72 protein-coding genes, 2 tRNA genes and 2 pseudogenes (1 of these 76 cut by a window edge) are annotated in these 115,343 nt (G+C 38.7%); 40 read left to right on the forward strand and 36 right to left on the reverse strand.

Annotated features, from left to right (window positions below; genetic code table 11):
• Nucleotides 1–4: 4 nt before the first annotated feature.
• Together XM47_RS12090 and XM47_RS12095 are read right to left on the reverse strand one after the other, a co-directional pair.
• A tRNA-Met gene (locus XM47_RS12090) sits at nt 5–81 on the reverse strand.
• A 176-nt stretch (nt 82–257) separates the two neighbouring features.
• Nucleotides 258–334: transfer RNA gene (locus XM47_RS12095), tRNA-Met, on the reverse strand.
• A gap of 370 nt (nt 335–704) precedes the next feature.
• Between XM47_RS12095 and XM47_RS12100 the strand changes: the two genes are divergently transcribed.
• The 9 genes from XM47_RS12100 (at nt 705) to XM47_RS12140 (ending at nt 16,522) form a co-directional block, all read left to right on the forward strand.
• A complete protein-coding gene (locus XM47_RS12100; protein ID WP_048692840.1) occupies nt 705–2,822 on the forward strand; it encodes a DUF1302 domain-containing protein in 2,118 nt (705 codons plus the stop codon).
• Between the two features lie 24 nt (nt 2,823–2,846).
• On the forward strand, nt 2,847–4,211 hold the full coding sequence (locus XM47_RS12105) for a DUF1329 domain-containing protein (RefSeq protein ID WP_172656531.1): 1,365 nt from the start codon (nt 2,847–2,849) through the stop codon (nt 4,209–4,211).
• A gap of 16 nt (nt 4,212–4,227) precedes the next feature.
• Nucleotides 4,228–5,274, forward strand: coding sequence for a WD40/YVTN/BNR-like repeat-containing protein (locus XM47_RS12110; protein ID WP_048692848.1), 1,047 nt, complete (start codon nt 4,228–4,230; stop codon nt 5,272–5,274).
• 4 nt (nt 5,275–5,278) lie between these two features.
• Entirely contained in the window at nt 5,279–7,594 is a 2,316-nt protein-coding gene (locus XM47_RS12115; RefSeq protein WP_048692850.1) for an efflux RND transporter permease subunit, read from the forward strand.
• An 85-nt stretch (nt 7,595–7,679) separates the two neighbouring features.
• Complete coding sequence (locus XM47_RS12120; RefSeq protein WP_048692853.1) at nt 7,680–12,518, forward strand: NAD-glutamate dehydrogenase; 4,839 nt, start codon at nt 7,680–7,682, stop codon at nt 12,516–12,518.
• Between the two features lie 89 nt (nt 12,519–12,607).
• Nucleotides 12,608–13,627, forward strand: a complete 1,020-nt coding sequence (gene pyrD, locus XM47_RS12125) for a quinone-dependent dihydroorotate dehydrogenase (RefSeq protein ID WP_048692855.1) — start codon at nt 12,608–12,610, stop codon at nt 13,625–13,627.
• Between the two features lie 46 nt (nt 13,628–13,673).
• A complete protein-coding gene (locus XM47_RS12130; protein WP_048692857.1) occupies nt 13,674–14,216 on the forward strand; it encodes a cell division protein ZapC domain-containing protein in 543 nt (180 codons plus the stop codon).
• A 2-nt stretch (nt 14,217–14,218) separates the two neighbouring features.
• Nucleotides 14,219–14,974, forward strand: a complete 756-nt coding sequence (locus XM47_RS12135) for a Nif3-like dinuclear metal center hexameric protein (protein WP_048692858.1) — start codon at nt 14,219–14,221, stop codon at nt 14,972–14,974.
• A gap of 156 nt (nt 14,975–15,130) precedes the next feature.
• Nucleotides 15,131–16,522: an RsmB/NOP family class I SAM-dependent RNA methyltransferase gene (locus XM47_RS12140; protein WP_216595989.1), complete on the forward strand. Its 1,392-nt coding sequence runs from the start codon at nt 15,131–15,133 to the stop codon at nt 16,520–16,522.
• Between the two features lie 99 nt (nt 16,523–16,621).
• Here XM47_RS12140 and XM47_RS12145 read toward each other — a convergent pair whose 3' ends face one another.
• From XM47_RS12145 to XM47_RS12155, 3 genes are all read right to left on the reverse strand, one after another.
• Entirely contained in the window at nt 16,622–16,867 is a 246-nt protein-coding gene (locus XM47_RS12145; RefSeq protein WP_048692861.1) for a YfhL family 4Fe-4S dicluster ferredoxin, read from the reverse strand.
• 8 nt (nt 16,868–16,875) lie between these two features.
• Entirely contained in the window at nt 16,876–18,273 is a 1,398-nt protein-coding gene (gene trhP / locus XM47_RS12150; RefSeq protein ID WP_048692863.1) for a prephenate-dependent tRNA uridine(34) hydroxylase TrhP, read from the reverse strand.
• A gap of 244 nt (nt 18,274–18,517) precedes the next feature.
• Nucleotides 18,518–19,234, reverse strand: coding sequence for a substrate-binding periplasmic protein (locus XM47_RS12155; RefSeq protein WP_149865505.1), 717 nt, complete (start codon nt 19,232–19,234; stop codon nt 18,518–18,520).
• A gap of 243 nt (nt 19,235–19,477) precedes the next feature.
• Between XM47_RS12155 and ydiJ the strand changes: the two genes are divergently transcribed.
• Entirely contained in the window at nt 19,478–22,525 is a 3,048-nt protein-coding gene (gene ydiJ, locus XM47_RS12160; protein WP_048692869.1) for a D-2-hydroxyglutarate dehydrogenase YdiJ, read from the forward strand.
• A gap of 140 nt (nt 22,526–22,665) precedes the next feature.
• On the opposite strand, the gene XM47_RS12165 is transcribed toward ydiJ, so the two are convergent.
• Nucleotides 22,666–25,137 (reverse strand): alpha-amylase family protein, encoded by a 2,472-nt coding sequence (locus tag XM47_RS12165; protein ID WP_048692871.1) that lies wholly within the window; start codon nt 25,135–25,137, stop codon nt 22,666–22,668.
• Nucleotides 25,138–25,582: 445 nt separating this feature from the next.
• A complete protein-coding gene (locus tag XM47_RS12170; protein WP_048692872.1) occupies nt 25,583–28,096 on the reverse strand; it encodes a hybrid sensor histidine kinase/response regulator in 2,514 nt (837 codons plus the stop codon).
• A 162-nt stretch (nt 28,097–28,258) separates the two neighbouring features.
• On the opposite strand from XM47_RS12170, the gene XM47_RS12175 reads away from it, so the two are divergent.
• Together XM47_RS12175 and XM47_RS12180 are read left to right on the forward strand one after the other, a co-directional pair.
• Nucleotides 28,259–30,709 (forward strand): TonB-dependent receptor, encoded by a 2,451-nt coding sequence (locus XM47_RS12175; protein WP_048692994.1) that lies wholly within the window; start codon nt 28,259–28,261, stop codon nt 30,707–30,709.
• Between the two features lie 58 nt (nt 30,710–30,767).
• Nucleotides 30,768–32,735 (forward strand): tetratricopeptide repeat-containing sulfotransferase family protein, encoded by a 1,968-nt coding sequence (locus tag XM47_RS12180; protein WP_048692874.1) that lies wholly within the window; start codon nt 30,768–30,770, stop codon nt 32,733–32,735.
• 240 nt (nt 32,736–32,975) lie between these two features.
• Here the strand turns inward: XM47_RS12180 and XM47_RS12185 are convergent, their stop codons facing one another.
• The gene (locus XM47_RS12185; protein WP_048692876.1) at nt 32,976–34,268 is read right to left on the reverse strand and encodes a DUF4034 domain-containing protein; all 1,293 of its coding nucleotides are present in this window, start codon (nt 34,266–34,268) and stop codon (nt 32,976–32,978) included.
• 123 nt (nt 34,269–34,391) lie between these two features.
• Complete coding sequence (locus tag XM47_RS12190) at nt 34,392–35,213, reverse strand: substrate-binding periplasmic protein (RefSeq protein WP_048692879.1); 822 nt, start codon at nt 35,211–35,213, stop codon at nt 34,392–34,394.
• 876 nt (nt 35,214–36,089) lie between these two features.
• On the opposite strand from XM47_RS12190, the gene XM47_RS12195 reads away from it, so the two are divergent.
• Nucleotides 36,090–36,743, forward strand: coding sequence for a PEP-CTERM sorting domain-containing protein (locus XM47_RS12195; protein WP_048692881.1), 654 nt, complete (start codon nt 36,090–36,092; stop codon nt 36,741–36,743).
• A 75-nt stretch (nt 36,744–36,818) separates the two neighbouring features.
• On the opposite strand, the pseudogene XM47_RS19385 reads toward XM47_RS12195, so the two are convergent.
• The 4 genes and pseudogenes from XM47_RS19385 to XM47_RS12210 form a co-directional block, all read right to left on the reverse strand.
• Nucleotides 36,819–36,956 (reverse strand): annotated as a pseudogene (locus XM47_RS19385) (MmcQ/YjbR family DNA-binding protein); the annotation flags it as partial.
• A gap of 116 nt (nt 36,957–37,072) precedes the next feature.
• Complete coding sequence (locus XM47_RS12200; RefSeq protein ID WP_048692884.1) at nt 37,073–38,752, reverse strand: LamG-like jellyroll fold domain-containing protein; 1,680 nt, start codon at nt 38,750–38,752, stop codon at nt 37,073–37,075.
• Entirely contained in the window at nt 38,749–39,306 is a 558-nt protein-coding gene (locus XM47_RS12205; protein ID WP_053084559.1) for a sigma-70 family RNA polymerase sigma factor, read from the reverse strand. Before XM47_RS12205 ends, XM47_RS12200 begins: the two co-directional genes overlap by 4 nt.
• 187 nt (nt 39,307–39,493) lie before the next feature.
• On the reverse strand, nt 39,494–40,909 hold the full coding sequence (locus tag XM47_RS12210) for a sulfatase family protein (RefSeq protein WP_078061897.1): 1,416 nt from the start codon (nt 40,907–40,909) through the stop codon (nt 39,494–39,496).
• A gap of 336 nt (nt 40,910–41,245) precedes the next feature.
• On the opposite strand from XM47_RS12210, the gene XM47_RS12215 reads away from it, so the two are divergent.
• The 11 genes from XM47_RS12215 to XM47_RS12270 all read left to right on the forward strand — a co-directional run bounded on the left by XM47_RS12215 (nt 41,246) and on the right by XM47_RS12270 (nt 62,982).
• A complete protein-coding gene (locus XM47_RS12215) occupies nt 41,246–44,038 on the forward strand; it encodes an alpha-L-rhamnosidase (RefSeq protein WP_077066553.1) in 2,793 nt (930 codons plus the stop codon).
• Nucleotides 44,039–44,136: 98 nt separating this feature from the next.
• Nucleotides 44,137–47,508, forward strand: coding sequence for a glycosyl hydrolase (locus XM47_RS12220; RefSeq protein WP_048692887.1), 3,372 nt, complete (start codon nt 44,137–44,139; stop codon nt 47,506–47,508).
• A gap of 21 nt (nt 47,509–47,529) precedes the next feature.
• Entirely contained in the window at nt 47,530–51,063 is a 3,534-nt protein-coding gene (locus tag XM47_RS12225) for a glycosyl hydrolase (RefSeq protein ID WP_048692890.1), read from the forward strand.
• 140 nt (nt 51,064–51,203) lie between these two features.
• Nucleotides 51,204–52,286 carry an L-rhamnose/proton symporter RhaT gene (rhaT, locus tag XM47_RS12230; RefSeq protein ID WP_048692893.1) on the forward strand — a complete coding sequence of 361 codons (1,083 nt, stop codon included), beginning with the start codon at nt 51,204–51,206 and terminating at the stop codon, nt 52,284–52,286.
• Between the two features lie 132 nt (nt 52,287–52,418).
• Nucleotides 52,419–53,825, forward strand: a complete 1,407-nt coding sequence (locus tag XM47_RS12235) for an L-fucose/L-arabinose isomerase family protein (protein WP_048692896.1) — start codon at nt 52,419–52,421, stop codon at nt 53,823–53,825.
• A gap of 483 nt (nt 53,826–54,308) precedes the next feature.
• Nucleotides 54,309–55,775 carry a sulfatase gene (locus XM47_RS12240; protein WP_053084560.1) on the forward strand — a complete coding sequence of 489 codons (1,467 nt, stop codon included), beginning with the start codon at nt 54,309–54,311 and terminating at the stop codon, nt 55,773–55,775.
• A gap of 369 nt (nt 55,776–56,144) precedes the next feature.
• Complete coding sequence (locus tag XM47_RS12245; RefSeq protein WP_048692898.1) at nt 56,145–57,842, forward strand: GH39 family glycosyl hydrolase; 1,698 nt, start codon at nt 56,145–56,147, stop codon at nt 57,840–57,842.
• 62 nt (nt 57,843–57,904) lie between these two features.
• Nucleotides 57,905–60,400, forward strand: coding sequence for an Ig-like domain-containing protein (locus XM47_RS12250; protein WP_048692901.1), 2,496 nt, complete (start codon nt 57,905–57,907; stop codon nt 60,398–60,400).
• A 668-nt stretch (nt 60,401–61,068) separates the two neighbouring features.
• Nucleotides 61,069–61,707: a hypothetical protein gene (locus XM47_RS12260; RefSeq protein WP_048692906.1), complete on the forward strand. Its 639-nt coding sequence runs from the start codon at nt 61,069–61,071 to the stop codon at nt 61,705–61,707.
• Nucleotides 61,708–62,474: 767 nt separating this feature from the next.
• Nucleotides 62,475–62,729, forward strand: coding sequence for a type II toxin-antitoxin system Phd/YefM family antitoxin (locus tag XM47_RS12265; protein WP_048692908.1), 255 nt, complete (start codon nt 62,475–62,477; stop codon nt 62,727–62,729).
• Entirely contained in the window at nt 62,722–62,982 is a 261-nt protein-coding gene (locus XM47_RS12270; protein ID WP_048692911.1) for a Txe/YoeB family addiction module toxin, read from the forward strand. The genes XM47_RS12265 and XM47_RS12270 overlap by 8 nt, the downstream gene beginning before the upstream one ends.
• Before the next feature lie 489 nt (nt 62,983–63,471).
• On the opposite strand, the gene XM47_RS12275 is transcribed toward XM47_RS12270, so the two are convergent.
• From XM47_RS12275 to XM47_RS19510, 3 genes and pseudogenes are all read right to left on the reverse strand, one after another.
• On the reverse strand, nt 63,472–63,732 hold the full coding sequence (locus XM47_RS12275) for a Txe/YoeB family addiction module toxin (RefSeq protein ID WP_048692914.1): 261 nt from the start codon (nt 63,730–63,732) through the stop codon (nt 63,472–63,474).
• Nucleotides 63,729–63,980, reverse strand: coding sequence for a type II toxin-antitoxin system Phd/YefM family antitoxin (locus tag XM47_RS12280; protein ID WP_048692917.1), 252 nt, complete (start codon nt 63,978–63,980; stop codon nt 63,729–63,731). Before XM47_RS12280 ends, XM47_RS12275 begins: the two co-directional genes overlap by 4 nt.
• Nucleotides 63,981–64,725: 745 nt before the next feature.
• A pseudogene (locus XM47_RS19510) lies at nt 64,726–64,841 on the reverse strand (IS110 family transposase); the annotation flags it as partial.
• A gap of 124 nt (nt 64,842–64,965) precedes the next feature.
• Here XM47_RS19510 and XM47_RS12285 point away from each other — a divergent pair.
• A complete protein-coding gene (locus XM47_RS12285; protein WP_048692919.1) occupies nt 64,966–65,418 on the forward strand; it encodes a DUF2306 domain-containing protein in 453 nt (150 codons plus the stop codon).
• Between the two features lie 251 nt (nt 65,419–65,669).
• Here XM47_RS12285 and XM47_RS12290 read toward each other — a convergent pair whose 3' ends face one another.
• A complete protein-coding gene (locus tag XM47_RS12290) occupies nt 65,670–66,884 on the reverse strand; it encodes a methyl-accepting chemotaxis protein (protein WP_048692921.1) in 1,215 nt (404 codons plus the stop codon).
• A gap of 119 nt (nt 66,885–67,003) precedes the next feature.
• Nucleotides 67,004–67,735 (reverse strand): nitrate- and nitrite sensing domain-containing protein, encoded by a 732-nt coding sequence (locus XM47_RS12295; RefSeq protein ID WP_149865506.1) that lies wholly within the window; start codon nt 67,733–67,735, stop codon nt 67,004–67,006.
• A gap of 513 nt (nt 67,736–68,248) precedes the next feature.
• On the opposite strand from XM47_RS12295, the gene XM47_RS12300 reads away from it, so the two are divergent.
• From XM47_RS12300 to XM47_RS12315, 4 genes are all read left to right on the forward strand, one after another.
• On the forward strand, nt 68,249–68,851 hold the full coding sequence (locus XM47_RS12300) for a sigma-70 family RNA polymerase sigma factor (protein ID WP_078061898.1): 603 nt from the start codon (nt 68,249–68,251) through the stop codon (nt 68,849–68,851).
• The gene (locus XM47_RS12305; RefSeq protein WP_048692925.1) at nt 68,848–70,533 is read left to right on the forward strand and encodes a LamG domain-containing protein; all 1,686 of its coding nucleotides are present in this window, start codon (nt 68,848–68,850) and stop codon (nt 70,531–70,533) included. Before XM47_RS12300 ends, XM47_RS12305 begins: the two co-directional genes overlap by 4 nt.
• A 359-nt stretch (nt 70,534–70,892) precedes the next feature.
• Nucleotides 70,893–71,180 carry a hypothetical protein gene (locus tag XM47_RS12310; RefSeq protein ID WP_048692928.1) on the forward strand — a complete coding sequence of 96 codons (288 nt, stop codon included), beginning with the start codon at nt 70,893–70,895 and terminating at the stop codon, nt 71,178–71,180.
• A gap of 210 nt (nt 71,181–71,390) precedes the next feature.
• Nucleotides 71,391–72,263 (forward strand): bile acid:sodium symporter family protein, encoded by an 873-nt coding sequence (locus XM47_RS12315; RefSeq protein WP_342669144.1) that lies wholly within the window; start codon nt 71,391–71,393, stop codon nt 72,261–72,263.
• A 150-nt stretch (nt 72,264–72,413) separates the two neighbouring features.
• Here XM47_RS12315 and XM47_RS12320 read toward each other — a convergent pair whose 3' ends face one another.
• The 5 genes from XM47_RS12320 to XM47_RS12340 form a co-directional block, all read right to left on the reverse strand.
• On the reverse strand, nt 72,414–73,886 hold the full coding sequence (locus XM47_RS12320) for a sulfatase (RefSeq protein WP_048692932.1): 1,473 nt from the start codon (nt 73,884–73,886) through the stop codon (nt 72,414–72,416).
• 155 nt (nt 73,887–74,041) lie between these two features.
• Complete coding sequence (locus tag XM47_RS12325) at nt 74,042–74,968, reverse strand: hypothetical protein (protein WP_048692935.1); 927 nt, start codon at nt 74,966–74,968, stop codon at nt 74,042–74,044.
• 10 nt (nt 74,969–74,978) lie between these two features.
• Complete coding sequence (locus XM47_RS12330) at nt 74,979–78,455, reverse strand: glycosyl hydrolase (protein ID WP_077066554.1); 3,477 nt, start codon at nt 78,453–78,455, stop codon at nt 74,979–74,981.
• A 251-nt stretch (nt 78,456–78,706) separates the two neighbouring features.
• Nucleotides 78,707–80,515 carry a glycoside hydrolase family 43 protein gene (locus tag XM47_RS12335; RefSeq protein ID WP_048692936.1) on the reverse strand — a complete coding sequence of 603 codons (1,809 nt, stop codon included), beginning with the start codon at nt 80,513–80,515 and terminating at the stop codon, nt 78,707–78,709.
• Between the two features lie 30 nt (nt 80,516–80,545).
• Nucleotides 80,546–81,991, reverse strand: coding sequence for a sulfatase family protein (locus XM47_RS12340; RefSeq protein WP_048693013.1), 1,446 nt, complete (start codon nt 81,989–81,991; stop codon nt 80,546–80,548).
• 457 nt (nt 81,992–82,448) lie between these two features.
• Between XM47_RS12340 and XM47_RS12345 the strand changes: the two genes are divergently transcribed.
• The 3 genes from XM47_RS12345 to XM47_RS12355 all read left to right on the forward strand — a co-directional run bounded on the left by XM47_RS12345 (nt 82,449) and on the right by XM47_RS12355 (nt 89,201).
• Nucleotides 82,449–84,188 carry a GMC oxidoreductase gene (locus tag XM47_RS12345; RefSeq protein WP_245623468.1) on the forward strand — a complete coding sequence of 580 codons (1,740 nt, stop codon included), beginning with the start codon at nt 82,449–82,451 and terminating at the stop codon, nt 84,186–84,188.
• Complete coding sequence (locus XM47_RS12350; RefSeq protein WP_048692938.1) at nt 84,188–85,126, forward strand: TIM barrel protein; 939 nt, start codon at nt 84,188–84,190, stop codon at nt 85,124–85,126. The genes XM47_RS12345 and XM47_RS12350 overlap by 1 nt, the downstream gene beginning before the upstream one ends.
• A gap of 754 nt (nt 85,127–85,880) precedes the next feature.
• Nucleotides 85,881–89,201, forward strand: coding sequence for a glycoside hydrolase family 2 TIM barrel-domain containing protein (locus XM47_RS12355; RefSeq protein ID WP_048692942.1), 3,321 nt, complete (start codon nt 85,881–85,883; stop codon nt 89,199–89,201).
• 700 nt (nt 89,202–89,901) lie between these two features.
• Here XM47_RS12355 and XM47_RS12365 read toward each other — a convergent pair.
• On the reverse strand, nt 89,902–90,792 hold the full coding sequence (locus XM47_RS12365) for a hypothetical protein (protein ID WP_048692946.1): 891 nt from the start codon (nt 90,790–90,792) through the stop codon (nt 89,902–89,904).
• 92 nt (nt 90,793–90,884) lie between these two features.
• Complete coding sequence (locus XM47_RS12370) at nt 90,885–92,057, reverse strand: alginate lyase family protein (RefSeq protein ID WP_172656530.1); 1,173 nt, start codon at nt 92,055–92,057, stop codon at nt 90,885–90,887.
• Nucleotides 92,058–92,333: 276 nt separating this feature from the next.
• Between XM47_RS12370 and XM47_RS12375 the strand changes: the two genes are divergently transcribed.
• The 5 genes from XM47_RS12375 (at nt 92,334) to XM47_RS12395 (ending at nt 97,827) form a co-directional block, all read left to right on the forward strand.
• Complete coding sequence (locus XM47_RS12375) at nt 92,334–93,203, forward strand: type 2 periplasmic-binding domain-containing protein (protein WP_048692950.1); 870 nt, start codon at nt 92,334–92,336, stop codon at nt 93,201–93,203.
• Nucleotides 93,204–93,398: 195 nt separating this feature from the next.
• A complete protein-coding gene (locus tag XM47_RS12380; protein ID WP_048692952.1) occupies nt 93,399–94,094 on the forward strand; it encodes a 3-keto-disaccharide hydrolase in 696 nt (231 codons plus the stop codon).
• 20 nt (nt 94,095–94,114) lie between these two features.
• Complete coding sequence (locus tag XM47_RS12385) at nt 94,115–95,263, forward strand: Gfo/Idh/MocA family protein (RefSeq protein ID WP_048692955.1); 1,149 nt, start codon at nt 94,115–94,117, stop codon at nt 95,261–95,263.
• Between the two features lie 69 nt (nt 95,264–95,332).
• The gene (locus tag XM47_RS12390; protein ID WP_245623469.1) at nt 95,333–96,736 is read left to right on the forward strand and encodes a divalent metal cation transporter; all 1,404 of its coding nucleotides are present in this window, start codon (nt 95,333–95,335) and stop codon (nt 96,734–96,736) included.
• A complete protein-coding gene (locus tag XM47_RS12395) occupies nt 96,736–97,827 on the forward strand; it encodes a Gfo/Idh/MocA family protein (RefSeq protein ID WP_078061899.1) in 1,092 nt (363 codons plus the stop codon). The genes XM47_RS12390 and XM47_RS12395 overlap by 1 nt, the downstream gene beginning before the upstream one ends.
• A 348-nt stretch (nt 97,828–98,175) precedes the next feature.
• Here XM47_RS12395 and XM47_RS12400 read toward each other — a convergent pair whose 3' ends face one another.
• Nucleotides 98,176–99,081 carry a hydrogen peroxide-inducible genes activator gene (locus tag XM47_RS12400; protein ID WP_048692958.1) on the reverse strand — a complete coding sequence of 302 codons (906 nt, stop codon included), beginning with the start codon at nt 99,079–99,081 and terminating at the stop codon, nt 98,176–98,178.
• 184 nt (nt 99,082–99,265) lie between these two features.
• Here XM47_RS12400 and ahpC point away from each other — a divergent pair, with 184 nt between their 5' ends.
• Together ahpC and ahpF are read left to right on the forward strand one after the other, a co-directional pair.
• Nucleotides 99,266–99,829 (forward strand): alkyl hydroperoxide reductase subunit C, encoded by a 564-nt coding sequence (ahpC, locus tag XM47_RS12405; protein ID WP_048692960.1) that lies wholly within the window; start codon nt 99,266–99,268, stop codon nt 99,827–99,829.
• A 110-nt stretch (nt 99,830–99,939) separates the two neighbouring features.
• The gene (ahpF, locus tag XM47_RS12410; protein ID WP_048692963.1) at nt 99,940–101,493 is read left to right on the forward strand and encodes an alkyl hydroperoxide reductase subunit F; all 1,554 of its coding nucleotides are present in this window, start codon (nt 99,940–99,942) and stop codon (nt 101,491–101,493) included.
• 33 nt (nt 101,494–101,526) lie between these two features.
• Here ahpF and XM47_RS12415 read toward each other — a convergent pair whose 3' ends face one another.
• From XM47_RS12415 to XM47_RS12430, 4 genes are all read right to left on the reverse strand, one after another.
• The gene (locus XM47_RS12415; protein WP_048692965.1) at nt 101,527–102,510 is read right to left on the reverse strand and encodes a hypothetical protein; all 984 of its coding nucleotides are present in this window, start codon (nt 102,508–102,510) and stop codon (nt 101,527–101,529) included.
• Nucleotides 102,511–102,520: 10 nt separating this feature from the next.
• The gene (locus tag XM47_RS12420) at nt 102,521–103,732 is read right to left on the reverse strand and encodes a right-handed parallel beta-helix repeat-containing protein (protein WP_048692968.1); all 1,212 of its coding nucleotides are present in this window, start codon (nt 103,730–103,732) and stop codon (nt 102,521–102,523) included.
• Between the two features lie 528 nt (nt 103,733–104,260).
• The gene (locus XM47_RS12425) at nt 104,261–106,645 is read right to left on the reverse strand and encodes a PVC-type heme-binding CxxCH protein (RefSeq protein ID WP_053084562.1); all 2,385 of its coding nucleotides are present in this window, start codon (nt 106,643–106,645) and stop codon (nt 104,261–104,263) included.
• Nucleotides 106,646–106,733: 88 nt separating this feature from the next.
• Complete coding sequence (locus tag XM47_RS12430; RefSeq protein ID WP_048692970.1) at nt 106,734–107,423, reverse strand: 3-keto-disaccharide hydrolase; 690 nt, start codon at nt 107,421–107,423, stop codon at nt 106,734–106,736.
• Between the two features lie 199 nt (nt 107,424–107,622).
• Between XM47_RS12430 and XM47_RS12435 the strand changes: the two genes are divergently transcribed.
• Nucleotides 107,623–108,360, forward strand: a complete 738-nt coding sequence (locus tag XM47_RS12435) for an FCD domain-containing protein (RefSeq protein WP_048692973.1) — start codon at nt 107,623–107,625, stop codon at nt 108,358–108,360.
• 75 nt (nt 108,361–108,435) lie between these two features.
• Here XM47_RS12435 and XM47_RS12440 read toward each other — a convergent pair whose 3' ends face one another.
• From XM47_RS12440 to XM47_RS12465, 6 genes are all read right to left on the reverse strand, one after another.
• Nucleotides 108,436–109,404, reverse strand: coding sequence for a class 1 fructose-bisphosphatase (locus tag XM47_RS12440; protein ID WP_048692976.1), 969 nt, complete (start codon nt 109,402–109,404; stop codon nt 108,436–108,438).
• 14 nt (nt 109,405–109,418) lie between these two features.
• Nucleotides 109,419–110,507, reverse strand: coding sequence for a class II fructose-bisphosphate aldolase (fbaA, locus tag XM47_RS12445; protein ID WP_048692978.1), 1,089 nt, complete (start codon nt 110,505–110,507; stop codon nt 109,419–109,421).
• 286 nt (nt 110,508–110,793) lie between these two features.
• On the reverse strand, nt 110,794–112,515 hold the full coding sequence (locus tag XM47_RS12450) for a sulfatase family protein (protein ID WP_053084563.1): 1,722 nt from the start codon (nt 112,513–112,515) through the stop codon (nt 110,794–110,796).
• Nucleotides 112,516–112,517: 2 nt separating this feature from the next.
• Nucleotides 112,518–113,315: a 3-keto-disaccharide hydrolase gene (locus tag XM47_RS12455; protein ID WP_216595990.1), complete on the reverse strand. Its 798-nt coding sequence runs from the start codon at nt 113,313–113,315 to the stop codon at nt 112,518–112,520.
• Nucleotides 113,316–113,327: 12 nt separating this feature from the next.
• Nucleotides 113,328–115,043, reverse strand: a complete 1,716-nt coding sequence (locus tag XM47_RS12460; protein ID WP_048692983.1) for a GMC oxidoreductase — start codon at nt 115,041–115,043, stop codon at nt 113,328–113,330.
• Nucleotides 115,040–115,343, reverse strand: partial view of a gluconate 2-dehydrogenase subunit 3 family protein gene (locus XM47_RS12465; protein WP_048692985.1) — the 3' portion only. It continues 269 nt past the right edge of the window; the window shows 304 of its 573 coding nt (coding positions 270–573); the start codon falls outside the window, past its right edge; its stop codon occupies nt 115,040–115,042. The genes XM47_RS12460 and XM47_RS12465 overlap by 4 nt, the downstream gene beginning before the upstream one ends.

Below are 115,343 nucleotides of genomic sequence, written 5' to 3' on the forward strand. Positions count from 1 at the left end.
AAAGTGGTTGCGGGAGCCGGATTTGAACCAACGACCTTCGGGTTATGAGCCCGACGAGCTACCAGACTGCTCCATCCCGCGACAATTCGTCGCTAGTTCCATATGCTGGTGGATTAGATTTCCTATCTAATCAATTACTTATATCAGTAATTTAGAGTAAATTATTTCAGGAGTTAGATTTAACTAACTGCCTTCGTGATATTAGAAGCGAGCCCGAGGGCGATTACTATAACTTAATATCAAGTACAACTTAAAAGTGGTTGCGGGAGCCGGATTTGAACCAACGACCTTCGGGTTATGAGCCCGACGAGCTACCAGACTGCTCCATCCCGCGACAATGCTTTAGGGTTATCCCCTCTGATGGCCGTGCATACTATATAAATTTTTAATTATTGCAAGGATATTACGAAAAAGAATTTCTGTATGCACAATTAATGACCAGAACAGGCTTGAACGCTGATAAAATGATAAGTTTTGCTGTCGTAATTAACCTTTTATTCACAAAATAAGCATAGCCTACATTTAATTATAAATTGAAGTTAATTTTCTTGATGTTTGTTTTAATTATGTAAAAAATATACATAATTTTATTCTGCGTCTATATTTTTATGTATTAAATAGGGAAGGTTTAAATTTAGTTTGATTTTGACCATTAAATTAAATCGTGTTTATGGAAGGTTATTTTTGATTGAGTTGGAGAGTCTATGTTTTGTTTTCGTCAAGGCATTACTAACAAAGGTTTTATACTGCTAGCTTCTGTCGTCACTAGTTCTAGTATGAGTTTGGCCCATGCAGCTGAGTTTGAGCTTGGTGATTTCACGATTAATTTCGATTCTTCTTTTACTGCTGGTGCGAGTTACAGGGTTGAAAGTCGAGATCAAAATTTGGTTGGTAAAAACAATAATCCAGAATTGCTCTGGGTTGATGGCCCTAATAAGTACAATGCAGTGATCCCTAGCTTAATCCGTTACTCGAATTCTGAAGTGTGGGCACAACAGGGGTCTTACTCTGCCAATGGCGATTTGTCGAATCTTAATTATGATGCTGGAGATGCATTTTCTAAAATTATCTCAGGCACACATGAGCTCGATATTAATGCGGGCGATTGGGGATTTTTTAGTCGTTTTATGTATTTTTATGACCAAGCTGCGAATAATCACAAAGGTTGGCAAAATCCATTAACCGGTAAAACTTACGATCTATGTAAAGATCCAGAAGCTAAAGCCAGAGTCTGTCAAGATTTTAGAGTGCTAGATGCTTTTTTGTACGGTAATTTCAATTTTGGCGATACACCTGTTTCAGTTCGCTTAGGTGATCAAGTTGTGAGCTGGGGAGAAAGTTCATTAATTTCGCACGGAATTAATGCCATCAACCCAGTTGATATCGCTCGACTCAAAGCACCAGGTGCCGAGTTAAAAGAAGCTTTCATTCCTGTTGGTATGTTATGGACTTCGATTGGTTTAACCGAAAATGTGTCGCTTGATATGTTTTATCAATATGATTGGCAAAAAACAATTTTGCCAGCGCCAGGTAGTTATTTTTCTACCAATGATTTTGCTGGTGACGGTGGATACCAAAATAATATTCAAATTGGTTTTACCCAACACCCAGATATGAACGCCGAGTATGTCAGTAATGAGATAAATACTTGGGTTAAAGCGTCTTTAGCTGAAAATGCGGCGACTATGCAGGGTATTTTAGCTCAGTTAGCAACTGCCTCTTCAGCTCAAGAGCAAGCGCAACTTGCTCAGGGTTTCTATCAAATTACAGCGCCATATTTTACCTATGGTACAAAAACGTCTTTACGAGCTAAAAGCAGTCAAGACGTTATCCCTAAAGACAGTGGTCAATATGGTTTAAAATTAACGATTTATTCAGCTGATTTGAATGATAGTGAATTTGGCCTGTATTACTTAAATTATCATAGTCGTCGCCCTGTCATTTCAGGAACAGCGTCTAATTTCGAAATCCCAAGTATTGCAGCAGATGTAGGCTACATTTTAGCGAACGATATTACCCCAGATAACATTTATAATTTAGGTGCATTCACCACTGGTTATTTAGAGTATGTTGAAGATATTAAACTATATGGTTTAAGTTTTAATACTAGCTTAAACGAAACGGCGATTGCAGGTGAAATAGCTTACCGTCAAGATGAGCCATTACAAGTTGATGATGTTGAGCTGATTTATGCAGGTATGCCGAATCAGTTGGCAAATGCAAATTTACGGCCTGAGTTTAACGAGCTATCACAGATTAAAGGCGTTGCATCTGGCGGTACAGCTAAAGGTTATATTTTATCGGATACAGTGCAAGCGCAGGCAAGTATCACTCAATTATTTGGACCTAAATTAGGTGCAGACTCAATTGCAGTATTAGTTGAAGCAGGTGTTGTACAAATTTTGGATATGCCTGATTCAGATGTGATGCGTTTAAATGGTCCAGGCACAGCCAGAGGCGGCGTTTTACCACAAGGCGAACTATTTCAAAAAGCCTTATCGAACGGTGCTGAAACAACTCAATTCCCGAGTGAGTCTGCTTGGGGTTATAAAGCATTGATTAAGCTGACTTACAATAATATCTTCTCTGGTGTTAACTTTAACCCAAGAATCGTGTTCTCTCATGATGTAAACGGTACAACGCCTGATCCTATGTATCTATTCGTCGAAGACAGAAAGTCAGCGGCCATTAACTTAAATTTTGATTATCTAAACAGTATTTCTTTTGATTTTGGCTACAACGTTTTTTGGGATGGCGTAGGTAACTCAAATGTGTTTGAAGATCGTGATTATGTCACTTTCAGTATTAAATATTCGTTGTAGGGTTTAGTTATGACATATAGAAAAATTTTCACACAAAAAACATTGATTGCAAGCTTAGCTCTGAGCATATTAAGTGGACAGGCCTATGCAAAAGTCACGGCAGAACAGGCTGCTCAACTCGGTAATAATTTAACCCCATTAGGTGCTGAAAAAGCTGCGAATCAAGATGGTTCTATCCCGAGTTGGACTGGTGGGGTTACAAAAGCCCCTGCTGGTTATAGCAAAGGCGATCATCACCCAATACCATTTCAAGCGCAAAGCCCGTTATTTACGATTGATATAAATAATTATCAAGCTTACCAAGCTAATTTAACGGAAGGTCAAATTAGCTTATTAAAAACCTATCCTCAGACCTTTAAAATGCCAGTTTATAAAACCTACAGAACGGCATCTGTTCCCGATTCGGTATATCAAGCGACAATTAAAAATGCAACGAGTGCAGAGTTGGTTGATGATGGTAATGCGGTTTCTAATGCAATTTTAGGCATACCATTTCCTATTCCTGCAAATGGTTTAGAAGTTATTTGGAATCATATTTTGCGTTATCGCGGTGAGCAAATGGCTCGCTGGGGTGGGCAAGCTGCGCCTACTTCATCTGGTGATTATACTGTTATTGGTTTTGATGAAGAAATTATCTTTAAATATGCCCAACCAGATGTGACGGCTCAACAATTAACTGAAGATAATATTTTAAATTACTTTAAACAGCAGGTTACTTCGCCAGCACGGTTAAAAGGTACGGCACTATTAGTGCACGAAACGCTCAATCAAATTAAGCAGCCTAGGCAAGCTTGGACTTACAACACAGGCCAAAGAAGGGTACGTAAAGCGCCAAATATTGCTTATGATGCACCAGGTACAGCGTCTGATGGATTAAGAACCACAGATGATTTTGATATGTTTAACGGCTCTCCAAGCTATTACGATTGGACGTTAAAAGGTAAAAAAGAAATTTATATTCCTTACAATGCTTATAAGTTGCATGCAGAAGGGGTGGATTATGCTGATATTTTGCATACTGGCCATTTAAATCCTGAAATGACGCGTTTTGAAAAGCATAGAGTGTGGGTGGTTGAAGCTCAGCTTAAATCTGATAAACGTCACATTTATAAAAAGAGAGTTTTTTATATAGATGAAGATAGCTGGCAGATCGCATTAGTGGATGCATACGATAGCCGAGATCAGCTTTATCGGGTCAATATGATGCATGCCATTAATTATTATGAAGTACCAACACTTTGGACCACTATGGATGTTTATCATGATTTAAACTCAAGACGCTATTTAGCACTGGGTTTAGACAATAATGAAAAAATGTATGATTTCGGTGTGCAGTTAAAAGAAAGTGACTTTACACCGCAGGCGTTAAGACGAAGTGGTCTTAGGTAATTAGAGAAGATTGTAAATGCATTTTAGGCGCATATCTGGGTTTGTTGTTGGCTTGGTCGTCTCACTTATATTTAGTGCTCATGCGAGTGCTAAATATAAGCCATTAATCTTGGATATGATTCAGGTTAACTCAGGACAATATCTTGCTGTCGGGGAAAGAGGCATTGTTGTTAGTTATCAGTTAAAGGAAACATCTCAAGGCATAGCGCAAACAAACCAAACTGAGATTGAAACACCAACTTCTTTTACGCTAACCAGTATTACTAGAACCGAAGATACTTATTGGGCGGTAGGTCATAACTCAACTATTTTGAGAAGTACAGATGCAGGAAACACTTGGTCAATAAATTTTCAAGCCAACAGCCATTCGCCGTTTCTTGATATTATCTTTTTAACTCCAAACGAAGGTATTGCGATAGGGGCTTATGGTTTGTTTTATCGAACACTAGATGGCGGTAAAACATGGCAAAAAGAAGTGAAACTCGGATTCCTGATTGAAGATGATCAGTTATATCTTAAAGATCTTAAAATGTCAGAACCTGAGTTTTTTCAGCAAGAACTGGCCGCGCTGCAACCGCACTTAAATCAAATTATTTCTCATGGCGATACATTAATTTTAGTCGGCGAAATGGGATTAGTTGCTGTCAGCCGAGATAAAGGGAGTAGTTGGCAACGCTTGCCAGATGTTTATTCAGGTTCCTTATTTGATGCGGCTATTTATTATGAAAAACTGATTGTTTCTGGGTTAAGGGGACATATCTTTGAAATTGATATTGATTGGCATAATTTGACTTTTATCGAGTCACGACAAATAAACCTGAGTCAGCCAGTTAACATTAACAGAATCACAATCGACCTAACACAAAACCAAATTTACCTAGTGGGAAATAGCAGTCACGTTTGGATTTGGGATGGGGTGAGTGCTAACGCTAAGCTTCATATTGGAGATAAAAAACTCAGCCAACAAGACAATATCGCATCCATTACGGTAGCGGAAAAATATCTTTTATTAACCGGAGATTTAGGGATTAGTTTGGTTAATCGAGCCAAGAGTGAACCTTGATTAAATGAATCAGTTTATCGACTTTCTACAAAAAATAATTTTTCGTCATAGATATTTGGTGCTTACCAAATTTTTAATTCTCACTGTATTTTTTGCATATCAAGCCAGCCAAATAAAACTGGATGCAGGTTTCACTAAAAACATCCCTTTACAGCATAGTTACATGCAAACTTACCTTAAATATGCGGATGAATTTGGTGGGGCTAATCGGGTTTTAATCTCTGTTTGTAATCAGTCGGGTGAAATATACCAAGCTGAATTTTTTACTCAATTAAAACAAATTCATGATCAACTATTTTTTATTGAGGGCGTCGATCGATCTCAAGTCACTTCGTTATATTCACCTTCTGTCAGATTTACTGAAATTGTTGAAGATGGTTTTGCGGGTGGGCCAGTGGTTTCTTCTGATTTTGATAACTCACCTGCCAGTTTACAGAGGGTAAAACGGAATGTAGATAAAGCTGGTCAGGTGGGTAAGTTGGTTTCTAATAATAGCCAGTGCGCTATGTTAACAGCAGTCCTGTTAGAGCTTAACCCTATCTCAGGTCAACCGATTGATCCTATATTAATCGCTAACAAACTAGAGCAAGACATCAGAGGTAAATACCAAAGTGACCTTTACTCTATCCACATCATTGGCTTTGCTAAAATAGTTGGTGATGTTGCTGCAGGGGCGAAAGACGTTGCGGTATTCTTTGCGATTGCAATTCTGATCACGGCGGGTTTAGTTTACTTATTTTGCCGTTCTTTTCGTTTAATGTTGTTTCCGATTTTATGCTCTGTTATTGCTATGATCTGGAAAATTGGCATTTTAAAAACGCTGGGCTATGGCATAGATCCTATGTCTATTTTGTTACCTTTCCTGATTTTTGCAATAGGTGTTAGCCATGGTGTCCAAATGCTTAACGTTATTAATAAGCAAGTACATCAAGGGAAAAGCTCTAAGCAAGCGGCAGAAATAGGCTTTAAACAACTCTTTTTACCCGGCTTTATCGCGCTTGTTTCTGATTGTATTGGTTTTTTAACTATCTTAAGTATAGATATTGGTATTATCCAAGAGCTAGCAATTGCTGCTTCAATAGGGGTTGGTGTTGTCATTTTAACCAATCTTATTTTATTACCGGTAGCGATTTCATTTTTAAATATTAAGACGAGTGACAAGGCAAAGCTCGCCATACAGCAGCAAGATGTTTGGGTCGAAAAAATCTGGCAAAAACTATTATGTTTCTGCCAACCTAAGGTGGCTGTCGGAATTGTAATTGCATCTTTCATCATATTTGGTTTGGGATTAAAAGGAGCTCAAGAACTCAAAATTGGTGACTTACATTCAGGTGCCCCCGTGCTGCATGAGCATTCCCAATATAATCAAGATACATTTTCTATTGTTAATCACTATGAAATAGGCGTTGATGTACTCTCAGTGATTGCCGAAACTAAAGCGGATGGCTGTACTTCGTTTGAAATTATGAACCGTATTGATCAGTTCCAATGGTTATTGTCCAAGCATGACTCAGTTCAATCGAGCGTCAGTTTAGCGAGTATCGCCAAAATAATAACCTCGGGTTATAACGAAGGTAATCTAAAGTGGCGAGTTATACCGCAAGACAGCAGAAGTTTAGCTCAATCTGTCAGTCGAGTACCGACAAGTTCGGGTTTACTGAATACAGATTGCAGCGCTATGCCGATTATCTTATTTTTAAAAGATCATAAAGCTGAAACCATAGATAGTATCATTCAGTTAATCGAAACGAATCAGGCGGATTATGAATCCGACGAGCTTAAATTTAAATTAGCTTCTGGACCTGTTGGGGTTATGGCTGCGACGAATCAAGCGGTTGCTCAAGCCCAAATTCCTATGATGATATATGTCTATAGTGCAGTCTTTGTTTTATGTTTAATTAGTTTTAAATCAATCAAAGCAACGATTGCCGTTATTCTACCCCTATTTGTTGTGTCTACTTTAGCCCAAGCTCTAATGGCACAGTTTGAAATAGGCCTAACTGTTTATACCTTACCTGTCATTGCATTAGGTGTAGGGATTGGGGTTGATTACGGGATTTATATTGTCTCAAGCTTAGCTATTTATTTAAGGCAAGGCGAGTCATTAAATAACGCGTTTAAATCGGCTTTAATCGAACGTGGTAGTGCTGTGATATTCACCGGTTTAACTTTAGCTATAGGTGTGAGCACTTGGTTTTTCTCAGCGCTAAAATTCCAATTAGATATGGGCATATTGTTAACCTTTATGTTTGTTGTGAACATGTTAGCCGCAATAATTGTGTTACCTGCCTTGTGTAGATTGTTTTGGTGGCGTAAATAGTTAAATTATTGTAAAAAATATTTAATATTTTCTTGTACTTAAGCTAATCTTATACTAATTGATCATCAGTCAAAGGCGGCCATAGATGACCCAGCTAAAGAATAGCCCATCAGTACTTTTAGAAAACGTAGAAAAATTAATAAATTCTAAAATCGACAGTAAGCATGTTGATTTAGTTAATCAATTATCTCGGTTGATATACAGAGATATATCCAGAGAAGATCTGACCGACAGAAACGATAGTGATTTGTACGGTGCAGTTGTTAGCCTTTGGCATACCTTAAACGATTATGATAATGCTCACCCAATTATCAATGTATTTAATCCAGGCCTTGCAAATAATGGATGGCAGTCTAATCACACTGTGGTAGAAATCGTCACAGCAGATATTCCGTTTTTAGTCGATTCTATTCGCTTGGCATTTACTCATTTAAATATCACGTCCCACTGGCTACTTCATCAAAGTATTCGTCTTGAGCATGATAAGTCTAAAAAGATTTCTCAGATTTCACAAAATGGCCAAGCGAGTAAAGCGCATCGCACCGCTGTGTTTATGATAGAAATAGACAGACAATCATGCGAGCAAGATTTAGCCAAAATTAAGCGTAGTATTTGTGCCGTCATCGACCAAGTGACATTGGCGGTTGAAGATTGGAAGGCTATGGTTGATAAGTGTAAATCTATTATTAAAGAATTAGACTCACTGCCAGACAAAATTGAAAGTAGCCAAATATCAGAAGCCAAAGCTTATTTAAATTGGCTAATTAAAGACAAATATACCTTTATGGGGTATAGAGAATATGACTTAGCTGCTGTTTCTGGTGGCTATAAACTCAGTCGTGTTCAAGCATCTAGCTTAGGACTAATGAAAGCGTCAAAAGGGAGTGACACTCGTCTGCTATCTGAGCTACCTAGCTCAGCAAAAGCAGAGGCGCTAAGTCAAAATTTAATGATATTGACTAAAACTAATTCTAAGTCGGTCGTTCATCGTTCGGCTTATATGGATTATGTCGGGATTAAAAAATTCGACAGCAAAGGTAAAGTTATAGGTGAGCATAGGTTTATTGGTTTGTACTCATCTGATTTTTATAACGACAGTGCGCTGGATATTCCACTGGTGCAGCACAAAATTAAACGGGTACTTGGCCAAACGGGTTTCCAGACAAGCTCTCATGCTTATAAAGCCATAGTTAATATTTTAGAAACTTACCCTAGAGAAGAAATCTTGCATGCTAAAGAAGATGAGATTCAGCAAATTTCACTTGGCATAATGCAAATGCAAGAGCGCGGTGTTGCCAAATTATTTATCCGTAAAGATATTTTTGGGCGGTATTTTTCGTGTATGGCATACGTACCGAGAGACAAATACAACACCCAATTACGCAAAGCGACACAAGCTTTATTCCAACGCCATTTAAACAGCAGTGAAGCGGTAGAGTTTAATACTTATTTATCTGAATCTAGTTTAGCGAGAACGCACTATATGGTTCGAGTAAAAAATAACAATTTTGATATTGATGAGCATAGTATTCAAAACAATATGATTGAGTTAAGTAAAACCTGGGAAGATAAGTTTGAACGCTGCTTAATGTCGCACTACGGAGAAGAAAAAGGCAAAGCCATTAGTCAAAAATACGAGAATGCATTTTCCCGTAGCTATAAAGAGACTGAATTACCGTCTTCTGCTTTAGTTGATATTGCCAAACTTGAAAGTTTGTCTGATAAAAATAGATTAGGCATGATTTTTTATCGCCCGCAAGAAGCTGAAAAAGACAGTGCTCAGGTTAGGTTAAAGCTGTTTCATCGTGACGAACCTATTCATTTGTCAGATGTGTTACCTATGCTTGAAAATTTTGGCTTAAGAGTAATCGACGAAAGACCCTATAAAGTGACTGCAAATGATGGTCATGTAAATTGGATTTTAGATTTTTCAATGCAGATGCGCTCCGGGATTGGTATCGATTTAGAAACCAGTAGAGAAATCTTCCAACAAGCATTTCAACAGGTCTGGGCTGGCGAACTAGAGGATGATGGTTTTAATCGTCTAGTGCTTCAAGCAAATGTTTCAGGGCGTGAATCTGCTATTTTACGCTCGTACGCTAAATATATGAGGCAAATCGGGACTAGTTTCAGTCAGAGTTACATTGAAGACACGTTTGCTAAATATCCAGATATCGCGAAACAATTGATTCAACTTTTTGTCTGTCGTTTTTGCCCAGAAACAGACTTTGAATTACCTCAACAGCAAGAGTTACTCAGTGGCATAGAGGCGGCATTGGATAATGTGGCCAATTTAGATGACGACCGAATTATAAGACGTTATGTTGATATGATTTGCGCCACTCTAAGAACCAATTTTTATCAAGCTGCAGATAATGGTTCACCTAAAAGTTATATATCGTTTAAGTTAACGCCTTCTTCAATTCCTGATATTCCAAAACCTGTACCGCATTTTGAAATATTTGTTTATTCACCTAGAGTGGAAGGTGTGCACTTGCGTGGTGGCAAAGTCGCTCGAGGCGGGTTGCGTTGGTCAGACCGAAGAGAAGATTTTAGAACCGAAGTATTAGGCCTAGTTAAGGCGCAGCAAGTTAAAAATACTGTGATAGTACCAGTTGGCGCTAAAGGTGGTTTTGTTTGTAAGAAGTTACCAGAATCCGGTGGCCGACAAGCTTTTTTTGAAGAAGGACAAGCATGTTATCGAATATTTATTCGTGCTCTGCTAGATGTCACAGATAATATTGTTAAAGGGGAAATATTACCACCTAAACAAGTCGTTAGGCATGATGACGATGACCCTTACTTAGTTGTGGCCGCCGATAAAGGTACGGCGACTTTTTCTGATATCGCAAATTCAATTTCAGAAGAATATGATTTTTGGCTGGGCGATGCTTTTGCTTCAGGCGGAAGTGTTGGTTATGACCATAAAAAAATGGGCATTACCGCACGCGGTGCTTGGGAATCGGTTAAACGTCATTTTCGTGAAATTGGCATCAATTGCCAAACAACTGATTTTACCTGTGTCGCAGTTGGGGATATGGCAGGGGATGTATTTGGTAATGGTATGTTGTTATCTGAGCATACTTGCTTGGTTGCAGCATTTAATCACATGCACATTTTTATTGATCCAAATCCTGATGCAGCAAAAACTTATGTCGAGCGAAAAAAATTGTTTGATTCGGTCTCGGGTTGGGCTGAGTACGATCAAAAATTAATTTCTAAGGGCGGTGGTTTATTTGAACGTTCAGCCAAATCAATCAAACTGACAAAAGAAATTAAGGCCTTATTGGATACAGATAAAGATTCAATGGCGCCAAGCGAGTTAATTCATTGCATTCTACAGATGAAAGCGGATTTATTATGGAATGGCGGTATAGGGACTTATATTAAGTCAAGCAAAGAGAGTCACAGCGATGTTGGTGATAGAGCAAATGATAGCGTTAGAATTAATGGTAATCAGGCTAACTTTAAAATTATTGGTGAGGGTGGCAATTTAGGTTGCACTCAATTAGGACGGATTGAAGCAGCCAAAAAAGGTTGTCGGGTAAATACTGACTTTATCGACAATGTCGGTGGTGTTGATTGTTCGGATAAAGAAGTTAACATTAAAATTTTACTGAATACCCTAGTTGCAGATGGCGAACTAACCTTAAAAAAACGCAACGAATTACTTTATAGCATGACAGCTGAAGTGTCTGAGATTGTGCTTAAAGATTGCTACCGCCAAACACATTCTTTATCTGTTACTCAGTCTAAAATAAGAGACCAGCTTAAAGAGCAAACTCGTTTTATTCATGGTTTGGAAAAATCTGGTTATTTGGATAGGGAGCTTGAGTTTTTACCATCTGATGATGATTTGGCTGAGCGCCAAGCTGCAGGTAAAGGCTTAACACAACCAGAATTATCAGTACTGATTGCTTATGCCAAAATGGTTTTAAAAGAGCAGTTTAATACACCTGAAATTACTCAAGAGCCACATCTAGCTCAGTCTTTGTTAGATTATTTCCCTAAAGTGTTAAAACAGAAATTTAGTAAAGCAATGCAGCAACACCCGTTGAAATCTGAGATAATTGCCACTCAAGTCGCGAATGAAATCATTAATGATATGGGGCTAAATTTCGTTCACCGAATGTCAGAAGAGACGGGCGCGAACGCATCAGAAGTCGCGATTTGTTATACCATAGCGAAAGAAATTTTTGAGCTGCCTCAGCTTTGGAAAAAAATTGAAAGCTGGGATAATTTAGTGAGTGCGGAAATTCAATCGGAAGCTTTATTCCAGCTTCGCCGTACGGTTAGGCGCGCGACTCGCTGGTTTTTACGCCATCGCTCTAAGCTTAAAACTATACGTGAATCGGTTGATTTTTATAAACCTGTGTTTGATGAATTAAGTGAAAATTTAGATAAATATCTAGTTGAAGATGAGCATGCTAAGTTAATTCAAAATGCAGAAAAATTAAGCTCTGCAGGTGTAGATGCCGATTTTGCTAAACGCTTATCTTATATAAGTACGCTATTTTCTGTGATGGATATAGCCCAAGTGATCGAAGAGAGTCAACGACCACTGGCTTTAGTTTCGGATGTTTATTACAAACTTGGTTCCTACATGGAGCTTCATTGGTTCTTGGATCAAATTAATAAGCAACCCGTAGCTAATCATTGGCAGGCACTTGCCAGAGCGGCTTTTAGAGAGGAGCTTGATTGGCAGCAAAGGTCTTTAGCCGCCGTTATTTTACGTAGCTGTACAGACCACTGTAATGCTAATGATATGCTAAAATCCTGGGCAGAACAGCACAGTGAAATTTTGGATAGATGGCGTCATATGCTGGCAGACTTTAAAGCGACTAGAAGCCATGAATTTGCAAAATTTTCAGTTGCGTTACGTGAATTGATGCTGTTAAGCCATCATTGCGATACAATGAGCTAAATCTTTCATAAATTTTAGCCGGAAAATCGAAATTTCCCGGCTTAGTTATTATGAAGCCTCGTGAATCGAGGCTTTTTTGTGGGAAAAATATGTACCAATTAATTCGATCTTTTTTATTCACTCAAGACGCTGAGTGGTCACACGACGTTACAATTAAAAGTTTAAAGAAAACAGGTGGCACACCACTAGAGTTTCTTTATAGTCAAAACATTCCTGATGCGCCGGTGGAACTATTTGGCTTAAAATTTAAAAACCCAGTTGGTTTAGCTGCGGGTTTAGATAAAAATGGTGAGTGCATTGATGCTTTTGCCGCTATGGGTTTTGGCTTTATTGAAGTTGGTACTGTGACACCTAAACCACAAGCTGGTAATGACAAGCCTAGAATTTTTAGATTACCTAACGCACAAGCTATTATTAATCGCATGGGCTTTAATAATAAAGGCGTTGATTATTTAGTTGAGCAAGTTAAAAACTCTAAATATGACGGTATCTTAGGAATTAACATAGGTAAAAATAAAGATACGCCGAACGAAGAAGGGAAAAACGATTACCTGATTTGTTTAAATAAGGTTTATCAATATGCTAGTTATGTGACCGTTAATATTTCATCGCCTAATACACCGGGCTTACGTAGCTTACAATACGGTGAAGCTCTAGATGATTTATTAGGTGCAATTAAAACCAGACAATTAGAATTAGCAGAAGAGCACGGAAAATATGTGCCTATTTTAGTTAAAATTGCGCCAGATATGGACGAAACTGAAGTCGAACAAGTTGCCGAGTCGTTAATCTCGAATAAAATTGATGGTGTAATTGCAACCAACACCACTTTAGAAAGAGAGAAAGTTAAACACTTAACGCATGGCGAAGAAGCTGGTGGTTTAAGTGGTGTGCCAGTTAGAGCGCAAAGCACTAAGGTAATTAAGTTATTAAAACAACACCTTGACGGCAAAATGCCAATTGTTGGTGTTGGTGGAATTAACTCATCTGAATCGGCGAATGAAAAACTTTCATCTGGTGCTGATTTAGTTCAAGTTTATACGGGATTTATTTATCGAGGCCCAGAATTAGTAAAAGAAATTGTATCTGGACTTGAAACACAAGCATAATCTTGTAACCTTAATATCATTAGAACTATAAATTTAACGGATAGGTATGCTACAAGCAAAAGCGGACTGGTATTGGTTTTTTGATGACGAAAGTCAAACAATACGTTTGAATACGACCGACTTTGTATTTGTGACTGCTTGTTGCGCTAAGCATTTATTACCTCACGCTGAGAGTACCGTTGCCTTCAGCGTTGATGATAATCAGGTATACACAGAGTTTTACGCTTATTTAGAAGATGAACTAAAGCTAGCAGAAGCCTTATGTGTGCAAATTGCACTAAACGCTTTAGCTCATCTTAAATTCACCCAGTTTACTCAACCTAAAAGCTGGTATTTTGCGGTTCAAAATGGCGCAAATGAAATCACTGCTCAGTCCTTAGTCAGATTACAATCTGAGTTTGAGATTGGCCAATTTTTAACTCTAGAAAGCCAAGATGATTTTCCTGTGGTTATGCTGCTTAGTAAATCAATGAAATTAACAGAATCAAAATCACTCAGTCAATTCGACGTTATCAAGGTAATGAAAAATCGTTTCATTAGTTTATCGTCAAATAAAACCCAACAATCCTTTAATTTATTTCGTGCTTAAAAATGAACAATTTCGAATTAGAAAACTTTATTAATCAAGTTTTGCGTCCAGAAAAAATCCGAGACTATTGCCCAAATGGGTTACAAATCGAAGGTAAGCCTTTAATTAACAAGATAGTGACAGGTGTGACGGCTACTCAAGCGTTAATTGATGTGGCAGTCGCTAAGCAAGCGGATGCCATTTTAGTCCATCATGGCTTTTTTTGGAAAGGTGAGAGTCCTATTTTAAAAGGGATGAAACGCAGCAGAATTAAAAGTTTACTCGCACATGATATCAACTTACTTGCCTACCATTTACCGCTTGATATCCACCCTGAATTGGGTAATAACGCTCAGCTAGGTAGTATGTTAGGGATAGATAAAATGGTGGGATTAGAAGCAAATAACCCAACCAGCGTTGCTGTAAGAGGCGAATTTAATGGTGCGAAGAAGTTATCTGAAATCGCTCAGTTAGTCGAGGACAAGCTAGGCAGAAAACCTTTAGTTGAATCTGGTGGGGATTTTGAGGTGAAAACAGTAGCTTGGTGCACGGGGGGCGGCCAATCTTATATTGAACTCGCTGCAGAGCAAGGGATCGACCTTTTCATTTCAGGTGAAGTGAGTGAGCAAACAATACATGTTGCTCGAGAAATGGGTATACATTTTATCGCTGCTGGTCATCATGCTACTGAAAGGTATGGTGTAAAAGCGCTTGGTGAGTATATTGCGGCACATACTCATATTGACGTTGAGTTCATCGATATAGACAACCCAGCCTAACCCTTCTTTTCATTCAGTAGGTTTGCCTACTGATGCAAATTTAAGTGTTAGGCTACGAAACCTGCACTTTGGGCTGATTTAGGGTTATAATGGTGCAATTCGGTATTATACCTTTAACTGCATATGCAGTGCCTAAATCAGCTCAGTGAAGACCTAATGAAATCAAATCAAGTTTCTCGCAACAAGCATTCTCAATCTAAACGTAAATTTAAAAATCATTCAAAGCCAGAAAAGAGCCATAAACATTTGTTTCTCACTCTCTGGCAAGATTGGTTATATGAAGTTAGATATCTTTCTCAAGATAAGCCTTGGCCAGCGCTCGATCGCTGGTTAAAAAATTGGTTTAGACAACAAGAAAGATTACCGCTTGAGTTGCAATCAGAATTAAGTGCTGCTTGTTATGATATTTTTCGAGTATTGCAAAAAATAGATTTCTTAGAAACCAGTTATCAGGCAAAAAACATCATCAGTGAAGTTGATAAGTGGGATTTATCTTGGCACTGCCAAGAAGTTGAAAACCACAGTGCGAGAGATTTTGTCGCTTGGTTTGGGATTTTATTTCCGGAGCATAATTTTGCGACGCAATTAACATGTGAAGCGCGTCAAACTTGGTACTCAAGCGAGTTTAAACCTAAGTGGCGTGGACAAGCCGATGCCGAATCAATTCAAGTGATTTTAAATGGCTTCCGACCGACTTGGTTACCTTTACTCGTGCAAAGACAGCTGATTTCTAACTGGGATGATGGAAAGTTAATTGATTTTATTAAGAGTCAAGAAAAGACACCGCCACTTTGGTTGCGTGCCGATCCTAAATTGTATAACGAACTGAAAACGTCTCTATATAAGCAAGGTGTTAAAGTTGCTTTAGATGACAATGGTTTGATGGCTGTTGGTGGTAAAGGGGTTAATCAAACTCAGGAATATAAACAAGGCTTAATTGAGATCCAAGATTATGCAAGCCAGCAAATTGCGGCGGCTGTTATGGTTAAACCGGGACAAAAAGTGTGGGACGCATGTGCCGGCGCTGGCGGTAAGAGTTTAGCTATTGCGAGTAAAATGAATAATAAAGGTAGTTTAGTCGCAACAGATCTACAGAGCTATAAATTAGATGAACTTAAAAAGCGAGCTAAACGCGCACAGTTGCATAATGTCAGAGCTTTTGCTTGGGATGGTGAAAGTGCACTTAGGTTACCTAATGATGTTGCAAAGCAAAAAGGCTTTGACTGGGTGTTAGTTGATGCGCCTTGTTCGTCAGCTGGTACTTGGCGTAGAAATCCAGATGCTAAATGGCGCTTTAACCAGAGTGATACAGACGAGCTGGTTAAAATTCAATCCGGTATTTTAGAGAATGCAGCTAAAGCAGTCCGAAAAGGCGGCTATTTAGTTTACGCTACTTGTAGTTGGCAAGTGGCAGAGAATGAAGCTCAAGTTGCTGACTTTATTGCAAATAACCCAGGTTTTGAATTAGTCGAACAAAAAATGTTAGGCGCGCCAGATGTTGATTCGGACATCATGTTTGTTGCAACTCTAAAATTAAAGCAGGATTAATGCGATTCGTTAATTCGTTTTAAATCTCAACTAATACAAGGAATAGCAAGGTGGAACTGACCTTGCTTAACTTGATTGAGCGGCTAAATTGACAAGTTTTTAACTCGTCAATTTAATAAATTTTTCTAGTAAGCTAACTTCATCTTCTTGGTTGTTTGGGTCTTTTTCGATGCAATCAATAGGACAACAGGCGATGCATTGAGGCACATCATAGTGGCCGACGCATTCAGTACATTTATCGGCTGAAATCTCGTATATCTCTTCGCCTAAAAATATAGCTTCGTTGGGGCATTCAGGCCGACAAATATCGCAGTTGATACATTCTTCAGTAATCATTAATGACATAGTTTCACCTATTTAACTGGGTACGCTAAATTCTCATTGCTCTCATTTTTAGCTGGGAAGGGCTGACGAGTATCTGAATTTTCAGGTAAATCACGGACTAAAATAGCAAATTCGGGTTTGATCTCATGTGGTATTTTGATTAACACAGTGTGGCCAGAACCTTTAGCGTCAGTGATCATTTCCCCCTTGCGGTTTTGCATATGAGCTAGGTTAAATTTAAAGTTACCGTCAGGCGTCATTAGTTCTAAATCATCGCCTACTAAAAATTTATTTTTGACGGCTATTTCGACTAAACCGTCTGAATTACAGCTAATGACTTCTCCAACAAATTGCTGCTTGGTACTTACAGAGTGGCCTTGTTGGTAGTTTTGGTATTCATCATGCACATGCCTTCTTAAGAAACCTTCTGTATAGCCTCTATGCGCTAGGTTTTCTAATTCATCCATTAAATTAGGGTTAAATGGTTTACCTTTCACTGCATCCATAATGGCTTGTTTATAAACTTGTGCGGTACGGGCACAGTAGTAGAAAGATTTGGTTCTCCCTTCAATTTTAAGTGAATCAACGCCTATGTCGATTAACTTTTGCACATGTTGCACAGCACGTAAGTCTTTAGAATTCATAATATAGGTGCCATGTTCATCTTCAAATGCTGGCATATATTCGTCCGGTCGACCTTGTTCTTGTAATAAGAAAATGTCTTGGCTTGGCTCGCCTGATCCTAAAGTGGGTTCAATCGATTGAGTTGGTATAATATGGCCATCCAGGTTTTCAGTGGCTGAATGCGCATTGTATTGCCAGCGACAAGCATTGGTACATGTACCTTGGTTAGGGTCGCGTTTATTGATGTAGCCTGATAATAAACAACGGCCAGAGTAAGCCATGCAAAGTGCACCGTGGACAAAAACTTCTAGTTCAATATCTGGACATTGTTGCCTAATTTCTTCTATCTCATTTATGGATAGCTCTCTAGATAAAATAACTCGTTTAATCCCTTGCTGCTGCCAAAATTTAACAGTGGCCCAATTTACCGCATTAGCTTGAACGGATAAGTGAATCTCTAACTCGGGAAATGCCTCTTTCGCTAGTGAGATTAAGCCAGGATCAGACATGATAAAAGCATCTGGTTGCATTTGTACAACTGGACTTAGATCTTTTACAAAGGTTTGTAGCTTGATGTTGTGCGGCGCAATATTGTTGACCACATAGAATTTTTTATTCAGCTGATGAGCTTGTGAGATCGCAAGGGCTAAGTTGTCATGATTAAACTCGTTGTTTCGGACTCGTAAAGAATATCTGGGTTGTCCAGCATAGACTGCATCTGCTCCATAGGCAAAAGCGTACTGCATATTTTTAATTGAGCCAGCAGGAGAGAGTAATTCTGGGATAAAAGCTTTAGTAGACATAGTGAACTAGGAAGTGAAGTTAAAAACAATTGCGCATTTTAATCGGTTTGACTAAAGCAAAGTTTAATCTCGATCAAACTATACCTGTTCACCTAAATTTTTGATTTATATTTTACGTAGATAAAAAGTGCGCTAACAAGGCATGAATTGCCGCTATTAGTTTACTAGTAGCATAATTCATAACGCAGTTTATGTGCTTTTTAACCAGTAAAATTGAGCAATAATTAGGATGGATTGGTATTAGTTAATGATTGTTATCTAACTCTACAATGGATTGGTTAATTCTTTTCAATAATTCAGGTTTATTTTTCAGTGTCGCTTTTGATAAATAAATGCCAAATCCTTTTTCACTATGTACGATTTGTTTAAAGTTATGCATTGGTATTTTGTGATTTTTAGCTGAAGTTTCAAACACGAGTTGTGAAATTAACACGGCATCTAAGCGCTTTTTTAGCAACATATTCGGTAAATTATCAATCTCAAGGGTCCCTTTAACTTTATACCCATGAGTGCTTAACCACACATGGGTATTACTTTTAAAGGGGGTTGAAACAAATCTTTGCTGTTTAAACTCTGCCATATCAGGTGTTAGCTGCTCAGAGTTTGGCATATACCAAACCCAACGATTGATTAAAATGGGTTGAGAAAATTGAGCATGTTGATCTCTTACTGGGTTTTGTGTCGCTGGAAAAAAGCCATCTACTTTACCTTTAATTAGGGCATCTAGCGCTTTGCCATAGTTTCCGACTGGAATAATTTCGTATGTTATATTCGCATTGTTTAAAATCTTATTGACTGTGTGATAGCCAACGCCATCCCATTTGTTATTGGTTTGGAATATATAAGGTGGAAAGATGGGGGCAGCTAATCTAATTTTTTTAGTTGGGTTGGCAACTGCGTGAGGGGCAGTTATTAATGCGAACAGCATAGCTATTATTAGTTGGTATCTTATTTTTTTCACGCTACATATGCCATATTTGTCTAATATTAAATCGACCCAAAGTTAAATACCAAGTTGAGGCATTTAATGATTCTGTTGTCGTATATTGCTTAATTTCGTAAAAATAATTTATTAATGGCTTATTTTTCTTTACTTTAGTTTAGATGGCCTTGTAATTTTTACCAGAAAATCAAACTATCAGTGCGCATTTTGAGTATTAATTGATATAATTCGTGCCCTAAATTTGCCAATTGATAAAGAAATATGATCCCACGTTTAACCCAAGTCGATGCCATAGAAAAAGATTACCTTAGTTTTTTAACTGCATTAGAGTCTTCTTCATTTAAAGGTGATATTGAAACAACTTATGCTAGCCGTTTTTCGGTATCAACTGATAATAGTGTCTATCAGTCATTACCTCAGGCCGTTGTTTTGCCTAAAGATATGGATGACTTAGTTGCAATTACTGAGCTTGCATCACAAGCTGAATTTTCAACTATTAAATTCTCACCACGTGGTGGTGGCACAGGTACGAACGGACAATCGTTAACATCTGGCATAGTGGTTGATATTAGTCGCCACATGAATAAAATCCTCGACTTTAATAAAGAAGAAGCTTGGGTCAAGGTTCAAGCTGGTGTGGTTAAAGACCAACTTAATGCGTTTTTAAAACCGCATGGATTCTTCTTTGCACCTGATTTAAGTACAAGTAACCGTGCCACAATTGGCGGTATGGTTAGTACTGATGCTTCTGGACAAGGGTCTTTGGTATATGGCAAAACCAGTGATCATGTTTTAGGTTTAACCAGCGTGTTAATTAATGGTGATGTGTTAGAAACGCATAAAATGCCGATTTCTACTGCTGAAACTATGGCAAAACAAAGCGGTAAAATTGGTGAAATTTACGCTCAAGTTTTAGATACTTGTCGTAGTAAACGTCAAGATATCTTAGAAAAATTTCCGCGACTCAATCGATTTTTAACTGGCTACGATTTAGAACACACTTTTAATGATGATCTAACTGAATTCGATTTAGGTCGAGTCATTACGGGATCTGAAGGATCATTAGTATTTGTCGCTGAAGCTAAATTAAATTTAACCCCTATTGCACCGTTTAAAACCTTAGTTAATGTTAAGTATGATAGTTTTGAATCTGCATTACGCAATGCGCCTTTCTTAGTACAAGCGGACGCGACTTCAGTTGAAACTATTGATAGCAAAGTATTGAACCTTGCGCGTGAAGATATTATTTGGGATTCGGTTAGTCATTTAATCACAGATGTGCCAAATAAAGTGATGGACGGTATTAATATCGTTGAGTTTAACGCGGTTGAGCAAGGTGATATCAGCTCAAAATTAGAGCGTTTGACGGCTCAATTAGATGAGTTAGTGAATAATGAAGAAGCCGGCGTTATTGGTTATCAAGTTACGACAGATTTAGCCAGCATAGGCCTAATTTACGAAATGCGTAAAAAAGCGGTTGGTTTATTAGGTAATACTAAAGGTAAACAAAAGCCTTTAGCCTTTGCCGAAGATACAGCTGTTCCGCCAGAAAACCTTGCCGACTTTATTATGGAATTCCGTGAATTATTGGATGGCTATAAGCTTGATTATGGCATGTTTGGCCATGTAGATGCTGGCGTTTTACATGTTAGACCTGCTCTTGATATGGCAGACCCGGACCAAGAAGTTATCCTACGTGAAATCTCAGATAAAGTGGTGGCATTAACGGCTAAATATGGCGGTTTAATGTGGGGTGAGCACGGTAAAGGTTACCGCAGTGAATACGGCCCTGAGTTTTTCGGTCAAGATTTATTTAATGAACTAAGAAAAATTAAGGCGGTATTCGATCCATTAAATCGTGTTAACCCAGGTAAAATTTGTACACCGATTGATTCAACAGAACAATTGGTTTCGGTCGATGACACTAAACGTGGTTATTACGATCGCCAAATTCCAGTTGCGGTTAAAGACTCAGTTGAAACTGCTATGAACTGTAATGGTAATGGTTTGTGCTTTAACTGGGATGCTTCTAGCCCTATGTGTCCTTCGTATAAAGCCACTCGTGATCGTCGTCATAGTCCAAAAGGACGTGCAGGATTAATGCGTGAATGGCTGCGTCAGTTAAGCAATCAAGGGATTGATTTTAATAATGAAGAAAAGTCGATTCTAAAATCAGACGATGATTCTTCATGGTTTGCAAGATGGCGAAATACACGTGCGAAAAAATCAGGCGATTATGATTATTCGCATGAAGTAATGGAAGCAATGGAAGAGTGTTTAGCTTGTAAAGCTTGCTCTAGCCAATGCCCAATTAAGGTCGATGTTCCAGGGTTTAGAGCTAGGTTTATACAGCTTTATTACAGCCGTTATCAAAGACCTTTAAAAGACTATATGGTTGCAACCATTGAGAGAACTGCGCCTCTCTTAGCTAAGGCACCTAGATTATCTAACTTTATTGTTAATAACCCGGTGAGTAAAGCTTTAATTAAATCGGTTGTTGGGTACGTAGATACTCCAGAATTGAGTTACCCAACTTTGTCACAACAAGTCGCAGAATTAAATGTATTAGATTGGGATTTATCACGCTTAAGTAAATTATCTGAAGCTGAAAGGCTTAAAGTCGTGGCCATAGTTCAAGACCCATTTACTTCATACTATGATGCGACTGTGGTGAGTGATTGGGTTAAATTGATTGCTAAACTTGGCTACAAACCGATTATTTTACCATTCCAACCGAACGGCAAACCTGAACATGTGAAGGGCTTTTTAAAGCAATTTGCTAGTACAGCTAAGTCTGGTGCCGATTTTTTAAACCAAATCGATGCATTACATATTAGCTTAGTGGGTACAGATCCGAGCTTGGCTTTATGTTACCGAGACGAATATAACAAAGCATTGGGTGATGCTCGTGGTGATTTTAATGTAATGTTGCCACACGAGTGGTTAAAACAGGTCGCATTACCTAAAGCAGACGTTGCCAATAACGAATTCGCTCTATTTGCTCATTGTTCGGAAAAAACTTCGATTGCTAGTACTCATAAAGACTGGGTGAGTATCTTTTCACAAGTTGGTGCTAAATTAACGCCAGTGAATGTTGGCTGTTGTGGTATGGCTGGAACCTATGGTCATGAAGCAAGCCATTTAGAAAACTCTAAGCATATTTACCAAATGTCTTGGGCAGATAAGATAAAGCAGCAGTCTCCAGAAAATGTTTTAGCAACTGGTTACTCTTGTCGATCTCAAGTTAATCGAGAGGAAGGTTTTAAACCTAAGCATCCAGTCCAAGCCTTACTTAAAATATTAAGCTAACTTTGTGCTTGTATTGATTTAGCTCTAAATCATAAAAAAACCTAGCTCTTATAAGCTAGGTTTTTTTGCATTTAGGCCGGTGTTTGGTTTGTTTTATATGCAATAGAATTATTGTCGAACAATACTTCCTTTTATCTCGTTTAATCTCTATTTGAGTTTAAACGAGATAAACCAAGCAAACAAAGTATCAACAACCATAGACTGGCACCACCTGAAACATTAATCTGTTCTGCTGGTTCTGCTGGTTCTGCTGGTTCTGCTGGTTCTGCTGGTTCTGCTGGTTCTGCTGGTTCTGCTGGTTCTGCTGGTTCTGCTGGTTCTGCTGGAGGTGTAATAGGTCCAGGTTCTTCAACCAAAGTTGCTTTTAATAACATAGTTTCACGAACGGCTAGATCTATGTTGTCGTCTATTATTTGCCCAGTCATTAAGTTAAGTAGCTTTACTGATTTTCCTTCAGTCACACTCTCAATATCTATATTTATGGTCGTTTTAGCAGTATTAACTAATGAAAGCGTATAACTATCTCCACTTTCTATAATTCGCCAAGCTATTTTTTTATTCGCGTTATTAGTCGTTTCGATAATGCTTAGTTTAGGTAAAATGTTTTTAGTTTTTGCTAATGAAATTGCACTATTTCTGAGTTCATCGAGAGTATTATACTGGATTACATTGTCACCAGATGGCAATAGGTTTACAGCATGAGCTTGACCATATTGGTCTTTTTTAAGGCTGTTTGCATCGATTAAAATTGTACCGCCATTATCAACATAATTTTTAAGCGCCGCTAATTCAGATGTTGTTACTTGTTGGGTATCTTTGATTATAATAAAGCCCCAGTCGTTGATTTGCTTCTCAATGATTTTTTGCGTTGCGAACCCTAATGCAACCCCTTCGAAGAACACAGAACGATGCGCATCGCGAATGCTGTCCATGTAATCGTCTTGGGTAATGGCACTAGTTTCTGAGTAAAAAAGTCGAATGGCTTTATTTTGCTTTTGTAACTTTACTATGTCTTGATGATGCGCATTTATATCCATTATCGTTCTGGTTAATTCATGGAACCCTAACGGTTGATGTGTTACTCCTGTAATATATTCGGAATTATAGCCTCGATTTTCGATTATCGAACCGTCTGTATTTCGCCCCCACATCCAAGTTGAAACTCCATCTAGACCATGTGTCGCTCCCAGCCAATAAATTGCTCTAACATAATCGGGAGAAACATTTTTAAGCTGGAAAGAACCTTTATTAAAGAAATGATTTTCGCTATCCCACAATACTTGATTAGGCTGTACCGATGAGAAAAAATCGAATGATAAAGTAGCGCTTTGCCAATCAAAGCTATAATCATTTTGGTACCAAGGGGTATTAGTTCTATGGCTTAAATACTCGGAATTAGCATCAAAGCCGATAATATCGGTTAACTCCAGTAGAGATTCAAAATCTAACCCATGGCTTCGTGCTGACTCATTCCATAGCCATGGCATTAATTTGATATGGGTCTTAGCGTCACTATCATGCTTTTTAATTTCACTGTCTAAAAATGCAAACCAGTTGGTCACCCGTATCTGATTAAAGCGCATCCAATCAAACCATATTGCAGAGCCCTTTAGTTGGCTATCCATAGGGAGTGCAATATTTATTTCATCAAATGAACCATAGTTACTACCCCATAAGTTATTCAATGAAGAAATAGAAGTATGGGTTGATGCTAGCCATGTGCGAAATTTTTCCATTGCGGCATCAGACACACCGCCAGTGTTCCAAACCCCAGCTTCAGTAAAAAAGCTAGGTTCGTTGAACATCATATAGCCAAGCGCTGTAGAACGTTTGTCTTTCAGCAAAGGAATATAGGTATTAAAAAAGCTGGTATAGAGTTCTTTTGCTCCGGGGTGGTCAAGCAAGTATTTGCTGAACAATCGGTTTGTATCTTCAATGTTTGGGTATTTATCTATTATCCATTGTGGCAGAGCATTATGGTTGATAAATACTTGGCCAATTCGTTCGTCAGCATCATTTTGAAAATTATTTATACGCCATTGCTGTGTATTTCCTTGTTCATCTGTAATGAAAGAGGGGGAGATATAGTCGCTATGCAGATCTCCAAAATAAGGATTGGTTAATTCATCAGACGGTTTCCATGTATAACTACTCAAAAAAATGGAATCTTGGTTATCAAGTCTAAATTCACCAGCGCTGATACTCACTTTTTCGAAGTCAATTAATGGCACAGCTTGCCTAATTATTGTGCCATTAATGACTTGGCTGAGTTCACTGATCGAATTATCTAATATAGTTTCAACTGATTGTCGTTCAAATCCTGCAAGTTCAGCGGCGTGCGAGGCCGCTGAATGCTTGTAAACGGGATGGTCTTCATAAAATTTGATATTGATAGCTTGATTTGACTCATCCCAGTTAGCCCAGTCTAAAAATAAATTAGCCATACGAACTGTCATTTGCTCGCGAGTAACATCGAGGTTTTGTTGTTGGGCACTTAAAATTAGAGTTTCTAATTCGGTTATTTTTTCAGCTGGATTTGCCGAAATTGCAAAACTGCTACCACATAGCAAGAGTGCAGATGATAATTGTTGGAAGGTGTTGTTAGTTTTCATCTCGTTCCTATTGGTAAACCGATTGTACTTGGCCGCGAGCAAGTTTTGACGCGCAAGATTTCGGCTTTTAGTTGTTATAAGGGAGGTGCTATTAAATTTATATTGATTTAGTTCTATATAAAGACCCAGTTTAAATTTAATGTATTATCTTTAAAAACATGCTATCAATTTAACAAGGGTAGCTCTTGCCTAGGTTAATCGCAATCCATTTTTAAACTAGATTCAGATTTTGATGCTGTAAGAAAATTAAGTTTGGTTACAAAATTTGGAAGTGGTTTGTCGTTATTATTCAGTATTCAACCCTTATAGAGTTAATTAAAAATAAAGCTCAGAGTGAATTCTATGGCAGCTAGGTTTCTATTGATGCCTAGAGTGGTGATTGAGGGAGTTGCCAGCTAAAGATAAACTAGGCGTCCAACTAGCGAAAAAACTTTAGCTATTTAAATCACTTACTGGAATATTGATCAATACAATCTTGTAATTCAGCAAAGTTAAAAGGTTTGGTAACATAAGCGTCCATACCTGCACTCAAACATTTCTTTTCGTTTTGACTGGTTACATCGGCGGTCAAAGCGATAATTGGAGTCGGCTTTGAGCCTGCGGTTTTTTCTAGTGCTCTAATTTCATGAGTCGCGGTATAGCCATCTATTCCCGGTAACATGCAGTCCATCAGTACGAGTAAATAATGTTCGGGTTGAAATATTTTTACTGCTTTTTCTCCATCATCAGCCCAGTCTATTTGATAGCCTTTACTGAGTAAATATTGTTCAACCACCATGTAATTTATATCGTTGTCTTCAACGACTAATATGCGATTATTATCTATGTTTTGTAATGATTGAGCGATATGCACAGTTTGAGGTTCATGTTCATGCTCTTCGATACTTAAGCAAAATGCTTGGAGTAATTTTTTGCCAATAATCGGTTTATGTATATGAACTACCTTGAGTTGTTGGCACTCTTGATACACTTCTTCTGTGTCGATTGAAGTTATTAGGATTGCATGGCAATAGTCTGGTAATTTATCTTTAATCTTTTTGTATAGGGCAAGGCCATCTAACTCTGGCATAGCGTAATCCAATAGTAGGAAATCGCAATCAATTTTATTCTGCTCTTCTAACCAAGTGATTAATTCTATTGGGGCTAAAAAGTTATGATGACTAATTTTCCACTGGTCGCAAAATCCATTGAGTACTCTATGATTCTCTGCGATGTCATCTATGATAATCGCTGTACTATTGTGAATCGCCTCAGGTGCAATATGATGAAATGCTTTCTTTTCTACTTTGAGTGGCAAGCTAAAATAAAAGCAACTTCCTTCACCTTGTTCTGAAGTCACTTTTAGTTTTCCGCCCATCAAATTGACTAATTTTTGACACAGGGCTAAGCCCAAACCTGTACCACCGTATTTTCGCGTAGTTGAACTGTCGGCTTGCTCAAACGCATTAAATATATTTGCTTGCTGTTCGTCGGTCAGACCAATGCCTGTGTCTTTAACTGCAAATTCAATATTGGCCATTTCTGCTTCGCTTGGCTCTAAGACATGGCAACTTACCGTAATACAACCCGACTCGGTAAATTTAATCGCATTAGAAATTAAGTTGCCTAAGATTTGGCTGATACGTATGTCGTCTGCCAAAACCTGCATATTAGCAACGGCTGAAATGTCTAATACTATTTCTAAGCCACGCTTGCTGGCGTTGGCTTTGTGCGCTAAAACCAGATCGGTTACTAAATCTTGCAACTGAGTTGAAACCGGATGAATCTCTAGTTTCTGCGCTTCTATTTTAGAGAAATCTAGAATATCGTTAATCGTACCCATTAACAAACGGCCTGAATTCTCTATCGTACGTAGTTTATTCTGTTGTTCTTTATTTAATTTACTACTAGCTAATAACTGTGCCATACCTAGCACCCCATTTAACGGGGTACGTATTTCGTGGCTCATGTTGGCTAAAAATTCACTTTTTGCTTGGCTGGCTAACTCGGCTTGGTGCTTAGCTTTTAATGCGACATCATGTTGTTCTTCAATTACCTTCGACAACTTTTTAGAGAGGAATACGGCACCAGAGCCGAAGATAATTAAGCTGACTATTGTGATAATCAGCATATATAAAGTTAATTCTGAGACGTTTTTTTCGACTGCGCTATGAGGAATAAGACCAATAAATTTCCAGTTCAAATATGGAGAGTTGTACTCTATTGCAAAATAATCTTCTGTTTCAGTTAGAGTGTTTTCGACGTATTTAAAGACATTTTTAGGGTTGCGAGTATCTGCTAATATTCTGCCGGTTTCTTCAATGACAAGTAGTTCTCCTTGCTCGCCAAATTCTGCTTTTGAGAGCATTTTGGTAAATTCATCTAAAGTGATATCAATACCCACCACACCCACAGGATGATCTTGATCGTCTTTAATTAAACGAACAGTCGAAATCAGCATAGTATTGTCAGCTGCCCAGTAGTATGCAGGCGCGCGAATAATTCGGCCATTAGCTTGCTTTGCGGACGTATACCAAGGTCGCTCTCTGGGATCATAATTATCCGTGGTTGAGCCTTCAGGCCATTGCACATAACCACCTTGTTCAGTACCCATATAGAGGTAATTTAAATTCGGGTAGTGCTGCGCTATTTGCTTAAATTTTTGGAAAAGTAATTTTTCTTGCGGATTACTTTGACTTGGCGACATCTTGGTTGCAGCTAAATGCATATAGCTAGTGATGTGCTTCGCACTTTCTAATAGGATGGGATCGGCACTTAATAAACTTAACTGATTTTCATACAGCTTAAACATCAAGCTGATACCGTTATCTATTTGATGGACCTCGCCATAGAAGCGGCTTTCAAATGAATTACGAGCATGGGTTCTTGCTTCACTAACTGAAAACAGAAAGTTTACGAATAAGGGGATAGTGACGGCACATAAAAATGCTAATATCAGTTTAACCCGTAAGTGTCGCACGTATGTCCTTGATTATTCATTGAGGTTTAATGTAATTAATATAGTCGTCACTTTAACTCAATTCCATAATACATAGTGTATTTCGTGAAAAAGATTTTTCCTAAACTATACTTTTTCTAATCGATATAAAATATATCAAAAGCGTTAATCATGGATAGTAAAATGACTGCTAAATTGTTTCAACCTAAGTATATTGCGCATTGTTTGACTCTGGTGTTTAGTGCATATCATGCAGCTGCCTTCTCGCAAGCTTCTAGCGAAGCTGAAATAGAAGTGATTGAGGTCACTTCGTCAAAGCGAGTAAAAAATATGCAAAAAGTCCCAGTAGCAATTCAGGCATTATCAAGCCAAACGTTGGCTGAACAAAATTTATCTAACTTGGATTCGCTGAATTTATATCTACCAAACGTCAATATTGCATCTCGTGGACCAGGACAAGCTGATATCTTTATGCGTGGTATGGCAATCCAGCCCATTGCCGTTATGTTGTCTGGGGCACAAGGCACTATGCCGAATGTCGCCGTTTATTTAGATGAGCAACCAGTCACAGCGCCGGGGAGAAATATCGATGTATATACACACGATTTGGAGAGGGTCGAGGTGTTAGCTGGTCCACAAGGCACACTTTTTGGCGCTAGCTCGCAGGCCGGTACTATCCGCTATATAACCAATAAGCCAACGCGTGGCACATTTGAAGCTAGTACGAGCTTAGGATTTGCTAATACTAAACATGGTGAGACAAGTCACAGTGCGCAAGGCATGTTGAATCTGCCAATCACAGATGATTTATCCTTACGTTTATCTGCTTATACAGTGTTACAAGGCGGGTATATAGATAATCGCTTTGGAGAATTTACCTTAGACCCAACAATCAACCCTAATTCGATTGTAAATATTGAAGGGGCCAGTTATCAAATGGCGGATAACCTGTCATTGGTGGAAGATGATTTTAATCAAAATCGCTATCAAGGTTTTAGGTTATCCGGGCAATATTGGATTGACGACGACTGGCAGCTATTACTGCAACACAATGCGCAACAAATTGAAGCTGACGGTGTATTTGATATGGACCCGGAAGTTGGAGATTTAGCCGTTAGCCGGTTTTTTCCTGATACCTTAGAGGATGAATTTAAACAAAGTGCGTTAACTTTATCAGGGCGAATTCAGCAGCTGGAAGTGCTATATTCAGGCTCTGTTTTAAAGCGTGAAGTTAATCAACAGATAGATTATACCGGCTACAACAACACAGGCGCTTACATAGCCTATTACACCTGTACTTATACTAATCCTAATTACATTGCGAATTACAATATTCCAGCCAGCCTAATTACAGAGCAAAGAGAGTGTAAAGATCCAACTAAAGGTTTTGTCGGGCAGCAAAGTCATGACAAAACGACGCATGAACTCAGATTTGTTTATGATGCCCATAGGTTTGTTGACTCTGTATTTGGCATTTACCTAGATGATTTTTTGTTAGAAACTCAAGATGACTATGTTTACTTAGCTGCACCAGAATTAGGTTTTGCGCCTAATGCACCTATCTCAACCGCAAACAATATTAATCCAAACACACGAGCACCAGGCGTTACCTTTTTTAACGATGTGACACGTAGTGAAAAACAACAGGCTGTTTTTGCTGAATTATCTTTCCACTTAACAGAGCAATTAAGCGCTACGTTTGGCGCACGAAAATATAAAATAGAGACAGGTATTAGCGGTTCATCTAATTTTGCTGATGGTATTTTTCAGGGCTCAGTCAATACAGACAGAGGACGTGATTATGATGTGTCGGGTGGTCATAGTGACAAACCTTGGATACAAAAAGACACCATTTATAAATTTAATCTCAGCTACAACTGGCAGTTAGATAAACTCATTTATGCTACATATTCAGAAGGTTTTAGACCGGGTGGTTTTAATCGAGGTGGCGGCATTGAGTCTAATAACCCCGAATTTCCAACGGTTTCGACGACTTATAATACAGATGATGTGAAAAATTATGAGCTTGGGTTTAAGTCGACCTGGTTAGATAATAGGCTACGTTTTAATGCCAATGCCTATCATATCGAATGGCAAAATATGCAAGTTTCTCGGTTTGATCCCCAAAACGTCTCGATTCTTACTTTCATTGAAAACGCAGCAGACGCTGAAATTAATGGTTTAGAGGCCGATGCTGTTTGGCAAGTAACGCCCGACTGGCGATTGTTTAGCGCCTTTTCTTATATTAAAAGTGAACTCACTCAATTGAAGGCTGAAGCGATAGAATTGGTATCTGTTGGCAGTGCATTACCGCTAACACCCAAATTTCAGGGCAACCTTCGCAGCCAGTATAGTTGGCAACTTGGTGAATACTGGTTAGATTGGCATTTTGCATGGGTTTACTCAGCGAGCTCGTGGAGCTCTATTGTTGCTGAGCAAAGAGAGAAACAAGACAGTTATCAAATCATGAATACGTCGATTAATTTGGATTTAAATAACTGGCAATTACAAATTTATCTAGATAATTTAGCTGACGAGCGAGCTAAATTATTTATTAATGATCAAGATGATATCAAGCGGGTAACAGTTAATCGACCTCGTACTCTAGGTATAAAACTCAAATACCGCTATTAGCTAATCTAAGTTAAACTGAGCCAGCCATTTTAGCGATTTTAGGAAAACGAAAAATTTCATGCTGCAAAAAATTCAGGCTTTAATTAAAACAGGGAATATTCAACAAGCTTGGCATTTATTACAAACCCTCAATCAATCAGAGTTGGGTGAGCAAGCGCTGTATCTTGCTGCTGTGTGCAATCGTTATCTGCATAAGTCGGATGTCGCATTGGATTACCTTGAGCAGCTATTAAGATTAAATGCTTGCCATGCTCGGGCTTATCAAGAACAAGGCTATAATTTTTTATTACTCAAGCAAACTGAAAAAGCACAAGCTGCTTTGTCTAAAGCCGTTAAATTTAACCCAAGTTTAACCAGTGCTTGGCAGAAACTAGCTGAAGTTTATCAATTGTCAGGGCTTAACAATTTAGCCCATAATGCGCTGGCAAATGCCGAATATTACCAAAATTTACCTCTACACATTCGTAGTGGCTACTCAAAGTTATATGAAGGTGATATTACTCAGGCGCAGACTTTGTGCCAAACTTTTTTGTCTCAGCAGCCAGACAACCTTGAGGCAATGCGCTTATTAGCTCAAATTGCTAATGCTAACCAAGCTTATGATAAAGCAGAATTTTTATTAGAAAGCGCTTTGTTATTACAACCTAATAATGCTTTTTGTCTGTTCGATCTCGCTTTGGTTTTACAGAATCGACAAAAATTTAGCCAAGCCTACCAGATTGCCCAAAAACTCGTGAAGCAATCATCGGATAACCTGAGTTTTTTACTTTGCTTAGCGAATCAAGCCGCTTCAATTAATGAGTTTGAAGAGGCGGAACACTTGTATCAAAAGGTTCTACATAGCTTACCTTTATCGCCTGAAAGAGCGCCAGTGCATATTGCGCTAGGGCACTTGTATAAAACATTAGGCCAAGTAGAAAAAGCCCAGATAAATTATCAAACAGCGTATCAATTGGATAATGAATACGCGGATGCTTATTGGAGTTTGGCAAATTTGAAACGCTACCAATTCAGCCAAGCTGAATTGCAATTGATGCTAGATACACTAGAGCAAAAAGCATTAACTAACACAGATAAATGTTTACTGTCATTTGCCTTAGCCAAAGCCTTTGAACTAAAACAAAATTATCAGCGTTCAGCTTGTTTTTACCAAACCGCTAACCACCTTAGATTATCTGAATTAAATTACGATAATCAACAACAAGTCGAGAGTCTCAAGCAACAAAAACAGAATTTTCCTAGTACTTTGTTTGTCGAAAATAAGCCAATAAAGCGACAAGAGCAAAGCAGCGCATCAGCTAAGATAACCCCGATTTTTATTGTTGGCTTACCCAGAGCTGGCAGCACTTTATTAGAGCAAATATTGGCGTCTCATTCGCAAGTACAAGGAACAATGGAACTGCCAAATATTATGCAGATTGCCAATGAATTGGAACAAAAGGCGAAAGAGCAAAAACAGAAATTACCGGATTATTTAGCTATCTTGTCTGCTGAAGAATTTTCCCAGTTAGGTGAGCGTTATATACAAGAAACGCAAATCCATCATAATAACAGGAGTTATTTTATAGATAAAATGCCAAATAATTTTAAGCACCTAGGTTTGATAAAGCTTATGTTACCTCAGGCTAAGATTATCGATATTCGGCGAAATATAAAAGATGCCTGCATGGCAAATTACAAACAGTATTTTGCGCAAGGGCAGCTATTTAGTTATAACCTGCAACACTGCGCCAATTTCTACCATGCTTATCAAGATTTAATTCAATATTGGTCTTCAATCATCCACCAAGATCTATTGCGAATTCAATATGAACACTTGGTTACTGAACCAGAATCAGTCGTTAACAAAATTTGCCAACTGCTAGAGATTGGATATGAAGCTAACATGCTGAATTTTTATAAAACTAAACGTGCAGTTAAAACCCCTAGTTCGGAGCAGGTTCGCCAACCTATTTATCAATCCAGTCTTGATAGCTGGAAATTGTTTGCGAATTATTTACCTGAGTTAAGGTTAATTAAAGATTAGCGGAAGACTCGAATCGCTCTAAGACAATTTTCAGGCTTAGAGCGATTTAAAATTGGTTTTTTTAAGCGCTCAGTATTAGCTAGCTCTTGCCAACATACCTACATAAACAGTTAGCCCATAGCATGATAGGCATTTCGAGTCCTGCCACTAGTCTCATTAATAATCTAGGCTTATACCCAAGTAAACCAATTCGTTAATTCAGATAATCGCCATTAGCTAAGCCAAGTCAATGCTATTTAATTAAATAACCTTGCTCGCGTTTACTCGCCTATTCAGAAATTTTCTGAATTTTGCTTGATTGCGCATAAAAGCATTTGGATAAATTTTCTGTAGAATATCAAGCATGGTCAAAGCTTGCTGATACTGCTTTAAGCCTGAATAACAAGTTGCTTTGGCAAAAACCACTTTCTCTGAAGCCCTACCCAAATATATGCTCAATTGCGCCTGTGACAAACACGGCTCAAATTGCTTTTGTTTGTGCAACGCTCTTATATTTTTATAATATTCAGCGTCTTTCAATATTTCGCTATATCTAGGTTGAAAGTCTTCTGCGTTTTGCGCTGTGTTTACTGTGCCTTCACTCGGTAAAAAGGCATCGTAATATCCTGGTGTAAATAATGGCTCTTTTGTATCAGTATTGATCTCATATTTATTGAAATTCTCAATTACTTCCGGCAAAGCCCATGAAGCATTTATGCTTAGGTAATTTAAAAAAAGATCACGTTGCACCTGTTTACCACCCCACCTTGTATACAAGGAAGACGCATACGTTTTAATTAAATGTCGGCTGTTTGGATATTTTTCAGCCGCACCATAAAACCAGTTATGACTTAAATACCAAGTGTTAAGTTTTGAAGTTTTGTTGATTATTTGCAACATAACTAGGTTTTGGTCGTTTTCAGCTAGCACACTAAAAGCATCATTTCTGGCCATAGTGTTTAAATGCCGCGTGGTATTTAAGTTGCCCACTTTTGTTTTATAAACATAGCTATGCCCACGAATTAACCATGCAAAGCTGTGCAAATAAGTAGCTCTGGCAATAAGCGAATAAGGTTTAGAATGCGCCACCCATTTATTTAAATGTTCAAGGTCTTGCTCGTAAGCTAAGTTAAAACTGGCATACGCGGCAAAAAGCGTTTCTTCATTTTCTAGTGTTTGATTGGTTTCATACTGCTGTTGTAATTGAGCTAGTTCAGCATTGAGTTCGTCAAATTGGTGATTCCTCAATTTGCTAATCAAACCTATGGTGTTTTGTGTCGCTTCATCGTAATCAGCAACATTCAGTTGCTCAACATGCTGGTATCTTTGCAGTGGAAATTGTTCGCGAATTACTTTGTGATGATAATCTGTTAAGGATAAGTCTGTTTTAATTTTGTTGGGTATCGCAAGCTCTGCAAAAGGTTCGTTTTGTGCTTTTACATACCTAGCTTTAAAGGATTCAAGTTTGCTAGCAGACGAATTTGATTGTGTCGTTTGGCAAGCCATAAGCACTGCGCCCAATGCGAGCACAGATGCAAGTTGGAATAATTTCATTATCTCTCCATGATTATTATGGGGGGCTGCTAAATAACTTGAACCTTTGGGATCAAATTAGCTAACGCATTGTAATTAAAAATAAATACTCTTTAGGGTGCAAGTCGCTATCCAGAGTCTAGGTTATATACTAGCCGTTACATCAAATATCCTTTGATTTTGATTCTTCATATAAACTTCCGCCGATTTGTATTCACTGCTCTGTTTTAACAGGGCATCAAAGTCGCCAGACTCGATCGCTTTTAACAGGGCTGTTTCAACTATATTGGCCAGTTTAACATTGTCTTTTTTAACGTAAAAATAGCTGGTAAGCGGTAATTTGAGCAATACATTTGGGTGTACAACTACATTGGTAATATTGTCTCGAGTTGACCATTTATCAACCACTTTTTGCGCTTTAAAAATAGGAGCTAAATAGTAGTCGAAACGACCACCATCTAGCATGTGGGCAAAATTACCACGTAATGTGGACACAGCGTTGAATGAATTAGCTTCAAGAATTCCTCGTGTGACCGATGCTTTTTGTACACCAGCTTTGTATGCCTTTAATTGCTTAATATCTGTGAGTGTATTGAATCGATTTACGTCTGATTTACGAACAATTAAACCTGTCACTCCGAGTACATCTTGATCAAGCGGTATGGTTACTGCCTTCATTTCTTGTTCAAGTTCATCACTTTTTGGTGCCCAAATCAGGTCTAGATTGCCAACATCTATCATACTAATTTGCTGACGGCGGTTTCCCACCTTTATTTCTATCAGGTTAATATTATGCTCAGGCGCATGTTTAGCCACTATTTTTAATAGTTCCACTTTATGAAAATGCGCAGAGTCTGAAACTTTCGGAATCCTAATATCTAATGCAAAGCTTTTACTCGCCAAAATAGTTGCAGTAACTAAAGCAGTGACTTTTAACAATTTTACTAAAACATTAGGACATTTCATCACTAAACCCTTACCTGTATTTCATTAATCACATTGAATCATGATTTGTTATATTAAATCACAATCAGTTATATTAAATCATAATAAGTCTCTATAGATAAAATGGCAACACAAAATTAAAACATTTTAGTAACAAATGAGTGGGTTTGATACAAGCACTGTTATAAGTAATATGAATTAATACATTACAGACACTTAGTTCTAGATGTTAAACAGCAAAGTAACGCATTAACTGAATGTGCACTGCCGCTCTGAATGATTGTGCTCTGGCCTGCTGTCAACGAGCTTAAAAATGCCGGTAATAAGCTGCTATTTTAGCCACGAGAGATAAATGGTGAGAATGGAATCGGGTATCCCATAGTTTATTATTCATATGTGTCAATATACCCACAACAAAAGCGTTAAAACATTAGCCCTACTTATTACTTTACAGTAAAAATGACTAATATTTATTCGAGAAGGTTTTGCAGTTATTCAAAATATGTTTGGTAAGCCCTAAATGTTTAGAAGAAGCTGCGGAGGCCGTTTATAAAAACTTGGATGGACAGCTTTAAGCTTACAGCCAAATGTAGAGTTCTAGATTTAGTTAACTAAAACTTGTAAATTAAACGGCCGTACTTCAATTATCTCTCAAAGGGTATGTAAATTCAAAAGTTCTTAAATACACAAGCAAAATCAACTAGTGACGAGCAATCTTGTGTCAAATCTTTTTACAGCACGATTATATTCAAACCACAAAAACCACACAACAAACTGAAATAATTAAGATTTTAAATATTGGTGCGTTTTTTGCTTTTTTTTGCATTAAAGAGTTAAAATTATAATTTTAACAATTACCTGCCACAATTTATGAAAAGGTATTAAAAGGAAACCAAAATGAAGAATATACTATTAAAAGGCTTTTTTACCAGTGTTGTTTTTGTCGTTAGTGGACTAGCTAATGCTGGTTTAATCACAGAAAACTTCGACGATGGAGAAGCTCAAGGTTGGACGTTGACAGGCCTATGGCATGTAACAGGTAATAATCCAAATGGCACTGCTGGCGCACTAGGCTATGTCCAAGGAGAAACAACAGGCACAACATTAAACGGTAACTTTAACACTGGTGGTAGTAATAGCGGTACGGCTACAACTGGTTTATTCCAATGTTTAGATGCAAATGCTATTGGTTGTAGCGTCAATTTTGATAGCTTAGATAGTGCAGAAACAGGCACTTGGGACCAGTTAGACGTTTACCTTTTACATGGTGGTGCACAAACCCTTATCTTAGATAACAATGGCGGTTCTGCTTTTAACGATAGCATCTACCGCACATCAAGCTTCGATTTATCAAACTTACTAGGTAATGATGAGCAATTTCAATTGCGCTTCTCTTTCGCCACCTTAGATGGTCTTTTCAACGACTATACTGGCCCAAGAATAGATAATTTTGTCGTCAATACAGGAGTTGAGGTGCCAGAGCCATCTACTTTAGCGATATTTGCTCTAAGCTTAGTCGGTTTAGTGGCTCGCAGAAGAAAAAAAGCCTAATCTATATTTTTTGACATTTGAAAGCACCGTTAACGGTGCTTTTTTTGCTTATGCAATACCCTTTTAAAGTAACAATCATAGATGACAACGAATAGTTTCCTGATCTTTCTTACTCATGCCCTTCACCACCAGTAAAAACGAATTATCAATCATGCGCTCTATTTCCCCTTGTGGAATTGAGCCATCAAGAATCACCGTGTTCCAGTGTTTTTTAATATTTTAGGTGCCTGTCTGTTCTGTCATGTTGAGTTAAATCTAATTAAGATTAGCGGAAGACTCGAATCGCTCTAAGACAATTATCAGGCATAGGGCGGTTTAAAATTGGTTGATTAAAGCGGCAATCCCGTTATTGGATCGAGCGATATACTGGTGTAACTCGGCAGTTCAATTTCGAGTTTACTTGGTAAACGCGTAGCGCTCGGCTTTAATCCGAAATAATTACGATTGTTTAAAAAGAATTGGTAATGTTGATCGATTATAAAAGGGGACAAAGCAAAATCATAAAAAGCAACTTCATCTATTATTCCATAAAAAGCTTCGCCACTATGGTCGATCGCGTTTGGCGAATTACCTATATTAGCCATACCTGAGCCGCCACTTAACATTTTTGAACCAGCAGGATATTGGTAATGAGCTAACATTTTACCATCTAGGTAAATCGCTTTAAGTCCTGTTCTAACGTCATAGGTGGCCACGACATGATGAGGCTTACCGTCTTTAAGTTCCTCTAATGTGGGTCGGTTTTCTTTACCATCTAGTGGTAATTTTAATTCGTGATAGCCTTGGCCAACTAAATATAGCCCAAAACTGAGAGACTCTTTAAAGTCGCCCATAGGACGTAAATACTCTTTGCCTTTGTCGTTCTGAAAGCTCAGTAACAATCGGTGATCTTTGTCAGTTTGATCTTTGCGGAAGATCTCATCTAATTCACCAAAACGTTGGTCTCGCACAGTGCCCTCTGTACTACCTGTGTATTCTGGAACGATAAGCGCTTCTATTGTGACACCGTCAGTAACAGAAAAGGAGCCAGTTGCAGGTGCTGTACCGCCGCCACTGCCGACATTTATTCTTGCATCAGCCGAATTATCAAAAAAGAATGCACCTTCGCCAATTAAGCCTTTGACTCGAGTCGCGCCTTTGCTAGGTATACCTGTTGCATTTCCGGCAAAATCAACCGCTCGATCACTTTTACTATCGAATGGCCAGTAATGTTTAGGGCGCCAGCGTTTAGGTATTAATCTGGCAGATTTCGACGTTGTAATTAGAGGTGATTCTGAAGATAAGTCGACTTTGAGTGCACCACCTTCCGAGGACACCTTAAAGTGCTCACCCGAGATGAAAATGTTTTTTCCAGAGGCCTCTTCTATCTTGAGCTGACCTTGTTTCAAACTAATTTCGGTCGCGTTATAAAATTTAAGCAGGGTTTGTTCACTTAACACGATCTTGTCGCCTGAGTTTAATTCAACCTCGACAGTTTGATCACATAGATATTCCCCTAGATAAAATAGCTGGCCTTCTATTTTACCAACACCATTAATATGTAATCTGCCCGAAATAACTTTTCCAAGCGGTGTTTCATCATTCGTATTGGTTGTATTTATTAAAAAATATGCAGCGAATGCTATCAATAATAGGCTAGCGATTAAGCCAAGCCATTTCAAAAGCTTGGGCTTGTTCTGCTCTGGTGCTTGATGATTCTCGGCGGCTGACTGGGTTTGGTTTATCAACGGAGGCTGATTAATACTGGGCATTTGTGCTGTGGCGTGAGCCGAAACAGGACGAATAACAACTTCATCTACTTGCATACGTCTGCGGATGACTTCCATATTTGGAATATGATCTGCCTGCATTTGCACGTGAGTTTCTACGTATTGTTGATAAAAACGTTGCGCTTCTGGATTTCCCAGTAATAGCTGTTCTAATTGCTTGACCTGCTCTGGGGTAACCTCTTGATCACAAACTGCATCTGCAATTTGTTTTATGTCTTCAAATTTGTCGGTTCGGTTCAAAATAAACCCTCGCGCTTTTTTTGGTCAATACAATCGAATAGTTTTTTTCTAAGGTTATGAATTGATTTTCGTATTGCTGGTATAGAACGGCCAGTGTTATCTGCAATTTGATTAGCCGTTAAATTTTTTATATAAAAATTGTCGTATAATTTTTGGTCTATTTCTCTGAGTTTACTACGGCATAATTGAAGTGCGTTCCAACGCTTTTCACTGCTTGTATCATAGGTAGCTGTATCAGATAATTCGTTAAGTAGTTCGTCACTTAATCCATAACTTAATTTAGTATTTTCCCTTCTGTAGCTGCGGACACGATTAAATACAATTGCGTTGGCCCATTTTGCAAAGCTAGTATTGGGTTGAAACTTGTCAAACTCGTGCCATAGCGTCATGCTGGTTTCTTGGAAAAGATCATCTGCAGTCGCTTTATCCATAACAAAAGCGTAAATATAAGCATATATCCGCTTTCGATCGGCTTCAAACAGTTCAATAAACAGCTGCGAGTTAAGTTCAAGCTCAGTGTTATTTTTACTGATTACATTTTTATTTGATGTCAATGTAATGCCTTTTGCTTAAATACGTAACTTTAGTTGGCTCAAAGTTCAATTGAGCTTAGTTTTAAGTCCAAGTTATTCCACAATAAACCAATATAGTTAGCGCTCAATTTTTTAGTTGAGCGCTAAGCTGTTAACTAGCCGGTTAGCACTAACCGGATTATCTCAGGTTCAAGCTGACTAAAATTTTTTAATAATGCAAATAAAGATAGTCTTCTGCTTTTAGTGTATTTTCTAATTCTTTAGGTATCTTGTTATATTTACTTGGCTTATCAAGTTTATACCTAGCATCAAGAATCGGCATAATCCCTGGGTTTCCAGATAAAACATCGTTTTGTTGTTTCATCCAAAGTAGCAAGTCATTTGCCATTTCTAGTTTAAGCTTCTGATATCTAGGTGATGCTGCTAGGTTATTTTGTTCATAAGGATCTGCTGTTAAGTCATACAATTCTTCATACGGAACAGAAGCGTGATGCTGAGCGCCCATTTTAATAAACTCGTTTACATAAGGCTTATTGCCTAGGTTTTGTTCAACTACTTCAATTGAGTTCAAATTACGAATATATTTGTAATTTTTACTGCGGATCATTCTGGAAGGAAATACTTTAGTCGCTAAGGTATTTTGCTTGGTGCTGACGCCATACACATATTTATGGACGGGTTTTGTACTGCCTTTCAATTGTGCAGCAAAGCTTTTTCCATCTAATTCAGTTGGTGCTTTTCCGCCAGCTAACTCAATAAAAGTTGGTACAACATCAGTGTAGTGAATCATCACATCAGACTGACTTCCTGCTTTTATCACACCCGGCCAACGCGCAATAAACGGCACTTTAAGGCCTCGGTCATAAACAGTATATTTTCCTGATACACCATGATCTGAGCTGTAAATGAGCAAGGTATTTTTTTTCAGATACTTGTCGACTAAACGAATAACATTTTCGAGTTGCTTGTTATCCTCTTCAACATTTCGGTAATAACCAGCGAGTTTATCGACAGCTTTTTGGCTATTTTTGTTTTTTTCATTATGAGGATAAAATTTCATATCCTTTGCCGAGGCACCAGTGACTTTATGATAAGGTGTGTGGGGGTACATAGACGCAATAAACATCACAAACGGCTTTTTCGCTGATTTAAAGTAGCTTTCGATATTTTCTAGCGGGATATTTTTTCTCGGCCCTGAACCTTCAACACTTTCCCATTCATGATCCCAATCGAAAACACTTTCAGGTTTGACATGACTTTTGCCCGCTAAAATCACTTCATAGCCAAGTTTAGACATACGTTGTGCAATACTAATTTGGCTGTCTTTAACCGGAACATGATTTAAAAATGCACCATTTTTTAGTGGGTAATTACCTGTATAGAGCTGGGACCTGCTAGGCGCACAAATGGCTTGGCCAGTAAAAGCATTGGTAAAAGTTACCCCTTGTTTTGCGAGCGCATCAACAGCAGGCGTATGGATAAGATCATTACCATATACGCCATAATCTCCCACATCTTGGTCATCTGCTAAATAAAACACGATATTAGGTTGTGATATCGCCATAAAGGGTAAAATTGCTAGGCAAACTAGCCATGATTTTCGAAGAAAATATGCTAAGTACATACAATGAGATCCTAAATTAAAACTCTGTTTTTATGGGGGCTTACCCAAATGCTTTTATACACTCGCTTTTCGCCTGCTGATTTTTAATCCAGCAGCCTAAAAAGTTCGATCCAACTTTTTAGTTTGCTTTATGACGAAATACCGAATGTAAATAAATTGCTAATTTAACCACAATTTTAACGTCTTTGTTGATTTATTTTGACTTAACATGACTCCTTTTGTGTTTTTTTTGAATTCTGCTATTGGATTTATTTAATAAAACTAGGGTATCAATTTTAAATTGAGCCGCCTTATTCCTATATAACGAACACTAAAAAATAGTCATTGAGTAAATTTATGTTTTTTTGTCAGCTTAAACAGGCCTATAAGGCATTCTGGTTATGTATTGTATTTCTCACCACTGCATGTGGCGTAATTGAGCCGAGCGCCAATAAATTAGCAGCGCCGGTTAACTTAAAAGTGGGCGAGGGCTTTGTTAACCCGATTGGTTATTACGAGTCTTTACCCAGATTTAGTTGGCAACTGCCTGAAGAATCAGAGCAAAAGCAACAACAGAGTTATCAAATACAAGTGGCTAGTTCAGTAAATTTCACGGCTAAAAGTTTGTTATGGGATACGGCTAAGATTAATTCAAATTCTAATGCTTGGATCCGTTACCAAGGCCAACCGTTAACTTCTAGACAGCAAGTATTTTGGCGAGTTAAAACTTGGGATGAGCAAAACCAAATGTCGAGCTGGAGTGAAGTTCAATCAATAGAACTCGGTTTACTAGGTAATCATGATTGGCTAGCCAAATGGGTAGGGCACCCAAATCCAGATGGTATTTATAATCGTCCACAATACTTGCGTAAAATTTTTAACCTAGACAAGCCTATCGCTCAGGCCAGATTGTACATTACGGCTAAAGGTATATTTAAGCCATATTTAAATGGCAAAGCGATTAGTAATGATGTGATGACACCCGGTTGGACGCCTTATCACAAGCGGATTGAAACCCTTACATATGATATTACACAGCATTTAAAGCAAGGTGAAAATGCAATTGGGGCGGTGCTAGCAGAAGGCTGGCACACAGGACGAATTTTTGGCCCAACCAAAAAAGACTATGTACTGCCTATGCGCTTGATAGCGCAATTAGAAGTTCAGTATACAGATGGCACAACCAATACCATTAAAACTGATGAGAGCTGGCAATCTAGCGTACAAGGCCCAGTTCGCAGTGCTGGCAATTACGACGGTGAAACTTACGATGCAAATTTTGAAATGCCAGGTTGGAATACGGTTAATTTTGATGACAGTGACTGGTTAGCTGTTAATTTTGAGTCAATCGATACACAGGTACAGCTAAAACCTAAGCGTCATGCCGCGGCAAGTAACATACTTAAATTACCTGCTGTTGAAATTGTCAGTGTAAAAGATGGCGTCGCCATTTTTGATATGGGACAAAATATGGTTGGTGTGCCCGAAATACAGCTGCCAGCTAAACAAGGACAAGCGATTAAACTTCGTTTTTCTGAAGCATTAGAGCATGGTCAGTTTTATGTTAAAAATTACCGCTCTGCAAAAAGTACAGATTTTTATACTCCTAAAGCAGATGGCGTAATCAATTATCGACCTCAATTTACTTTTCACGGTTATCGCTATGTTGAGGTGAGTGGCTATGATACCAACTTTGAGCCTGAGTTAGCTTGGTTGTCAGGGCATGTACTGCACTCAAACTTTACTCTGTACGACAATTTTAAAAGTAACCATTCTAAACTTAATAAGCTTTCAGATAACGTTTCTTGGGGATTACGCGGTAATTTCTTAGATGTTCCGACGGATTGCCCACAGCGTGATGAACGCTTGGGCTGGACAGGCGATGCTCAAGTGTTTGTTAGTACTTCTATGTACAAAGCCGATGTTTATGCATTTTGGGCGGCTTGGCTTGAAAGTTTACGTGAAGATCAAGGCATAGATGGCATGATCCCTAAGTTTGTGCCTTTTAGACCTTTTTTAACCGATGGTACCGCAGCTGCTTGGGGAGATGCAGCCACTATAGTGCCATGGGAATTATATCAATATACAGCAGATATTAATGTTTTAGCTGAAAACTACAGCATGATGAAACGTTGGATTGCATACACTGAATTTCATAGTTTCGATTATATCTCTAATATTGGTACTTACGGTGATTGGCTACAGCCTTACTCTACTAACGGCAGAGCAAAAGGTGATACCCATCCAGACTTAATTGCGACTGCTTATTATGCAAGATCAGTTGAAATAGCGGCACAAACTGCGGATTTATTAGGTTACAAAGCAGATGCAGAGCAATACAACAAATTATTCTTAAAGATAAAACAAAAATTTAGAAATTACTTTTTTGATCAAGAGTTAAACCTAGTTAGCACTGCGATTAAAACCATTAAACGCGATAAAGGTAAACGACTAAGAAAGCCTATCAAAAGTGAAATTCAATTAATCACCACACAAACCAGCTACTTGTTGCCATTGGCATTTAATTTATTTAATCAGCACGAACAAGACCTAGCGGTTAGCAAGTTGTTGGCCTTATTAAAAGAGAGTGACAATCACTTAAAAACCGGCTTTTTAGGCACCCCTATGTTGCATCAAATCTTGCAGCGCTATGGCCACAGTGATCTTATGTACGAAATTCTGCTTAAAGAAACTTATCCTTCTTGGTTTTATTCAATTAACCATGGCGCAACGACCACATGGGAGCGTTGGGATTCTTATTCTTTAACGGATGGCTACAACAAAGCCAATATGAACTCACTGAATCATTATGCTTACGGTGCTGTTGCACAGTGGTTTTATAACGGAATGCTGGGGATTCAAGCACTAGAACCTGGATTCAAGCGTTTTGAAATTAATCCGCAATTTACCAGTAAATTAAATAACTTAAATGGCAGTGTGCCGACCATTAATGGTGATATCAAAGTTTATTGGCAAATTAGACAAGGCAAACTTTCTATGACGATCGATGTGCCTAAAAACACTCAAGCTCAGTTAAATTTACCTAGTGTAGAGCAGGTAACAATTACTCAAAATAAAAGCGTTATTCACGGTAATAAACATACATTAGAGCCTGGCTTGTACCAGATCTCTGGTGTGATCCGCTTTTAATTTATTCTTGTCGGTTTCTGCAATGGAAACCGACAACTTAAGGTTATTTAGAAAAATATGTCCGACCATTCGGATTTAACCCAAGGTTATAAGCTGTTATGTTATTTAGAAAAATTTTTATCATCTTTTTTTGTTGCTCAATCTTCGCTTCATCAGCGAACTCATTAATTAAACAATTTGAGCAGCCAAATCACGAACATAAACCTTGGGTATTTTGGTATTGGATTAATGGCAATATCACAGCAGAAGGTATAAAAGCTGACTTGCAAGCCATGGCCGATGCAGGTTTAGGCGGTGTATTACTAATGCACATCAACGAACATGAGGTGATACCCGCAGGGCCTGTACGTTTTTTATCGGACGAATATCAAGCTTTATTAAAACTGACCTTTGAAACCGCCGCCGAGCTAGGTTTACAAGTTAATTTATACAATGGTGAAGGATGGTCGGTTACAGGCGGCCCTTGGATAACCCCAGAACTTGGCATGAAAGAACTGGCGTGGAGTGAGTTGAATATCAGTAGTTCAACTAAAACGATTCAATTTCCTAAACCGCATGCACCACTTGGCTTTTACCAAGATATAGCCACACTTGCTTTTCCAACACCAAAAGGCTTTATTGAGCCCAATTTTGTCGATTTAGTGGATAAAGTGACTGTTTCCGGCGAAAAATGGTATCAATTTAGTCAAACAGAAAAAGTAATTGATGGCGACTGGAATACTGATGTTAAGCCATCGGTAGATGCGGATACTGGCGAAACTTACATCAAGCTAGATTTCAAACAAGACTACACTTTTAGCAATGCATTTGTGAAGTTTGCCGCCTACGGCATGATGGGGCGCAACTACTTAATGGTATCTGACGATGGCGAAAACTATCGCGAAGTCGCATTGAGTAAACGAGGCCAAATTTACGACGATATCAGTTGTTTTCAGTTTGAACCTGTGACTACCCGTCACGCCAAAATTGTGTTTAAACCGACAGACAATAAATTGCTGTATACAGCTATGCCAAAAGTTAAGGTGTCAGTACGTGAAATAGCGTTAGACAATCGAGCTAGGCTAGATAACTGGTGCCAAAAAGCCGCACATGCGTTTCCATTTTTTATGTTTGAAACTGAAAGGCAAATTTCGCAACCAACACTCGCCAATCACGGAAATAACAACAGCAGCATAGACTTCAACTCAATTATTGATGTCAGCGAATATTTAACCGCTGATGGCAAACTCAATTGGACACCACCAGAAAGCTCAGCTAATTCAGGTAAAGTGGAAAACTGGACAATTGTGCGTTTTGGTATGTCATCAACCGAGGCAATCAACCGCCCAGGTTCAAAAGGTGGTGAAGGTTTAGAAGTAGACAAAATGGATGAGCGCGCGCTCGATGTGCATTTTGCTAACTACCTAGCAACCGCTAAAAAACTAGCAGGCGATCAAGTAGGTAAAGCATTTGCCAGTACCCATGCCGACAGTTGGGAAGTTGGGCGACAAAACTGGACCCAAAATTTTGCCAATGAGTTTAGCCAAAAACGCGGTTATTCACCGATTAAATATTTACCAGCGACTTTAGGTTATCAAATTACAAGCCCACAAGCAGGCGAACAAACCAGCGAGCGTTTTTTGTGGGATTTACGTAAAACCATGGCCGATTTAATTGCCGAACGTTTTTATGGCGGTATGAAAAAGCGCGCGAATGCTATGGGGATTAAATTTTCAGCGCAGTCAATGAAACCTTTTATTGATAACCTATACGCGCTTGGCCAAGCTGATATTATCTACGCCAACAGCGCATTTAGATCGCTCAATCCGAAAGACAATGTTAAAAACCAAGAATTTGCTTATTTAACCGCCAAAATGACCGCATCGGCTGGCTCAATTTATGGCAAACCTGTGCGCTCTGAGTCCTTTACCTCATTGCCCGAAGCCAACCGCTGGTTAAGTCATCCACTAACCTATAAATCACAAGCCGATACCGACTTTGTAGGGGGTGTCACTTTAGTCACTCACCATTTATTTACCCATCAACCTTGGACCAATTTACAACCCGGCATGACCTTAGGTTATTGGGGCCTACACTTTGAACGCACCCAAACTTGGTGGCATGAAATTAATGCTTGGAATAGCTATGTACAGCGCAGCCAAGCATTATTAAGCCAAGGCCAACCTGTATTTGATGTACTACATTTGTTGGGAGACGACTCATCCACCAAATTCGACCGCGAGTTTGTCTATAACACACTGCCTAAAGGCCACGACTTTGAGTTTATTTCGACTCATGGTTTGTTGAATGAATTGTACGTCAACAACAATAAAAAACTCAGTTATGCCACTGGCCGCGAATATCAAATATTGTCATTAGCCGATGATATGAGTATGCGCCCACAAGTATTGTTAAAGCTTAAACACTTGCTAGAACAAGGCGCTGTAATTGTTGGTAAAGCGCCAGAATTTTCACCTAGTTTGGCTAATGCACAGCAAGCAGATAAACAAGTGCAACAACTCGCCCAACAAATTTGGAGCGGTCAATATAACCAGCAAGTATTTGCCAGCCTGCCCGAAGCTTTTGCCCAGTTAAACATTCAGCCAGACGTGCGCATAACTGGCACAGATAATCGCATTATTTGGCGTCATCATCAGCTTAAAACACAAAATAGCCATTTCTATTTTGTCAGTAATCTTGAGCAAACAAAAACCACAGCCAAGCTAGATTTTAGAACAACAGCTGAAGTGGTTGAATTGTGGGATACCATGTCGGGCAAACGCCAACGTTTAACCGATTATTCGGTTAACAAGGGCCGCACGCAAATTGACTTAACCTTTGAACAAGCGCAATCATTTTTTGTCGTGTTTAGCGACACGGCAAGCACTACTGAAACATATAAGCAAGCGCCGCTTGTGCCAGTACAAAATATTCAAACACCTTGGCGGTTAGACTTTATCAAAGGTGCGCAGCAGCCAGATTCTGTTGTGTTAAACCAACTTATCGACTTAACCGAGCACCCAACTGACAATGTTAAATACTTTGCTGGTACTGCTCGCTACCAAACCGAATTCACTTTTAACGGCAGGGTTGATTCACAAGCGCAATATTTATTAGATTTGGGTCAAGCTCATCAGTTTGCCCGCGTTTATCTAAATGGCCAAAACCTAGGCGTGCAAATGTGGGCACCGTATCAGTTTGATATCAGCCAATACCTAACAGTCGGAACAAACCAACTGACGGTTGAAGTAACCAACCTGTGGCCAAACCGTTTAATTGGTGATGAGCGCCAATATTCTGATTCAGCTAAGTGGAAACAAAATGGTTATCAAGGATGGCAACTGATTGAATTTCCAAACTGGTTAAAAGGCGCAACACCACAACAACCAGGAGAGCGCAATACGTTTGCGACCTGGAAACACTGGGGCAAAGATGACCCATTAATGCCATCAGGCTTGATTGGCCCTGTGCAAATATTGACACGCGAATAAGGGTAATAACGGGTAATAACAATGAAAAAGATCAAATCTTTAATCCTATCCACGGCTATCGCGGGTTTATTAAATACTTTACCTAGTCTGGCGCTTGCTCAAAATCAAAGTGCCGCAAGCGAGCTAGAACAAGCCTTTAAAAAACCAGCTGCTCAAGCTAAACCTTGGGTATATTGGTTTTGGATGAATGGTAATTTATCTAAAGAAGGCATAACCGCCGATTTAGAAGCCATGAGCCGCGTTGGCATTGGTGGTGCGTTGATAATGGAAGTGAATTTTCGCACACCGGCTGGCAAATACGCTTATTTGAGCGATGAATGGCGCGAGCTATTCAAATTTGCCATGAGTGAAGCCAAACGCTTAAAGCTAAAAATAATCAAAAACAATGATGCAGGTTGGACAGGTAGTGGTGGCCCTTGGGTTACACCAGACAAGTCAATGCAGCAATTAACCTTTAGTGAAACTGTTGTCGAAGGTGGTGGCAAATTTGATTTAAGTTTGCCGATGCCGCCACACAATTTGGATCACTATCAAGACATTGCGGTTTTTGCAGTGCCAGCCAAACCTGCTTTACCAACAAAACAGCTAGAAATTACCACCAGTGGTATAACCTACCTAGGTGCAAGTTTAATTGATAATAACTTTGCAAAAGCAGTTACCGCAAACGACATTAAAAGCAAAAAACACTGGATTTTGTTTGATTACAAACAGCCAGTAGAAATTCAAGCCATGACTATAGTGCCAAAAATACAAAGCCGTGGTGAAGTATTTGGTGAACTGCTGGTGTCGAACGACAATAAAAATTTTACTAAAGTAAAAGACTTTTATATCGCGCATAAAAGTGAGCGCGAAGCGTTAACTTTTGCACCTGTAACCGCACGCTATTTTCGCATTAACTTGCGTGGCCAAGGGTTAGATCCACAACCGAAAGAGCCAAAATTTAACTTTTGGAAAGTAGAAGATTTCCCAGAAGTGCATCTACATATTTCTGAAATTATCTTTCACAACACCCCAAGGTTAGACTCATGGGATGAAAAGGCGCTATTTGTTTATTCTAATGCTAGAGCGCCAGAATTTGGTCAAAAAAGCAAAGCCGCAGAATTTATAAATTTAACCCAATACCTAACTCAAGAAGGTCGCTTACAAGTGGATTTACCCGCTGGCCATTGGAATATTTTACGTATCGGCCATACCTCAAGCGGACAAAAAAATAATCCACCACCCAAGGCTGGTGAAGGGTTAGAAATTAGCAAACTCAACCCACAAAAACTTAAATTTCATTTCGACAATCTCATTGGCAAACTTGTTAAAGATGTCGGCCCCTTGGCTGGTGACACTCTAATGGGCACTCACATAGATAGCTGGGAAGTTAAGTTTGATAACTGGGATGACATTCTACCTAGCGAATTTAAACAGCGCACAGGCTACGACATGATGCCGTTTTTACCAGCCACTGTGGGTCATATTGTTAAAAGCGAAGAAATAACCGAGCGGTTTTTATGGGATTTACGCCGGGTAATGGCCGATGTGGTGGCTGATAACTACTATGGGCAAATGCGTACATTAGCCGCCGAGCATGGCATGCAATTGTCGTCAGAAGCCTATTTATATGGGCCAATTGATAGCTTGCAAGCCGCTGGCCGCACTGATATTCCAATGAACGAATTTTGGACAACCGACGATGGTTACGAAAAACCCGGTTATAGCGCACGCCAAGCTGCATCTGCTGCGCATACTTACGGCAAAAAAATTGTTGCGGCAGAAGCTTTCACCGCTGTGCCATTTAGTGCCAGTTGGAGCAATCATCCTTACACTTTAAAAGGCTTGGGCGATCGCATGTTTGCCCGCGGCACCAACCGATTAGTCTTTCATCGTTGGGCAATGCAACCTTGGACAGATCGCTGGCCAGGCATAACCTTCGGCCCTTATGGCTTTAATTACGAGCGAACCTTAACTTGGTTTGAACAAAGCGAAGCTTGGTTAACTTATTTAAGCCGCTCACAAGCTTTATTACAAAGTGGTCAATTTCAAGCGGACTATGCGGTGTTTGTTGGCGAATCAGCCCCATACGACATAGTGTCGTTTCACGACAAGGTTAAAGTTAAAGGCTATAACTATGACTACCTCAATCAAGAAATTATTCGTCAGCTGCAGTTTAAAGATGGTCAATTAGTCTTGCCAACTGGCATGCAATATAAGTTGTTGGTGCTACAAAACAACTCAGTAATGACAGAACAAACCATTAATAAACTTGCAGAACTGGTTAAACAGGGTGCTGTTATTTTGGGTGAAAAACCGCAAGGTTCACCCACCTTAATTAACTATCCACAATCTGATGTGAATGTACAAAACATTGCAAATAAACTTTGGGCAAATTACCAACAAGGTCAAGCTGGCTCAAATGCTTATGGTAAAGGAAAAGTGTTTTGGCACACAAACATAAACCAAGTTATTCAGCAACTTAACTTAATCCCAGATGTCGCATTTAACCAAGCCGGACAAAATATTGAATGGCTGCACCGCCAAACTCAAGATGCGGATCTGTATTTTTTAAGTTTGTTTAAACAACAAGCAAAAGGGATTGCAGCAACATTTCGCATCAGCGGCCGCCAACCAGAATTTTGGGATGCTTACACAGGTGACATAGTTAAACCTGCAAAATGGCGTGCTAATGACAACGGCACAACCACAGTGTTTTTTGATTTAGAGCCAAGCGGTTCTATTTTTGTGGTTTTTCCTAAAAATAACCACAGCATTGCCAATGCTCAGGGCAGCCAAAAACCACCAGTGGTCAGCGTTCAACCACAAACAGGCATCAAAACCATTATTAAAGGTACTGGAGATAATACAGCTGTAACAGCGCAAGTATTCGAGTCAGGCTCATACCAAATTGAGTTGGCAAATGCCCAGCAACAAACGCGACTACGCACCACTATCAGCGCAGAAGTGCCAGCATCAATTAACATCAATACGCCGTGGCAATTGTCTTTCCCTAAGCAATTCGCCTACAAAGATCAGTTGCCACAAACCCAGACGGTTAAAACACTTAAATCATGGCCGGAGTTTGATAATGACAAGGTTAAATATTTCTCAGGTACAGGTGTTTACACCACAACTTTTAACCTTAGCTCAGTACCCAGTACACAAAAACATCTACTGGATTTAGGTGATGTGCAAGTCATTGCCGAAGTAAAAGTGAATGGGATTGAACTAGCAACTTTGTGGAAACCACCTTATCGCGTGGATGTATCCGACGTGTTAAAACAAGGAGAAAACCAACTTGAGGTGCGAGTAACCAACCTTTGGATAAACCGTATGATAGGTGATGCCGCCTACCCTGATTTATTTGAGCGCACACCTATGGGAGGCTCGCAAGGTTTCCCCGATTGGTTATTAAAGGGTGAGCCAGTGCCAGAAACAGGCCGCACTACCTTTAGTACTTATCACCCATACCAGCTAGATGATCCGCTACAACCTTCGGGGTTAATTGGGCCGGTAAAACTGATTCCGTACATAGAGCAAAATCTATCTTTAGTCAAAGCGATCAGGTTTTAGGGGAAGCCGTCAAGCTTCGAGACCCCATGAGCATATGCTCTATTATGTGATTGGGGCGAGTAAGCGCTGACAATGAACCATAAGACCTGAGCGAGAAGACTATAGCTCGAATACACACAATACAAATAACAGGTAACAAGATGTTTGATTTATTTCAAGTACAAGAAAACCCATTTACTGGCGTAATGTTTCACGCCATAGGTGGTTTAGCAGCGGCGAGTTTTTATATTCCGTATAAAAAAGTCAAAGCTTGGTCGTGGGAAATTTATTGGATGATAGGCGGCTTTTTTAGCTGGATTATCGCCCCTTGGCTGTTGGCTATGCTGATTTTGCCACAAACGCCACAAATACTCGCACAAGCGTCAACGTCCAGTTTAGTTTGGACCTTTAGCTTTGGTTTGCTCTGGGGTGTGGGTGGTCTTACCTTTGGTTTAACCATGCGTTATTTAGGCATAGCGTTAGGTTATTCAATTGCATTGGGCATAAGCGCGGTTATCGGCACGCTGGTGCCGCCAATATTTGAAGGCAAATTACTTTCTATTGCAGCCACAGAATCTGGCCAAGTTATGTTACTCGGGGTATTTATTTGTTTAGCGGGCATTGCGCTTGGGGGCAAAGCAGGCACCAATAAACAAAATGAATTATCCGATGAAGACAAAAAACAAAGTGTTAGCGAATTTCACTTTGGTAAAGGTTTAGCGCTAGCACTTTTTTCAGGCGTAATGAGCTCGTTTATGGCATACGCCTTTGCCGCTGGCAAACCCATTGCCGATATTGCCTTAACACAAGGCTCACCCAGTTTATGGCAAAACTTGCCTGTATTAATTGTCATTTTAGCTGGCGGTTTTGTGACTAACTTTGTTTGGTGTGCCTATTTAGCCACTAAAAATAAAGCATGGGTGCAATTGTCTTCTCCAACAGTGAATAACCCAAGGCTGATCAATATTTTGTTTTGTGCGCTCGCTGGGGTGACTTGGTATATGCAGTTTTTCTTTTATGGCATGGGCACCACCATGATGGGCGAATACGAATTTTCAAGTTGGACGCTGCACATGGCCAGCATCATAGTTTTTAGCACACTATGGGGCTTAGCTTTAAAAGAATGGCAAGGGGTTAGTGCAGCAACACAACGTTGGAATTTAGCCGGTTTGGCTGTGCTTATTTTAAGCATGGTTGTAATTGGTTGGGGCAACACACTAGCAGGCTCAGGTGCCGCTCACTAAATCTGAACGGCCTTTTGTTTCGAACTCTTTGTTGGAAGTGCTCATTTGTACATACAAACTCCGCGTTTCCGCCTCGATTTCGAACCAAAATTCTCGTTCAAATAAAACAACAAACAAAATAAAGGGTTAAAAATGAAAACAGGTTTATTCTCAATAGGTTTAGACACTTACTGGCCGCAGTTTGACGGCTTATTAGATAACTTAAACGGTTATCACAATCACATTAGCGAGCAAATAAAAGGTATGGGTGCTGAGCTAGTTGATGCTGGCATGGTGGATACCCCAGAAAAAGCGCAAGATGCCGCTAAATTATTTAAAACTGAAGATGTAGAAATAATCTTCTTGTTTATCTCTACCTATGCTTTGTCATCGACTGTTTTACCTGTAGTGCAAAAAGCTAAAGTACCAATTGTTATGCTTAATATTCAACCAGTTGCACAATTAGACTATGACAAATTTAACGCCATGGGCGATCGCGGCAAAATGACAGGCGTGTGGTTAGAACATTGCCAGTCGTGTTCATTACCCGAACTTGCTTGCGTATTTAACCGCGCAGGGGTTGATTACCATGTAGTGTCTGGCTACATGCAAGAAGACTACGTATGGCAAGAAATTAACGACTGGGTGGATGCAGCAAAAGTTGCTGAAGGCATGCGCCAAAACCGTGTTGGCATTTTAGGCCATTATTACAATGGCATGCTTGACGTATACAGTGATTTAACTCAACAAGCCGCTGCCTTTGGCAATCATTTTGAAATTTTAGAAATGTGCGAATTGTTTGATTTGCGCCAAGGAGTAACAGCCGAAGAAATCGCCGCCAAAATCAGTCAATTCCATGAGAAATTTGACGTATCTGACGAATGTGAGCAATCAGAGCTTGAGCGCGCGGCACAAACCTCAGTTGCGTTAGACAAGTTAATCGCAAAGCACAAACTCTGCTCTATGGCGTATTACTACGAAGGTTCAGGTGAATACGAAAATATAGTTACTTCTGTTATTGCTGGTAATACCTTATTAACCGGCGAAAACACGCCAATTGCAGGCGAATGCGAAATTAAAAACGTGCAAGCAATGAAAATTATGGATTTGTTCGGTGTAGGTGGGTCGTTTTCAGAGTTCTACTTATCTGATTTTAAAGACGATGTCGTTTACCTAGGTCACGACGGTCCAGCCCACTTTGCAATAGCTGAAGGTCGAGTAGGGCTAGTACCTTTACCTATATATCACGGTAAACCAGGCAAAGGTTTGTCGATTCAAATGACAGTGAAACATGGCCCAGTAACGGTTTTATCTGTGGTCACTCGACGTGATGGCAGTGTGTTTTTACAAGTATGCGAAGGTGAATCTGTATCAGGACCTGTTTTACAGATAGGAAATACCAACAGTCGTTATAAATTCCCTATGGGTGCTCGTGATTTTATGAATGAGTGGTCACGTGGCGGTCCATCACACCACTGTGCTATTGGGGTTGGTCATATCGGCGACAAACTTGAAAAGCTTGCGGCGATTTTAGGCTTAGAAGTACGGCGATTAAGCTAGAGCGTATTGACTTTGTATTACTTCAAGCAAGTTAAACCTGTGCAATTTCACCTTTGCGCAATAGTACATAGTTGAGTCCTTATTGCGCAAAGCAGCACTTTAGTTGCTTCATATGTCTAAATAACCTGATGTAATGGTCTCCTCCCACATGCGGCATCAACGCGCCATGATTGAATTGCAAAAAATCAAAAATGGGAGAAGACCAAATGCAGATTTCAACAATTAGCATTGCTATCGCAAAAAATATTTTGTCATTATAGGTATCAACTAACTGGCTTTAAGGCCTATTCAATTATAGGTTCGATGCAAAGTTGCTAGGCTATTGGAGTTAAATACGTTTGATGTCTGCAATGTTTTCTATGTAACCTAATATTTGTTATCGTGAGGTTTAGCACTGTTAGTGCGCTGATAACGTCATAGCATAAAATTGCCTTGCTGAGTTTAATACTTAGCTAAGTTCTTTATCAAGGTAGAAAAAAAATAATGAGAAAAACTCAACTTATAAGTTTGTTCGGGTTAATAGGGAGTGTTTTATTCCAAGGTTGCGCAACGTCTCCTGTAAACGAGAATAGGGCAAGCCAAAAACAGCCGATTCAAAACATTCTATTTATAGCAGTTGACGATTTACGACCAGAACTAAAGTCATTCGGTGCAACGCATATCCACTCACCTAATATTGATGCGCTCGCTGAAAATAGCCGGATGTTTTACAACCATTATGTTAATGCCCCCAGTTGTGGCCCTTCACGATACTCTTTATTAACAGGTCGCTATGGTCCAACCAGTAATAATGCCATTGGAGCGCGCGCTCGAGCACTTAATAAACGTAAAGGTGAAATCCCTGCCAGTATGCCTGCGTGGTTTAAGTCGCAAGGCTACACCACAGTTGCGGTCGGTAAAGTTTCTCATTACCCGGGTGGCAACATGGGTAAAAACTGGAATGATCCCTCACAGCCAGAACTGCCTGACGGTTGGACAAAAAGCCTGATGCCGGTGGCAGAGTGGCAAACGCCCAAAGGCGCTATGCATGGTTTAGCTCACGGGGAAATTCGCAAGAAAGCTTCTGAAATGGATGTTTTTCAAGCAGCAGAAGGTGGTGACAATATCTATCCTGATGGCTTAATCACTGACGAGGCGATTAAACAATTACAGCAACTAACAAAAGAACCAGAAAAGCCTTTCTTTTTAGCGGTAGGCTTAATTAAACCTCATCTACCTTTTGGTGCTCCAAAAAAATATCTCGACTTATATGAAGGTGTCGAGTTTCCTGAGAATCCATATCCGAATAAACCCAAAGGGCCTTCCACTTGGTTTAACTCTAATGAATTCATGAAATATAACCGTTGGGGTAAAAACCCGATCACAGACGAAGCCTTTGCCGAGTCTGTTCGTCGTCATTATGCGGCTTGTGTGAGTTACGCTGATGCCCAAGTCGGTAAAATTTTACAAGCACTAAAAGCATCCGGTGCAGATAAAAACACGATTGTTGTATTATGGGGCGACCATGGCTGGAATTTAGGTGAGCATGGCATGTGGGGCAAGCATAACCTATTCGAAGAAGCCTTAAAATCCCCGTTATTGATTGCTTACCCCGGTATACCACAGCCTGGAAAAAGTACTGAAGCCGTTGTTGAAACTGCTGATATTTTTCCAACATTAACTAAGTTAACGGGTTTACCAATGCCAGAACAGCCACATGGGCAATCACTTATTGATTCTCTTAACGATCCAAATGACCAGGGTCATGCAGCCTACGCCTATTGGCGAGATAATCATACCATACGCATGGGTAACTTTCGCTTAACCCATATGGGTGATAAAGGCTTTGCTTTGTATGATCTTGCCAGTGAAGAAAAAGAAACTAAAAATGTTGCAGCCGAACATCCCGAACTCGTTAAGACTATGATGAAAGCTTTACGAGCTAAGATGAAACAAAGAGATAAATTTTAAACGACTTAATACAAGATAGCTCGGTTAGTTAGCTAGTTTTAGGTGCTGCACTAATTTAAAAATCGCTCTGTATTGCTACAGAGCGATTTTCTATGGGCGTTTATAGCTAGTATAAGTTAATTGGGCTCTGTTTATCTTTAAGCGTTAAATTTTGTTCGGTTAACAGTAAATAAATGCAGAAAACATTCTCTTAAACTCCCTCTTTCTGAACTTGTTCTCAGACATAGCTTAATCTCAGCTAATAAAAATACCTCGATATTTATAAATAATTATTTTTTGGGTATCAATTTTCTCCGTTCCAATACTATTCATAGTAAGTGCTAGGAAGTTAGCACTCTAGATAAGTACAAAAATGAAAAAGAGAAATACATGATAAGCAAAATTAAAATATTTAGTTGTATTGTTTGCCTAGCTGGCTTGGTGGGATGCGGTACTCGTGGCTCAATTGAACAAGCTAACATAATCAAGCCTGCCGATATTGAAGTAACTGCGGATGTGACTAATGAAGCAGACCAGCAAGGCGAAATAAGAGATCTATGGCAAGTCGCTAATCGAATTGCGCCAAGAAATGGCGTTGCCGTTCGTCCGGGTTTAAAAGTTAATACAGTTCGTATGTTGGGTGGGATTTTAACGAAAGGAAAGGGCAAAAAAGTACCAGATTTAGCATATGATCTTGTCTCGTATGACGAAGCGAAAGGAGATTATATTTATGATTTTAAACCTTTAATCAACCGAATTAATAAAATCCTTAAAGGCGGTACGCCCATCTATCAAATTGTGGTAGACCAACCCGCTTGGGCTTTTCAACGTGGTTATACTTTTATCCCAAACGACCAGCAAGATGGCATTCACTTTCGTGAAAAAGAGCGAGTCTCAATTTATGGAAATTCGTTACCACCTTACGACAAAGCTGAATATGTGGAATTTATGCAGGCTTGTATTCGGACCTTGATTGAAGTGTATGGTGTCGAAACGGTCAAATCTTGGCGCTTTAGAATCGGTTCTGAAATCGAAACGCCTGAGCATTGGTATGGCACGGAAAAAGAATTTGTAGAGTATTTTGCGAATACGGCTACAGCAATTCGTTCAGTGTTACCAGAGGCACTAGTTGGTTTACATACTAGAGAGCCGCATTTTGTTTATCGAAATGGCACGATTAAAAATTATAAAGGTGAAGTTATAAAAGCATTTGCATATGCAGTGCTTGAGCATGCGTTTGAAAACCAAATTCGCATCGATTTTTGGGGGATTTCGGATTACCCAATCATTACCACAGAACACACGCGCGATCCCAAGGTGAAGTTTGAAGAGTTGTTTTTGCCTTTAACTAGCCATCCTAAATGGCAAGCTGGCACGGTTATCGATATTGAAGAGTTTTCGATTGTGTCTGCAATTAGTGGACGATTTTTAATTCCTTCAGACACAGCACAAGCTGACACGTTAAAAGTCGCAATGACAAATGAGTTAATGCAGCACGGTATTTCGCAAATATTCCAGTGGGGACAGCGTGAGCCTGAACATGAAGAATGGACCACAAAATCGTATAAAACCATGGCTGGAAAAACTCGCATTGCGAATCAAAAAGTGAGTTTAACCGACAAAAATATAGATGATGTTGAGGCTATCATCGCAGTTGAATCAGCTAGCCAAAACATAGATGTATTAGTTTATAACTATAACCCAAGCGATATAGAAGCGACTGATATTAAAGAAATACGAACCAATATCACAACGCCAACCCCAGCGGGAACGGTTTTTTATTATCGAACTCGAGTTCAAAGCAAAGAGAATTACAAATTCCAATCTTTTATGGCGCAACCTGGCGCAGAGCAATACTTAGGAAAAGAAAAGGTATTCAACCGCTATGGAAACTCTGGTCAAGTATTTAATGACGAAGGCAAAGCAGCGTACAAGGCATATGCATTTAATAACCCAAGTAAATGGAGTGAGTGGAAACAAGCAAGGACTCATAGCCTTATCAATAACGCATCTGGATCTGCTGTAAAAGTGAACATCCAATTACCCTTATTTTCATTTGGAAAAATCGAAATTAAGTGGCAGCACTAGTACCAATCACTCAAGAAAAAATACTGATATTAATAAATATAATTATATTAAGAGGTTATATCGTGAAATATTCTATTATCCCTATGTTAGCTGCGGCAGCACTGCCTGCAAGTCTTTATGCAGAGGATTATCCATTCCCATTACCAGATTCGGTGAGCGCTGAAATTACAATCAATACTAGTCAGCAAGAAAAATTTAATAACAAACTTTTAGCGACTAATATTTTTGATTTTACGACTAGCGTAGAGCAAGACTTGATTAAGACCTTTGATCCTCAGACCATTCGTTTTCCTCATGGCTTATGGGCAAACTGGTATGATTGGCGCGGTGATTACACGCGTCAATTTGGTGATGACTCTGTTACTTTTACCAATTCATTAGGCAATACAATAACGCGTCAACTAGATCATTTGTCGAGTATCAAAATTTTTGAGGGTATTAAAAAGAAAATCGGAATTGACGGGGTTACTGAACTCAATAACCAAAGATTAACTCAGCAAGGGCAGGGCTATGACATGCTCTGGACTTTTAATATGAGTGCGGATGGTGAAAATGACTCTACTTTAGACAATGGTAGCCCAGAAACCATCGCACGATATAAGGATTTATTGAGTCGAGGATTGGAAGTTAAAGATATTGAATTAGGTAATGAGAACTTTTATCCGGGACAACGCAGTAGCATTATCCCAGGGGTGGATGACTATATCGCCCGCGCAAAAATGATGTCGAAAGATCTTAAAGCGCTCAATCCAAATTTACAGCTCTCTGTGCCTATGTTGCGTAAAGCCAATACAGCTAACCCTAAATATAACGAATTAGTTGCAGCGGACAGCGCTTATTTTGATGCAGTTACCGTACATACCTATGTTGGCTATGATCCGGATAATGCTGATGACAGTGATGAAGCCTATGGCACAGCCTTAGTGGCACGTGCACATATAGCTAAATCTGTTGATGATTATTCTAAAAAAGTAGCGCCAAATAAACCGGTTTGGTTAACTGAGTGGGGGGTTAAATCGGGTGGTCCAAATGCGGCCTCTGCATTAGGTATGGCAGATACCTATATGTTTATGAGTGAGAATCAAGATACTTATCATAGATCTAACTGGTTTAGCGTGAATGGTAAATTAAACTCATTTGTGCAGTGGGAAACTTATATTGCACCATCAGGCGTTGAGCGTCCAAGAATTAAATACCCGCTTGAAAAAACCTTATTTGGTTCAACGCATCAAATCGTACGCCAAGCCTTGCAAGATTCTGTGATGCTAGCAAGCTCAGTGAACAGTCCAGAATTGAGTTTAGGGGTTAAATCCATCACAGCTAGGGCCGTGATTAAAAATGGCAAAGTGCAATTGTTAGTTATTAATAAAACTAACCAAGCGGCGCCATTTACGATTAAAGCTGATGACGCTACTTACACAGGGACTTATAGCCACCAGACTATGGCATTTGATTCTTTAAGTGAAGAAAAGCTATTAGCGATTGATGCTGAGCCATTAACCACTTTAGCTGAGACTTCTGGCGCCGTTACTTTGCCGAAATACTCAATCAATATTATTACCTTAAGTGATCTACAAGTATCAGAAGATATACTTGAAGTAGCGTTAGACACAGCAACTCAAGCTTATGTTTATCAAAAAAATGAAAATATGACTTTTGTCGCTAAACCTGAATCGACAAAAACGGCTATTCAATCTGTTACTTTTCAAGTTGAAGGACAAAGCCCAGTGGTTGATGCTAGTGCGCCTTATGAATTCTCTTGGGCGGCAACGCAAGGCGGTCGTCATGCGATCACCGCGACGGTAACGGATACATCGGCACGCACCGTTTCTTCTAATACCTTATATGTTAATGTTGAAGGCGAAGATCAAGTTGTGACGGCTCAACTAGCGACACCAAGCTCAACGAGTTTGACTCTGGGTGAATCGGTCACGCTAGAGGCGAGTGCAAGTGTGAATACAGGTTCAATCACTAAAGTTGAATTGTTTATTGATAATGCTTTAGTTAAAACTTTTACTGAAGCACCGTATAGTTATGATTGGACGCCTTCTAAGGCAAAATCATCAAGCATATATATTAAAGTGACAGGCGATGCTGCTGCCACTGCGATATCAGATACGATTCAAATGTTGGTTAATCCACGGCCTCAAGTGGTTACGGTTCAAATCACTAGCCTAAGCTCAACTAATATCACTTTAGGTGAATCGGTAACGCTAGAGGCGAATGCAAGTGTAAATACAGGTACAATCACTAAGGTTGAATTATTTATTGATAACACTTTGATTAAAACCTTTACAGAAGCACCTTATAACTATGTTTGGACACCGACTCAGGTTAAATCATCAAGCGTTTATATTAAAGCGACATCAGATGACTCAACGACTAAAACCTCAGCGATAGTTCAGGTGGTGGTTGCACCAGCGCAAGATGAGACAGACAAAGAAACAGGCACCACACCAAGCAGTAAATCTGGTGGTTCGTTAGCTTATTTTTGGTTAATTCTATTACCTAGCTTATGGTTAAAAAAGTTCACTAGAGCTTTTTTGTCGTTAAGCTAGCAATCCAAGCTAATGATTAAAATGAGTCCCAAGCAACCTAGCTTGGGACTCGTTAACAAAGCCCCAAGGTTTTAGGATATACAATGCTATCGCTTGGGGTTTTCTGATTAATGAAGAGTATATAGCAAGAACCAGATTCACCAAGAGGCTAAGATAAAATGATATTAATGCGACTTTTTTTATTGAAAATTTGGCCGATATATCTTCTAAAAACCATCGACGATAATATTCAAACAACTGATTTTTATAACTATTGCCATTAAAACTGATGGAAGTGATTTGACTGGCCATCTGTATCAAACCTATAACTATTAATAAATCCTCCAACCTAATTTTCTGTTGGTTTATACAGTTATAATGGTGAGATACCAAAGACCTAAATTATTTCTCGCTTTGTTTTTAACAAGGTATTGGTTTTCTGGACATGATAGCAATTAACAATATGATTTTATTTGTTTTTTATAATAGTGAGTTTACATAACGACCCTATATTTGACGATTGGCTTGGTTTCTAGGCTAAATTGTTGTTGCACTATAGTTAATTTAAGCTTAAGTTTATGAAATTATTAATTTAAAACTTATTGGAATGGCGTTGTTAGACTCAATATTGAAAAGTTCTATACGCACTTCTAATGATTAAGCGTTAGGGCTACAAGGAGAGTTTGTGCATGAGTTCTAATCTGATGTGGGATGCAGGGAAATTTCAAGAAAACTTAGGTTCTCTAATTTCAAAATTCAATACATTATTTTTAAGCGACATAGCACCTATCATTTCTAACCCTTGTGGTGATAGAAAAGCGTCTTTGAGAGCTATAATTGCTCTAAATGTTCCCCGAATACAAACAGACCTTCATAAAGCTCTTAGTGAGATTGAGCATGAATTAAGGGATAACGCTCATTTTTTATTAATACAATCTGGTTTCTCTGAAATTGAATCCCAAACATATCTATTAAGTAATTTTCCTTCTGGCTGTATTAAATCAAGTGTAATTAATGAGCTTAATTCAACTGTTGGCTTACTTAACGAATTAACTACTTTAGCAATAGCCCATCTAAATGTATTAGAAACAAATTCAGGGTTTGGAGGTATGCTAAGAGGGCTATTCAAGGGATACTCCAATCCAGTTGATGGCATTTCCCATGCATTTGGGCAAGGAAGTATGCAAATTGAAGTAAATTCCAGTCTACAGAGTTTTAATTCGGCTGCGCTTTTAGTCGGTCAATCTATAGATTCCGTTTCTACTTCATTACATACAGTTGTTTTGGAAAAATGGAATAGTTTTGGGGCTATGGTGGAAAATTTGTAGCCCTAACAAACAACTTATGTGGGACTGCTAAAGCTTGGCTCGGTTCCGCTTCGCTACACAGTTTAGCCAAGCTTTATAGCAAAAACTATCTGGACAGGAATTTTTAGAAAGTAATAAAATCAACAGGTTATTCTTTATCCTGTTTCTATTTTTATCGTTTGGTTTATTTTTTGAACGATCACTAGGTGAAACAACCGCTTGTTACTGAAAATGTATATCTAGCTGAAATCGCAGCTCTTTAGATATGCAACAGGCGATTAATTCTTTATTACAGGCACGACTCTTTCTCAAATCACGTATGAAAAATAAATAGACATGAGTGAGTTGTAAGTATTTGTAATTTATCTTTTTTAACAATGCCTGCTATTCAGGTTTCTTAACCGTTATCTTATTCACTTTTGAATGACTGTTAGGTGATTTCAATAATGTCTGCCAGACAGTTTACGCGCCGAACATCACAAGTGAAACAGGACGAGTAGGCGCGATGCTTGCTCGCGCGTTTTTGAGAACAAAACCTTTGTTTAGATTAAACAGATATATTGATTTAGCCTTCACGCGTCAGCAAGCTTGACGCCTACAAATAAACCACCTGGACAGGCACTTATAGATAAGTTACAGATTAAACGGAATTTGTTTATAAAGGCGAGATGAGACTTTTTCTGCAGTCTCGTTAGCAGCCTTTAAAATTCAGAGTTGTCTTAGATCTTGCACATGTATCATTGAACAGATAAACTTGTCTTATTTGTTGTACAACTATGAGGTGTTTTATGCGTATTGTATCTTTTACAGAAGCTCGAAATGGGCTTAAGTCGGTACTAGACCAAGTTGTAAATGATGTAGATTACACAATTATAACTCGGAGAGATTCTGAAGACGCAGTCGTAATGTCCTTGGATCATTATAATAGTCTTATGGAAACTGTTCATTTACTTAAATCTCCAGCTAATGCTGCTCATTTATCTAAATCAATTGAGCAGTATAATTCAGGTCAAGTAAAGTCTAGAGACTTAATAGATGGCTAGACAACTAGCATGGACTGATGAAGCTTGGAGTGATTATGTCTACTGGCAAAGCCAAGATAAAAAGACTTTAAAACGTATAAATAAACTCATTAATGACTCCAAGCGTTCTCCATCCGAGGGTATTGGTAAACCTGAGCCTTTAAAAGAGAATTTATCTGGTTTTTGGTCTAGACGAATAGATGAAACTAATCGTTTAGTTTATGTAGTATCGGATTCATATTTAACTATAATTTCCTGTCGCTATCACTATTAGTGTAAGCGGTAGCTAACACATATGAGCCTCCCGTTGGCCAATAGGTAATAGTGATCTTTTCGGCAACTTTTCGGTTGTCGAATCCAAGTTAATCAGCAAAATAATCTACTTCGCTTGTCATTTTAGCTGTCAGGTCTCAATCACCCACAGCAAATACATTTAGAGGCTCTTATTGTGGTCTTACCACATGCCTGTTTGGACTTAATCTTTTAAAATAAACAGGGGCACTACGACTAAATGGATTTAGAAGTTAAGGCGACGCAGGATGCCAAAGCCGAGATAAACATAGGTTAACCCTCATATGGCGCTATTCAAAAGACGGGTTTTATAAATTACCCAGTTAGTATCAGGCTCAAAGAAGGTGTAAACGATTTTGCTGATTAAATTTGAAAGCATGCCAGCTGAATGTCTAATCAAGGCCAAGTGGTAAGCAAGCGATGAAACTGAATTTATTTATAAAGGCGAGGCGAGAGTTTTTCTACAGTCTCGTTATGTGCCGTAATGATATCGGAGTTGTGCGATTAGAATAGAGCCATCTTGTTGTTTATAAACGATTCGGTGTTCATCATTTATGCGGCGAGACCAATATCCTGACAAACCATGTTTTAATGGCTCAGGTTTTCCAATGCCTTCGTTTGGGGTTCTTTGGATATCTTTAATGAGCAAATTAATACGCTTTAGTATTTTTTTGTCTGTTGTTTGCCAGTAAAGGTATTCTTCCCAAGCCTTGGTTGAGAACGTTAGTTTCATTCAATAAGTTCTTGTTCAGTTCCATTGCCTGCTTCAAGTTCGGCAATGGATTCTAAAAGATGTCTAGCATTTGCTGGAGATCTAAGTAAATATGTAGTTTCCTGCATTGCGTTATAGTCTTCTAAAGATATCATAACAACAGGTGCTTCACTTTTACGGGTAATTATAATTGGTGCGTGGTCATTACAAACTTGCGCCATTGTGCTTGCTAAATTTGCTCTAGCAGCGGTATAGCTTATTGCGTCCATGGTAACTCCAAAGTGTTGTTGTACGTTTATTTGTACAGGATAGCTTAATGGCACATAACAAGCAATTCAACAGCACAAAAAACAGTTGGTTTTGCGCCTGTGTCGCTAATTTCAACCAACTATGTTTTGCCCGTTAATCTTGGCGTTAGTGAGACAAGCAAAGCTTGGCGCATCTTATAGGGTGAAAGTCCCTGTCTGGTAAGGTTTAGCCAACCAGTTCAAATTTGAGGCCGTTTTTGTATCTCATAAGTTTCTAATTTGCCAAAATATAAGTTCTGATAAAGGCATTACTAAAATTTATGTTGCGCTATTTACATTGTTTTTGTTTTTTCAATGTTAAGCTTTGGGTATAAAATGCACTGGCAACCTAAAATGTAATTGAAAGGCAACGGAGAAGGTTATTTTCCACGAACATCGTATCTCACCGCCAATCATCTGCACGCCTCAGTAGGAAGTCGCATTGTTAAGGTGTTTCCAAATTGGTCGGCATTACATATAAACCCGTTTGGTGAGCAAAACTTACGATTAGGGAATAAACATTAAAAACACCTTTACTATGCTTTACTAATATTTTTAGTAAATACATTTAAAATCAGTAAATGGTAGTAAAAATGAGTAAGTGGCACTTCCCCAGAAAAGCATTCGCTGAACATATTCTTAGCGGAATGAAGAACGAGCTTCTATCTAGGGTTAGGCTTTTTGCGCCTAGAAAATGTTTTTTAACAATGCCTGTCATGTGATGTTTGGATGATATTCGCGCATAGTGTACTACTTCGCTGTCACGAGGGCTTCAACATAAGCGATTTCAATAAATTCTTTATGGATATCTAATCCAATAAAAAGTATGCTATTTTTAGACATGTTAGCCTCCAGTTTTAGTTAGTTTGCAAACTAATTATGGCTCTGGCTTTGCTAACCCACGATTTTGGAGGCTAGCACCTCGTTGGGAGTCATTATGTCTAGGCATCGCTATAGGAGATAGCATATGGTCGAACTTATTCATATCACATTAGGTTTCTCGTCCCTTATAAGTGGACTATTTGTGTTGCTTATACAAAAAGGAAATCACAAACATAAGCTAATTGGGAGAGCTTATTTTCTATCCATGCTGGGATTAAATCTGACATCCTTTGGTATCTATAAACTATTCGATGGTTGGGGCTTCTTCCACTGGATGGCTATAGCTAGTTTAATACCTTTAATAGCGGGTTATATTGCTATACGTTACAAAAAAATTAATGCCCATTATTACTTTATGTGCTGGTCATACATTGGACTTTTGTGTGCGACCATTAGCGAAATATTCGTTCATGTTCCTATGGCTAAGTCATTATTGAATACAGTAGCCCACATAGATACTATTTTTATGGTGTGTTTGATTGGTTTTGGGTTTTATTTTTTACCCCGCAAAGAAAGTATACACGTACGCAAAGCCTAACAAATATGAGCCTCCCATTGATCAATTGAGCAAGCATCGAAAAAACGGACGATGCCGATAAGAAATTGGAAAACGGCCTTGAATCGATTTATGATTGAATTCGAAGACCGTTTGAAAGATGTTATTTAAACCTTACAGTTACACAGAATACGTTACAGGGTCCTTTCTCCAACAGCCTTTTTATCATTTAAATACGCGTTAATGTGTAATCAGCATCTTCTAGAAATTAACACAAACCTAATCGCGTTTTGTTATTGAGTTAATTGAAATTGATCGATATGTTTAGCCAATTCAACACCTTCTTCACTTAAACTATGACTAGAAGTTAAGGATAAATTAGCTTGTTGAGCCATCATTTCAGAGTCATCTCTAATAGTCGTAACTCTTTCATTAATTTCATTGGAAACAGAGGACTGCTCTTCAGAAGCCGTAGCGATTTGTTCAGCCATGGCCATGATTTGATTGAGTTCAGATTCCATTTTGTCAAATGCAGCTGAACTTTGCAGCACAACTTCAATGGCTTTAGTGCCTTCATTTTGCAATGAGTTCATATTACGACTAGCGGCTTCGGCTCCGGCTAAAAGGTTTTCAATTTGTCCGCGAATTTGCTCGGTTGACTCTTGGGTTCGGCCTGCAAGACTTCTCACTTCATCTGCGACGACCGCAAAGCCACGTCCCATATCACCGGCTCTAGCGGCTTCAATGGCGGCATTTAAAGCGAGGAGATTAGTCTGTTCAGCGATACTTTGAATCACGTTAAGAATATTGCTGATTTGTGATGCTTCTTCATTAAGGTTTTGCACAACTTCCCCTGTGTTACCCAACTCCTTAGTGAGTGACTCCATCATATTACGACTTACGTTAGCATTTTCGGCACTTTGCACTGACACATTGTGTGCATTTTGCACAGCAAAAGCTGTTTGTTGAGCCATGTTCGAAACATCTTGAGTGGTGGCCGTCATTTGGTTCATCGCTACTGCCACGCTATCAGTGGCGTTAAGTTGGTTACTAGACAACTTGAGTGATTTCGTCATAGCCTGATCCACTTCAATTGTTGTGTTATTCATGGAGTTAGAGTGGCTGGATATACTAATCAAGGCTTGATTAAAACTACTGACTAATGAGTTGAAAGCTCGGGTTAGTTCGCCAAGCTCGTTACTGCCTTCATCAGGCAATTGCAAAGACATATCCTTGTTGCTCGCAAGTTTGATAATACTTTTGACTACGTTTTTTAATGGCTTGGTTATGCTCTGCAGAATAATAAAGCTAACAACGAGCAAGCCTACCAGAATAAAGGCAACCCAGCCTAGCGTATACCATAGCTGCTTCTCAGCTTGCTCTACTAATGTATTTTTAGTCGCGTTAATATCAGCTAACGTATTGGATATTGCAGTTTGATAAGCGTTATTTAGCGATTCTAATAGCGGTTGCCAATCGAGCCCATCCACTTCGAGTGATTTGTACATATGTTGTTTTTTAGAGCTGTCATGCGCTTTTTGATATGTATCTTGTGCCGTTTCATACTCATTAGTGTTAAGCAGATCTTTTTGGATCCGTTGCCAAATTTGCTTAGTAGTAACTTGTTCTAATGCTTGGATATTTTTTGCTCACTAGTGCGATATACCATTATCTTTGCATAAACCCAAGGCGATAACTTTCCTGTAATACCTGTTTGAACGTAACCATTGAGTAATCTGGAATTATCGCTGGCTTGAACGAGTTGATAGAAGCTATTGGCCATTTGACTAAGTTGCTTATTATTGGCAGCAAGCGAGACAACTTCACTCAAAGATTCAATTAACTTATCAATCAACTGATTGAACTCAGACAGTGTCCAGATTTTTTTACCAAACTCTTTTTTAAAAATATCAGAGCTTCTATCACGACTTTCTGCTACTTGACGTACATATTTTAGCTTGTCTATTTGCTGAGTTAACTGCTCAATAGAATTGTTGAAATCACCAAGCTTGGCTAATGCATCTTTATTGTCACGTATAAACGCTAAATACTCAGACTCTATTTTTTTTGTTTTCTGTTGTACTTGAAGCATCTGCTCTTTGTACTCTAACCCTTTGGGATTATCCTTTTTACCCGGGCCAATGAACAATCGAATATAGTACCACTCACTCTGTAATGAATTGATAAGTGGTGAGGTTGCATCAACATATTCTAATAACAGGTCAAGATCATGCATTACCTGCTTTTGGTTATTGGCTTGTTGGATGCGCTCAGATGAGAGAAATAGTATTGCTAGAACTGGAATTAAAATTAGGATAGTTATTCTAGTGTGGATCTTGGTATTGCTGAGAATAGTCACTTTTCACCTCGTGGTTATATTTAAAATCTAAATTCCAGTCTCTCCATTTTGTAATTTGGCTTGTTCGCCTTTGCCCTAGTTTTGAGTTACTTCTTCATAGTGAACTAATTAAGCGCTCAATAATTATCTTCCTTATCCGATAGACGGTTGTAATAAGCAAGACACGTAAAAAATTGAGGTATTTAATAGGAGGTGTATTCAGAAAATGACGTTAGTGCCACTTTCTGAATGTTAGAGTATGTTGATATTAGAGCTTGGTATGATTTTAAATCAATCCACTTTAAGACGATCAGCTTGATAGCCTTGAATTCTGATTGGCTAGTCACTTCGTTCCTAATTTATCCGATTGACCGCAATTTTTCGCCTAGGCTAACTTTCTTAAACGGTTGCTTTTGATTGTCGACATAACATTCTAACCGCAACAAAGGTAAGAGAAAATTTAAGCAATAAGGAAATGAAATATTTTGTTAAATAAGTAAGTTTTTACTCTAAATGTTGTTAAAATGAATAAATATGATTAATTTTGGTCGTAAAGGTAGTAATTTGTCCACAGATGCCATTCCTGAAATAACGACAACAGATAAGCCTTTAAACAAAGTAAGCGCTGCTGAGTTATTTACCCAGTTATTCGAAGCAGATAAAAATAGGCTGTATGCGTACATTTATGCGTATGTGCTGGATTATGCTGCCGCAGATGATATTTTTCAGGAAACGAGTATGACTTTATGGCGTGAGTTTGAAAAATTTGAAATTGGTTCTAATTTTTCAAAATGGGCGAATGGAATTGCATTTAACCGCGTGCGCTCTTACCGGCAAAGTCATAAAAAATATAAATTAGGCATTAATGACGACATTTTACATGAGTTAGAGGAAGTCATTTCGATAACAGAGACGAGTAAAAAGCCCTCTAAATGGTGGCACCTACAAAACTGTAGTGCTTTATTACCAGATTCATTAAAAGGCGTTTATAAAGCTTTTTATGTAGAGGAGTTACAAGCTCAGGAGATAGCTGATACGACAGGACGTTCTATATTTGCAATCCGTAAGTCCATACACAAATTAAGAAAGATGCTTTTTGATTGTGTTGAGCAAAAAGTAAATGAGGATTTAAAGTGACTTTAACTGATAATTTTCAAGCATTACGCGAGCTAATTGACATTATTTTGGATGATGAGGCAAGCGAAGCAGATATAGAGCAGTTAAACCTAAAACTTAAGGATAACCCCGAAGCTCAGCAGTTTTATTACGAATACATCAGTATGCACATGCACCTGAAGTCAGCTGCAAAACATAATGTTGAGTTTGTATATCGCCGTATGAGTGAAGAGTTTATTGTGCGACCAGCAGAGCAATCTGAAAAAATAAAAAACGTCATAGAATCAGATTCTACAGAGTCAAAACCCGCATTAGGAAATACGCTTACTAATACGCCAGCTGACCCGACTACTGAAGCAAATAAAGATGATACGAGAAAACCAATTAAGCCCATATTCTATTTATTGTTTGCGTTCGTTGGCTTATTACTGCTGGCAATTGCTTGGTATAGTTTAGAGCGTTCTTCATCATCATTCACGGCCAAAATTTTGCAAGGTCAGTTGTCGATTTTAGAGCTGGGTAAAATAGATGCTGATTTGTTATCGCCAGGCGAATATAAGATAGAGCAGGCTAGTCGGTTAGAGTTGAAAGACGGAGATATACTGGATTTGGTGCCCAATTCAGTAATTAAAATATTTAATAATAATGAAGTGGAATTAATAACTGGGAAATTAGAGATAGAGCCTACTTCTGGGCATAATATCTTAGTCCATGGGCCAAATTTTCAACTTTTCTCTAATGGCGATGGTTTAGTTGTCGACTTAACCTCAAATCAACCACTTGTTAAAACAGGCGGCAACACATTACTCGTGCCAACAACTTGGCGACCAAGGCATTATTGGTCATTTAATGAAATGGGTGAAAGCGTAATTGATTCAGCAGGGCGTGCAGATGGCACTATTTCTCCAGATACGAGTCGAGTAGATGGTTTACTGGGGACAGGGGCTTTTTATTTTAACAACACGGCATCTGCAAAAATTAATGTTGGCAATGGCGGTGGTATTGCACCTGCATCTGGTTCGTTTTCAGTCAGAGATGGCATCACAATAGAAGCGTTGATTCGTCCAAACTATTCAGGTTTGGAAGGAGACGATGATCATATTTTTAGAAAAGATCAATCAGATGGCAACTTGCGTATTTTATTGAGTTTTCAGAATGATAGCGGAAAGGATTATTTAAGGCCTAGAGGTGAATATAACGAAAGTATTAGCTTTGGATTATTCTTATTGGGTCAGGGTTATCAAGAACTTAAATTACCCTTGGATGGTCTTAATGGCCGTCCAACTTTAGCTCAGCTAAAAGATGGCAAGCCACACCATATTGTTGCGACATACGATGCGGCTTCTGGTTATAAAATGATATATATAGATGGTAAAAAGCATGCCTCTTTTAGATATCTAATTGGTTCTAAAATTTTAAGTGGCGGAAGAGGCATGGCACATATCGGCAATAACCCAAATGCCCCAGCAACCGAGTCTGAAGCGTTTGATGGTGTGATAGATGAAGTTGCATTTTATGATTTCGCGCTGCCGCCTTACATGGTAAATGATCACTATCAACAAGTTAAAACTAAGCTAAATTACTTTGGGTTATTTCCTAGCACGGAGCAATTGCCGCAAAGCATTAAAATGCCACTACCCGCTGAAACCTGGATAGCGATAGATGTTTCAACCGGCTTGCCTCATCATAGAGTGATTCCATAATGAGCAATGCAGTAGACTAGGGAGCAGTCTTGTTGTGGAGGTCACTCTAAAATGATGATGTGGCATAAAGCTGATTGTATGTTTTTCGCTGGAAACCCCCTTTACTCAAGCCTTACAGGTGGTTCCTCTAGTTAACATCCCATTAATCCGTTCCCTAGTTAACTATTCTAATTGGCTATTTAATCGGGCTATTAAGCTTAAAAACTTTATTTTAACTTGTGCATAGCTCGACATGAAGGCATGATGCTAATAATGACTTGTATAGTGAATTGGTATTATTAGCTTAGCTATACAGATTGGAATCAAAGGCTTATCTCAGTTTCTGACTGTAAGTCAAAATAAAATATCAGGATGAAATAATGAACTTAGAAAAAGCTAAAAAGCGCATCGCGCATCAAGTTAAAAAAGGTTTTAAAGGTTATCCCTTGGTTTCTATTGCTTATTACGGCGAAACAGAAGCGTTAGCAACTAAGGTTGTTATTCAGTTTATTGGAGCAGAAGGTGAAGTGCCCCAAGCTCAAGAGTTTGAATCGCAAAGCGAGATACGTGAAGACGAAACAATTCAATCTGTTCTAGTTAAAATTATTGAGCGTGCTAATGCTAGTTCGGTCGAACAGGTGGATGGCGTTGGGCTTATTGCGGGGTAAATATTCCGCTCTGCCCAAGTAATGGTTCGAGTTTTATTATTTTTCCTTTTCTGTTTTAATTGTTTTCACATTTTTATATTCACGCTCACACCAAGACTATCACTACCTTTGATTCCTAGCTCTTTAGTTCTAGGTAGGCTTGATTAAACAGTTGAATCTGCATTCATTTTAATTTGGGCATTTTGAGCCATACTTAGCTTATTGCCCATTTTGAATAAGCTGCAGCTGATCATGAAAGCCGATATGCTAACCCAAGTTATTTTACCCCTTTCTTTATTTATCATTATGCTAGGTATGGGCCTGTCTCTAAAACGGGCTGACTTTACAAGGGTATTTAGCCAACCAAAAGCTGTGTTAATTGGCATTAGTTGCCAAATGTTACTACTGCCTATGGTGGCGTGTATCCTGATTGCTTTGTTTGGTTTAACTGCTGAATTGGCAGTCGGCCTGCTGATTATTGCTTTTTGTCCCGGTGGTGCAACTTCAAATATGATGAGCTATTTGGCTAAAGGCGATCTTGCCTTGTCGATTAGCTTAACGGCATTGGTGAGTTTGATTACACCCTTTAGTATTCCATTGTTAACCGCATTAGCAATGAGCTTTTTATTAGATACAAGTCAGCAGTTTTCAATTCCTATTGTTAAAACTATATTACAGTTGATTGTTATTACCATAGTGCCTGTTGTTATGGGGATGATAATTCATCATAAATATCCACTGTTTTCAGCGAAAACACAGCAACCCATTAAGGTGTTTTCCATTGTTTTTTTATTTTTGATTATTGCCGGTATTGTTGCTAAAAATTGGCACGATATGGCTCAGTTTTTTATTCAAACAGGGTTAGCTAGTTTTGCTTTATGTAGCTTGAGCTTGACTTTGGGGTACGTCATTTCAAACTTGTCGAATTTAAATAAGGCTCAAGCCGTTAGTATCAGTATTGAAGTCGGAATTCAAAATGGCACATTAGCTTTGGTCGTAGCAGGGACTTTATTGGGTAGCTCGGTAATGACAATTCCAGCCGTTACCTATAGTTTACTTATGTTTATTATTGGCGGCATGTTTAGCTGGTGGGTCAACCGCTAAAGCGTATTCTTTATGACTTGGAGCTGACGAGGAAAAGTTAGGAATTGCTCTAGGAATTTGGAAACGTGTTGTAAGCGGGCGGGGCAAAAAAGACGCTACTCAGCAGTAGCGCCTTATATTGATTCAGCTCTAAATCGGTGAATAGCTCAATTAATGTTTAGTTTTTAATAACACTTGTTTGATCATAGCTTGATTCACTTTTTCATCGTATTCAGGGTTCAACTCAGTTGGAATGGCTGCGCCAATCTCTTGCTGCCAAGCTTCTAATTTTGATTTAAGCTCATTTAATTTAGCTGGATTTTGGGCTGCTAAATTATTCGTTTCACCAACATCATTGGCTAGGTCATACAATTCATATTCATTGTTTTCAAAATACTGAATAAGTTTCCAATTACCGCTTCGTATTGCACTACCTGGGCGGGTTCTAAATAAAGGATCTTGCCCTTGGTCTGTTGGTGCATGATGTGCTTGTAGGTAAACCGGGAAATGCCAAAACAGGTCACGAGATTCCTTGGTTTCCTGATTGAGTAAAACCGAGCTTAAATCCATACCATCTAAGATTTGGTTTGGCTTATCTGCTTTGGTTAGGCTAGTTAATGTTGGGTAGAAGTCTGCATTAGTTACAGGTGTTGGGTTAATACCCGGTTTAATCTTGCCTGGCCAACGAACTAATAATGGTACTTTTATACCGCCATCGTAATATGAACCTTTACCACCTCGAATCGGTGAAGGGAAAGATGACATACGGTAGCCACCATTATCAGAGGTGAAAATAACTAAGGTATTTTCATCTAACTTTTCTGCTTCTAACATAGAGAAAATACGGCCTACATTGGTATCCATAGACTCGACCATAGCGGCATAAGTCGCTTGTCTTTTTTCTTTTATGCCTTTGTCATGATATTTCTGCACTTTATCTAACACTGCTTGATATGGGGTATGCACAGTGTAGTAAGGGAGATAGACAAAAAATGGCTTATCTTTAACTGATTTCACCCAGTCAATTACTTCTGTTGTTAAACGGTCGGTTAAATACTCACCTTCTGGTCCGTCTTTAATGTTAGGTAAGTTATAAGGGCTGAAATAATGAAAAGTCATGCCTTGATGACTACCAGCAACATTCACATCAAAACCTTGTTTATCCGGATCTGCACCTAGGTGCCATTTACCAAAGTTACCTGTGGTATAACCCGCTGTTTTTAGCGTTTCAGCCATAGTAATAATTTCAGTGCTGATGCCCCGTGTATTTTTAATTGGGATTAACTTGCGAGTTTTAGCATTGCCTCGAGCAGAAGGGGAAACGGTATATACACCATGACGTGGACCATACTGACCTGACATTAATACAGCACGACTTGGCGCACAGTTTGCTGCACCCGCATAAGCATTGTCAAAACGTAAGCTTTGTTTAGCGAATGCATCAATATTCGGTGTTTCGAATAAATCAGTGGTTTGGTTATACCCTACATCAGCCCAACCTAAATCATCTATTACTATCATAATGACATTTGGTTTGGGTAATTCAGAGACTGAAGTTTGGGTCTGTTCTGATGAACCAGGCGTGCCGCCACAGGCTCCCAGCGCTAAACTTAATAATGCTAAAAGTGAGTGCTTTACTTTCATTTCTTTTCCTAAATAAAATTTGGTTTTTACAAACCATTACTGCAGTTTTTAAGATTAGGCAGCAATTAAATTGCTACCTTTTATCAAAATATTATAAATTTAACGCTAGGCCAGTGTGCCACTAAACCTTAGTTGTGCACTGAAAAATATAGCGCTTATTCCATGGTAACGCCTGTCACTAGTACCATGATGTCATCGACAACGCTTGATTTACCTAGGTAAATACCCCAGCGAAAGCCAATTTCTTCCGTTCTAGGCCAGTCACCTGTACCGACTAATTTATTGTCAATATACATTTCGTAATTCAAGCCATTGTCTCTAACTTTCATATCAAAAGGTCTACCGAGTACATTTTTGCCAACAGAGATAAGTGTTCCTGGACGGTTGTTAACATAGGCTGCGCCATGACGAGGTGAAAACCATAAATCACCTTGGGCATCTACGCGTAGCATGACAGACCAATGATCAACATTATTGCCTTTAGCTTGGAAAATAGAGCACATATGCGGTGCTGCGCAACCGGCTGATTTTACAACGGTAAAGCGGGCACCAAATTCACGCCAAACATTAGGTTCAGGCATCCATCTATAGCTTGGACTAAAGGCTTCTATACGGGCGGCTTTTTTACGCTTATTACTGACATTTTCTTCATCTTTAAACATTCGGAAGATTTGAGTATTGCCGTCTTCTTGATACCAGCGTGACCATTTATGAAAATCTTCATCTGGGATATTTGGATTACCAACCGCATGAATAAGCATTTTACGTTTGGCTGAGTCTATCGGGATATTGCCATAAGGCCCTTGTTCAATCAGGGCATTGTTAATATCAACCGTCTCACCTGTAACCCCTTTGGTAGTAAAAGATTCCAGTGGATTCAGTCGCCCTGTCGCTAATACTTGTTGCCAAGTAGGCTCTTGGCTAATTTTTGTAACAATCTGGTTGTAAGAGATCGCATCTGATTTAATGAAATCAAGTGTTTGTGAATTTTTAGTCACATCCTGATTCGATACGCTACAGGCCGTCACCAAAGTTAACGTGGCGATTATGCTGCTTATTTTTAGTGCTAATAATTTACTCATAATGTCACCATTACTCTTGGCCAAAATTGACGGTTTTTACCGTTTTTAAACTGACGGGGCCTAATAAACCTGAATCAACTAGAGGATCGCCCGCTTTAACGAACTTGTAAGTAGTAAAGGTACGACGATGACCTTTTTTCCCAAAGTTAGGTAATGGCTCATTGTTGCTGTACCAATCAGGCATAACAGGTACGTGTGTTCCATTTGCTTGCCAGTATTCTGAGCTATCCGGTAGGCTTTCATCCGTAATTAAGCGATTGCTCCATGAGTTAGCCACTTTTACAGTCAATTGGTTTTCACCAGTCTGCAAATAAGCGCTAATATCCAAGGTGAATGGGTAAAGCCAAGCGGTGCCGACTTCTTTGCCATTGATAAAGACTTGTGCACTGTCGCTGACTTTGCCTAAATCTAAAGTGACTTGCTGATTATCAGCGAGCAGTTCAGCATCTACATTAAAGGTTTTCGCATAAGTTGCGATACCCGAATAAGCACGAATTTCTGGGTTGTTCGAATCTTTCCAGTTGATTAATTTATCGAATGTAAAGGTTTGATCTAAGCCGTACTCTTTTGCAAACGTGACTTGCCAGCTACCAGCAAGCAATTGCTTTGCTGGAATATCATCCAGTACAAGCTGTTTAGTTTCACCGTTTATATCAAGTGTTAACTTTTGATTGTTGTCGGCAGCAAATTCGACTGCAAATTGCTCGTTATAAAGCGCTTCAATATCGTTATTTTTAATAACTTCTGGGCTTATTTGTAGCTTACCTTCGGCATTATCATTAAAGATCACAAACGCCGATTCATTTGCTTCTAAGCGGAAGGCGACATTGGTTACCCCTTTGTTGCTATGAAATGCTGCCAGTTTTTTGATTTTACCGGTCTTAGCGTCCCACAACTCAGGCACTTTGCCCGTTACTTCAAATCTAGCATCAAATAACTTACGCTTGTCACTGTCGTTATAGACAAAATAGATATCTTGGTTAGCGGTTGTTCTATGAGCATAAAAAAGATCGTCAAGATTTTTGATGGTTAAGTCAAAATTAAACCCTGCTTTTTGATACAGCTGCTGCCACTCAGATTCGCCTTTCGCACTTAGGTGAGTTGTTGGTTGAGACCAAATTAAATCGACCATTTTTTCAAAGCTAGCTTGCTGCTCAGCCGTGACATTCAGCCCAGCTAATTGTTTAATTGGCTCACCAATAATAACGCCGCCTTGTTTAGCAAACTGGTGAATTTTTTCTACAGTTGCTAAAGATAAGGTGTCATGATTTTTAAGCATTAATATTTTGTAATTAACGCCGTGGTTAAGCTGATAACGGCCATTTTGATAAACTAATTCATTTAATTTTTCTGTGTTTAAACAATCATAATTAACATAGGTCGGAATATGTTTGCTTTCACGCAGGCGTCTATCTGGACAACCGGTTGGTGCCGCTTCGCCAATATACCAAGCAATATCAGAAACAGGTTGACCTTGACGTAATAAATATTGACCACGTGAAAGATAGTCAAACCATGCTTTACCAGCGGTTGAAAACCATGGCTGAGTGGCATCAATATGTGCGCCCCAAGCTTCCATTGTCATACCCGGAACAACATGCGTATTGGCTTGATGAACAAAACGATGGAAGACATATTCATTGACGCCTAAAGCCCAAGTTTTGTCGCCATCAAATTTTGCGTAAGCAGGGTTAAATTTCCAGTTATGATCTTTGGTTGCGGTAAACGCTTCAGCTGAAATAATGTTGCGATTGTATATATGACCCACCGAAATTGCAGATGCCAACATATAAATATCACGTTTTAACCAAAATTCACCCATCGGAATGTCGACTTTACTGCCCGCGTCTAATTCATTAAACGGACCATGGCCATAAGGTTCGGTATAGGCTTTCATGCCATCTGAATGAGCCAATTCGGTAAAGTATTGGTAATAGTTTTCTGTGATTAATTTATTACTGAAACCACGAATATCCCAAGTGACATCTTCGGTAGTGGCAACTGAGTCAACAAATTTACCAGCAAAAAGCGGTAAATAGGGGGTTAAGTCATAGCCATTTTGTTGTTTAAATTGCTGATCATAGCCTTGGGTCCAGTTTTGACCACCCACTTCGTAACTGTCAATTTCTAAATATTGCATCACACCGGGTGCAACTTCTTTAACTTTATTAATTACATTCGTGACATAAGCGTCGTAGTGGTTTTTAAAGGCGGCTCGACTAAATTTATCTACCTCTAAACCTCGACCTTCTGCAGTTGGTGGAATATTGGTTGTGCCTTTGGCTGTATAACCAAAGCGCATTATTGTCCAATCACCCGCTGGCAATGTCGCCGTTAATTGACCGCCTTTTGATAACTTATCAGATAAGTTAATCATTTTACTTGAATCAATAATGTGTGATTGTTCAGGTTCGCCAATCGGTGGCAGTTTATGGTAATTGGTATGTGTGGCTAACGTGCGGCCTAAATAGTTACCCATTCTTGGGGTTGAAGCTAAATTGGCTTCAAATATATTTAAGGTTTTATCGGCAACAATTCTAAAGTATTTGGCGGTCACGCCTTCAAATGCGGCATCGAGTGCCCAACGGACTCGTCCAGGACGGTTAATGCGCATATCGACATGTTTTTTAAAGTTTTTACCGTCATTTGAATATTGAAATTCGTACTTTATATGTTTGCCCCAATTGATATCGACGCTGGCAAAACGGATAGTGACGGGCTCGTCATAGGCAAACTGTAACCAAACCGGTTGGCCGTTTTTTGATTTGATTGAAGATACATTATCAACTTCGATATTGTTGACGACAGTGATATCAAAATCAGGATCAGATGCGCTAATGGTGGGCTTTAATTCAGCATCAACTAATTCGGTTGGCAATGATGGATAAGCTAATACCGCAATATCATGGTAATAATCTAACATGGTCATAGGTTGTGCTAATTGCACATTTAATGGCTTACCATCACTTTTAACGACAGTTTCGTTCCAAGTGACTTGTTTCATCCCATGTTCAGGCGTGTTCCAAGGGCCACCACTTGAAGACCAGCCGTCGGCATTGTGAATACCAAAACTTAAACCTAGGCGCTTCGCCTCTGAAGCCATGTGACCAATTAATTCAATATGATGTTCGGTATTAAATAGCACCCTACCTTTAGCGATATTACGGCCAATATTAAAGTATAAAACGCCGCCAATCCCGGCTTCTGCCATGGCTTCGAAATCTTTAGTGATACCTGCAGCAGACATATTACTGTTCATCACATGATACCAAGTAAGCGGTTTGGTTGAATTTGGTGGGGTAATAAAATTTTCAGTAAGTGTTTGATAGTCAAGTTTAGCTAATGCTAGCTTTGAATCGTTTAGGCTTGCTTGACTTGTGTTGTTAGCTGGCTGAGTTGTTACTGATGTCGTTTGCTCTGAACATCCCAGCAAACTTGAGGCCGCAATTAAGGCCACTGACCATTTAAATTTTGGAATTAACTTCATAAAAATTTTAAAACCTTTGATTTAATGTTTATCTTATTTCTCAAGTAAATTGATTGAGTCGTTTCTATATCAGGGGGACTGTTTTAGTCATCGAACCCACAGCCGTTACCGCAAGTTTGCGTTTCAGCAAATCTGATATTTAGAAAAGGCAAAAAACTTAAAAGTTGCTACCCCTTAATGAAGATAAATTTCAAAGATTAAAAAAGAGAGTTGTATTAACATACAACTCTCTGTTTTTTATATTGATAGGCTTAGTTAAATGGCTTTATTTTAGCCGCTTTAGGACCATCATAATCGTACTTGAACCAGTCAACGTCAATGTAACCAGCATCTTCATCAGTTTTCTCATTCCAAGAGAAGAAACCTAAACGGTCACCTGTCCACTTACCAAAGGCGATAGTGAAAGTTGGACCAAAGGCTTTGAAGTTTTTGCCGTCGAAGCTGTATTCATAGGTCGCTTGGTTACGCGCGTTAGACGTTCTTACATATAAGTCGTTACCCGTTAACTCGATACCAAGGGTTTTTTCACTCATACCGTTCATGTAGAAAAGGTTTTTCTTACCATTTTCATCTACTTGTACGCCTAATAAGTTAAAAACACCACCGTAACGAACAAAACCAGCTAATTGATTTGGTTTCATGCCTGAAATATCAAATTTAGCAACAGCAGTACCGGTAGTAATACCCATCATACGTTGGCTTAGTGTGTTTGGCGCACGCCAGAAATCACCGTCAGAACCATCGTTGTTGGTCCATTCATTGATTTTAGGACCGTGGTTATTGTTGTTAGGCAATACTTTACTCGCCGTTAAACGTAACCAACCTGGGCGCTGGGTTAATGACCAGTGGCTGTCACGTGGGTCATGGTTCCATTCCCATTGTTCGCCTAATTTTGTTGATGAGAAGTCATCATCAGATTTTGGTGCTGTAATAGGGAAGCCGTTAATTGGTTTTTTGTGGCGTTTAACTGGCTCACCGATACCATCACCGTCTTCGTCGATACCAATGATTGGCCAACCGTCAACCCATGTAACAGGTGCTAAACATTGCGGGCGACCTTGGAAAGGAATGTCATCATTTTGAATTAACTGATGCATGTACCACCAAGAACCATCAGGGGCAGTCATAAAGCCACCTTGGCTAGCACTGCGGTTGTTAAATTCAGTGCCTTTTTCTAATACGGTTCTAACTTCGTAAGGGCCATAAATACTTTCTTTTGAACGAAGTACTAATTGCTTACGGTCGTTTTTAGGGTTTTTCACACCTGGCTTGGTCGATTTATCGCCCATAGTCCATTGTGCCATGGTGATGTACCAAGTACCGTCAATCTTGTAGATCTTAGCAGCTTCTGCACCCATACCTGTGTAAACTAATTTACCTCCGTCTAGGATCTTAGTGCCGTCCCAGCTCATTTCATAAATGTAGTTTTCGTTACCTTCGATGGTGTTTGAAGGCTTTTTATGTTTTTTACCTGTGTTAATGATGACGTAAGCTTTTTTGGTTTCTTGGTCAAAATAGACACCTGGATCATCTAATACTTCAGCGTGCGGAAGCATCTTGATTGGTTCGCTCCACGGGCCTGCGATATCGTCAGCCATGGTTACATATAAACCATTTTGGTAATCGATTTGATAAACGTACCATTTACCTTCGTGGTAAGCGATGTCACCAGCCCAAGTACCAAAAGAATAGCCATTCATTCGATCCCAGTTATATTCTGGCGCCCAAGATAATTTAGGGAAAGCGTGGCCAGTGTTTGTCCAGTTCACCATATCTTTCGATTCTAAGATTGGCATACCTGGCGACATGTGTTGCTTAGAGGTGATCATGTAATACGTATCACCCACTTGTTCGATGTCCGAATCTGGATAATCAGCATTTAAAATTGGGTTGATATAAGTGCCGTCACCTTGGTCACCAAAGCTACCTGTTTTAGCTGGCTCAAGTACTTTCTTGCTTGCTACATCTTGCGGCGTAATTTGCGAATTACAGCCTAGCACGGTTAGGAGTAAGCTTGCTCCGCCGACTTGTTTTAATAAGTTTGATTTAGACCTATTCATTTTGGATTTCCCCAGAATTAAATTGTATTTTTAGTTTTCAGAATGCTTTCTAACATTGATAAAAGATGATCTTTGCTTTACTTGCTCACTTCGTAAATTCTCGTATTTGTGAATGTAAGCGTCAGTACGTTTACTTAAATCTTGTAAAACGGCTTGGTGCTCAGCTGAGTTAGCAAGGTTAACTTGTTCATTTGGATCATTTTTCAAATCATAAAGTTGTTGGAAATCGTTTTTATAAAAATCGACGTATTTCCAGCGGTCTGTTCTCATACCAACTGTTGGCGGAATAGACACTCGTTTAGGCTGATACATGTGCTCAAAGAAGAACTCATTGCGCCAAGTAACGTCTTGTTGATCATCTAGTAATGAAACTAGGCTAGTACCTTGATAGCTTTCAGGTGCTTTAACACCCGCAAAATCTAAAATAGTCGGTGCAATATCTATATTTAATGCCATCTGTTGTAATTCAGTACCTTGTGTGGCTTTATTGCGTGGATCATAAACAATGAGTGGAATGCGTAAGTCTTCTTCCCAACCAAACCATTTACCGGCTAGTTGACGCTCGTTGATGTTATAACCATTGTCGCCAGCATAAATAATGATGGTATTGTCTGCGACACCTTGTTTTTCTAACTGCGCGTAAATCATACCAACGGCTTTATCCACACCAGTGATTGCACGATAATGACGCTTAACCATTTTTTGGTATTTTTCTTCAGTGTCGTATCGCCATTTCCAGCGGACATGGCCAATAGAAGTTTTTAAGAATTCAGGAAACTCGTCAAAAGTCTTGTCTTTAGAAAACTTAGCTGGCGGAATCGTGACATCTTTGTAGTAATCTTCAAACTCAGCAGGGTAGTGATATTGATCTTCTAAATCTCTATCATGAGCATGCGGGTCCCAAAAGTTAACCGCCATAACCCAAGGTTTAGCATTGTTTTCTGGTTGGGCAATAAACTCATTCGCTAATTCAGCTATGTGATAAGTTTGTGGGATTTCTTTGCCCTTATATTTAACCGTTTTGGTTTGTAGTAACTCTTTAAAGTAATCGAATTTGTCTTCGGCTTTACCTGAAAGTCTTATTTCGTATTTACCAACGAAAGCAGAACGGTAGCCGTTATCTTTTAATACTTTAGGGTAGATGCTGTTACTTTCAGCGATACCAGTACCTGGTCTACCAAAAGTAAAGTCGTGTGTACGCTCAGTTAAACTGGTTAAGATACTTACTCGGCTGGTAGCACAAATTGGTGTAGTAACAAAGGCATTTTTAAATACGACACCTTTATTAGCTAACATATCTAAATTAGGGGTTTTAATAATAGGGTGATATTTACCGATTAAATCCCACCGATGGTCATCTGCTAAGATAAATAAAATGTTAGGTTTTTTCTCTGGAACCACTGCAGCTTCTGTCTGCTTATCATTAACTTCACAGGCGGTTAATAAGCCAGTGCCCGCGATTAGAGTAATCGCCATGCTGGATCTTTTGACCGTTTTTGAAAAATTTTCTAAATATAGTTTTAATAAAGTTTTCATCGTTTTTCGCTATTAGCTGGTGAATGATAGTTAGGTTAGTAAAAGCTGTTATTTATAACTCATGTAATAAATGACAACTTCTTTATAAAAATGTTAAAACGAACCTTCTTAACTAGTCATATAAACTCATAATTAATCATTTTTCAACTTTTTTATCACGATTTTTTTTTATCTAATTGAATTTGTTGTATATTTTTTTTATGAATTTTAGCTTTAAAAAAAACTTAAAATTTGTTTTAAATTTTAGGTATCAATTTTTTAATTTGCCTACCTTATCTTTATTAGCTCAGATTAATCATTCCTACAGTCAGCAAGTTCAGCCTAAACCTGAATGAAGTGAAAACTGGAGGTTAACCCAATCTAAAAAGATAGAAATACAAGTAAGAGGCTATATTTAGTGGAGAAGAGTCTTCATCATCAAGATCAAATTTTTGACGTTATTGTAGTCGGCTCCGGTATTACGGGTGGATGGGCGGCTAAAGAGTTCTGCGAAAAAGGGTTCAAAACACTTGTAATTGAACGCGGACGGCATTTAGATCATCCGAGCAAAGAATATACGGATATGAAAGCGCCGTGGCAGTTAGAAAATCAAGGTTTAGCACCAGAAGCATATGATGAACAAGGCCGTTATCAAATGCTAAAGAAGAAAAAGCGCAGCCTGAAAACAGACTCTATCCAATTTTTTGTTGATGAAAATGAGCATCCTTATTCCTACCCTGAAGAGCGTCCATTTATGTGGACTAGAGGCTATCAACTTGGTGGACGCTCAATAACTTGGGGTCGACAAGTATTGCGTTGGGGACCAAAAGATTTTAAAGCGAATGAAAAAGATGGTCATGGTGTGCCTTGGCCAATCGGTTATGAAGATTTATCATCTTGGTATGATTATGTAGAAAGTTTTATTGGGGTTTCTGCTAATAAAGATGGCTTACCTGATTTACCTGATGGTGTGTTTCAAAAACCATGGGAAATGAGCTGTGCTGAGGTCTTTATTGCTGAAAATATGGCAAAAAATTTTACTGACAGAAGATTAATTATTGGTCGCTCTGCTAATTTAACTGAGCCAACTCAAGCTCAATTAATAAGCGGAAGAGCTAAGTGTCAGGCTAGGTCTTACTGCGCTAGAGGCTGCTCTTTTGGTGCCTATTTTAGTTCTTTATCTGCGACCTTGCCTGCAGCCAAAGTGACAGGTAATTTAACCATAGTGACTGATGCTATCGCCTCTAGTGTTGATTATGATGAAGTAAGTGGCAAAGCATCGGGTGTGACCATTATTGATGCAATTACTAAAGAACAGCGTAGCTATAAAGCTAGGGTCGTATTTCTTTGTGCTTCTGCGCTTGGCAGTGTGCAAATTTTATTAAATTCGACTTCAAAAACATTTCCAAACGGAATTGCAAACTCGAGTGGGGTAGTGGGACATTATATTATGGATCACTTCATTGGTGCGGTAGGCAAAGCTGAAGTACCTGGTCTTGAAGATAAATACAGTTATGGACGTCGACCTATTGGAACATACATACCCAATTATCGACATGAGCAACAAGCAGGCACCGACTTTATCCGTGGTTTTGGATTTCAAGCAAGCGCGACTCAAAGACCTAAATCAGGCGTGACAGCTAACTCTCAGGGGGTAGGTGCGGCAGTTAAAGCAAATGCGAACCAAGATAAACCTTGGCGATTCACTGCTGTAATGTATGGAGAAATGCTGCCATATTATGAAAATGTTGCTAGTTTACACCCAACTAAAAAAGATAAATGGGGTATGCCTCAACTGCATATTGATGCGGAATTTAAAGAAAATGAACGAAAAATGAGTGCGCAAGCGACGATTGATATTAAAGAGATACTTGAAGCCGGTGGTTGCCAGAATATAACTGTAAATCAAGCTTTAGGTAATAAGCACATGATGGTTGGTGCGAGAACGCATGAAATGGGCGGTGCGTGCATGGGTAAAGATCCTAAAACCTCGGTACTAAATAAATGGGCTCAAACTCATGATGTCGATAATTTATTTGTCACCGACGGTGCAGCTATGGCGTCTTGTGCAACACAAAATCCATCTCTTACCTATATGGCGATTACAGCTAGAGCAGCTGATTATGCGGCTAAATTAATGAAAGAAGGAAAATTATAATGGATAGACGTAAATTTTTAACAACTGCTAGTGTGAGTGCAACTAGTTTAGGACTTGCTGCTTGTAGTAGTGTTGACTCTATTGCTCCGATTGCTAATAAAAATGATGACATAATGCCATTAGCAGAAAGAAGGCAGTGGTTAAAACCTTTTGCCTGTAACATAGAACAATGGTTTAGGCCTATGCCATTTCTGGATCGTATTAATGAAGCTAAAAAAGTCGGATTTAGTGCAATCGAGATTTGGAACCCTTATCAAGAAAAACAGGGTAAAACGCCCGAATCTATTGCTCAAAGAGCAGCTGAACTCGGGATGACAATTACAAGCTATTCTCCGAGCGCCCCTAATCTTGCTGATCCAGCGAATGAAGACAAGGTGATGGAATGGTTAGATACGACGATAGCTTCAGGTAAAACTTTAAAAGTTTCTAATTTTAATTTAACAGGTCATAAATTAATTGAAGGCTTAACCGAAGCGCAAATGGTAAAAAACTACACTAAAGTGCTGAAAAGTATTGCGCCCAGATTAGAGGCAGAAAATATGGTTGCAACGGTTGAGCCATATAACCCGTTTAATCACAAAGGGCACTTTATTTACGGTAACGAACCCCTGTTATCGATATGTCGAGAAGTTGATTCACCGAGCATAAAAATCAATTGGGATTTTTTTCATATGCAGCGTACCAATGGTAACTTAATCACCCATTTAGAAAATGGATTTGATCAAGTCGCTTATATTCAGTTTGCTGATTCTCCTGATAGAAATCAACCAGGTACAGGTGAAGTTGCATATGGCAATGTGTTTACACGCTTAAGAGCTTTAGGCTATCAAGGTTATATAGGTGCAGAGTTCTTCCCGAAAGATAAAAACGCCTTAGTTGCTGCATCCACACTCGCTAAACTCGCTAAAAGTATTAACCTATCAGCCCCGAATAGTTAACCTAAACTCAGGCTAACAGTGTTGAATTTGCTAGGGTGTGTTGAACTTTTAAGTACGATTTTGCTCTTTGTTGCTCGATATTTACATAGAATAACTATGCTGTATATCGCGCGTCGCGATAGAAAAACGTTTAATTAGAACAAAATATGTACAGAAACGTCAAAACATCCTTGGAATAACCTGCTATTATTAGCAAATTCGCCTTGTTCTAAGAAACAATACTTCTCAACAAATAAAACCAAATCATTTGTTTAGGCTACATCTGTATTATCTGATATATCACCTGAATCTCATTTGTCAGCCTTTCTCCAGACAAGCTCAAAAAATAAACATTGAAACTAAGTCAGGGTTAACGCTATGATCTAGTGAAATTAAATTATTGTAGACATTTAACTGTTATAATGTTGTAAGGTTTATCGTTTAGAGCTAAATCAATATAAATAGCGATAATCAGCTGGAGATAAAAGCCATTTAGGCAAGGCAAGTTGGCACAGGCATAGTGGTTCTATGCCCAGCCTTTCAGGAACCTCACAGACAGCTCACTTCTGTGTTGTATCATTTTGAAAGGTGCCTACATTCCTGCAATGATACGCCTTGAATTGAACTGTCTGTGATGGCTCTGATACTCGCAATTTATATTGATTTAGCTCTATAACGAAAAGTCTGGCTGTCATATTTAAAATCAACAGATTCTTAAACTGACCCTAGGTAAATCTATAAATACAGATGAATAATATTGATAAAGGTACTTAACATGAAGTTTTCACGTGAAGTGTTAACCTGTAGTTTGTTGGCGCTTGCTTTAACAACTGCAGGTTGTGTCACTGCTTTTAAAAATGACTCTACTGGGTCACATAATCCAACAGCCAATTATCATAATAAAACAGGGGTCATTAAAGATTGGGAAAACCCAGCTATTATTGGTATTAATCGTTTGCCAACTAGGGCTAACCCTTACTCATATGATACAGCGACCGACGCTTTAACTTTAGATCGCGAAAATGCGTTAATGCACAGTTTAAATGGGCAATGGCAGTATCGTTACCAAGAAGACGATGAGAAGATTGATCAAACTTTTGTAAACCCAGATTTTGATACCTCTAGCTGGGCGACAATTCCGGTACCTTCTAACATAGAATTATTTGGTTTAGGTATTCCTTATTATACGAATACTCAATTGCCTTTTTACTCTAACCATAATTCATCATTGCCAGATACCTCACCCTTGATTACCCGTGCTAATCCGGTGACCTCTTATACCCGAGAATTCGAATTGCCGGCTAACTTTGCTGAAAAAGACGTAATTTTACATTTTGGTGGTGTTGATTCTGCTTTTTATGTTTGGGTAAACGGCACTAAAGTAGGTTATAGCCAAGGCAGCCGCTTACCTGCCGAATTTGATGTCACATCATTTGTTAAACCAGGTAAAAATAAAATTGCTTTACAAGTAATGCGTTGGAGTGACGGCAGTTATTTGGAAGGGCAAGATATGTGGAAAATTAGCGGTATTCACCGCGAAGTTTTATTACTAGCTCGACCTAAAGTGGCGATTCGTGATTATTTTGCTAAGCCAAAGTTAGCGGACGATTATCAAAGTGCTAAATTAGAAATTCGTCCATTTTTGACTGTATCAAACAATAAAGCGTTAAAAGATTGGCAGTTAAGTGCTGAGTTATTTGATGCAAACAAGCAAGTTGTCAGCAGCCAAACGATTGCCGCAGATCAAGTTATGGAGGCTTACCCACAGCGGGAAATTATCCAATTTGATTTATTAAGTTTAGCAGTACAACAACCTAAATTATGGTCAGCAGAAACCCCTAATTTATATACCCTAGTATTAACGCTAAAAGATGCGAACGGCAAAGTCATTGAAGCGAAAAGTAACCAAGTTGGTTTTCGCGATGTACGCATCGATAAAGCAACAGGCAAATTATTAGTGAACGGAAAAAGCATTAAAATTATGGGGGTAAACCGCCATGATCATCATGCTACTCGAGGTAAAGCTTTAACGCGTGCGGATATCTTGCATGACGTATTATTGATGAAAAAATTTAACCTTAATGCCGTCCGCACATCCCATTACCCGAATGACCCTTATTTGTTAGAACTTGCTGACCAATATGGTTTATATGTAATGGATGAAGCCAATGTGGAGAGCCATTTTTTTGGTGGTCAAATGTCTAATCAACCACAATGGTTAGCAGCTATTATGGACCGAATTGTACGTATGGTAGAGCGTGACAAAAACCACCCTTCAATTATTTCTTGGTCGTTAGGGAATGAGTCAGGCATGGGACCCGCTCATGCAGCGGCAGCTGGTTGGATCCATGATTATGATTCTAGCCGATTTGTACATTATGAAGGTGCGCAAGGCCAGCCTGAACATACTGATTTTATCCAACCGCCGCGTGGTTGGTATTGGGTGCCTGAAAAGTTAGATAATTTAGGTCGTTTAACGCCGATGGCAAACCCGACCGATCCTACTTATGTGGACGTCGTGAGCCGCATGTACCCAAGTGTTGAACATTTACGTGGTTTAGCTGACAGCCCTTATATAAAACGTCCTATTTTAATGTGTGAATATGACCATGCTATGGGCAACTCTCTTGGCAATATGGATGAGTTTTGGGACTTAATTTGGGCTCGAGACAATTTAATTGGTGGTTTTATTTGGGACTGGATGGATCAAGGTTTAGAGCATAAAACAGCTGATGGTGTTAAATTTTTAGCCTATGGCGGAGATTTTGGCGACGTACCAAATTCTGGTGCATTTAACCAAAATGGTATTGTCGATGCTTATGGCAATGCAACTCCAGAGCTTTGGCAGACTAAATATATTTTTCAACCGGTAAAAATAAGTGCTGTGAATATTGCAGCAGGCGAGATTAACTTACAAAGTCGATTATTCCATAGCAATTTAAATCAGTATGAACTGCGCTATCAAGTATTAGAAGATGGTGAGGCGATTCACCAAGGTCGTTTAGCCGCGCCGTCAATTGCACCGGGTGAAAACAAAACGGTATTTGTGCCATTAACTAAACGTGGATACTTACCGAATAAACAATATTGGCTCAATATTAGTTTGCACCTAAAGAGTGATAAACTCTGGGCTAAAGCCGGTTTTGAGGTTGCTAAAGAGCAATTTTTATTAAAAGATAAACAAATTCCGACTAGTGCTAAAAGTTTCAGTAACTTACCGACTGCTGGTTTAACTATTAATGATAATGCAGCTGAGTTTATTATTGAGAATCAACACGCGAAGTGGCGTATTAATAAAGAATCAGGTTTATTAGAGCAATTTGTTTATCAAAACAATCAAATCATGACTAAGCCACTGAGCTTAAATTTCTGGCGACCGCAAACTGACAATGACCGTGGTGGTTGGCGAACAGCCAGTAATGGCATGCAAGTTTGGCGCGATCTACCTAGTAAGTTTGAGATTAAGTCTTTAAAAGTGCTAAGTAAGACAGCAGATAAAATTGTTGTGCAGACTCTGCTAGGTTTTGAAGATAAAGTGAATGTAATTCAAACGTTAGAATTTTACGCTAATGCTGCGGTAAAAGTGGCTTATAAACTCGACATTGATACAGACATGCCAGAAATGTTACGTATTGGTAGCCAAATGGCAGTTGCCAAACAATACCAAGAGGTTAGTTTTCTGGGGCGTGGGCCATTTGAAAACTACAGTGACCGTAAATCTGGTGCAAAAGTAGGCTTATACCAAGCAACGGTTGATAGTTTACATACTAGCTATATGGTGCCTCAAGAAAACGCCAATCATACAGATGTAAGCTGGTGGCAGTTAACAAATACTCAAGGCAGTGGTTTAAAAGTTGTTGGCGAGCAGTCGCTAAGCATGTCTGTATGGGCATGGGATCAAGCACAGCTCGATAAAGCGTTACACACTTATGACTTGACAGAATCAATAGAAAACACTCTGAATATTGATTTAATGCAAGCCGGTGTAGGTGGTACAGATTCATGGACTAGCTTAGCTGCACCGCTTGATACGCATAGAGTTAAACCGGGCAAGTATCAATATGCTTATTGGTTAGTGCCAGTTAACGCCAAATAACATTATTTTTTAGAATGTGAAAGGGCAGGTTTAGTAATAAATCTGCCCTTTTTTGTATAAGTCTTAGCTTACACAGACATATTAGCAGTTTGGTGAATATGTTTACTTTTTACTTTATATGTTTTGACTTCCCACTTAGTGAGACTAAGTTTAGCTGAAAATATAAATTGAACAATAGGTTTAACTAATTGTAATTTATGCTATTAGTAGTATTTTCTAGATAATTTAAACTCTATTAAATGTAATTTATTGCTAAATAAGGTTAAAGTAAAAATGAAGTTTCTAATTATGCTATCACCATGTTTGGCGTACTGGTTTCATTATAGCCAAGAAGCTGAATTGCCGTTCGACATACCCTTTATGTCTCTTTTTAGTGGGGACGAAGATTATGAGAAAGAGAAAAATATCTATGTTAATGTTCCGTTTACTAAGATTAAGGACAGGGAAATTAAACGACTGAAAACAACTTTAGTTGCTTTAGTAATTCCGATTTTCTTGTGCGTACTTTCGTGGTTTAGTGACGAAAAAAATCAAGAAAACCTATTTCAATTTTTCTTATTTAGCTGTTCAGCGCCACTAGTGATTTTCGCTAAAGGAGTGTTTGAATATTATTATACTTGTAAGTACTTTAGAGCACAGTAAAATAGACTTTGAATGTTCTAATATAGTTTGTTTACTCGGCTAATATAGGGTTTAAGGGTTATCTATCAGCTGATAAATCCCATCTTAGCCAAAGTTCTTTTCTGTCGAATGGTGTGTCTTCTGCTAGTGTTGGATTACCTAAGTAAAATATTTTTCGATTTTTTAAATCGGCAAGGTCTAAATATTTTCGGTAATTTTGCTCAACCATTTGTTTTAGAATACCTTGCTCGACCATTTGCTCTAAGCCAAATTGAATCCTTTTATGTATTTGAGGCGCGTTTGGTGAGACAAATACATAAAATGCTGCTGGAATATAGAGGGCGAGTTTATCTTCTATCATTAAATTTTTAAGGCTAGCTTGGTAGTGGTCCATTTCTTCAAAAATTTCGTGTACACCTCTGGGCATGTATTCGCATCGGTTTCGATTTAGCATGGTAATTACTTCTTTATCCCACTTAACTTTAATCGATTTAAATTCTAACGCTTCCATAGCTTGAGTTGTCGACCAGAATCGTCCCAAACAGGCCCAGCTATTTTTTAATTGGTTAAGATCAGTTAAAGATTTAAACTTATCTTTATTTTTTTGGTTTATTAGCAGTAAACGGTAACTTAAAATTCCTCGACGTATAGGTATTTTTATCGCTAATGTTGATGACTCCCAATTTGGGCGGGTGACACTAATTGCGACATTGATTAAGTCACCTTTGACGACTTCATTGAGCAACCGAGCGGTCGGAATTTGTAGGTTTAGCCCAAGTAATTGATAACCCCCAAACGCTTGTTCTGATATTTTTAATGCGGTTTCTAAAACTTGATAATTGTAGATTTGTCGAGGGTCTTTATCTCCTCGATTGATATTAAATTTTACAAAGTCAGCGGCTGTTGAAATAGCAGGGATGCAGGCAAGGGCAGTAACTAGTACTAAACAATTTATCTGAAGCTTTACCATTTAAAACAGCCTGCATCCTTAGCAAAAATAAGTCTCTATCTAGTATAGTCAAATAAGTTAAATTCTGTCATTTGAGCATGTTCTGTTGGGTATTAATATTTGAGAATATATTCAGGTTTTACGTGTTTAATATTTTTCTCAAGTAAAGCGCCTAATTGCAAGCTATCGCCATAAATTGAATTGGCAAGGTATAAACTAGGTATTGCTTTTTTCTCGTATGCGGCTTGTAAATTACCGAGTTGTTGATATTGCCATTGCTTTTCACCTAAGACATAAGGTATTAAATATTCCACAGCTTTTTTGATGCTTTGTCCTTCCGAACCTTGGTAATTAGCGAGATCAATTCCTAAGCTTGAGGCTAAGTTCGTCAAGTTTAAGAATGCCATTAAATTCATGCTGGTATAATTTACTGATTTGGTTCTGGCTAATTCTAAAGGTTGAGAACCGTCAGGTTTTATTTGGCTGTCGATTCGTCTATTTTTGACACTTTCGACATATTCTTTCGCTTGTTCAATTTGTGCCAAATGTATCATTAAGCCGATAACTTGATAGTCGTACCAAGTTGCATGATTATTTTTGGTTGCTGCTTCTTCTTGACCAATTTTACTTGTCTGTAACCAATTTAGGTACTCGCTCAACCAGAGTTGAACTTGTAGGGTAAATTGATTTTCAGCAAGAAGAGATTGATTTATTAACTCGATACTTGTCACTAGATGTGAGATTTTTTCCCATTCTATAATGCCAAAAGGTCGTCCTGTGCTACTTCCTGGCACGCCTTGGGCGTAATTTAAATTAGGATTCATCTTGGTTTTTGGATCTATTAACCAAAGATTTACTAGCTGTTTAGCATGGTCTAAGTATTTGGTTTTACGAGTATATAAATAAGCTAGGTTAAGTAAGTTTAGATCTCGTAGGAAATTTTGCGCCCTTTGCTGATCTGTATGTTCGCCACGTGTTAATGGGTTAACTTCCCCATCTTTTCTGATCCAAGGTAATCCATCTGCCTTTGAAGGATCAGGCCACCAATATGGACCTATGCTCATGTAGTCGTGTAAATCACCACTTGGTCCTGGTTTAGGTTTATTTGTCACAGGGTTAAATTTGCGTACTAAGGCTTTATCAGCTTGGTTTAGTATTTCATTTAAAGCTTTTGTTTGTAATTTTGAACCTTGAACTATTTTTAGCTTGTTTCTTTTTATATTGTCTATAGAGATATAGGTTAATTTTAAATTTTCGAGTTGCGTAGGAGTGGGACTTTTTGTCATTACGCATCCTGTAATCAAATTAGCTACGACTAGCAATAAGCCGAGTAAAGGTAATTTAACCATTGATAAGTCCTATTTAAATAAACTAAATATGTAAGATTAATTATTACAGCTACTATACCTTGATATTTGTTTTATTGGTATTACCAGTTGTCCTTTTGACCTGTTTGTGTACTTATTATATTTTTGAGTTTCATTCTGGCAAGAAAGTCTATCTAGCTCTATTCTTAAAGGTGGTAAAGTTTGGTTAATATATTCACGCTTTAAGGTTTGATTATGGTGCTGCGAATCGCGATGCTTATTTATTTTTGTTTGTGCCAGTGGAGCGCTTTAGCAAATGTGACTCTAACCGCTAGGGCAGGTGTGAGTTACGAACGACAAGAATATATTAACAATGTATTAGTGGCGGCCCTTAATGCTAATCAACTTAATGGTAAAATAGTTTCAGTAACACCGATACCCACTCGGATTGGTTATAACGCGAGCACATTTTTGGTAGCAAAAAACGAAGTCGATGTGACTTATTTTCCAGCGGATAAAGAAGTAGAAAAGTCTTTAAGCGCGATTCGAATCCCATTGTATAAGGGCTTGATGGGCTATCGCACACTGCTAATCCGAAAAACTAGCCAAAAGGAATTTGCTCAACTTAGCTCATTGGATGAATTAAAAGCCTTATTAAAAGGCACTGGCACTCGGTGGAAATCTACGCAAGTATATGATTTTCATGAGTTTGACTATGTAACAGCAGATCGTATGTCTAGCCTTTATAAAATGTTGGACGTTGGTAAATTTGATTACACTTCAAGAGGTGTGATTGAAGCAGTCGCAGATTTAAAAGCGATTAAGAACAGATTCACTAGTCTCAAAATAGAGGATAACATTCTGCTTTATACTGAATTACCCATCTATTTTTTTGTTGCTCAAAATAAACCCGAACTTGCTGAAAAAATTTATTTAGGCTTACTAAAAATAATTGAGAACGGCCAATTTGACACTTTATTTTCTAAATTTTATGCCACTATTCCAGCTGAATTAAATTTGAAAAGCCGAAAGATCTATCACGTCGAAAACCCATTTTTAAGTAAAGAAACCTTAGAAAATGCGCAAACATTTTGGCAACAAAAAATTAAAAAACCAGCTTTTTAAAGTTACTATTTAAAGTTTAAACCTCCTCATCAAATCGATTTTTTTCAAGTGAAATACATTCATTAGTCAAAAACTGCTATGTAAACAAACCATAGTAATAAGTTAATTTTTTATGTATTTACCTCGTCAAATGATGCACAATTACTCATATTAAGTCATTTTTGTGTCAAATTAGAAAAATAATAGGAAAAAATAATGCGTAAATTAATCAAAGCTTGTTTAACCGCGACTCTGCTTTTTAGTGGTTTTGTCGGGGCGGCATCAAAGCCACAAAATTTATTAGATGAAAATTTAAGTCAATTTAAGAATATTTATACTTATGGTACTGCTCGTTATGAAAATGGTGAGTTAGTCCTTCAGTCTACTAAAAATTGGTTTTTCACCACGAAGAAAAAATATAAAGATTTTATTTTAACTGCAGAAATCAAAATGCCAGATGTTAAAGAATACTCTAACTCTGGGATTATGTTTCGCGGCAAGCCCAAAAAGAATAAGCATGGTTTTGAAGCTATGGGTTATCAAGCTGAAGTTGATCCAAGTAAACGTAAATGGAGTGGTGGACTATACGATCAAGGTAGACGCAAGTGGTTACATCCGCTACATGAAAAAAGATCTTTTCCTGATAGTGATTTTAAAAAGAATTTTCTGTTAGAATGGACAGGTGGTATGGCCAATTCTTATAAGCATTTAGAATGGAACCAGTATCGAATTGAGTGCCGAGGCAGTGAATTAAAGATATTTGTCAACGGAGTTTTAACGACTCATGTGATTGACGATAAAGAATCTGAAGGTTTTTTTGGCTTTCAGCACCACGGTAGCAAAAAATTAATTAAAACAGGTACATCAGATAACATTGTTCGTTTTAGAAACATCTATGTAACTGAACTATAAAATAAATTGGGTATTTAAATATGAGTCAAGTTATTAATATAGGCGTTGTTGGACTTGGTAATATCGCCAAACAACATATTGCTAATATTATTCAAGGTGAAGTTAAAGGCGCCAAGTTAACAGCGATCTGTTCTCGCAGTAATAATGGATTGGCTGAAGAATATAACGCAGAGCATTTTACGGACTATAAAGCGTTAATTGATTCACCTAATGTGGATGCCGTTATTATTGCAACACCAACTATGTCTCATTTTGAAATTGCTCAGTATGCATTAGAACAAAATGTACATGTTATGTTAGAGAAGCCAATTGGCTTGTCTTCATACGAAGGAGAGCTGTTACTTAAGTATGCCCAAGGTGAGACAAAATTTGCTTTGATGTTGAATCAGCGAACAGATCCAACTTATGTCAAAATTAAATCAATTGTAGATAGTGGCATTCTAGGCGCTATTCAAAGAACTCATTGGACTATGACCAATTGGTTCCGCCCTGAAATATATTTTCAAGTAAGCGACTGGCGTGCAACTTGGAAAGGTGAGGGCGGTGGTCTATTGGTTAACCAATGTATTCATAACCTAGATATTTTCCAATGGATTTGTGGTTTACCATGTCAAATCACCGCATTTAGTGAATTTGGCAAGTACCATAATATTGAAGTAGAAGACGAAGTAACAGCCTATTTGAGATATGACAATAAAGCGACAGGCGTATTTATTGGTTCTACAGGAGAAGCGCCTGGCGTAAATCGTTTTGATATTATTGGTGACAAAGGCAGCCTACATTTCGATTCTGGCACACTAACGCAAAAATTAAATGATCAAAGTACAGCCGAATTTTGTCACTCAACGGATGATATGTTTGGTATGCCTCAAGTGACTGAATCCAAGATTGAAATTACCGAAACCGTTAATCAACATGCTGTGATTATGAATAACTTTATTCAAGCTATCACTGTCAATGAGCCACTTATCGCATCAGCAAAAGATGGCTTAGCCTCGTTGGATATTGCGAATGCGATTTTATTATCAAGTTGGAATGATGAAAAAGTCAACTTGCCACTCGATCGGGCTCAATACCAAACTGCACTAGATGATAAAGTCGCGAATTCTAATTTACGGGTTAAATCTAATGTCGAAGCTAAAGTCGATATGAGTAAATCTTATCGCTAAATTTTAAGCTTTTTCCGGTCAGTTGTAGCTAGCTGGCTAAAACTTAATAAAATTAAAAGAGACATAGTTTTGGAAAATCAAACAATTGAAAATGGTAGAACACCAGCTCAACAGCAAGAAGTTGAAACCTTGCGCGCAATCGCAAAAAAGCCCGCGTTGCAGAGAGTGCCTACCTATTTAAAACTGAGTGGGCCGGGTTGGCTTCAAGGTGCAATGACTTTAGGTGGTGGTAGTGCGGTTACTTCATTAACCATAGGTGCTCTATTTGGCTATGAACTACTATGGGTTCAGCCTATATCTATGCTGATCGGTTGTATCATGTTGTATGTATTGTCTCACCAAACTTTGCATACCCAGAAAAAGCCGTTCGAGTCTATGAAAAAGCATGTTAACAAACCAATTGCATGGGGTTGGGCATTAGCTGCATTTGCTTCTAGTATTATTTGGGGATTTGCTCATTACCCCTTAAGTGCTGGCATGATGGAAGAAATTATTGTGGTGACAACCGGTTTCTCGGTTGATCCTGAAAATACATTTATCCGAGATTTATATTTGCTGGGGCTTGCTATTATTGCGTGGGCTGGTGTGGCATACACTGCATTAAAATATGGCGAGCATGAAGGTTCGGGTAACGCGGTTAAATTTTTCGAGACGGGTATTAAAGTACTGACTGGTCTAATTGTGATTGCTTTTGCCTGGGTTGTTATTAGCGCATCTATTAATGGCAAAGTTGATTGGGCTGCGGTAGCCGCTGGATATATCCCTTCTTCTTTCCCTGACACAGCGCAAGGGGTCACTGTGGTAATGGCTGCATTAGGTAGTGCGGTTGGTATCAATATGACCTTTATCTATGGCTATACTTTACTTCATAAAAAATGGACAGCGGATCATGCTGAGCTATCACGTTACGATATCGGCATTGGCTTAGTCGTACCTTATGTTGTTGTGACCAGTTTAATTTCAATTGCTGCTGCAGGTGCATTTTTTGGCTCAGATATGGGAATTGAAGGTAAATTAAGCCCAACTCAAGCAGGCACTATGTTTATGTCGGCAGGCTTAGATGAAGTGACGAGTCGTTTAATTTTTGCCTTTGGTATTTTGGGCATGGCAATAGGTTCACTGGTTATGCATATGCTTTGCTGTGGTTCAGCAGCAGCGGCCATGTTTAATTTTCCAGAAAACAGCACTAAATATAAAATTGCGTTATTAGCACCTACACCCGCTGTGCTTGGGGTTTTTGTTTGGAAAACTATGGGTCCATATGTCATTTTGCCAACCGCTGCCATCTGCGGCTTTTTATTACCAATTGCTTATATCGGTTGGGCTTTGTTAAACAATAAAAAAGACTATTTAGGTGATGCAATGCCTACGGGTACTAAGCGTCTTTTCATTAACCTTGCTATGGTACTTTGTATTATCACTGTACTTGCGAGCGTCACATATTCAACACTGGTTAAATTAGGTTATTTGTAATGCCAAACTCAGCACAAACTAATATGAAAGATGGTGCTAATTATGCGCCTGTTGGACAATCCGTTAAGGTGGTTGAACCTAACGAATTTTACTTTTCGGTCGCTTATTTAGATCATGGCCATATCAATGGCCAGACAAATGGCTTATTACAAGCTGGTGCTACGTTAAAGTACGTTTATGATACGGACGAACAACGGCTAGCTGCATTCTGCGAAAAGTACCCGCAAGCTATAGTCGCAGACAGCTTTGAGCAAATTTTACAAGATTCAGATACTCAGCTAGTTGCCAGTGCAGCAATCCCGTATTTAAGAGCGGAAATTGGGATTAAAGTGATGCAATCGGGTAAAGACTATTTTACCGATAAATCGCCATTTACTTCGCTTGAGCAACTTGAAAAAGTTAAGCAAGTCGTTGCCGAAACTAAACGTATTTATGCAGTTTATTATGCAGAACGCTTGCATAATGAAGCCGCGTGGCAAGCGGGTGAATTGATAAAGCAAGGCGCGATTGGCAAAGTGCTACAAGTAATCAACCTTGCACCACATAGGCTTGCAAAAGCGACTCGTCCTGATTGGTTCTTCGACAAAAATTGTTATGGCGGCATTTTAACTGACATTGGTTCACATCAAGTTGAACAGTTTTTAACTTATGCCTGTATTGAAGATGCCACTATTAACTTTGCCCGTGCCAGCAACATGAATAATCAAGATAAGCCAGGATTAGAAGATTTTGGTGAGATATCTATGACAGGCGATAACGGCGCTTCTTTTTATACTCGTGTTGACTGGTTTACTCCAGAAGGGCAAGCCACTTGGGGTGATGGTCGTACTTTCATTATTGGTACTGAAGGCAATATTGAATGTCGTAAATATAATGATGTTTCGCGCCAAGCGCCTGCGTCTAAATTGTTCTTAACTAATAATGAAAAAGAGCAAGAAATTGATTGCTTTGGTAAATCAGCTTTCCCTTATTTTGGCCAGTTAATCTTAGATGTTATTAACCGAACTGAAAATGCTATGACTCAGGCTCATACATTTAAAGCGGCTGAATTAAGCATGCAAGCTCAAGCACTAGCTGATTCCGCTAAATAGGTTCTATTAATCTTCGGAACAGATAAGATAAATAAGGCCATTCAATGAATGGCCTTATTCGTATTTATCGCGTGATACTGTCGTATTTTCTTTCATTTAATTTTTAGATTGCCTGCATACTTGGTCACCATAGTAATTATTGGCATAGTTACAAGACTTTGTTTTCGGCTTTTCTGTCTTTGCTTGAAATACTTTCGTAAAGTTTTTGATTATGTTTTTCATGGTTAAATACCTCTTTTTTAGTTCCACTTAATCATGGATGAAATAATTAATTCAGTAAATTTGATTAATTGGAATTATTGGTTCACTAAAATAGAAGTATTACTGCTAGCTTAATTTAATATCTTATTATTGGTTATAAAAAGCAGTTAACTCTTTATTGAATATATTTTTTAATAAGGTTATCTCGTCAGTCCTGACGTAATTGGGGCGAATGATTAGCGCGATACTTCTATGTGGACCGGGTTCGTTTAAGTGTACCGCTCTTAATTCAGACTCGTTATAGGTCAATTGATCCAGTGCCATTTGTGGGACTAAAGTTGTGCCTAGTTTGCCAGCAACCATTTGGATTAAGGTATGTAAACTGGATGACTCAAAGCTTGATTCTTGTTTTTTACTTTGCAAACTGCATGCATGTAACGCATGTTCCTTAAGACAATGGCCATCTTTTAACAGCATAAGTTTATCGATTTCCAATTCTTCGCTAGTAATTTCTTCCATTTGATTTGGGCATTCATCTTTGTGGCTAACCCAATAAAAATCTTCCTGCCAAAAATTAAAGCTCATTAAGCCTTCAATCGGATAAGGCAGTGCGAGCACTGCTGCATCTATTTCTCCCGTTCTGACTAGATCGACTAAAACATGCGACTGATCTTCGACAATTTTGAGCCTGAAATCAGGATAGGATTGTCTAACGCTAGGTAAAACTTTTGGCAACATATATGGCCCAATGGTAGGAATAATACCCAGTGTCATAGGTCTAGCAAATGGTGCTTTATTGAGCTGTGACATTTGTAGCAATTCGTCCATTTCTAATTTTATCTTTCTGGCTTTAGTTAAAATGATATCTCCATCGGATGTAATCAATACTTGTTTGTTATTCCTTTCAAATATTTGAAGACCGAGTTGCTTTTCAAGCTCATTAATTGCTGTACTTAATGCTGACTGCGAAACATTGCAAGCTTCAGCTGCTTTTTTGAAATGTAAATGTTTCTCTATTGCGAGTGCATATTTGAGTTGTTTTAAAGAAATCATTATCTAAGGCTCATGTTTAAATTTAATCAGATTATTGCAATTTTCATTAAGGGTAGTTCAATTAAATTGAATTATAAAATCAATTTAATCAATTTTATTAATTTATTGGTCGGGTTTACTATTTATCACATCGAAGCAAACAAGCTTTTGAAACTAAGTTAATTTAAATATAGAGGTAATTACCATGGCTCAAGTAGGCAAAACAATTCCAGAATTTAAAGCACAAGCATTCCACAATGGTGAATTCGTTGAAGTGACATCAGAAAGTGTTAAAGGTAAGTGGGGGATCTTCGTATTTTATCCTGCTGATTTCACCTTTGTTTGTCCAACTGAATTAGAAGATATGGCATCACATTATGCTGAATTGCAAGGATTAGGCGTTGAAGTTTACTCAGTATCAACCGACACACACTTTTCACATAAAGCTTGGCATGACTCTTCAGAAGCGATTGGCAAAATCAAATTTCCAATGCTAGGCGACCAAACTGGTGCTATTACACGAGGCTTCGATGTGATGATTGAAGAAGATCATATGGCTCACCGAGGTACATTTTTGGTTGACCCTGATGGCGTAATTCAAGTCGCTCATATTCATAACGGTGGCATAGGTCGAAGCGCTAAAGATATGGTTCGTAATGTCAAAGCTGCACAGTATGTTCGCGACAATGACGGCGAAGTTTGCCCTGCGGCATGGGAACAAGGCCAAGCGACTCTAACTCCTAGCTTGGATTTAGTTGGAAAAATTTAACAATTAGTCAAGTTGGCGCTGATACCCAGTGCCAACCCTTACTTGCCAAGTTAGCGTAATTCAACATTTTCATCATCTATCCTAATTTGGGTATAGATAAAGGTAATACTATGATAAGCAATGATATTTTAACCGCATTAAAATCTTATACTCAAAATATGGCGAACAATGTGACATTAGTTCTACAAACTGGTGAGCATGAAAAACGTCAAGAATTAAGCGATTTCTTGACTCAGATATCTTCAGTTTCTGACCAATTAAGTATAGAGGAAAGAGACGCAGGGTTAAGAAGTCCGATCACTTTTGCACTAGAGGTTGGTGGCCAACAAAATGGCGTGGTGTTTTCTGGCATTCCTAGTGGGCATGAGTTTAATTCCTTAATTTTAGCGATTCTACATTCTTCAGGCACCGAGATAAAACTTGATCCTGTATTGAAAGCTATGGTCGAGAATATTAAGGAAACTTTACACTTTGAAGTGTTTGTGTCGCTAAGTTGTCATAACTGTCCTGATGTTGTGCAGTCACTTAATCAATTTGCTTTAAGTAACCAGAATATACAAACCGAAATGATAGACGGTGGTTTATTTCAGGATTTAGTTGAGCAAAGAAATATTCAAGGCGTACCAAGCGTTTATTTAAATGGTGAGTTATTTGCAAACGGTAAAATAGATACAGCTCAATTAGTGGATAAACTAATTCAAAAATATCCTTATATAGTTGAAGCAACAAAAGCTGACAAATTACCCACCCAAGATGTGACAGTAATAGGCGGTGGACCAGCCGGTATCGCAGCTGCTATATACTCAGCCCGAAAAGGGTTAAAAGTGACCATGATAGCTGATCGTATCGGCGGCCAAGTAAAAGATACGGTTGGTATAGAAAATTTAATTTCAGTGCCTAAAACAACGGGTTCTGAACTAACCGGCAATATGCAAGCACACTTGAACGATTATGAGGTGACGATTAAAGAGTTTATTCGCGTTGATAAAATTGAAGAAGGCAAAATTAAGCAGCTTTATTTATCTAGTGGCGAAGTGATAGAAACTAAAACTGTTATTGTCGCGACTGGCGCTAAATGGCGTGAGCTAGGTGTTCCGGGCGAAAAAGAGAATATAGGTTCGGGCGTGGCATATTGTCCTCACTGCGATGGTCCTTTTTTTAAAGGCAAAGAAGTTGCTGTCGTCGGTGGTGGTAACTCAGGTATTGAGGCTGCGTTAGACTTAGCAGGCATGGTTAACCATGTCACTGTGTTTGAGTTTTTAGCAGAGTTAAAAGCGGATAAAGTGTTAGTTGATAAAGCCGAAGCTAATGACAAGATAACCATTATCAAAAATGCCGCAACCAAACAGGTTATAGCAGATAATGGTAAAGTGGTCGCGCTCGAATACCAAGATAGAGAATCTGGTGAAATTAAGCGCCAAGCATTGTCAGGGGTTTTTGTGCAGATTGGATTAGTCCCGAATAGCCAGTTTTTAGAAGGTGTTGTCGAGCGAACTCAACACGGTGAAGTTATCATAGACGAGAGGTGCCAAACGAATGTACCTGGTATTTTTGCTGCGGGTGATGTCTCCACTGTGCCTTATAAGCAAATTGTAATTGCTATGGGAGAAGGGGCTAAAGCTTCATTATCGGCATTTGATTACATCATCAGGGAAGCTGAATAATCTCAACTAAATCAAGTTATTGAGCTAATACAACTAATGGCGCTGAATTAAATTTAAGGTTAATTCAGCTTGTTGACGATTTTCTGTAGATTGGCTGAGATCGTTGACAATTTTACCCACTTCTAACTCGATAATTTGTTTACGATAATCTGATAACTCGATGTCGTGATCGTTAAGCTGCATAAACAGTAAATTAAGACCCTGATTTCTTTCATCAGCTTGGCTAGATGTTAGCATGGTGTCAATGTAACTTGTAATGTCCGCATTAGCTGGATGGTGCTTCATCAAGATTTTAACAGCCGAACTTTTGATTTTAATATCGTGGGTAAAACTGATTACGTGTTCGATATCGGGGAGCAATTTTTCAATCAAAATCGGATTGTTTATTGCCCCAAGATGGTTAAATACATGCTGTAAGACACTTGAATCATACTCCATCTGTAAAATAGAAGTTATTCTTTCGCTGACTTGTGCAGACATAGGGTTGCGCATTAAAAGAGACACAGCGCTTTTTCTATCTATAACTCTATCTGAGTTGAACAAGGCTTGACTGATTTGTTGTTTAACTTCTTCACTTGAATTATGGCTTGCCCTTAGTAAGAATTCACGTTGTTCTGAATGGGGTAAGCTTGTTATTTTATTGATTGCTAAGGCTAGCAAACTTGAGTCTTGGCTTAATAAACTTGCCGACTGCTCAACTGAAATTTCACTCAGAGCAAAAGCCTGTTGTTCAGTTAAATTTTCTTCTATTAGGTATCCGAGTACTGAATCGGCGTTAAGTAGCAGGGTATCATCCGAAAGATTTGGTATGTTTTGTATTGGCTTTTGGTACTGACTTAAATCTTGGTAATCAATAGAACTCATGTCAGTTTGAGTCAGCTCATGGCTAGATATATTCTCGGCGACTGTGGTTGTCGTTTGATTAGATCCAGAATCAGAAACTGGAATTAAGTTATAAAGCAGCGCCGCTATAAAGGCGGCACTGCTAATACAGATAATTAAAGTCAGCTTTTTCAAAATAGCGGGCTTATTGGAAATCTTTAACCCATTTATTTAATTTTGAATAGCTATGATTGCTGATACTAACTCCAGTTGTTGAACGGCCATCATGTTCTCTATAAGTCACACCATATGTCTCTGTTGCGCCTTCTCTTGAACCAGTAACGCCTTTAATCGTGTTATTACTTAAAGTATTCGTACCTTGAGTGCCGGCAAGTAAGATACCTTCGTAAACATTGCCATATGCGCCAATTGCTTTGGTCAATCCGTTTGTGATTGCGCCTAATTCTGTAATTTCGTTATTTTCAATAGTGGCGTTATTCACTCGATACATAGAGATCCCACGAATTGTTTTGCTAATTTTATTACCTCTAACAACAACATTGGTTGCAGTTCTACCTGTAAAAGTGTTTGGTACACCAATACCACCTAGTACGTTATTAATGGTATTGTTTAAAAATTTAAGATTATCAGCACCACGTTTAGAGGTTAACGCGTAACATGCTCGTTCAACATAGTTGTTAGAAAAAGTAAAATGATCGCCATACTGGCCATTATCACCACTTGCCGTTAAGTAAACTGCTGCGTCACGAATCCCATAAAAACTGTTGTTTTTAACCGTTACCTTGGTACCACCTGTCAGTAAGATACCACTGTCACCACCGGCTTCAAAACAGGTATCTGTATTGTTTTTTGTGCCTGTAACTGTAATGTTTTCGATAACCGCTTCGCCTAATTTATTCGTATTGTGGCTATTGATACCACCGCGAACTGAAAGTGCGTCTGCTGTGGATTGGGTGCCCGTTTTTCCTTCAGGGGTTTTGTATGGGTAAGGCACGACAGTGGATACTTTTGCATTTGCAATATTGAAATCTCCGCCTTTCCAATTGAAATCAGCTAAAGTGTTGCTACTGCCACATTCGTTAGATTTAGTGGCATGTGCATCAATACTAAACAAATCGCCATCTAGATTGGTCGTTGCGATAAATTTTGCACCGGTTGCATCTACGACTAAATCTTTCTTTAAATAAACTTTGATGTCATTGCTGATGTAATAAGTACCAGTGATTCTAATTGGTAAACCAGTGTTGGTTGCCTGTTGGAGTGCATCTTGCAATTTACTGGCATTGCCATTTGGATTTACTGGTGTACTGGAGCAATCTGCAGCGAATGTGTTTGCTGAAAATAATGCTAAACCTAAAATGCTAGTGCTAAGAAGGGAAGTTTGCTTTTTTATCATTCTGTAGAGCCTATTTTGGTTAACCCGTTAAGCGGGAATTTTTATAATCATGTTTGGTTCCATTAGTGCTTTTATCCATTTCGGTCGTTATATTTAAATATTTTTAATAAAAGATCAATCTTTTGTTGTCTTTTTGTTTCATTATTATTCATTTGTGATCTTTTATGTTCATTTTGGGGATCGGTGTTTTTGAACATGCGAGGCGAAGTTAATCTTATTTTTTATTGGGAGTATGAAGGCAAAGAGCCGGAGAAATAAAAGGGCTGGTATTTAATCTCAAATCTGGATAATAACTTGCTTTCTTGAGGGCCTTTTTGCTGGTAACTGCGTTGAATGTGTCAGTAATAGCCAGCTATTACGCACCTAAATTCGTCTTGTTTTAAGAAAAAAACGCTCAAGAAATTAAAGTTTAATAACATCAATAGCTTAATTGGCTTAGCTAATTTCTTATCCCAAGTTAAGGTTATTTAAGGTAAGAGTTGAAGGTACAGTGGCAGATAGCTTAGCTACCGCCACTGTCGTTATGGGTTAGAAATCTTCTTGAGTATAAGGAGATTGCCTGTCTTTAGTTTCTGCTCGGACCTTTTTAATTAGTTCTGGTGAAACATGGCTAGTTGAGTCAGCCGTATTGCCCCAGGCGTTTCTAATATAAGTCGAGATGGCAGCTAAATCCTCATCTGAGATACTCGGGTTGTTGGCTAAACCTGGCATAACCATGTTTGTTTGCCATACTCTAGCTCTTTTCTTGACTTTAATTGGACCAGATAAACCGTGAAGTAAGACTTTAGCAAGTTTTTCAGGTGCTTCAATAACCCATTGACTCCCCCAAAATGTCGGACCCATTCCGTCTATACCATCACCATCTTGACCATGACAACCAAAGCAAGCTGCTCTACCCATGTATAAGTTTTTACCAAGATCATAAAGGCTTTTACCTTGCTCGGATAATTGTTCACGATTAGTTGCTTCAGCAGGCTTTTTGCCTAAATTATTAATCATGTACATGAGTTTGGCATCTGAATGTTCGCCAAGCAAAGCAAACAGCTCAGGATATTTATTACCGGCGCCACTGATAAAAGCTTCCCGAATTGCGGGTGCTTTGATGTGTTTATTCAACACATTTATCGCAGCTTGCATCGCTTTTGGTGACTCGATAGCGCCAGACATTAATGCAACTTGTATGGCAACGTCATAATCAGCATCTGCTAGTTTTAATAAATAATCGGCAAATTTATCATGATCTTTTTTCGGCAGTCGTTCTGAAACTAAAATGGCTGCGACTTGGGCTTTTGGCTTCGCTTTGATCAACAAAGGTTCAATTATTTGCCAACTCACTTTATCTAAACCATGTAGTGTCCATAAAGCATTAATTTGTACAATTGGATCTTTTGAATCGGCAATGAGTTTAGTAATGCTGTTAGCGACTTCTTTACTATCTTTTTCAATAATTAAACGTCTGGCAGTATCACGCCACCAACCATTGCTATGAGCCAGATAAGGCACTAATTGTTTAGCGGTTAAGTCTGCTAGTTTAGGTTGTTTTCCGGCAGGCTTATCTTTCCATCTTAATCGGTAAATTCGCCCCATAGTATTATTGTGCTTGTCTAAGTCGCGAGACTTGATTTGCTCAGCTAAGTAAGTGGTTAAAAACTCTTTATGTTGAATGATGCCGTGGTACATATCAATAATATATAAAGTCCCATCTGGTGCTGTATATAAGTTTACTGGGCGGAATCTTTCGTCGGTTGAGGTTAATATTTCAGATTTAGGGTAAATTTCTTTGCCGCTGAGTTTACCATTTTTTTCTTTTATATATCTGGCGCTAATTAAATTACCGGCAGGCTCTGGCGTTAAAGCCATACCATAAAACTGTTCTGGGAAGTTATCGCCTCTGTATATCAAGCTGCCGCTCGCTGCTGTAAAAGCTTTGAGTTTACCTCTATTTGGACCTTCCGTTTCTAATAAACCATCCATATAGCCACGGTTAACCCCTGTGTTCATACGTGAAGAGTAAATAAAGAAATTACCAATAGGATGCGATTGCATTTTTGGCCAAAATTTTGGGTTTTTGAGCAAAGAACCTGGCATTAAATATTCGCCACGAGCGGGTGAACTATTACCATTTGAGTATAAACGGCCATAGTCGTCCATGGTTAAACCCCACTGACCTCTATAGTCTGTTTTTGCTCTAACTAATTTCCAGTATTTGTTGCGGTATATTTCTGCTGCACCCTGAGGAATGCTTGAATCTAGAGGAAGCGTTTGGTATTTTTTATCACTCTTAGCATTGTAGTACCAGTTATCCATGCCATACAGCATGGTATTGGTCTTGTGTTCTAAATTACCGCCTTTAGCATAGGTCGGATCAACCACAGCTCTAATCCCTGCTTTAAGTTGACCATTTTGCTCGATCACTTCAGCAAAATATAGTTGCTCTGAGTCAGCATAGAGTATGCCGCCTTTTACTAATGTAATGGTTCTTGGGAGTATAATGTCGTCTAAGAACACGGTTCGTTTATCTACTTTACCGTCGCCATCTGTATCTTCTAAAACGGCGATATTCCCTTCAGGTACATTTTCACCGTTTCCATACACATCTGGCATAAAACGTGTCATTTCACATACCCACATCCGACCATTAGCGTCAAAAACCATAGTGACAGGGCTGAATATGTTTGGCTCAGATACGACATTTTCAAGCGTAAAACCATCTTGAACTTGAAACGATTTTAATGCCTGTTCGACTGTTAAAATTGGTGCTGGCGGTACTTCGCTTTTTGGGATCACATCTTTCATTACGTGCCCAGGTCGATCACCTTTTAATTTTGGCTTGTTGGTTTCAGCCAATGTATGACTAGATAAAACTAAACTCGTCATCAGTAGGCTAGTTAGTTTTAATTTTTTGTAATTCATCTTATATCCAGTTTTACTCGCCAATACTTATTATGGGTTGATACTAAGTATTAGCGACGAATCAGTTTATTGCATTAAAGTTATAATTTTATAATTCAGTGATCTTGATATTTCTGAATTTTATGGCGTAAGTTGGATCAGTTTTAATTCGATTACCATGATGTTGAATACCTATGTATCCTTGGGCAAATTTAGTGTCTATAACGTGCGTCGTTAATACTCCATTTAACCAAATTTTTAATTCAGGTCCTTTCGCTTGTATGACGTATTTATTCCAGTCCATGCGTTTAAGTGCATTGGCTTTTTCATTTGTCCATTCTGGCGATAAATTTTGTTTGAAGTCTGAATCTGGCTTGGAGCGCTTAGGGTGTATAGGGTGTAACCATTGTCTTGGCGTACTTTGTTCGTATAAACCGCCGCTCCATTTTCTGTCTGTAGGGTCTACTTCAGCTTGGTAGCCATAAGCAAATTTTTTGTTATTTTCAGTCCCTATCTGGCCTCTAAAAATAATGCCAGAGTTCGGCTCTTCATTTTCTAATTTAGGCAGCATGACTTCTGCTTCTAAGATAAAGTCTTTGTATTGTTTTTTGGTTAAATAGAACCAATTATTTTTAGACACTAGGTGAATTTCGTCATTGACTAGTGTCGCATTGCCAAAGGTTGAAATATTTTGCCAATTACTCAAACTTGTACTTAGTATGGTTTTATCGGTTGAAGCACAAGACGATAGAATTAGAGCTGTCGATGCGATTAGCATTTTTGAAATGAATATTTTCATAGCAGTCTACTTTGTTACACATTGTTAAAATATTATTAATTATCGTTATTATCCAACCCTCAGTTAAATTGGTCAACCAATATATTATTTGGTAAACCTAATGCTTGGCTTGCATAAATTATTTAATTTGGTTAAAACACACCTTTATAACTATCAATCATGGGGTTTGATATATTTTGAGTCACGCTGAGCATCAAAAATGAACAAAAGGCCGTATCAATTAGTAGCAGAGCAACTTAAAAAATTTTTGTCAGATGAGCATTTCCAAATTGGTGATAGATTGCCACCAGAAAGAAGTATTGCTGAACAGTTAACCGTGAGTCGCTCAACAGTTAGAGACGCTATGATTATGCTAGAGATAGAAGGCTTAGTTGAAGTCAGAAAAGGCTCAGGCATATATGTATCCGCATTGTTGGATAACGAACCAAGGTCAGAGGTTAACCAAGTTGATAGCATGGGCACATTTGAAATGCTGCAGGCTAGGCAGCTAGTCGAAAGTCATATAGCTGAATTTGCCGCAAGTCAGATAACTAAAAATGATGTGGTTAGGCTGAGGTTGGCACTAGATAAAGAGAAACAGGCAATTTTAAAAGGCGAAGACAACGAGCTGGCAGATAAAGCATTTCATTTAGCCGTAGCCGAAGCAACACAAAACAGTGCTTTAGTGGATGTCTCCAATCAATTTTGGACACAAAGAGAAAATAGCCTGTCATGGCAAACCCTACATAAACGTCTAACAGATATAAGCTATAGAGAAAAATGGCTGAATGAGCATGAAGCCATTTTTGCCGCGCTAAAAAGTAAAAAACCTGATATAGCCAGACAAGCCATGTGGCAGCATTTAGAAAGCGTTAAACAAACCTTGTTGACCTTGTCAGATGTCGAAGACCCTTTATTTGATGGTTACTTGTTTGAGTCTTATAGTTTAGAAGGTTAATGCTTGTTATAAAAAAAATGGCTCAAAAGAGCCATTTTTAGATTAGTTTATTAACTCGCGGATTCGTAAATCTGCTTAAGCCTTGGTATTGACGAATTCGTCAACTTCGTTAGCTGCACCCATAATAACAGGTACGCGTTGATGCAAGTCAGATGGCATGATGTCTAAAATTCTATCTTCACCTGTTACTGCTTTACCGCCCGCATTTTCAACTAACATTGCCATTGGGTTTGCTTCATAAAGTAATCTTAACTTTGAAGGTTGGCCTGGGTTTTTCGTATCACTTGGATAAAGGAAAATCCCACCTCTTTGTAATACTCTATGAACATCACCAACCATAGCGCCATTCCAGCGCATATTGAATCTTTTACCTCTTGGGCCAGTTTCACCCGCGATTAATTGATTAATGTACGCTTGTGTATCTTGATTCCAAAAGCGCTGATTAGACATATTAATTGCAAACTCAGCAGTATCTGGTTCTATTTCCATTTCATCTTGGGTTAGCAAATAACCACCATGAGTTTGGTCAAGTGTATATAGACGTGTTGGACCGCCAGTTGTTAAAACTAATAAGGTCGAAGGGCCATATAAAACATAACCAGCTGCTAATTGAGCAGTACCTGGTTGAGCAAATTGTAATGGTGAGTCTGCTGGTACATCGTCACGTGCTGCATATATAGTAAAAATAGTACCAATTTGGCCATTAATATCTATGTTTGATGAGCCATCAAGTGGATCAAAGGCGACTATGTATGGCGCATCTTCAATACCCGCAACCACATCATCTTCTTCTTCTGAAGCTATGGCTCTGACATCAGGTGAAGATAATAAAATATCTTTAAGCAACTGATTTGACAATATGTCTAGCTTCTTTTGGGTTTCACCTTGAATATTTTCATCTAGTGAAGAACCTAAAATACCAGACAAAGCACCTTGGCTGACCCGAAAAGAAATTTCTTTACTGGCTGCTAAAATTGTTCGGATTACCATGATAAGTTCTAGCGGAACATTATCAGCCCTGAGCGTTGGGATGAGTCTTTTCATTAATATAATCTCGCTTACTTATAACGGTTTATGCAATTTAACTCTGCAAATGATTGTTCAAGTCGTTTAGTCATAGATTCTTCTGCTAGTCGCATCCAAACTCTAGGGTCGTAATGTTTTTTGTTTGGGTTATCAGCACCATCAGGGTTACCAATTTGAGTTTGTAGGTAACCTTCTTTTTCTTGATAGTAATTTCTAACACCACACCAAGTTGCCCATTGAGTATCTGTATCTATGTTCATTTTGATAACACCATACTCGATTGCTTCTTGAATTTCTTCTGCAGATGAGCCTGAACCACCGTGAAAAACAAAATTTAAGCTATTGTGCGGCAGAGAAAATTTCTCAGAGACATAGCTTTGTGAGTTTTTCAGAATTTCAGGTGTCAGTTTGACATTACCAGGTTTATAAACACCATGAACATTACCAAATGATGCCGCAATGGTAAAGTTAGGGCTAATTTTGCTTAGTACTTCGTAAGCATAAGCGACGTCTTCTGGCTGAGTGTAAAGTGCAGAGCTGTCGATGTTGGTATTATCAACACCATCTTCTTCGCCGCCAGTACAACCTAATTCAATTTCTAATGTGATGCCTAGTTTGGATAATTTTTCTAGGTATTTTGCACAGGTTTCAATATTTTCGGTTAAAGATTCTTCTGATAAATCAATCATGTGAGAGCTGAATAAAGGCTTACCCGTTGCAGCGAAATGCTTTTCGCTGGCTTCGATTAACCCATCAATCCATGGCAAAAGGTTCTTTGCAGCATGATCCGTATGTAAAAGAACCGGCACACCGTAAAATTCTGCAACAGCATGAATATATTTTGCTGCTGCTATTGCACCTTCAACTGCAGACCCTAATCCTTGATGTGTTTCTAATTTCTTACCTTTACCAAGGAAAAAAGCAGCACCGCCATTTGATAGCTGGATCATAATCGGAGAGTTGACCTTGCTTGCTGCTTCTAATGCAGCATTAACCGAGTGGCTGCCAATAACATTGACGCCTGGGTACGCAAAGTTATTTTCTTTAGCATAATTTAATAAAGCTTGTACGTCGCTACCTGTCGCAACACCAGGCTTAATTGATAAGATTGAATCTGACATAATTTCTACCGTTTTAATTGGTTAATTGACCTGCTCGCTAAACATATACCAATGTATCATGTTTAGCTTCAGCTAAGCCCATTATATCTGGGCTATCGTCCGGCTCTGTTCCATATCCGAACTTAATTCGTTTTGGTATTAGCTAGCTTGCTTTCGGATTAAATATCTAGCTAACATCTTTAAGATATAATAAGCATATTTCAACTTTGTTTAAATATGCTTACCGACGGTTGTTTTTGTTTACTTGATTAAATAAATTTATCGTTATTTCCCTGTGTCGTTCAGATCAAAATGTCACACTGATTTTTTCACTTTTTTCATAGCCAATGCGATGAGCGATGATTTCAATTTGATCGCCTCGCTTTAATTGCACTGGCTTTTTGTATATTGACCAAGAAGTGGCTTGGTAGCCATTTCTAATGATCCGATAGCCAATGTTTGCGCCTGGAGTTGCTGTCGTTATTTCTAGCATACCATGATCAGTTTTTACTTGTGGTTTAGCTGTCTTAGGTTTTTCATCCGCATTTTGCCATAATTGAGAAATTAGCGATCTTTCAGGTAAGTTAGGGTTATCGCCGATACTGGCTAGCCATCTATCCATTTCATCGCTTAATTCAGTCATGATTCTTTGGTATTTAGCCTGTCCAGCTAAATTGTTTAACTCATGCGGATCTTTTGTCGTATCAAACAATTCTTCTTTTGGCTTAGATTCTCTAAACCATTGTGCTTGGTATTCGGTTAATTTGTTCTCTGCTTTTAACCTTAATAGTTCTTGCATACTGGGTATTTTTTCACGGTAAGCGACCGGTAAATAGTAACCTTGCTCTGGGCGGTAATTACGTATGTATTTGTATTGCTTATTTTTAACTGCACGAATTGAATCCGTAAATCCGTCGAATCGATCGGCAGCAGCATGTATATATTGTCTTGGATTTGCGTTATCTAAAAAGTTCTGACCGTGCATGTTTGTCGGCGTCTTTATCCCCGCAATATTTAGAGTTGTTGGCGCAAAATCGATAAAACTAATGAGTTGATCATCTGTGGTACCAGCATTCACTTTATGTGGAAAGCGTATAATCAGCGGAACTTTTAGGCCACTGTCGTAAATTAAGCGTTTTTGTCTAGGTAATGGACCGCCATGATCTGAGTAGAAAAATACAATCGTATTTTCTAACAGATCATCATCGATTAACTGTTGTAAAACAGAGCCCATTTGTTTGTCTGTTTCAGCTAAATTATTATACATCTTCCACATGTCTCGACGAACCAATGGAGTGTCTGGCAAATAAGGTGGGATTTTAAAATCAGTTGTTTTAGCAATATGAACCGGCGTTTCAGCCTCAGTTGATTTGACTGAATGATGTTGAGGTAATTTGGAAATTCTCTCGGCATCGTCAGAAAAATAATGGCGAGACTCTATTTTTCTAAAACCATAAGGTTCGAATAAGCCTGACTCGTGGGTAGTGGTGAAATTAAAAACAGCAAAAAATGGTTGGCCTTCAGCACGGTTTCGCCAATGCGCGTAAGCTCCGCTTTCATCCCAGGCTGTGTTGGGTGGCGTAAATTGATAGTCTGTTTTTAAATTATTAACTGTGTAGTAACCCAATTCACGCATGTATTGGCTGAGCATCTTGGCATCAGCGGGTGGTACAGCTTCATACTTAGGTAATTTGGTGGTTTCCGTATCAGATGTGGTGCGCATATGATTTGCACCAATTGCCGATGGGTACATACCTAAAGCAAGTGCCGCGCGGCTAGGAGAGCAAACCCCCGATGTAGAATATACATTGGTGTATTTAACCCCTTCTTTAGCTAATCGACTAATGGTGGGCGTTGCCACAGTATGATCACCATAGTCCGGTATGATTGGACTCATATCTTCGACAACAAGCCATAGTATATTCGGTTTGTCTAACGTCTGATCATTCGCCAATAACAGAGTTGAAAATAGTGTTAAACCAGTGATGATAGTACGAAACAACATTTTTACGCTTGTAGGGGTTTTCATTATTACTCTGCCAAAACCATAAGTTCGATTGATTTAAATTGAATCGTGCTGTTCTCAGCTTGAATTGCGATATAACCCGATTTCATCTCGTTACCACCATAATACTTAGCTAGATGCTGTGATTTTTCATCTAAGATTGGGCGGTTGTATTCAAGTACATGCTCACCATTTATAAGATGTTTGATGACTTGGTTGCCTCTTACTTCAATTTCTACCGTTACCCATTGGTCACCTTTATAAGTGGCTGATGTCGATTTAATACAATGCTTTTCAATTAACTGGTTATTCATATAAACATGGCAACCTGGCGTGCAAAAGTTACCTGTGGGTCTAGCTTCAGTGTCTTGATTAGCGCCTAATAATTGGACTTCTATGCTGGTAGGAAACCTCTGCTCTAATCCCATTGATTCTGGTGGTTGACTATGGATCATAAAGCCGTTGTTCTTCCATGCATTTCTGTATCCAGGAAGTTGTTGCTCTAAAAAGCGATAGGTGGATTTTAACTTATAATGAGAGTAGGGCGTTTTGTAGAACAAATGACCAAACTCAAAGTTAAACTTTTTATATTGGTCATAGTTAGTCATTAAATAGCCGTCTTGCACTCTAAATGTATTTTTGTAGTTTTCACCCAGCGGATAGCCAGCAAATTTGGGCGTCCAACCGTCAAGTGATTTACCATCGAAAATAGACGTCCACTGGTTATCTTTGTTATGAGCCAATGCACTGTTAGCGAATACAATACAAAGTGATGCAATAATGAGTCGTTTGACTTGCATAAATTTTTTTATTTTTTTAAGCATATTTAGTATCTATTAAAGCGTATTACTAGCTAACAATTTGGCTGCGTAATCAGCCGCTCTTGCCGTAATTGCCATATAAGTCAACGATGGGTTTTGTGTAGCACAAGACGACATACAAGCACCATCGGTAACAAATAAGTTCGGTACGTCATGTGACTGAGACCATTTATTTAATACTGACACTTTAGGGTCATCTCCCATACAGGCACCACCCATTTCATGTATTCGATCTCCAATTTGTATATGCTGATCTTCAGGGGTTTCATTTATTTTTATATCTTGGCAGCCGCCTACCTCAAGTATTTCTTTAATATCGACACTTGCTTGTTTGATCATGTTACGCTCGTTTTGCTTGAGCTCTGCGTCAATATGTAAAAGTGGAATACCCCATTGATCTTTTTTGGTTGGGTGTAAACGAGCATGATTCTCAAAGTATGGCAGCATTTCACCGTACATTAATGCTAAAAACCGCCAATTACTTGGTTGATTGCTATTGTCTTTTACTTCAGCACCAATACCTATTTTTTGTGCGTGTGTGCCAGTATTACTTCTTTGTTGAGCGGTCGCTTGATAGCCATATCCCCTAATAAAATCGACACCGTCTTTTTGCTCGTGACGATAATTAGGGATATAAGTTGCGATAGGGCGTCTTCCGTAACCGTATTTATCCTCTACGCCTGGTACGTCACCATTTGCAATGACACCAGTGAAGTGATCCATTATATAGTGACCGACTGTTCCACTTGAGTTTGCGATACCATTAGGGAAGGTTTTAGATTTTGAGTTAAGTAAGATTTGGATTGATGCTAAAGCAGAAGCACATAAAAACACGACTCTGGCTTGATAGCTGCGCTTTTCTTTAGTGTTAGTGTCAATGACAGTAACACCTTTTGCTTTACCTGTCGTTTCGTCATAATCAACCGAATACACGATAGCATCTGTTACTAAATCAAGATTTCCAGTGCGTTTAGCTGCGGGTAAGGTTGCTGACAATGAGCTAAAGTAACCACCAAATGAGCAGCCTCTTTTACAGTAAGAGCGAGCTTGGCATTTGCCTCTTCCCAATTCCATTTGTTCTTGAGTCGGTTCAGTAATGTTGGCTGCACGGCCAATAATTAAGTGACGGTCGGTATATTTTTTCTTTAAATTTTGAGAAATCACTTTTTCCGCTGCGCTCATTTCCCAAGGTTTTTGGAATACACCATCAGGCAATACATCTAATCCATCTTTATTGGCTGAAACGCCAATAAAGCTTTCTACGTAATCATACCAAGGGGCTAAATCATCGTAACCAATAGGCCATGGAACGCCATGGCCATCTTTCGCATTGGCTTCAAAATCCTTTGGTCCCCAGCGTAATACTTGGCGGCCCCAAGTGACAGAGCGTCCACCTAGTTGGTAACTTCTAACCCATTTAAAAGGCTTATCTTCAGGGTAAGAAATTGGGTGCTCTTTATCATCTGTGAAAAACTGTTGTGTGGCTTTTTTGAAATAACCTTTACCGCGAATATTTGAATATCTGTCTTCTTCTTCGAGGCTTTCTTCTAATAAGTTACGGTTTTGGATTTCCCAAGGGGCTTGCATATCTGTGTATTCTGAACCTCTATGCTCGACATTACGGCCACGCTCGATAACCAGTGTTTTAAAACCTTTTTCACAAAATTCTTTAGCTGCCCAACCGCCAGTAATACCGGAACCGACGACAATTACATCATATACTTGGCTCATCCTAGGTAACCTCTTTTATTAATCTCATCTAACTCTGTTTTAGTGAGCGACCCTTTATAACCGCCAGGGACTAAAATAAAGTCTGGGTTTGCTTCTTCTGACGTGTAAAAAATATGAAAAATGATTTTTTTGAGTTTTCGATAACTTGCCGATAATTCAGTGTCTGTTTGTGCAAATGAATTGGCGTCTAATTGCTCAATTAATGCTCTTCGGTCTGACAGTGTTATCTCGGTGTAATACGCTGAAAAAGTATTTTTAGCAATTTGACTGATTTGATTTATACAGAAGTTAAATTGTTGC

Source organism: Catenovulum maritimum (assembly GCF_001050375.1).
Taxonomy (GTDB): domain Bacteria; phylum Pseudomonadota; class Gammaproteobacteria; order Enterobacterales; family Alteromonadaceae; genus Catenovulum; species Catenovulum maritimum.

What these genes read in the sequence shown, in the direction of transcription:
- XM47_RS12100 (WP_048692840.1), top strand. Translation starts at nt 705, where the DNA reads ATGTTTTGTTTTCGTCAAGGCATTACTAACAAAGGTTTTATACTGCTA.
- XM47_RS12110 (WP_048692848.1), top strand. Translation starts at nt 4,228, where the DNA reads ATGCATTTTAGGCGCATATCTGGGTTTGTTGTTGGCTTGGTCGTCTCA.
- XM47_RS12115 (WP_048692850.1), top strand. Translation starts at nt 5,279, where the DNA reads ATGAATCAGTTTATCGACTTTCTACAAAAAATAATTTTTCGTCATAGA.
- XM47_RS12120 (WP_048692853.1), top strand. Translation starts at nt 7,680, where the DNA reads ATGACCCAGCTAAAGAATAGCCCATCAGTACTTTTAGAAAACGTAGAA.
- pyrD (WP_048692855.1), top strand. Translation starts at nt 12,608, where the DNA reads ATGTACCAATTAATTCGATCTTTTTTATTCACTCAAGACGCTGAGTGG.
- XM47_RS12130 (WP_048692857.1), top strand. Translation starts at nt 13,674, where the DNA reads ATGCTACAAGCAAAAGCGGACTGGTATTGGTTTTTTGATGACGAAAGT.
- XM47_RS12135 (WP_048692858.1), top strand. Translation starts at nt 14,219, where the DNA reads ATGAACAATTTCGAATTAGAAAACTTTATTAATCAAGTTTTGCGTCCA.
- XM47_RS12140 (WP_216595989.1), top strand. Translation starts at nt 15,131, where the DNA reads ATGAAATCAAATCAAGTTTCTCGCAACAAGCATTCTCAATCTAAACGT.
- XM47_RS12145 (WP_048692861.1), bottom strand. Translation starts at nt 16,867, where the DNA reads ATGTCATTAATGATTACTGAAGAATGTATCAACTGCGATATTTGTCGG.
- trhP (WP_048692863.1), bottom strand. Translation starts at nt 18,273, where the DNA reads ATGTCTACTAAAGCTTTTATCCCAGAATTACTCTCTCCTGCTGGCTCA.
- ydiJ (WP_048692869.1), top strand. Translation starts at nt 19,478, where the DNA reads ATGATCCCACGTTTAACCCAAGTCGATGCCATAGAAAAAGATTACCTT.
- XM47_RS12165 (WP_048692871.1), bottom strand. Translation starts at nt 25,137, where the DNA reads ATGAAAACTAACAACACCTTCCAACAATTATCATCTGCACTCTTGCTA.
- XM47_RS12175 (WP_048692994.1), top strand. Translation starts at nt 28,259, where the DNA reads ATGACTGCTAAATTGTTTCAACCTAAGTATATTGCGCATTGTTTGACT.
- XM47_RS12180 (WP_048692874.1), top strand. Translation starts at nt 30,768, where the DNA reads ATGCTGCAAAAAATTCAGGCTTTAATTAAAACAGGGAATATTCAACAA.
- XM47_RS12185 (WP_048692876.1), bottom strand. Translation starts at nt 34,268, where the DNA reads ATGAAATTATTCCAACTTGCATCTGTGCTCGCATTGGGCGCAGTGCTT.
- XM47_RS12190 (WP_048692879.1), bottom strand. Translation starts at nt 35,213, where the DNA reads ATGAAATGTCCTAATGTTTTAGTAAAATTGTTAAAAGTCACTGCTTTA.
- XM47_RS12195 (WP_048692881.1), top strand. Translation starts at nt 36,090, where the DNA reads ATGAAGAATATACTATTAAAAGGCTTTTTTACCAGTGTTGTTTTTGTC.
- XM47_RS12210 (WP_078061897.1), bottom strand. Translation starts at nt 40,909, where the DNA reads ATGTACTTAGCATATTTTCTTCGAAAATCATGGCTAGTTTGCCTAGCA.
- XM47_RS12215 (WP_077066553.1), top strand. Translation starts at nt 41,246, where the DNA reads ATGTTTTTTTGTCAGCTTAAACAGGCCTATAAGGCATTCTGGTTATGT.
- XM47_RS12220 (WP_048692887.1), top strand. Translation starts at nt 44,137, where the DNA reads ATGTTATTTAGAAAAATTTTTATCATCTTTTTTTGTTGCTCAATCTTC.
- XM47_RS12225 (WP_048692890.1), top strand. Translation starts at nt 47,530, where the DNA reads ATGAAAAAGATCAAATCTTTAATCCTATCCACGGCTATCGCGGGTTTA.
- rhaT (WP_048692893.1), top strand. Translation starts at nt 51,204, where the DNA reads ATGTTTGATTTATTTCAAGTACAAGAAAACCCATTTACTGGCGTAATG.
- XM47_RS12235 (WP_048692896.1), top strand. Translation starts at nt 52,419, where the DNA reads ATGAAAACAGGTTTATTCTCAATAGGTTTAGACACTTACTGGCCGCAG.
- XM47_RS12240 (WP_053084560.1), top strand. Translation starts at nt 54,309, where the DNA reads ATGAGAAAAACTCAACTTATAAGTTTGTTCGGGTTAATAGGGAGTGTT.
- XM47_RS12245 (WP_048692898.1), top strand. Translation starts at nt 56,145, where the DNA reads ATGATAAGCAAAATTAAAATATTTAGTTGTATTGTTTGCCTAGCTGGC.
- XM47_RS12260 (WP_048692906.1), top strand. Translation starts at nt 61,069, where the DNA reads ATGAGTTCTAATCTGATGTGGGATGCAGGGAAATTTCAAGAAAACTTA.
- XM47_RS12265 (WP_048692908.1), top strand. Translation starts at nt 62,475, where the DNA reads ATGCGTATTGTATCTTTTACAGAAGCTCGAAATGGGCTTAAGTCGGTA.
- XM47_RS12270 (WP_048692911.1), top strand. Translation starts at nt 62,722, where the DNA reads ATGGCTAGACAACTAGCATGGACTGATGAAGCTTGGAGTGATTATGTC.
- XM47_RS12275 (WP_048692914.1), bottom strand. Translation starts at nt 63,732, where the DNA reads ATGAAACTAACGTTCTCAACCAAGGCTTGGGAAGAATACCTTTACTGG.
- XM47_RS12280 (WP_048692917.1), bottom strand. Translation starts at nt 63,980, where the DNA reads ATGGACGCAATAAGCTATACCGCTGCTAGAGCAAATTTAGCAAGCACA.
- XM47_RS12285 (WP_048692919.1), top strand. Translation starts at nt 64,966, where the DNA reads ATGGTCGAACTTATTCATATCACATTAGGTTTCTCGTCCCTTATAAGT.
- XM47_RS12290 (WP_048692921.1), bottom strand. Translation starts at nt 66,884, where the DNA reads ATGTACAAATCACTCGAAGTGGATGGGCTCGATTGGCAACCGCTATTA.
- XM47_RS12300 (WP_078061898.1), top strand. Translation starts at nt 68,249, where the DNA reads ATGATTAATTTTGGTCGTAAAGGTAGTAATTTGTCCACAGATGCCATT.
- XM47_RS12310 (WP_048692928.1), top strand. Translation starts at nt 70,893, where the DNA reads ATGAACTTAGAAAAAGCTAAAAAGCGCATCGCGCATCAAGTTAAAAAA.
- XM47_RS12320 (WP_048692932.1), bottom strand. Translation starts at nt 73,886, where the DNA reads ATGAAAGTAAAGCACTCACTTTTAGCATTATTAAGTTTAGCGCTGGGA.
- XM47_RS12325 (WP_048692935.1), bottom strand. Translation starts at nt 74,968, where the DNA reads ATGAGTAAATTATTAGCACTAAAAATAAGCAGCATAATCGCCACGTTA.
- XM47_RS12330 (WP_077066554.1), bottom strand. Translation starts at nt 78,455, where the DNA reads ATGAAGTTAATTCCAAAATTTAAATGGTCAGTGGCCTTAATTGCGGCC.
- XM47_RS12335 (WP_048692936.1), bottom strand. Translation starts at nt 80,515, where the DNA reads ATGAATAGGTCTAAATCAAACTTATTAAAACAAGTCGGCGGAGCAAGC.
- XM47_RS12340 (WP_048693013.1), bottom strand. Translation starts at nt 81,991, where the DNA reads ATGGCGATTACTCTAATCGCGGGCACTGGCTTATTAACCGCCTGTGAA.
- XM47_RS12350 (WP_048692938.1), top strand. Translation starts at nt 84,188, where the DNA reads ATGGATAGACGTAAATTTTTAACAACTGCTAGTGTGAGTGCAACTAGT.
- XM47_RS12355 (WP_048692942.1), top strand. Translation starts at nt 85,881, where the DNA reads ATGAAGTTTTCACGTGAAGTGTTAACCTGTAGTTTGTTGGCGCTTGCT.
- XM47_RS12365 (WP_048692946.1), bottom strand. Translation starts at nt 90,792, where the DNA reads ATGGTAAAGCTTCAGATAAATTGTTTAGTACTAGTTACTGCCCTTGCC.
- XM47_RS12370 (WP_172656530.1), bottom strand. Translation starts at nt 92,057, where the DNA reads ATGACAAAAAGTCCCACTCCTACGCAACTCGAAAATTTAAAATTAACC.
- XM47_RS12375 (WP_048692950.1), top strand. Translation starts at nt 92,334, where the DNA reads ATGGTGCTGCGAATCGCGATGCTTATTTATTTTTGTTTGTGCCAGTGG.
- XM47_RS12380 (WP_048692952.1), top strand. Translation starts at nt 93,399, where the DNA reads ATGCGTAAATTAATCAAAGCTTGTTTAACCGCGACTCTGCTTTTTAGT.
- XM47_RS12385 (WP_048692955.1), top strand. Translation starts at nt 94,115, where the DNA reads ATGAGTCAAGTTATTAATATAGGCGTTGTTGGACTTGGTAATATCGCC.
- XM47_RS12395 (WP_078061899.1), top strand. Translation starts at nt 96,736, where the DNA reads ATGCCAAACTCAGCACAAACTAATATGAAAGATGGTGCTAATTATGCG.
- XM47_RS12400 (WP_048692958.1), bottom strand. Translation starts at nt 99,081, where the DNA reads ATGATTTCTTTAAAACAACTCAAATATGCACTCGCAATAGAGAAACAT.
- ahpC (WP_048692960.1), top strand. Translation starts at nt 99,266, where the DNA reads ATGGCTCAAGTAGGCAAAACAATTCCAGAATTTAAAGCACAAGCATTC.
- ahpF (WP_048692963.1), top strand. Translation starts at nt 99,940, where the DNA reads ATGATAAGCAATGATATTTTAACCGCATTAAAATCTTATACTCAAAAT.
- XM47_RS12420 (WP_048692968.1), bottom strand. Translation starts at nt 103,732, where the DNA reads ATGATAAAAAAGCAAACTTCCCTTCTTAGCACTAGCATTTTAGGTTTA.
- XM47_RS12425 (WP_053084562.1), bottom strand. Translation starts at nt 106,645, where the DNA reads ATGAATTACAAAAAATTAAAACTAACTAGCCTACTGATGACGAGTTTA.
- XM47_RS12430 (WP_048692970.1), bottom strand. Translation starts at nt 107,423, where the DNA reads ATGAAAATATTCATTTCAAAAATGCTAATCGCATCGACAGCTCTAATT.
- XM47_RS12435 (WP_048692973.1), top strand. Translation starts at nt 107,623, where the DNA reads ATGAACAAAAGGCCGTATCAATTAGTAGCAGAGCAACTTAAAAAATTT.
- XM47_RS12440 (WP_048692976.1), bottom strand. Translation starts at nt 109,404, where the DNA reads ATGAAAAGACTCATCCCAACGCTCAGGGCTGATAATGTTCCGCTAGAA.
- fbaA (WP_048692978.1), bottom strand. Translation starts at nt 110,507, where the DNA reads ATGTCAGATTCAATCTTATCAATTAAGCCTGGTGTTGCGACAGGTAGC.
- XM47_RS12450 (WP_053084563.1), bottom strand. Translation starts at nt 112,515, where the DNA reads ATGAAAACCCCTACAAGCGTAAAAATGTTGTTTCGTACTATCATCACT.
- XM47_RS12455 (WP_216595990.1), bottom strand. Translation starts at nt 113,315, where the DNA reads ATGCTTAAAAAAATAAAAAAATTTATGCAAGTCAAACGACTCATTATT.
- XM47_RS12460 (WP_048692983.1), bottom strand. Translation starts at nt 115,043, where the DNA reads ATGAGCCAAGTATATGATGTAATTGTCGTCGGTTCCGGTATTACTGGC.